The 99,466-nt window shown below is 54.8% G+C and carries 86 protein-coding genes and 3 tRNA genes (1 of these 89 cut by a window edge); 25 read left to right on the top strand and 64 right to left on the bottom strand.

The genetic code is table 11. The features are described from left to right. From gspD to ACETPC_RS18370, 4 genes are all read right to left on the bottom strand, one after another. A protein-coding gene (gene gspD, locus ACETPC_RS18355) for a type II secretion system secretin GspD (RefSeq protein WP_380183852.1) crosses the window boundary here: on the bottom strand, positions 1–1,267 show its 5' portion. It extends 680 nt beyond the left edge of the window; only the first 1,267 of its 1,947 coding nucleotides appear in the window; it begins with the start codon at positions 1,265–1,267; its stop codon lies beyond the left edge, outside the window. An 80-nt stretch (positions 1,268–1,347) separates the two neighbouring features. Continuing rightward, on the bottom strand, positions 1,348–1,800 hold the full coding sequence (locus tag ACETPC_RS18360) for a type II secretion system protein N (RefSeq protein ID WP_380183854.1): 453 nt from the start codon (positions 1,798–1,800) through the stop codon (positions 1,348–1,350). A gap of 270 nt (positions 1,801–2,070) precedes the next feature. Next, complete coding sequence (locus ACETPC_RS18365; RefSeq protein ID WP_380183856.1) at positions 2,071–3,123, bottom strand: metallophosphoesterase; 1,053 nt, start codon at positions 3,121–3,123, stop codon at positions 2,071–2,073. An 88-nt stretch (positions 3,124–3,211) separates the two neighbouring features. Further along, positions 3,212–3,949 (bottom strand): ricin-type beta-trefoil lectin domain protein, encoded by a 738-nt coding sequence (locus ACETPC_RS18370; protein WP_380183858.1) that lies wholly within the window; start codon positions 3,947–3,949, stop codon positions 3,212–3,214. A 763-nt stretch (positions 3,950–4,712) separates the two neighbouring features. Between ACETPC_RS18370 and mutS the strand changes: the two genes are divergently transcribed. After that, positions 4,713–7,268: a DNA mismatch repair protein MutS gene (mutS, locus tag ACETPC_RS18375; protein ID WP_380183860.1), complete on the top strand. Its 2,556-nt coding sequence runs from the start codon at positions 4,713–4,715 to the stop codon at positions 7,266–7,268. A gap of 138 nt (positions 7,269–7,406) precedes the next feature. Continuing rightward, the gene (locus tag ACETPC_RS18380; RefSeq protein WP_380183862.1) at positions 7,407–8,681 is read left to right on the top strand and encodes a hypothetical protein; all 1,275 of its coding nucleotides are present in this window, start codon (positions 7,407–7,409) and stop codon (positions 8,679–8,681) included. A gap of 60 nt (positions 8,682–8,741) precedes the next feature. Here ACETPC_RS18380 and rpoS read toward each other — a convergent pair whose 3' ends face one another. From rpoS to ftsB, 8 genes are all read right to left on the bottom strand, one after another. Next, a complete protein-coding gene (rpoS, locus tag ACETPC_RS18385) occupies positions 8,742–9,734 on the bottom strand; it encodes an RNA polymerase sigma factor RpoS (RefSeq protein WP_380183864.1) in 993 nt (330 codons plus the stop codon). Between the two features lie 51 nt (positions 9,735–9,785). Then, entirely contained in the window at positions 9,786–10,847 is a 1,062-nt protein-coding gene (nlpD, locus tag ACETPC_RS18390; RefSeq protein ID WP_380183866.1) for a murein hydrolase activator NlpD, read from the bottom strand. A 156-nt stretch (positions 10,848–11,003) separates the two neighbouring features. Then, positions 11,004–11,630 (bottom strand): protein-L-isoaspartate(D-aspartate) O-methyltransferase, encoded by a 627-nt coding sequence (locus ACETPC_RS18395; protein ID WP_380183868.1) that lies wholly within the window; start codon positions 11,628–11,630, stop codon positions 11,004–11,006. Next, a complete protein-coding gene (gene surE, locus ACETPC_RS18400) occupies positions 11,624–12,385 on the bottom strand; it encodes a 5'/3'-nucleotidase SurE (protein ID WP_380183870.1) in 762 nt (253 codons plus the stop codon). The genes ACETPC_RS18395 and surE overlap by 7 nt, the downstream gene beginning before the upstream one ends. 57 nt (positions 12,386–12,442) lie before the next feature. Further along, on the bottom strand, positions 12,443–13,480 hold the full coding sequence (truD, locus tag ACETPC_RS18405) for a tRNA pseudouridine(13) synthase TruD (protein WP_380183872.1): 1,038 nt from the start codon (positions 13,478–13,480) through the stop codon (positions 12,443–12,445). Continuing rightward, the gene (gene ispF, locus ACETPC_RS18410) at positions 13,480–13,959 is read right to left on the bottom strand and encodes a 2-C-methyl-D-erythritol 2,4-cyclodiphosphate synthase (RefSeq protein WP_380184003.1); all 480 of its coding nucleotides are present in this window, start codon (positions 13,957–13,959) and stop codon (positions 13,480–13,482) included. Before ispF ends, truD begins: the two co-directional genes overlap by 1 nt. Next, the gene (gene ispD / locus ACETPC_RS18415; RefSeq protein ID WP_380183874.1) at positions 13,959–14,669 is read right to left on the bottom strand and encodes a 2-C-methyl-D-erythritol 4-phosphate cytidylyltransferase; all 711 of its coding nucleotides are present in this window, start codon (positions 14,667–14,669) and stop codon (positions 13,959–13,961) included. Before ispD ends, ispF begins: the two co-directional genes overlap by 1 nt. A 3-nt stretch (positions 14,670–14,672) precedes the next feature. Further along, complete coding sequence (ftsB, locus tag ACETPC_RS18420) at positions 14,673–14,978, bottom strand: cell division protein FtsB (RefSeq protein ID WP_380183876.1); 306 nt, start codon at positions 14,976–14,978, stop codon at positions 14,673–14,675. A 241-nt stretch (positions 14,979–15,219) separates the two neighbouring features. Between ftsB and ACETPC_RS18425 the strand changes: the two genes are divergently transcribed. Next, on the top strand, positions 15,220–15,681 hold the full coding sequence (locus ACETPC_RS18425) for a helix-turn-helix domain-containing protein (protein WP_380183878.1): 462 nt from the start codon (positions 15,220–15,222) through the stop codon (positions 15,679–15,681). After that, on the top strand, positions 15,681–16,256 hold the full coding sequence (locus ACETPC_RS18430; protein WP_380183880.1) for a PIN domain-containing protein: 576 nt from the start codon (positions 15,681–15,683) through the stop codon (positions 16,254–16,256). Before ACETPC_RS18425 ends, ACETPC_RS18430 begins: the two co-directional genes overlap by 1 nt. 119 nt (positions 16,257–16,375) lie before the next feature. On the opposite strand, the gene ACETPC_RS18435 is transcribed toward ACETPC_RS18430, so the two are convergent. Genes ACETPC_RS18435 through cysG form a run of 5 tightly spaced genes read right to left on the bottom strand, consistent with a single transcriptional unit; the run spans position 16,376 to position 21,125 of the window. Then, complete coding sequence (locus ACETPC_RS18435; protein ID WP_380183882.1) at positions 16,376–16,693, bottom strand: DUF3561 family protein; 318 nt, start codon at positions 16,691–16,693, stop codon at positions 16,376–16,378. Between the two features lie 56 nt (positions 16,694–16,749). Further along, positions 16,750–17,355 (bottom strand): adenylyl-sulfate kinase, encoded by a 606-nt coding sequence (gene cysC, locus ACETPC_RS18440; protein ID WP_380183884.1) that lies wholly within the window; start codon positions 17,353–17,355, stop codon positions 16,750–16,752. Continuing rightward, a complete protein-coding gene (cysN, locus tag ACETPC_RS18445; RefSeq protein ID WP_380183886.1) occupies positions 17,355–18,782 on the bottom strand; it encodes a sulfate adenylyltransferase subunit CysN in 1,428 nt (475 codons plus the stop codon). Before cysN ends, cysC begins: the two co-directional genes overlap by 1 nt. Positions 18,783–18,791: 9 nt before the next feature. Beyond that, the gene (gene cysD, locus ACETPC_RS18450; protein ID WP_380183888.1) at positions 18,792–19,700 is read right to left on the bottom strand and encodes a sulfate adenylyltransferase subunit CysD; all 909 of its coding nucleotides are present in this window, start codon (positions 19,698–19,700) and stop codon (positions 18,792–18,794) included. 9 nt (positions 19,701–19,709) lie between these two features. Further along, positions 19,710–21,125, bottom strand: a complete 1,416-nt coding sequence (gene cysG, locus ACETPC_RS18455; protein ID WP_380183890.1) for a siroheme synthase CysG — start codon at positions 21,123–21,125, stop codon at positions 19,710–19,712. 252 nt (positions 21,126–21,377) lie between these two features. Here cysG and ACETPC_RS18460 point away from each other — a divergent pair, with 252 nt between their 5' ends. Together ACETPC_RS18460 and ACETPC_RS18465 are read left to right on the top strand one after the other, a co-directional pair. Continuing rightward, a complete protein-coding gene (locus tag ACETPC_RS18460) occupies positions 21,378–22,376 on the top strand; it encodes an aminopeptidase (protein ID WP_380183892.1) in 999 nt (332 codons plus the stop codon). Between the two features lie 10 nt (positions 22,377–22,386). Next, a complete protein-coding gene (locus ACETPC_RS18465) occupies positions 22,387–22,671 on the top strand; it encodes a YciI family protein (RefSeq protein WP_380183894.1) in 285 nt (94 codons plus the stop codon). Positions 22,672–22,883: 212 nt separating this feature from the next. Here ACETPC_RS18465 and cysH read toward each other — a convergent pair whose 3' ends face one another. The 3 genes from cysH to cysJ all read right to left on the bottom strand — a co-directional run bounded on the left by cysH (position 22,884) and on the right by cysJ (position 27,211). Continuing rightward, positions 22,884–23,615, bottom strand: a complete 732-nt coding sequence (gene cysH / locus ACETPC_RS18470; protein WP_380183896.1) for a phosphoadenosine phosphosulfate reductase — start codon at positions 23,613–23,615, stop codon at positions 22,884–22,886. 12 nt (positions 23,616–23,627) lie between these two features. Further along, positions 23,628–25,343: an assimilatory sulfite reductase (NADPH) hemoprotein subunit gene (gene cysI / locus ACETPC_RS18475; RefSeq protein ID WP_380183898.1), complete on the bottom strand. Its 1,716-nt coding sequence runs from the start codon at positions 25,341–25,343 to the stop codon at positions 23,628–23,630. A gap of 71 nt (positions 25,344–25,414) precedes the next feature. After that, complete coding sequence (cysJ, locus tag ACETPC_RS18480; protein WP_380183900.1) at positions 25,415–27,211, bottom strand: NADPH-dependent assimilatory sulfite reductase flavoprotein subunit; 1,797 nt, start codon at positions 27,209–27,211, stop codon at positions 25,415–25,417. 304 nt (positions 27,212–27,515) lie between these two features. Here cysJ and queD point away from each other — a divergent pair, with 304 nt between their 5' ends. Continuing rightward, on the top strand, positions 27,516–27,875 hold the full coding sequence (gene queD / locus ACETPC_RS18485; protein WP_380183902.1) for a 6-carboxytetrahydropterin synthase QueD: 360 nt from the start codon (positions 27,516–27,518) through the stop codon (positions 27,873–27,875). A gap of 253 nt (positions 27,876–28,128) precedes the next feature. Here queD and queE read toward each other — a convergent pair whose 3' ends face one another. Beyond that, complete coding sequence (gene queE, locus ACETPC_RS18490; RefSeq protein WP_380183904.1) at positions 28,129–28,800, bottom strand: 7-carboxy-7-deazaguanine synthase QueE; 672 nt, start codon at positions 28,798–28,800, stop codon at positions 28,129–28,131. 316 nt (positions 28,801–29,116) lie between these two features. Here queE and ACETPC_RS18495 point away from each other — a divergent pair, with 316 nt between their 5' ends. Both ACETPC_RS18495 and ACETPC_RS18500 read left to right on the top strand, forming a co-directional pair. Continuing rightward, entirely contained in the window at positions 29,117–29,608 is a 492-nt protein-coding gene (locus ACETPC_RS18495; RefSeq protein WP_380183906.1) for a helix-turn-helix domain-containing protein, read from the top strand. Continuing rightward, the gene (locus tag ACETPC_RS18500; protein WP_380183908.1) at positions 29,595–30,860 is read left to right on the top strand and encodes a type II toxin-antitoxin system HipA family toxin; all 1,266 of its coding nucleotides are present in this window, start codon (positions 29,595–29,597) and stop codon (positions 30,858–30,860) included. Before ACETPC_RS18495 ends, ACETPC_RS18500 begins: the two co-directional genes overlap by 14 nt. A 128-nt stretch (positions 30,861–30,988) precedes the next feature. Here the strand turns inward: ACETPC_RS18500 and eno are convergent, their stop codons facing one another. From eno to rlmD, 5 genes are all read right to left on the bottom strand, one after another. Next, complete coding sequence (gene eno / locus ACETPC_RS18505) at positions 30,989–32,284, bottom strand: phosphopyruvate hydratase (protein WP_380183909.1); 1,296 nt, start codon at positions 32,282–32,284, stop codon at positions 30,989–30,991. 78 nt (positions 32,285–32,362) lie between these two features. Continuing rightward, positions 32,363–34,000, bottom strand: coding sequence for a glutamine hydrolyzing CTP synthase (pyrG, locus tag ACETPC_RS18510; protein ID WP_380183911.1), 1,638 nt, complete (start codon positions 33,998–34,000; stop codon positions 32,363–32,365). A 218-nt stretch (positions 34,001–34,218) separates the two neighbouring features. Beyond that, the gene (gene mazG / locus ACETPC_RS18515; protein ID WP_380183912.1) at positions 34,219–35,007 is read right to left on the bottom strand and encodes a nucleoside triphosphate pyrophosphohydrolase; all 789 of its coding nucleotides are present in this window, start codon (positions 35,005–35,007) and stop codon (positions 34,219–34,221) included. Between the two features lie 153 nt (positions 35,008–35,160). Continuing rightward, complete coding sequence (gene relA, locus ACETPC_RS18520; RefSeq protein WP_380183914.1) at positions 35,161–37,389, bottom strand: GTP diphosphokinase; 2,229 nt, start codon at positions 37,387–37,389, stop codon at positions 35,161–35,163. 27 nt (positions 37,390–37,416) lie between these two features. Next, positions 37,417–38,733, bottom strand: coding sequence for a 23S rRNA (uracil(1939)-C(5))-methyltransferase RlmD (rlmD, locus tag ACETPC_RS18525; RefSeq protein ID WP_380183916.1), 1,317 nt, complete (start codon positions 38,731–38,733; stop codon positions 37,417–37,419). Positions 38,734–38,819: 86 nt separating this feature from the next. On the opposite strand from rlmD, the gene barA reads away from it, so the two are divergent. Continuing rightward, the gene (gene barA / locus ACETPC_RS18530) at positions 38,820–41,558 is read left to right on the top strand and encodes a two-component sensor histidine kinase BarA (RefSeq protein ID WP_380183918.1); all 2,739 of its coding nucleotides are present in this window, start codon (positions 38,820–38,822) and stop codon (positions 41,556–41,558) included. Here barA and ACETPC_RS18535 read toward each other — a convergent pair whose 3' ends face one another. The 6 genes from ACETPC_RS18535 to ACETPC_RS18560 all read right to left on the bottom strand — a co-directional run bounded on the left by ACETPC_RS18535 (position 41,559) and on the right by ACETPC_RS18560 (position 48,512). After that, the gene (locus tag ACETPC_RS18535) at positions 41,559–42,698 is read right to left on the bottom strand and encodes a glycerate kinase (RefSeq protein WP_380183920.1); all 1,140 of its coding nucleotides are present in this window, start codon (positions 42,696–42,698) and stop codon (positions 41,559–41,561) included. A gap of 73 nt (positions 42,699–42,771) precedes the next feature. Next, positions 42,772–43,653: a 2-hydroxy-3-oxopropionate reductase gene (gene garR / locus ACETPC_RS18540; RefSeq protein ID WP_380183922.1), complete on the bottom strand. Its 882-nt coding sequence runs from the start codon at positions 43,651–43,653 to the stop codon at positions 42,772–42,774. 20 nt (positions 43,654–43,673) lie between these two features. Then, positions 43,674–44,444 carry a 2-dehydro-3-deoxyglucarate aldolase gene (gene garL / locus ACETPC_RS18545; protein WP_380183924.1) on the bottom strand — a complete coding sequence of 257 codons (771 nt, stop codon included), beginning with the start codon at positions 44,442–44,444 and terminating at the stop codon, positions 43,674–43,676. A gap of 21 nt (positions 44,445–44,465) precedes the next feature. Continuing rightward, positions 44,466–45,800 carry a glucarate dehydratase gene (gudD, locus tag ACETPC_RS18550; protein WP_380183926.1) on the bottom strand — a complete coding sequence of 445 codons (1,335 nt, stop codon included), beginning with the start codon at positions 45,798–45,800 and terminating at the stop codon, positions 44,466–44,468. Between the two features lie 21 nt (positions 45,801–45,821). Continuing rightward, a complete protein-coding gene (locus ACETPC_RS18555; protein ID WP_380183928.1) occupies positions 45,822–47,159 on the bottom strand; it encodes an enolase C-terminal domain-like protein in 1,338 nt (445 codons plus the stop codon). Positions 47,160–47,168: 9 nt separating this feature from the next. Further along, positions 47,169–48,512: an MFS transporter gene (locus tag ACETPC_RS18560; protein ID WP_380183930.1), complete on the bottom strand. Its 1,344-nt coding sequence runs from the start codon at positions 48,510–48,512 to the stop codon at positions 47,169–47,171. Between the two features lie 497 nt (positions 48,513–49,009). Here ACETPC_RS18560 and garD point away from each other — a divergent pair, with 497 nt between their 5' ends. Continuing rightward, positions 49,010–50,569, top strand: a complete 1,560-nt coding sequence (garD, locus tag ACETPC_RS18565) for a galactarate dehydratase (RefSeq protein WP_380183932.1) — start codon at positions 49,010–49,012, stop codon at positions 50,567–50,569. A gap of 36 nt (positions 50,570–50,605) precedes the next feature. On the opposite strand, the gene ACETPC_RS18570 is transcribed toward garD, so the two are convergent. From ACETPC_RS18570 to syd, 4 genes are all read right to left on the bottom strand, one after another. Further along, a complete protein-coding gene (locus ACETPC_RS18570; RefSeq protein WP_380183934.1) occupies positions 50,606–51,055 on the bottom strand; it encodes a flavodoxin in 450 nt (149 codons plus the stop codon). 15 nt (positions 51,056–51,070) lie between these two features. After that, positions 51,071–51,841 carry a tRNA pseudouridine(65) synthase TruC gene (gene truC, locus ACETPC_RS18575; RefSeq protein ID WP_380183936.1) on the bottom strand — a complete coding sequence of 257 codons (771 nt, stop codon included), beginning with the start codon at positions 51,839–51,841 and terminating at the stop codon, positions 51,071–51,073. After that, a complete protein-coding gene (locus ACETPC_RS18580) occupies positions 51,841–52,167 on the bottom strand; it encodes a YqcC family protein (protein ID WP_380183938.1) in 327 nt (108 codons plus the stop codon). Before ACETPC_RS18580 ends, truC begins: the two co-directional genes overlap by 1 nt. A 568-nt stretch (positions 52,168–52,735) precedes the next feature. Further along, positions 52,736–53,290, bottom strand: a complete 555-nt coding sequence (gene syd / locus ACETPC_RS18585) for a SecY-interacting protein (RefSeq protein ID WP_380183940.1) — start codon at positions 53,288–53,290, stop codon at positions 52,736–52,738. A gap of 125 nt (positions 53,291–53,415) precedes the next feature. Here syd and queF point away from each other — a divergent pair, with 125 nt between their 5' ends. From queF to xni, 3 genes are all read left to right on the top strand, one after another. Then, positions 53,416–54,258: an NADPH-dependent 7-cyano-7-deazaguanine reductase QueF gene (queF, locus tag ACETPC_RS18590; protein ID WP_380183941.1), complete on the top strand. Its 843-nt coding sequence runs from the start codon at positions 53,416–53,418 to the stop codon at positions 54,256–54,258. A 158-nt stretch (positions 54,259–54,416) separates the two neighbouring features. Then, positions 54,417–55,775: a nucleotide 5'-monophosphate nucleosidase PpnN gene (ppnN, locus tag ACETPC_RS18595; RefSeq protein ID WP_380183942.1), complete on the top strand. Its 1,359-nt coding sequence runs from the start codon at positions 54,417–54,419 to the stop codon at positions 55,773–55,775. 40 nt (positions 55,776–55,815) lie between these two features. Further along, a complete protein-coding gene (gene xni, locus ACETPC_RS18600) occupies positions 55,816–56,568 on the top strand; it encodes a flap endonuclease Xni (RefSeq protein ID WP_380184004.1) in 753 nt (250 codons plus the stop codon). Positions 56,569–56,845: 277 nt separating this feature from the next. Here the strand turns inward: xni and rlmM are convergent, their stop codons facing one another. The 4 genes from rlmM to ACETPC_RS18620 all read right to left on the bottom strand — a co-directional run bounded on the left by rlmM (position 56,846) and on the right by ACETPC_RS18620 (position 59,870). Then, complete coding sequence (gene rlmM, locus ACETPC_RS18605; RefSeq protein ID WP_380183943.1) at positions 56,846–57,946, bottom strand: 23S rRNA (cytidine(2498)-2'-O)-methyltransferase RlmM; 1,101 nt, start codon at positions 57,944–57,946, stop codon at positions 56,846–56,848. After that, positions 57,939–58,334: a DUF423 domain-containing protein gene (locus tag ACETPC_RS18610; RefSeq protein WP_380183944.1), complete on the bottom strand. Its 396-nt coding sequence runs from the start codon at positions 58,332–58,334 to the stop codon at positions 57,939–57,941. The genes rlmM and ACETPC_RS18610 overlap by 8 nt, the downstream gene beginning before the upstream one ends. 59 nt (positions 58,335–58,393) lie before the next feature. After that, positions 58,394–59,308 carry a transcriptional regulator GcvA gene (locus tag ACETPC_RS18615; RefSeq protein WP_380183946.1) on the bottom strand — a complete coding sequence of 305 codons (915 nt, stop codon included), beginning with the start codon at positions 59,306–59,308 and terminating at the stop codon, positions 58,394–58,396. A gap of 337 nt (positions 59,309–59,645) precedes the next feature. Continuing rightward, on the bottom strand, positions 59,646–59,870 hold the full coding sequence (locus tag ACETPC_RS18620; protein ID WP_336141972.1) for a YgdI/YgdR family lipoprotein: 225 nt from the start codon (positions 59,868–59,870) through the stop codon (positions 59,646–59,648). 226 nt (positions 59,871–60,096) lie between these two features. Between ACETPC_RS18620 and csdA the strand changes: the two genes are divergently transcribed. Both csdA and csdE read left to right on the top strand, forming a co-directional pair. Further along, positions 60,097–61,302, top strand: coding sequence for a cysteine desulfurase CsdA (csdA, locus tag ACETPC_RS18625; protein WP_380183948.1), 1,206 nt, complete (start codon positions 60,097–60,099; stop codon positions 61,300–61,302). 2 nt (positions 61,303–61,304) lie between these two features. Beyond that, a complete protein-coding gene (gene csdE / locus ACETPC_RS18630; protein ID WP_380183950.1) occupies positions 61,305–61,748 on the top strand; it encodes a cysteine desulfurase sulfur acceptor subunit CsdE in 444 nt (147 codons plus the stop codon). A gap of 39 nt (positions 61,749–61,787) precedes the next feature. Here the strand turns inward: csdE and tcdA are convergent, their stop codons facing one another. Then, positions 61,788–62,588 (bottom strand): tRNA cyclic N6-threonylcarbamoyladenosine(37) synthase TcdA, encoded by an 801-nt coding sequence (gene tcdA, locus ACETPC_RS18635; RefSeq protein WP_380183952.1) that lies wholly within the window; start codon positions 62,586–62,588, stop codon positions 61,788–61,790. Positions 62,589–62,637: 49 nt separating this feature from the next. Continuing rightward, positions 62,638–63,780, bottom strand: a complete 1,143-nt coding sequence (mltA, locus tag ACETPC_RS18640) for a murein transglycosylase A (RefSeq protein ID WP_380183954.1) — start codon at positions 63,778–63,780, stop codon at positions 62,638–62,640. Between the two features lie 204 nt (positions 63,781–63,984). Here mltA and ACETPC_RS18645 point away from each other — a divergent pair. The 3 genes from ACETPC_RS18645 (at position 63,985) to ACETPC_RS18655 (ending at position 64,328) form a co-directional block, all read left to right on the top strand. Beyond that, positions 63,985–64,061, top strand: a tRNA-Met gene (locus tag ACETPC_RS18645). 58 nt (positions 64,062–64,119) lie between these two features. Next, positions 64,120–64,196, top strand: a tRNA-Met gene (locus ACETPC_RS18650). Between the two features lie 55 nt (positions 64,197–64,251). Then, positions 64,252–64,328 (top strand) — tRNA-Met (locus ACETPC_RS18655). 85 nt (positions 64,329–64,413) lie between these two features. Here ACETPC_RS18655 and amiC read toward each other — a convergent pair. Then, positions 64,414–65,664, bottom strand: coding sequence for an N-acetylmuramoyl-L-alanine amidase AmiC (gene amiC / locus ACETPC_RS18660; RefSeq protein ID WP_380183956.1), 1,251 nt, complete (start codon positions 65,662–65,664; stop codon positions 64,414–64,416). A 225-nt stretch (positions 65,665–65,889) separates the two neighbouring features. Here amiC and argA point away from each other — a divergent pair, with 225 nt between their 5' ends. After that, the gene (gene argA, locus ACETPC_RS18665) at positions 65,890–67,233 is read left to right on the top strand and encodes an amino-acid N-acetyltransferase (RefSeq protein ID WP_380183958.1); all 1,344 of its coding nucleotides are present in this window, start codon (positions 65,890–65,892) and stop codon (positions 67,231–67,233) included. A gap of 88 nt (positions 67,234–67,321) precedes the next feature. Here the strand turns inward: argA and ACETPC_RS18670 are convergent, their stop codons facing one another. From ACETPC_RS18670 to rppH, 15 genes are all read right to left on the bottom strand, one after another. After that, positions 67,322–67,813 carry a type II toxin-antitoxin system YhaV family toxin gene (locus tag ACETPC_RS18670; protein ID WP_380183960.1) on the bottom strand — a complete coding sequence of 164 codons (492 nt, stop codon included), beginning with the start codon at positions 67,811–67,813 and terminating at the stop codon, positions 67,322–67,324. Positions 67,814–67,826: 13 nt separating this feature from the next. Next, on the bottom strand, positions 67,827–68,162 hold the full coding sequence (locus ACETPC_RS18675) for a type II toxin-antitoxin system PrlF family antitoxin (protein WP_380183962.1): 336 nt from the start codon (positions 68,160–68,162) through the stop codon (positions 67,827–67,829). Between the two features lie 246 nt (positions 68,163–68,408). Beyond that, positions 68,409–70,232 carry an exodeoxyribonuclease V subunit alpha gene (gene recD / locus ACETPC_RS18680; RefSeq protein WP_380183964.1) on the bottom strand — a complete coding sequence of 608 codons (1,824 nt, stop codon included), beginning with the start codon at positions 70,230–70,232 and terminating at the stop codon, positions 68,409–68,411. Then, positions 70,223–73,759, bottom strand: a complete 3,537-nt coding sequence (recB, locus tag ACETPC_RS18685) for an exodeoxyribonuclease V subunit beta (protein ID WP_380183966.1) — start codon at positions 73,757–73,759, stop codon at positions 70,223–70,225. Before recB ends, recD begins: the two co-directional genes overlap by 10 nt. Further along, positions 73,756–76,641 (bottom strand): pitrilysin, encoded by a 2,886-nt coding sequence (gene ptrA, locus ACETPC_RS18690; RefSeq protein WP_380183968.1) that lies wholly within the window; start codon positions 76,639–76,641, stop codon positions 73,756–73,758. The genes recB and ptrA overlap by 4 nt, the downstream gene beginning before the upstream one ends. 123 nt (positions 76,642–76,764) lie before the next feature. After that, positions 76,765–80,133, bottom strand: a complete 3,369-nt coding sequence (gene recC / locus ACETPC_RS18695) for an exodeoxyribonuclease V subunit gamma (RefSeq protein WP_380183970.1) — start codon at positions 80,131–80,133, stop codon at positions 76,765–76,767. A gap of 104 nt (positions 80,134–80,237) precedes the next feature. After that, positions 80,238–80,987, bottom strand: a complete 750-nt coding sequence (locus tag ACETPC_RS18700; RefSeq protein WP_380183972.1) for an oligogalacturonate-specific porin KdgM family protein — start codon at positions 80,985–80,987, stop codon at positions 80,238–80,240. Between the two features lie 346 nt (positions 80,988–81,333). Further along, a complete protein-coding gene (locus ACETPC_RS18705; RefSeq protein WP_380183974.1) occupies positions 81,334–81,750 on the bottom strand; it encodes a prepilin-type N-terminal cleavage/methylation domain-containing protein in 417 nt (138 codons plus the stop codon). Beyond that, positions 81,647–82,048, bottom strand: a complete 402-nt coding sequence (locus ACETPC_RS18710; protein ID WP_380183976.1) for a DUF2509 family protein — start codon at positions 82,046–82,048, stop codon at positions 81,647–81,649. Before ACETPC_RS18710 ends, ACETPC_RS18705 begins: the two co-directional genes overlap by 104 nt. A gap of 29 nt (positions 82,049–82,077) precedes the next feature. Then, positions 82,078–82,623: a prepilin peptidase-dependent protein gene (locus ACETPC_RS18715; RefSeq protein WP_380184005.1), complete on the bottom strand. Its 546-nt coding sequence runs from the start codon at positions 82,621–82,623 to the stop codon at positions 82,078–82,080. After that, complete coding sequence (locus ACETPC_RS18720; RefSeq protein ID WP_380183978.1) at positions 82,614–83,063, bottom strand: prepilin peptidase-dependent protein; 450 nt, start codon at positions 83,061–83,063, stop codon at positions 82,614–82,616. Before ACETPC_RS18720 ends, ACETPC_RS18715 begins: the two co-directional genes overlap by 10 nt. Positions 83,064–83,541: 478 nt before the next feature. Further along, the gene (gene thyA, locus ACETPC_RS18725; protein ID WP_380183980.1) at positions 83,542–84,336 is read right to left on the bottom strand and encodes a thymidylate synthase; all 795 of its coding nucleotides are present in this window, start codon (positions 84,334–84,336) and stop codon (positions 83,542–83,544) included. Then, a complete protein-coding gene (gene lgt / locus ACETPC_RS18730) occupies positions 84,333–85,214 on the bottom strand; it encodes a prolipoprotein diacylglyceryl transferase (RefSeq protein WP_380183982.1) in 882 nt (293 codons plus the stop codon). The genes thyA and lgt overlap by 4 nt, the downstream gene beginning before the upstream one ends. Before the next feature lie 142 nt (positions 85,215–85,356). Continuing rightward, positions 85,357–87,603 carry a phosphoenolpyruvate--protein phosphotransferase gene (gene ptsP / locus ACETPC_RS18735; protein ID WP_380183984.1) on the bottom strand — a complete coding sequence of 749 codons (2,247 nt, stop codon included), beginning with the start codon at positions 87,601–87,603 and terminating at the stop codon, positions 85,357–85,359. Between the two features lie 12 nt (positions 87,604–87,615). Continuing rightward, positions 87,616–88,140: an RNA pyrophosphohydrolase gene (gene rppH / locus ACETPC_RS18740; protein ID WP_380183986.1), complete on the bottom strand. Its 525-nt coding sequence runs from the start codon at positions 88,138–88,140 to the stop codon at positions 87,616–87,618. A 685-nt stretch (positions 88,141–88,825) separates the two neighbouring features. Here rppH and mutH point away from each other — a divergent pair. The 4 genes from mutH to ACETPC_RS18760 all read left to right on the top strand — a co-directional run bounded on the left by mutH (position 88,826) and on the right by ACETPC_RS18760 (position 92,132). Next, on the top strand, positions 88,826–89,512 hold the full coding sequence (mutH, locus tag ACETPC_RS18745) for a DNA mismatch repair endonuclease MutH (RefSeq protein ID WP_380183988.1): 687 nt from the start codon (positions 88,826–88,828) through the stop codon (positions 89,510–89,512). Between the two features lie 69 nt (positions 89,513–89,581). Beyond that, complete coding sequence (locus ACETPC_RS18750; protein WP_380183990.1) at positions 89,582–90,292, top strand: TerC family protein; 711 nt, start codon at positions 89,582–89,584, stop codon at positions 90,290–90,292. Between the two features lie 403 nt (positions 90,293–90,695). Continuing rightward, entirely contained in the window at positions 90,696–90,911 is a 216-nt protein-coding gene (locus ACETPC_RS18755; protein WP_380183992.1) for a YgdI/YgdR family lipoprotein, read from the top strand. Between the two features lie 180 nt (positions 90,912–91,091). Then, on the top strand, positions 91,092–92,132 hold the full coding sequence (locus tag ACETPC_RS18760; protein WP_380183994.1) for an NADP(H)-dependent aldo-keto reductase: 1,041 nt from the start codon (positions 91,092–91,094) through the stop codon (positions 92,130–92,132). A 332-nt stretch (positions 92,133–92,464) separates the two neighbouring features. Here ACETPC_RS18760 and lplT read toward each other — a convergent pair whose 3' ends face one another. Next, the gene (gene lplT, locus ACETPC_RS18765) at positions 92,465–93,673 is read right to left on the bottom strand and encodes a lysophospholipid transporter LplT (protein WP_380183996.1); all 1,209 of its coding nucleotides are present in this window, start codon (positions 93,671–93,673) and stop codon (positions 92,465–92,467) included. Further along, positions 93,666–95,831, bottom strand: a complete 2,166-nt coding sequence (gene aas, locus ACETPC_RS18770; RefSeq protein ID WP_380183997.1) for a bifunctional acyl-ACP--phospholipid O-acyltransferase/long-chain-fatty-acid--ACP ligase — start codon at positions 95,829–95,831, stop codon at positions 93,666–93,668. The genes lplT and aas overlap by 8 nt, the downstream gene beginning before the upstream one ends. 549 nt (positions 95,832–96,380) lie before the next feature. Between aas and ACETPC_RS18775 the strand changes: the two genes are divergently transcribed. Then, positions 96,381–96,755: a SymE family type I addiction module toxin gene (locus ACETPC_RS18775; RefSeq protein ID WP_380183998.1), complete on the top strand. Its 375-nt coding sequence runs from the start codon at positions 96,381–96,383 to the stop codon at positions 96,753–96,755. Positions 96,756–96,809: 54 nt separating this feature from the next. Here ACETPC_RS18775 and ACETPC_RS18780 read toward each other — a convergent pair whose 3' ends face one another. The 4 genes from ACETPC_RS18780 to ACETPC_RS18795 all read right to left on the bottom strand — a co-directional run. Further along, on the bottom strand, positions 96,810–97,058 hold the full coding sequence (locus tag ACETPC_RS18780; protein ID WP_380183999.1) for a hypothetical protein: 249 nt from the start codon (positions 97,056–97,058) through the stop codon (positions 96,810–96,812). Further along, positions 97,051–97,698: a hypothetical protein gene (locus ACETPC_RS18785; protein ID WP_380184000.1), complete on the bottom strand. Its 648-nt coding sequence runs from the start codon at positions 97,696–97,698 to the stop codon at positions 97,051–97,053. Before ACETPC_RS18785 ends, ACETPC_RS18780 begins: the two co-directional genes overlap by 8 nt. A 473-nt stretch (positions 97,699–98,171) precedes the next feature. Further along, the gene (locus ACETPC_RS18790; RefSeq protein WP_380184001.1) at positions 98,172–98,774 is read right to left on the bottom strand and encodes a hypothetical protein; all 603 of its coding nucleotides are present in this window, start codon (positions 98,772–98,774) and stop codon (positions 98,172–98,174) included. Further along, a partial coding sequence (locus tag ACETPC_RS18795; protein WP_380184002.1) for a hypothetical protein occupies positions 98,758–99,466 on the bottom strand: 709 nt, incomplete at its 5' end. The genes ACETPC_RS18790 and ACETPC_RS18795, both read right to left, overlap by 17 nt.

Consider the following 99,466-nt stretch of genomic DNA (forward strand, 5'->3'; position numbering starts at 1 on the left):
CATTAATTAATCCTGACCAGTTGCCATGGTAAAAACCTGCGGCCAGTCCGGTGATGCTGGCAAGCGCGCCGGCTGCGCCTTTTTCCGGCAGCGTAGTGACTGAACTGCCGCCAGAAGGGAAATTAGTGCCGCCCGCACGATCGTTCATCCACTGCACGCCGAAATTTAATCCTTCCGCATCCGAGACCTCAGCAATAATCGCCTCGACCAGTACCTGCGCACGGGGTATATCAAGGCTGTCGATGACTTTTTCCATTTCCCGCAGCGCGGGCGGCGGCGCGTTAATGATTAACGCGTTGATTTGTGTATCCGCTTTAAGGGTGACGCCGTTATTAGCGACAGTATTAATTTCTACGGGCGTGCTTTCATTTGGCGTAACGGGCGTTTCGCTGGTGATACCGGTCAGCACCTTTAATAACTCTTCGGCCTTGGCGTATTTAAGATAAATAACGCGGGTTGCGCCAGAGCCGAGAGCGCCACTGCTGCTATCCAGTTTTTTCAGGGTGATTAGCATACGCGACGCAGCCTGCTTATCACCGGTTATCAGTACGGAATTGGTTCTTTCATCCGCTACGACGGTAACGTAAACCCTGTCGCCGTTGCCTTCGTTTTTCTTTTGCAGTGCGGCAGCCATACGGGCGATTTCGCTGGCGGAAGCATGTTCAAGATGAAGAGTCAGTACCTCAAGGCTCGCCTGCTCATCAAGGCGTTTAACAATGGCAACCAATTGATTAATAACCGTAGCGCGCCCGATCATCAGCACCGTATTGGACGGGTTGTAATGAATAATACTGCCCTCTGCGGCGTTATTGAGCTGACGTAATAAAGGCGCCAGCTCTCTGCCGGAAACATTGTGCAGCGGAACCATTCTGGCAATAACTTCATCACCGGCCGGTACTTCGCCTTCCAACACCAGCGGTACGCCATGCGATCTGGCGCTACGATCCGAAACTATTTTAATGACGTTGTTTGATGCGGCGACGGCAGCAAAACCATAGACGTTAAGGACGCTAAGAAAAAACTGATAGTACTGCTCTTTATCCATCTTCTCATAGCTTTGTACACTGACCACTCCCTGAACTGAGGGATCGATAATGATAGTTTTATCCAGGCTTTTACTAACGGTGTTAATGAATTCCCGGATATCAATATTTCTGAAATTTGCAGAGAGACCTTCTGCCACCGCCAGCCCGGGTAAAATCATTAACAACGCGGCAAATAAAGCAGCGTGAACATTAACTTTTTTTATCATCATAGTGGGGAACATGCTAATAGGTTCCTTTCTCTTTGAAAGTCAAAGCGAATCCCAGACCTCTTTTACCCGTGTATCAGAGAGGCGGATTATAACTATTTATCATTAATTTTAATCGTTTCATAATAGCCGTTGTTATCAATAACTATCTTTCCTGGAAAAATCTTTATCACTTTCTCATTATCATGGTCGATAATGTCGTTGCAGCCATAGCTATGCTGTATATTATCGATAGCGATAATAGCAATTGCATAGCGACAATCGTTACTGCTCAAGGTTCCTGCCAGCTTCAGCTCGGGGCTGGCGGCAGGCGCATTGATTAACACCTCATCAGGCAGCGGTTCTGGGCCTGTTTTCCAGCGTTGCGAAGCGATAGTTACCGTGTTTTTCAGCAAGGGTAACTCGCTGACTGAGAGCGTCTCCGGCCTGGGAAGTTGTCTTTTCGTACTCCTTTCCGGTACCGGCTCCAGGCTGGGGATGCTGCGGTAAAAAACCAACCCAGTCAACGCAACAATGACCAGCGTGGCCAGCACCATAAAAACATTCATGCTGCGAGCGCTCACACCTTATCCTTCTGCCAGCAAAGGGCTCTTTTTCATATTTTTGCCGCAATAATATTCACTGTGACGATTCAGACGGTATCATCACAGTTTTATTAATTTCAGACAAATATGTTGCTCTTAATTAAGAGCGATATCACCAGGTGAATCACTTAATAAATCTGCCTAATAAGGCAAACAGGCCACTTTTGTCAGGAAAACCCATCACTTTGACGCAAGCGGCCCTGATAACCTTAGTATCTTACCGCGGTAGTAGAGCTACTGACATGAAACGTAGCCCCAATCAGAATTAAGCGTGGTGCCCCATGTTTTTATACAAATATCTGAATTTTTATGCCAGACTGAAAATATTTCCCTGGTTTTTTCCCACACCAGCCACGTGTAATTCCAACTGATTACATTGATATCTTTGCTTCCCGGCGGCACGGTGTAAAAGAAGGTGTTACCTAAAGCCAGGTTACCAGAAACATAGGCATGTTGCTTGTTGCTCTCCTCATCTTTCCAGTTTATTTTCACGTAAGAGACGTAGCCCCCCTCATTTTTTACTTTTACATTAACAGCCGGCGATGGCGGTTTAGAGTTGACTTCCTGAGTGTTTAACGAAATCTTATCTGATTCTTCAACCAGACCGTTCCTGTCATAGGCGTAAACTTTTGCCGTTTTCTCTTTTTTATTTAATGCCAGCTTTAACCATGTACCCCGAGCGCTGGAGCCGGATTCGTACCAGCCACTATTGTAGCCAAGACTATAGTGATAATGTCCGGAAAATTTAAGTTTCACGTTAAATTTATTGATTAGTTCTTTTAACCTGCCGGCATCGGCATCTTTGCGGTGTTGGTTAAGAATGATAATTTGGTTTTTCTTTCTTGCCTGATAGAGCTGATTGTGCAGCCAGTTATATTCAGCGTCCTGATATCTGTATATATCATAAGTTTTGGCGCCCAGCCCTTCCCAGCCGCTTACATATTGCTTTATACTTATTGGATTTTTGCCTGGCTCATAATCGTTTAGCTGAATAAGAAGAACATCGCCAAAGTCAACCGAGTATGAAAGTGAACCTTTGAATTTTGACTGAATGGCGGGGAACTGATAGCCATCGCTGTGAATCATATCCAGGGAATAAAGATTCCGCATTTGGCCCACATGCTCCTGTAATTTTACGAAGCTTCTTATCACGCAATTATTCGAGGCACAGTCGTTATAGTTGTTATAGATATCATGATTACCTAGCCCAAAGTAATAAGGGATCGCCAGGTTTTTTAAGAGTGCTCCTACGTCGTTCCATTCACTTTTATGACCGAAACTGGTCATATCAATCACCGTTGATAATCACGGCTCTTGCCAGTGGATAATTTTTAGAAAAATTTTGGTATTGCTCTGTGATATTACGTTTCGACGTTTAGTTATCCACATTGCAATTGGTTACGCCACACCAGACCTGAGGATCAGAAGTGATAATAAACTCTTCCTCTTCAGGTACCGTAATGCTGGAAGCCTTATCGTTAAAACTATTTCCTACATAGGCTATATTTTTATTGATGGTGAAAATAGTGCCCTTACAATCAATATGTTCATAGAGATTTACCGAGCTGTTAATAACACTAACAGAGGAAACGGCATCGTTCGGAGACAAAAATGCTATATTTTTATCGCCGCAATGAAAAGGTTTACTGTAGTTACTGTCTATATAGAGGCAGTATTTAGGGATAGAAAACTTTTCCGTGCTTCCTTTTTCGCATTGTCGCGACCAGATATAATATCCATCACTGTAAGGTGAGGAACCAGCCGAACCCGAGGCCGTTGCATTAAGCCAGCCTTCATATATTGGCTTAGGACCAGTATATTTATAAGTTAAACATTGTTCCGGATAATCGTGTGGATAGATAAAACCGTTAGCAAAGGTAAATTTTTGATTTTTACCCCCATTACACTTCCACAGAACTAAACTGCCCGATTTATCCCTGTTTACGTCAATGCAATAGCTTTTGTTAGCTACATATTTTAACTGAAAATCTTCATAAATAAAATTTTGGTTTGGATTTTTTGTACAGGGGGTACAGAATGATATTCGTACCATTGGTAATGTTGCTGGACTTGACGTCCATACATTTTTTATCGGTACTGTCTCGTATTTCATGAGCGTAACAATAATGTGAAAGCATTAAAAAAAGGAATAAAAATATTCTTATCATAATTAACACTCTTGTTTAATTAAAAAAATAACCACCCAGAGAATAACCAGGCTGAACATTCCAATAATAACCGATAATTATTTATTGGTTTTTTGTAAATAAAATCAAGAGACCTTATAGATCAAAAAATTCATTAACCGCTAATTAATCAAGTTAACTGAATGGACTCAGGAGGGGCCGTTTGTAAAATGAACTCACTCCCTTATTAAAGAACATAATTATCCAAAGTAATCAATAAGTTTACATCACCAAAAAAACAAAAATCAACGCGTAAAAGAATATTGCTCTTTTTTAAAGCCATGCTTATCGCTGATGATTAAACCAACTCAACTATATACTTCTGATGATATCAACCTGAATTATTTATCATTAATTAAGCGTATTTCTTCGTACTTTGACAGAGAAATTAAAATTTCATCGAGACATAATTTGATTTTTTTCAGACTATAAGACTTAAGATTGCCATTCTGCAAAAAAATATGCGGCCGATGCGTCATCTGGCATGACGCCAACGGTAACGTTGCGACAACTTTTTTTTCATTATTGCGCAGCGTCTTCCGCTTTTACCTGTGACAGTGCGTTACCGCCCAGGTTAATATGACCGATTATCCGTTTCAACCGGTGGTTTATTCAAAAACAGCGTAGGTCTGATGAGCATTGCAGCGTGTGTTTTCTTATTAAAATTCAAAGGACTGGAGATTTCCCCCAATGAATAACAGCGACAATTTGTCCTCCCATACCCCGATGATGCAGCAGTATCTGCGCCTGAAAGCGGAGCATCCGGAGATCCTGCTGTTTTATCGCATGGGTGATTTTTACGAACTCTTCTATGACGATGCCAAACGCGCCTCGCAGCTGCTGGATATCTCGCTGACCAAACGCGGCGCTTCCGCTGGCGAACCTATACCTATGGCTGGCGTGCCACATCATGCCGTAGAAAATTATCTGGCTAAGCTGGTGCAGCTGGGCGAGTCGGTGGCTATTTGCGAACAGATTGGCGATCCGGCACTGAGCAAAGGGCCGGTAGAGCGCAAAGTCGTGCGCATTGTTACGCCGGGCACCATCAGCGATGAAGCGCTGTTGCAGGAACGTCAGGATAACCTGCTGGCAGCGATCTGGCAGGGGCCGCGCGGCTTCGGCTATGCGACGCTGGACATCAGCTCCGGCCGTTTCCGCCTGGCGGAGCCGACGGATTCAGAGACAATGGCAGCAGAATTACAGCGAACCAACCCGGCAGAGCTGCTCTATCCGGAAGATTTTGCCGCCATGTCGCTAATTGATAATCGCCGTGGGCTACGTCGCCGACCGCTGTGGGAGTTTGAGATAGAAACCGCGCGCCAGCAGCTGACGCTACAATTCGGCACGCGCGATCTCAACGGCTTCGGCGTCGAGCAGGCGCAGTTCGCGCTGCGCGCGGCGGGCTGTCTGCTGCAATACGTTAAGGATACTCAGCGTACGTCGCTGCCGCATATTCGTTCGCTGAGCATGGAGCGCCAGCAGGACGGCATCATTATGGATGCCGCCACGCGCCGCAATCTGGAAATTACCCAGAACCTGGCGGGCGGCTTCGACAATACTTTGGCCTCGGTACTGGACAGAACCGTCACGCCGATGGGCAGCCGTATGCTGAAGCGTTGGCTGCACATGCCGATTCGCGATACTAAAACGCTTGTTGATCGCCAGCAGAGTATTGGCGCGCTACAGGATTTCACCGCAGAGATTACGCCCCTGCTGCGTCAGGTGGGCGATCTGGAGCGAATTCTGGCAAGGCTGGCGCTACGTACGGCTCGCCCACGCGATTTAGCAAGAATGCGTCACGCCTTCCAGCAGCTTCCGGAACTGGACGCGCTGCTGGTCGAAAGCGATGTCGCCCATTTGCAAAATTTGCGTCAGCAAATGGGCCAGTTCGATGAACTGCGCGAGCTGCTGGAGCGAGCCATTATTGATGCGCCGCCAGTGCTGGTGCGCGATGGCGGCGTGATTGCGCCCGGCTACAACGAAGAGCTGGACGAGTGGCGCGCGCTGGCGGACGGCGCTACCGACTATCTCGACAAGCTGGAAATCCGCGAGCGCGAGAAGCTGGGTCTGGATACGCTGAAAGTCGGTTTTAATGCTGTACACGGTTACTATATTCAGGTCAGCCGCGGGCAGAGCCATCTGGTGCCGATCAACTACGTGCGCCGCCAGACGCTGAAAAACGCCGAGCGCTATATTATTCCCGAGCTGAAAGAGTATGAAGATAAGGTTCTGACCTCGAAGGGCAAGGCACTGGCGTTAGAGAAAGCGCTGTACGATCAGCTATTCGATCTGCTGCTGCCGCATCTGGAGGCGTTACAAATCAGCGCCGCCGCGCTGGCGGAGCTGGATGTGCTGAGCAACCTGGCGGAACGCGCCTGGACGCTGAATTTTGCCTGCCCAACCTTTGCCGACAAGCCTGGCATTAAGCTTAACGGCGGTCGCCATCCGGTAGTCGAGCAGGTGCTGAAAGAGCCGTTTATCGCCAATCCGCTAACGCTAACGCCGCAGCGGCGTATGCTGGTTATTACCGGCCCGAATATGGGCGGTAAAAGTACCTATATGCGCCAGGCGGCGCTGATTGCGCTAATGGCCTATATTGGCAGCTATGTGCCAGCAGAGTCAGCCATCATCGGGCCTATCGATCGTATCTTTACCCGCGTCGGCGCGGCGGACGATCTTGCTTCCGGCCGCTCGACCTTTATGGTGGAGATGACCGAAACCGCCAATATTCTGCACAACGCCACGGAGTACAGCCTGGTGCTGATGGATGAGATTGGCCGCGGCACTTCGACCTATGACGGGCTTTCACTTGCCTGGGCCTGTGCGGAAAGCCTGGCGAACCGGATCAAGGCTATGACGCTGTTCGCCACCCACTATTTCGAGCTGACCACGCTGGAGGAAAAAATGGAAGGCGTCGCTAACGTGCATTTAGATGCCGTAGAGCACGGCGATACCATCGCCTTTATGCACAGCGTGCAGGATGGCGCGGCCAGCAAGAGTTATGGTTTGGCGGTCGCCGCGCTGGCTGGCGTGCCGAAAGAGGTGATCAAGCGTGCGCGGCAGAAGCTGAAAGAGCTGGAAGCCAGCTCCGCCAGCGCCGCCGCAGGCAGCGCCGAAGGCCCACAGCTGCCGCTGCTGGCCGAAGAGACGTCACCAGCCGTCGAGGCGCTGGAAGCACTGGATCCTGATACGCTTTCACCGCGTCAGGCGCTGGAGTGGATTTATCGGCTGAAGTCGCTGATTTAGTTTTTATGGCCCGCGCTCTGCGGGCCTTTTCTTTGGAACTATCTCCTTCCCTCTCCCACGTAATGACAGTGATAAAGCGTTAAGGCCTGGCCGCGCCGTTTTGTCCACGTCCTTTCATCTAATCCAGTGGAGAGTGCCATGAATATGAGAGTGAATCCCGGTGGGATAAACAGCGAGGCGATCAATGCGGGGCAGTTTTCCGCACGCTTTAGCAAAACGCAGAGCAGCAACCTCGCTGCCGCGCCGGAAAAGTCCAGCCTGTTACAGTACGGCGGCGCGGACGGTAAAACCAGCCAAAAGACTTCTACCGCCTCGCTCAGTTCAGACTACAAAACGATGATCGATTCGCTGGTTAAACAGGGCAAGGAAGAGCTGAGCAAGCTGAAAGAGCAGCTTACGCAGCAGCAGTCTTCTGGTAACAGCGCCACCAGCACGCAGAACGTGACATCGCAGCTGCAAATGCTGCTCGACAGCATTGCCAAACTGCTAAAGCAAAGCCAGAGCCAGCAGTCGTCCGGTAATAGCAGCAGCACCGATACTCAGCTCAGCAGTGCGCTATCGCAGCTAAAGGAGCTGCTTTCTTCTATAGGTGAAACTACTGGCGCTGGTGCCACGACGGCCAACAGCGGAACTGGCGGGCAGGCGATGCCGACCAGCGAAAAAGATACCAGCGTGCCGCCTTCCAGCAGTACGCTGTTCAAAAATATGGACGGCGATAACCGCAGCGCCGATCAGATTATTAATGACAACCCGGTGCTGAAAAACCTGGGTAACCAGAAAGATATCAAACAGAGCGAACTGAAAAAGCAGTTTGGCGACTGGACGGCCAATAACCCGGACGAAAAGAGCCGCGCGCTCGCCGCCAAAAATATGTCTTACTTCCTGAATAACGTTAAGGCGCTGGATAACCGTGAAGGCGGGGATCGCGGCAAGATCTCCACTAACGGTAAGATCGAAGGGATCACTAAAAGCGGCGATGCCCGTCACGGTACGGAAGCAGCCATTGTTAAAGACGTGGCGGAACAAGGGCTGGATAAGGCCTTTCCTAAAGATGGCAGGCTGACCACCACCAATGATGAAATGGTTAACCTGAACGGCACCAACAAAAGCGGCTTTCAGGGCATCTGTCTGAAGTTGGGCAAGGCGCTGGCCTTTATTCCGGGTCTCAGCAATGTGCTAACCGGCATGGGCCGTGCGGAAAGTACCAATCCGTGGGATGTCATTAAAGGCGGCATCGTCGGTGGAGTGAAGACCGCCTTTGATGCACTGAAGGGCGTGGCTCAGGGCCTGCTGTCCGGTAAAGTCAGTCCGGTTCAGATGTTGATGAGTGCCTATAAAGGCGCGGTGATGGATACCTATGCCATGCAGGATGTGAAATCCGACGCCAAAGATAAGATAAAGAATAGCGTCTGATCGGCAGGCAATAAAAAAGCGGTGGTTTTCACCACCGCTTTTCGCAGTCACGCTTGTAGCTTATTCGCGAAACAGGGCTTCAATATTCAGGCCCTGAGCCTGCAGGATTTCCCGCAGACGACGCAGGCCTTCAACCTGAATCTGGCGAACACGTTCACGAGTCAAACCGATTTCGCGGCCCACATCTTCCAGCGTTGCCGCTTCATAGCCTAACAGGCCGAAACGACGCGCCAGCACTTCACGCTGTTTGGCGTTCAGTTCGAACAGCCATTTGACGATGCTTTGCTTCATATCATCGTCCTGGGTGGTATCTTCCGGACCGTTGTCTTTTTCGTCGGCCAGGATATCCAGCAGCGCTTTTTCAGAATCTCCGCCTAACGGCGTATCGACTGAAGTGATGCGTTCGTTGAGACGCAGCATACGGCTAACATCATCAACAGGCTTGTCCAGCTGTTCGGCAATTTCTTCTGCGCTTGGCTCATGATCCAGCTTGTGGGCCAGTTCGCGCGCGGTACGCAGATAAACGTTCAGCTCTTTAACAATGTGGATCGGCAGGCGAATTGTACGGGTTTGGTTCATGATTGCCCGTTCAATAGTCTGACGAATCCACCAGGTAGCGTAGGTAGAGAAACGGAACCCACGTTCAGGGTCAAATTTCTCTACCGCGCGGATCAGGCCCAGATTACCTTCTTCAATCAGATCCAGCAAAGCCAGACCACGATTGCCGTAACGACGGGCGATCTTCACTACCAGACGTAAGTTACTTTCAATCATGCGGCGACGGGACGGAATGTCACCACGCAGAGCCCGACGAGCGAAGAACACCTCTTCCTCTGCCGTAAGGAGCGGAGAATAACCAATCTCTCCCAGGTAGAGCTGCGTCGCATCCAATACGCGTTGCGTGGCGCCTTGTGACAACAGCTCTTCTTCAGCTATATCGTTATCAGCAGGTTCGTTTCCGACAAGAGCCTTCTCATCAAAAATTTCAGCTCCGTTTTCGTCGAATTCCGCGTCTTCATGTAACTCGTTAACTTTCAGCGTATTCTGGCTCATAAGCGGCTCCTACCCGTGATCCCAGGGCAGAACAACCAGGGTTCTGCCGGTTTATCGCTGCGGTAAATAACGCAACGGGTTTACGGATTTCCCCTTGTAACGAATTTCAAAATGCAATCTAACCGAACTGGTGCCGGTACTGCCCATGGTCGCAATCTTCTGACCCGCTTTAACTTCCTGCTGCTCGCGGACCAGCATAGTATCGTTATGGGCATATGCACTCAGGTAGTCATCATTATGTTTGATGATAATCAAGTTGCCATAACCGCGCAGCGCATTCCCGGCGTATACAACGCGCCCTGAAGCGGTTGAAACAATGGGCTGTCCACGCGATCCCGCGATATCGATACCTTTGTTGCCGCCTTCGGAAGCAGAAAAGTTATCGATGATCTTCCCGTCGGTCGGCCAGCGCCAGCTGCCTACCGGAGTAGAGCTGTTGGTTGTGCTGCTGACGGTCGGAGCAGTTACCGGAGCTGTCGTCGTTGCGACAGTATTTGTGCCGGCTGAAGGTAACATTTTACCCTCACTTGGTTTACCTGAATCCTCAGAATACGTAATAACTGGCTGACGTGCAACCGTTGTCGGCTTCATTTGTGTACTGGTCGGCTGAGCAGGTACGCCGCCCGCGGTAGCATCCGCAGCGGTAATCGCATTGCCGCCGGTCAGGGTGCCGCCTGAGCCGTTACTAACCTGCAAGCGCTGACCCACGTTGAGGCTGTAAGGTGCAGGGACGTTATTTCGATCGGCTAAATCGCGGAAATCGTTACCGGTAATCCAGGCAATATAGAACAGCGTATCGCCACGTTTAACGGTATAAGTTTCGCCGCTGTAGCTGCCTTTCGGAATATTCCCATACGAGCGGTTATAGACGATGCGGCCATTTTGCGTAACAACATTTTCACTTCCGCCTCCGCTCATCGCGGGCGCGCTGTTGCCGGAAACGATCGGCGGCGGCTGGGTGATAAGCCCGCCGCCGCTGTTGGCGCTACCGTTGCCGCCTACCGAGCTGATGGGCGCCTGTGTATTGTTGCTGGAACAGCCAGCCAGCCAAAAACCAACCAGCGAAACCGCCGCGATACGGCGTAATTTTACTACCGGGCTTCCCGTGCTCATTTATATCCCCCGCTACGGCAAAACTGTGCGACCGCGCTCGGCTAAACCTGCGCCAGCAGCATTAAATTCTGAATGGGTAAGATAGTAACAATATCGACCGCCGCGTGCCATTAACAGATAGAAGCCATTAACAGATACGTACAATTCGCCAGGCAATCAGGCCAGATCGCCCTGCACCAGTGGCACAAAACGTACCGGCTCAATGGTTTCCACCAGGAATTCTCCGCTTTTACGGGTAATACGCTTGAGCTGCTGCTGTTCCTCTCCTACCGGCAGCACCATAACGCCGCCTTCGTCCAGCTGGTTCATCAGCTCTACCGGGATTTCCGGCGGTGCGGCAGTCACTATGATCGCATCAAAAGGGCCGCGCGCCGGCCAGCCTTGCCAGCCATCACCGTGGCGGGTTGATACGTTATGCAGATCGAGCTGTTTTAACCGCCGCTTCGCCTGCCATTGCAAACCTTTGATGCGCTCGACGGAGCAAACGTGTTCGACAAGATGCGCCAGGATCGCAGTTTGGTAACCGGAACCCGTGCCGATCTCCAGCACGCGCGAATCAGGCTTTAGCGCCAGCAGCGAGGTCATCTTCGCGACGATATAGGGCTGAGAGATGGTCTGCCCGGAGCCAATCGGCAGCGCCGTATTTTCCCAGGCCTGATGCTCGAAAGCTTCATCGACGAAACGCTCGCGCGGCACGGCCTCTATCGCCTTTAACAGCGCTTCATCCGTAATACCCTGCTGGCGAAGCTGCATCAGCAGCGTTTCGATACGGCGGTTCACCATTCGTTTTCAACTCCCGAACTGGCTAACCACGAAGCGACGACCTCCTGCGCGGCGTGCGCGGTGAGATCGACATGCAGCGCGGTTACCGAGACGTAGCCTTCCTCAACGGCCGCGAAGTCTGTATCGGGGCCAGCGTCGAATTTCTCGCCCGGCGGGCCAATCCAGTACAGCTTATGGCCGCGCGGATCCTCCAGTGGAATCACCTGGTCGCTGGGATGGCGGCTGCCGCAGCGGGTAACGCGAATGCCTTTGATCTCGCTTAATGGCAGATCTGGTACATTGATATTCAGGATGCGCCCGGTGCGCAGCGGCTCACGCAGTAACGCGCGGAGAATGGAGCAGGTAACGGCAGCGGCGGTAGCGTAATGCTCATGACCATCGAGCGAGACGGCAAGCGCGGGCAACCCCAGATGCCTACCCTCCATCGCTGCCGCGACGGTGCCGGAATAGATGACGTCATCGCCCAGGTTTGGCCCGGCGTTAATACCGGAAACCACGATGTCGGGCCGGGGCTGCATCAATGCATTAACGCCCAGATAGACACAGTCGGTGGGCGTGCCCATCTGCACGGCGATATCGCCATTGGGATAGCTGAAGGTACGAAGCGGCGTTTCCAGCGTCAGCGAGTTCGATGCGCCGCTGCGGTTGCGATCCGGCGCCACTACCTGTACTTCTGCGAACTCGCGCAGCGCGGCCGCCAGCGTCTGGATCCCCGGCGCATGAATACCGTCATCGTTACTCAGCAATATTCGCATCTGAGATTTAACCCCTTATTATCAGTCTGTTGGGCAGTATATCATTCCCGAACGCGGCTATTCGCCGACTTCCGCCTCACCGTTTGGCTGGTTAAGCAGTTCTCGCACCAGACTGGTGGCGAAGCTGCCCGCCGGCAGCCAGAAAGAGAGTTCCACAGTGACATCATCCCACCAGCTCCAGCACAGGTCGCGAGGTACTACCAGTACGGCGCGGCGAGCCGCCTCTACGCGCTCCCGCTCTAACAGCGCGATCAGCGCCGTTTCGTTCGCCAGGCTTTGTTGTTCAAAAGCCAGCGCTTCGCCCTGGACGCCCGGGTCGCCGCTACCAGGCAAAGGTGCCGTGACACGTAGCTCATTATTTTCCGTACGCGCCTGAAGCGTGCCCAGTTCCTCTTCGGTTGCTACAAACCAGCTACCGCGCCCGGTTAGCTGTAGCGCATCGCCTGGCAGTACGCGGGTCAGCGAACCCAGTTTCTCCAGGCGATCGCTGACAACCTGGTTAAATAAGGCGCTGCGCGCGGCAGAAAGCAGGAAGCTACGCTTATTGCGTTCGCGTACCCGGATCTCGTCTGCTGCCCAGCGCTGCGCCATAATCAGGTTATTATTGGCATGGCCAAAACGCTGCTCGCCGAAATAGTTTGGAAAGCCGTTTTGCGCTATCTGCTGTAAACGTTGTTCGACGCTTTCACGATCGGAAATTTGGCGCAGGATCAGCGTAAATGCGTTGCCCTGTAGCGCGCCGGTACGCAGCTTGCGGCGATGGCGCGCGCTTTCCAGCACTTCGCAGCCTTCCAGCTGAAAAGCGGTGAAATCCGGCGTCTCTTTACCCGGAACGCGCAGGCAGAACCACTGCTCCGTTACCGCGTGGCGATCTTTCATCCCGGCGAAGCTGACGTCGCGCGGATGGATTTTAGCGAACTTCGCCAGCGCCTCGGCAACAAAACGGGTATTACAGCCGTTTTTGCGGATACGCACCAGCACCTGCTCGCCGTCGCCGTCCGGCCGATAGCCCAGGTCTTCAATCACTACGAAGTCTTCCGGGTTCGCCTTGACCACGCCGCTGGCGGCTGGCTGGCCATAAAGCCAGGCGGTCATCAGGCTTCAGCCTTAATCAGTAGCGCGACCGCTTCACAGGCAATACCTTCGCCGCGTCCGGTAAAGCCGAGTTTTTCTGTAGTAGTCGCTTTCACATTGACCTCATCCATATGGATGCCCAAATCTTCAGCGATATTAATACGCATCTGCGGCGAATGTGGCAGCATTTTTGGCGCCTGCGCGATGATGGTGACGTCCACATTGCCGACGCGATAGCCTTTCTTCTCGATCTGCCGCAGGGCCTCACGAAGCAGTTCGCGGCTGTCTGCGCCTTTATAGGCGTCATCCGTATCCGGAAAAAGTTTGCCGATATCGCCCAGCGCCGCCGCGCCCAGCAGCGCATCCGTCAGCGCATGCAGCGCCACGTCGCCGTCTGAATGGGCCAGCAGCCCTTTCTCATAAGGAATTCGCACGCCGCCGATAATCAGCGGGCCTTCGCCGCCAAACGCGTGTACATCAAAACCGTGGCCGATACGCATCATGCGCTCTCCTTATTGTTTAATTGAGTCAGGTAGAAAGCGGCCAGCGCCAAATCTTCCGGCCGCGTTACCTTGATATTATCGCTGCGGCCCGCAATCAGTTCTGGATGGTAGCCGCAATATTCCAGCGCGGAGGCTTCGTCCGTAATGGTAGCGCCCTCGCGCAGCGCCCGCTGCAGAGAATTGCGTAAAAGCTCAAGCGGAAACAGCTGCGGCGTCAGGGCGTGCCAGAGCGCCTCTCGTTCTACCGTATGGGCAATGGCCGGATTATCGGGTTTCGCTCGCTTCATGGTATCACGCACCGGCGCAGCAAGAATGCCGCCGATGCGGCTGGTGGCGGTAATTGCCAGCAGTCGGCTGAGGTCATCGGCATGAAGACAAGGTCTGGCCGCATCGTGCACCAGTGCCCAGTTCGCTTCGGTCGCCGCCTGCAATCCCGCCAGCACTGAGTCGGCCCGTTCTTTTCCGCCCGGCACCCAGCGCACACGAGGATCGCTCGCTACCGGTAGCGTAAAGAACCAGGGGTCTTCCGGCGTGATCGCAACGATAACCCGGTTAATGAGCGGATGCGCCAGCAGGCCAGCGATAGCGTGCTCAAGGATCGTCTTACCGTTAATAAGAAGATATTGCTTAGGACAAGCCGCCTGCATCCGGCTACCGACACCGGCAGCGGGCACGATGGCAATTACCTCGGTACCTGCGATAGTCATGTTTTATCGTTGTTGGTTAGCCTGCACGTTTTTGCTGCGATCTGGCACAAGGCGATAGAAGGTCTCTCCGGGCTTGATCATGCCCAGCTCATTGCGCGCGCGCTCTTCGATAGCTTCGGAACCGCCGTTCAGATCGTCGATTTCTGCAAACAGCCGATCGTTGCGCGCTTTTAATTTGGCGTTACTGCTCTGCTGCACCGCAACATCGTCGTTAACGCGCGTATAGTCATGTAGGCCGTTCTTGCCCAGCCAGAGCGAATATTGCAGCCAGCCGAGTAGCACAAGTAACAGCAGCGTAAGTTTTCCCATCCCCGCCCCCTGAAAAACGGCCCAATCATCCCACAACTTTCCTCACGACTCCACTGCGGCTGCGAAATATAGCCTAAATCACCTCGCTGACCGGTCGGTGATTTTCGTTTATTTCGATTATTGCCACTTTCGTTTATTTCGATTACTATCTTGTGGCTGATGCTTTACTACGTACTTATGTTGCATCCGTTATGACAGCTAAATCTTAAAATTATCGAACTCAGGTATTGGAAAATAACTTATGACAAACTCAATTCTGGACAATGTAAGCCTGCCAGCACCGAAGGAAATTGAGGTCGCATTACGTAGTCAAAGAGAACTGGCGACGGTTCTCTCGACAAAGCTGGAAACCCAAAAAATATCAATCCAGGATGCAAACGATGAGCCCCACCAGATTGAGCTACCCACTTCCGCACTGGCATTGTTAGTAAACATATTGGGAGAACTGGCCGTCGGCAATGCGGTACAGGTTGTTCCTGTCCATGCTGAATTAACGACTCAGGAAGCAGCCAATATCCTTAACGTTTCACGCCCTCATATGGTGAAACTTTTAGAAGAAGGGAAACTGCCTTTCCATAAAACAGGCCGCCATCGCCGCGTGCTCTTTGCCGATCTCATGCGATACAAGGCCCAGCGCGAAAGTGAAAGCAACGATGCAATGCAGGAGCTGGTTGATATAAGCCAAAAACTCGGTTTTTACTGATGAATCATTCACCTTATCCGGTTGTACTTGATGCCTGCGTCATCTACCCAAACAGGTTACGCGATCTGCTTATGCGGCTTGGGTTGAGTGGTCTGTATCAGCCAAAGTGGACGGCCGTTATTCACAATGAATGGCAGAGAAATTTGGTCGCCAATGCGCCTGAAATAAGCAGGGAAAAGGTTAAACAGGTTGAAGCTCTGATGAACAAGGCGCTTCCTGATGCTCTGGTAACCGGGTTTGAGCCGTTAATAGCCGGTTTGGTACTGCCAGATCCGGACGACAGGCATGTAGTTGCGGCTGCGATAAGGTGTAATGCTGAAGTGATAGTGACTTTCAATATGAAAGATTTTCCTGCCGAAAATCTTTCCGGATTGAATATTGAGGCCATGCATCCTGACGAGTTTATTGCAGATTTGATCGATTTAAATCAGGCTTTGGTTTTGAAAGCGGTACACGCGCAGCGGGCAAGTCTTAAAATCCCACCGGCCAGTGCAGAAGAGTATCTGGCAAGTTTGCTACAGCTGGGATTAACAATGACAGTGAAAGCGCTGGAAGGCTATCGCTTTATGATTTAGCACGTACCAGAAAAACTGGCGAAACGGGCTTTTTATCAGGCAACCTTCTGTTACCACCCGCCGCATTCAGAAATCGAATTTTTCCCCGGAAGAGAAAAACGGGATCGCAACGGAACCCTTTACCAACCGCTCAGCAGGGTAAACAGCAGCCAGAAAAGACCGATGACCACCACAATGGTAAGCAACAGCGTCCAGATTAGATGGCCGCGCAGCAGTACGCTGGCGACGATGCCAATCAGTACAGATACAGGAAGCAGCGCAAGAAAGAAAGGCCAGGTGTAGAGGAAGAAAAACAGCGTGTTAGAGCCGTAAAGCATAAAGGGGATCGCCAGCGCGAACCAGTAGCAGGCAAAGCCTGCCACGCCACCGGGAAAAGACCAGGAAGGTTCTTCCTGGCGATCGTCTTTGCGGGCCAGCATGGGCGTAACGTTATGCATAAGTATCCTGTTGACGCGTAATACGGCCCGCTCTGAGGCGTTTCGCCGTGGCTATCTCAGGCTTTGATGATATCGCGCTGGCGCAGCAGATCTAATATCTGAAGGCGTAAATTTGTTACCAATTGTTCGCCATCCAGATGAATTTCCGGACGTTCCGGCGCTTCATAAACGGCATCGATGCCGGTGAAATTACGTAGCTCGCCGGCCCGTGCTTTTTTATAGAGACCTTTCGGATCGCGCGCTTCACAGATAGCCAACGGCGTATCGACAAAGATCTCAATAAAGCGCCCTTCACCAACCATATCACGCACCATTTGCCGCTCTTCCCGGTGCGGCGAGATAAACGCGCTCAGCACGATCAGGCCCGCATCTACCATCAGCTTAGCCACTTCGCCAACGCGGCGGATGTTCTCCTTGCGGTCGGCATCGCTAAAGCCTAAATCGCGGCAGAGTCCGTGGCGCACGTTGTCGCCATCCAGCAGATAGGTGCTGGCGCCGAGCTGATGCAGCGCCTGCTCCAACACGCCAGCTACGGTGGATTTACCCGAGCCGGAAAGCCCGGTGAACCACAGCACCGCGCCCTGATGCCCATGCAGCTGCTCGCGTTCCGCACGCGTTACCGCGTGCGAATGCCAGACGACGTTTTCATCGTGAGCGGCCATTATTTACCGCCTGAAATGTCGCGCGCGCCCCAGTGTGGGAAGTGACGACGCACCAGCGCATTAAACTCGATTTCAAAAGCGCTGAAATCGCCGTTAGCTTGCGCTACGTCTTCTTTTGGCTCGCGGATCATGCCCGCGCCGACCGTGACGTTGCTCAGACGATCGATAAAGATCATGCCGCCGGTTACCGGATTTTGCTGATAGCTATCCAGCACCATCGGTTCATCGAAAGTCACATCAACCAGGCCGATGCCGTTCAGCGGTAGGTTCTCGACTTCCCGGCGATCCAGGCTGTTGATTTCTACCTGATACTGGATGCCTTCAACGCGAGCACGCGTTTTTTTACCGGCAATTTTGACATCAAAACTTTGGCCCGGCACCAGCGGCTGTTCCGCCATCCAGACCACGTCCACGCTTGCCGCCTGCACCGGTTTTAGTTCGGCGTCAGCCTCTACCAGCAGATCGCCGCGGCTGATGTCGATTTCGTCTTTGAGCACCAGCGTAATGGCTTCACCAGCCTGTGCTTCCTGTAGGTCGCCATCAAAGGTTACGATGCGCGCTACGGAAGATTCCACGCCGGAAGGCAGCACTTTAACGCGCTGGCCGACTTTAACTACGCCGGAAGCCAGCGTACCCGCATAGCCACGGAAATCCAGGTTAGGCCGGTTAACGTACTGTACCGGGAAGCGCATCGGCTGCTGTTCCACCACGCGTCGAACTTCAACGGTTTCCAGCACGTCCAGCAGCGTTGGGCCGGTATACCAGCTCATCGCCTGGCTTTGGGAAGCGACGTTTTCGCCTTCCAGCGCCGACAGCGGTACAAAGCGAATATCCAGATCGGTTGGCAGCTGCGCGGCGAAATCCAGGTAGTCCTGTTTGATCTGCTCAAATCTTTCTTCGCTGTACTCCACCAGATCCATCTTATTGACGGCGACTACCAGATGTTTGATCCCTAGCAGCGTGGAGATAAAGCTATGGCGGCGCGTCTGATCCAGCACGCCTTTACGGGCGTCGATCAGCAAAATCGCCAGATCGCAAGTTGAAGCGCCGGTTGCCATGTTGCGGGTGTACTGCTCGTGTCCCGGCGTATCGGCGATAATGAATTTACGCTTCTCGGTAGAGAAATAGCGGTAGGCCACGTCAATAGTGATGCCCTGCTCGCGTTCGGCCTGAAGGCCGTCCACCAGCAGCGCCAGATCCAGTTTTTCGCCCTGGGTACCGTGACGCTTGCTGTCGCTATGCAGAGAAGAAAGCTGATCTTCATAAATCTGGCGCGTGTCGTGCAGCAGGCGGCCAATCAGCGTGCTTTTGCCGTCGTCGACGCTGCCGCAGGTCAGAAAGCGCAGCAGGCTTTTATGCTGCTGGGCGTGCAGCCAGGCTTCCACGCCGCCCTGGTCGGCGATTTGTTGTGCAATGACGTTGTTCATCTCGGCTCCTTAGAAATAACCCTGGCGTTTTTTCAGCTCCATCGAGCCGGACTGATCGCGGTCGATAACGCGCCCCTGACGTTCGCTGGTGGTCGAGACCAGCATCTCTTCGATGATTTCCGGCAGCGTTTGCGCTTCGGATTCTACCGCGCCGGTCAGTGGCCAGCAGCCAAGGGTACGGAAACGTACCATGCGCTGTTCAATCACTTCACCAGGCTGCAAATCAATGCGGTCGTCGTCAATCATCATCAGCATGCCGTCACGCTCCAGCACCGGACGAGGAGCAGCCAGGTAAAGCGGAACGATTTCGATGTTTTCCAGGAAGATGTACTGCCAGATATCCAGCTCGGTCCAGTTGGAGAGCGGGAATACGCGGATACTTTCGCCTTTGTTGATCTGGCCGTTGTAGTTATGCCACAGCTCAGGACGCTGATTTTTCGGATCCCAGCGATGGAAACGGTCACGGAACGAATAGATACGCTCTTTCGCGCGGGATTTCTCTTCGTCGCGGCGCGCGCCGCCGAACGCGGCATCAAAGCCGTATTTGTTCAGCGCCTGCTTCAGCCCTTCGGTTTTCATAATATCGGTATGCTTGGCACTGCCGTGGACGAACGGGTTGATGCCCATAGCCACGCCTTCCGGGTTTTTATGTACCAGCAGCTCCGCGCCGATCTCTTTTACCGTACGGTCGCGGAATTCGTACATTTCGCGGAATTTCCAGCCGGTATCCACATGCAGCAGCGGAAACGGCAGCGTGCCCGGATAGAATGCCTTACGCGCCAGATGCAGCATGACCGAAGAGTCTTTGCCGATGGAGTACATCATCACCGGATTGCCAAACTCTGCCGCCACTTCACGGATGATATGGATACTTTCCGCTTCCAGTTGACGCAGGTGAGTGAGTCGTTTTTGATCCATAACTTTTCCTCAAGCCAAATTCACAACGGCGGATTCGCGTCCGTCCCGCTGCGCTGAATGTTGAAACCACGCCAGCTGCTGATGCAGGTTCACCACTTCCCCTATCACTAGCAGGGCTGGCGTTGGCGCACTTTGTGCGAGTTGTTCTAATTGCTGGAGCGTGCCGGTCAGCACCTGCTGATCCTGGCGCGTACCGCGACCAATCACCGCAACCGGCGTCTGCGCGTCGCGGCCATGAGCGATAAGCTGCGCCGAAATTTCGGCAGCTTTTACCGTGCCCATATAGATAGCTAACGTCTGGCGCGCGCGGGCCAGAGAAGGCCAGTCCATGCCTTCGCCATCGGCGCGGCAGTGACCAGTGATAAACAGCACGCTTTGAGCATGATCGCGGTGCGTCAGTGGGATACCGGCATAGGCCGTCGCGCCTGCTGCTGCGGTAACGCCCGGAACGACCTGAAACGGAATACCCGCTTCTACCGCTGCCTGTAGCTCTTCGCCGCCGCGACCAAAGATAAAGGGATCGCCGCCTTTCAAACGCACTACACGCTTGCCCTTTTTCGCCAGTTCAACCAGCATGCGGTTGGTTTCTTCCTGCGGCACGCTATGCGCGCTGGCACGTTTGCCAACGCAAATGCGATCGGCATCACGACGTACCAGATCGAGAATTTCATCGCTTACCAGGTGATCGTAGAGCACCACGTCCGCCTGCTGCATAACCTGAAGCCCACGCAGCGTCAGCAAACCGGCGTCGCCCGGCCCGGCACCCACCAGAATGATTTCGCCCTGGCTGGCCTCTGGGTTATCCAGCTGTTCCGCCAGCGTCTGCTCCGCGCCGAGCAGATTGCCGGAAGCAACCTGGCTGGCGAACAGGCCATTGAAAGCTTTCTCCCAGAAACGGCGGCGCTGGGACATTTTGGTCAGCCGTTCTTTAACCCTGTCGCGCCAGCTTCCGGCGATAGCTGCCATCTGACCCAGATTTCCCGGCAGCAGAGTCTCGATTTTTTCGCGCAGCAGACGGGCCAGCACCGGCGCCGTACCGCTGGAAGAAATCGCAACCACCAGCGGCGAGCGATCGACGATCGAGGGAAAAATAAAAGAGCATTTAGGCTGGTCGTCGACTACGTTCGCCAGCAGGCGGCGCTCGCTGGCATCATCGAAAACACGGCTGTTCAGCGCGTTGTCATCGGTGGCGGCAATGACCAGATAAACCTGGTCAAGCTGGGCGCTCTGATATTCGCGCGCGATCCATTCCACTTCGTCGCGCTCCTGCAACTCTGTCAGTTCTTCACAAAGTTCGCGCGCTGCAATTTGCACGCGTGCGCCTGCGCGACGCAGCAGTTCTATTTTGCGTGCAGCAACGTCGCCGCCGCCGACTACCAGCACCGGTTTGTTTCGGATGTCTGCAAAAAGGGGAAGATAATCCACGTCAGCCTTGCTAAATAACAAAAAGTTAACGGCGACTATAGGGCGGCGGCGATGCCTTATGAAATTACTAATTGGAATGAGTAGTTACCGAATGGAATAACGTCCCGGCGAAGCTACGCACAAAATGTGCTTAACGGATGAATTTTGGGGGCTTTCAGAAGGATTGTAATTGTGCGCGGCCGGTCACACTTTCATACTAGGGCAGCAAAATATTTCGCTGTTTCGTCACAGGATGACGATTAAGGACGCAACATGTTTTCCCGATTTTGCCTGGGCGCGCTTTTCGCGCTCGGCGCTTTTTCCTCTTTTTACGCTACAGCTAATGAAGGTCACTTTGCCGGACAACAGCTGCGGCATATCGCGACGTATTTTCCGGGTCGTATGGTCGGCAGTCCTGCCGAAATGCTGAATGCCGACTATTTGCAGCAGCAGTTCCGCCAGTGGGGCTACGAAAGTAACAAAAGAAATTTTACCGCACGCTATCAGTATAAATCACAGGATGGTCGCCTGAACGATCGCAGCGTTACCGCAACTTCGGTTATTGCCGCACGCGCTGGCGAAGTACCGCAGCAAATTGTCATTCTGGCGCAGGCCGATACTTATCTGCCGCAAAGCGACGCAGATCGGCAGAAAAACCGCGGCGGCCTGACTTTACAGGGCGTGGATGACAATGCTTCTGGTCTGGCCGTCATGCTGGAACTGGCGCAACGGCTGCAATCGACACAGCTGCATTATAGCCTGCGTTTTGTCGCGCTCAGCGGCAGCTCGCTGCACGGAGAAGAAGATTATCTGGCGCGCATGAAGCCGGAAGAGAAAAAGAATACGCTGCTGGTCGTTAAGCTGAGCGATCTGATTACAGGCAGCAAGCTTTGGTTTAACAGCGGTGCCAACACCCCTGAACCTGTGGCGCGACAGACGCGCGATCGGGCGCTGGCGATTGCCCGTTCATTGCATATCCCTGCCGCCACGCTGGGCAAAGCGGTGAAAAGCGAACCGGCAACAGAAGCTTTCGATAAGGCAGGTATCCCGCTGCTGAGCGTTCGCGCCGCCAACTGGGATAAGAAAGGAAGGCTGTTGCGCACTACCAATAGCCACTTCCCTCAGGGAAGCTGCCAGCAACAGGCCAGCTGCGATAACCTTGCCTGGATCGATCGCTGGCTGCCAGGCCGCATTGAACGCCGCACGCATGACAGCGTAGCCATTCTACTGCCGCTGATCCGCGAGCTGGCTAACCCTCAACCAAACGCTTAAGGAAGCAACTATGTATATTGTTAGCCTGACCTATAACCGCCCGATGGCAGAAGTTGATGCCGCGCTGGATGCCCATATCGCCTGGCTGGATACCTGGTTTAACAACGGCACTTTTATTGCCGCTGGCCGTAAAGATCCACGCACCGGCGGCGTGATCCTGGTAAAAGATATCGATCGGGCGAGTCTGGATGCTATCCTGGCAGAAGATGCCTTCCAGAAGGTGGCGGATTACGAAGTGACTAAAGTGAACATGACGCGCGGATCGGCAGATTTTTCTGCGCTGGTGGGGCTGTAATTCGTTGCTCAGCAGAGGCAGATCGGAACACAGACACGCCGTTAATCCGTCCGTGGAGGCTCGGTTGGCGCGCCCATGCGCCAAACGGTCAGCTTATCCGCTCAGCCTCTGCCGCCATAAAGCTACGGAGTTGCTGTAAAAAAACAGATGTTCACCTGAGCTTTTTTAGCTTTGTCTGCAGTCTGAAACGCCCCAAACCGGGGCGTTTTTTATTACTCGTGTAGACCGCATTCGCGCTTGAGGCCGAAGAAGCGGGTTTCCTCTTCCGCCATGCCTGGCTCCCACTTTCTGGTGGTGTGCGTATCGCCCACTGACAGATAGCCCTGATCCCACAGCGGGTGGTAGCCCAGGCCATGCTCTTTCAGATACTGATAAACCTGGCGGTTGTCCCAGTCGATAATAGGCAGCACTTTGAATACGCCGCGCTGGATAGCCAGCACCGGCAGATTAGCGCGGCTGCTGGACTGATCGCGGCGCAGCCCGGCGAACCAGGTTTGCGCGTTCAGCGTTTTCAGCGCGCGGTTCATCGGCTCGACCTTGTTGATGTCGTTGTAGCGCTCGATGCCTTCCACGCCCTGCTCCCACAGCTTACCGTAGCGGGCTTCCTGCCAGGCCGCGCTCTGCTCGGCGCGGAATACCTTCAGGTTCAGGCCAAGCTTTTCGGTCAGCTCGTCGATAAACTGATAGGTTTCCGGAAACAGATAGCCGGTATCGGTGAGGATCACCGGAATATCCGGCTTCGCCTGGCTAACCAGATGCAGGCTGACCGCCGCCTGAATGCCGAAACTGGAAGAGAGTACCGCTTCGCCCGGTAAATTCTCCAGCGCCCAGATCACGCGCTCCTGAGCGGAAAGCTTCTCCAGCTCGGTGTTAATTTCCGCCAGCGCCATTACGCGCTCAACTTTAGGCAGTTCGTTTAGTGCCGAGAGATCGAGTAGAGCCATTTCGCGCCTCCGTTATGCCCAAAAATCGCGAGCCGGATCCAGAACGGGTTCCACCACGCCAGCGCGAATGGTGAAATCGCCAAAGCCTTCGTCCGCTTCGCGTTCTTTTGACCAGCGACTCAACAGATGATCAAGGGTAGTTAAAATTTCATCTTCGGTAATGTTTTCACGGTACATACGCGGAATGCGCGTGCCGATACGGTTACCGCCAAGATGCAGGTTATAGCGGCCCGGCGCCTTGCCTACCAGGCCGACTTCGGCCAACAACGCGCGGCCACAACCGTTTGGACAGCCCGTAACGCGCAGCACGATGTGCTCATCGCCGACGCCGTGCGCCGTCATCAGTTCTTCCACGCGTGTCACAAACGATGGCAGGAAACGTTCTGCTTCCGCCATCGCCAGCGGACAGGTTGGAAAGGCGACGCAGGCCATGGAGTTTTCACGCTGTGCGGTAACGCTTTCCATCAGGCCATGCTCGCGCGCAAGCTGCTCAATAGCGGGTTTATCCGCCTCCGGCACGCCCGCCACGATCAGGTTCTGGTTAGCGGTCAGGCGGAAGTCGCCTTTGTGCACCTTCGCGATTTCCGCCAGGCCGGTTTTCAGCGGACGGCCCGGATAATCCAGCAGGCGACCGTTTTCGATAAACAGCGTCAGGTGCCAGTTGTTATCGATACCTTTCACCCAGCCGAAGCGGTCGCCGCGCGTGGTGAATTCATAGGGACGAATGGGTTCGAAGGTCAGGCCAGCGCGGCGCTCAACTTCCTGCTTAAAGGTTTCGACGCCCACGCGCTCCAGCGTGTATTTGGTTTTGGCGTTTTTACGATCGGTACGGTTGCCCCAGTCGCGCTGCGTGGTCACTACCGCTTCCGCTACGTCGAGGATCTTCTCTACCGGCAGATAGCCAAACTCGCTCGCGGTACGCGCGTAGGTCGCTTTGTTGCCGTGATCGATAGAAAGACCGCCGCCAACCAGCAGGTTAAAGCCGACCAGTTTGCCGTTTTCCGCAATGGCGATAAAATTCAGGTCGTTGGCATGCAAATCCACATCGTTGTGCGGCGGCACCACCACGGTAGTTTTGAATTTACGCGGCAGATAGGTTTCGCCCAGGATCGGCTCTTTATCGGTAGTCGCGACCTTTTCCTGATCCAGCCAGATTTCCGCATAGGCGCGGGTTTGCGGCAGCAGATGTTCGGAAAGTTTTTTCGCCCACTCGTAGGCTTCCTGATGCAGCTCAGACTCTATCGGGTTAGAGGTACAAAGCACGTTGCGGTTAACGTCGTTGGCCGTAGCCAGCGCATCCAGACCCACCTCATGCAGCATTTGATGAGCAGGCTTAACGTTGCCTTTCAGGATGCCATGAAACTGGAAGGTCTGACGGTTGGTCAGACGAATGCTGCCGTAGATGGTGTTGTCTTCGGCGAACTTGTCAATCGCCAGCCACTGCGTTGGCGTGATGATACCGCCAGGCAGGCGGCAGCGCAGCATCATGGCGTGGCGCGGTTCCAGCTTCTGCTCGGCGCGCTCCGCACGGATATCGCGGTCATCCTGCTGGTACATGCCGTGAAAGCGGATCAGCAAGAAGTTGTCGCCAGTGAAACCGCCGGTCAGGCCGTTACCCAGATCTTCCGCAATGGTGCCGCGCAGGTAGTTGCTCTCTTTTTTCAGGCGCTCGGCGTCGGTCAGTTTGCCCTCAACTACCAGCGGCCCCGGATGTTTTTCATTGCTCATAAGGCTGTCTCTTTTATATTCGTTAGTACCGCCGACGGCTCAACGTCCGGCGGCGGGGCAAAGCGGCCTGCTTAGTAGACGTCTCGCTGATAGCGGCGCTCAATTCGCAGCTCGCTCAGGAATTCATCCGCGCTTTCGATATCCATGCCGCCATGTTCCGCGACAATTTCCAGCAGCGCCTGCTCGACATCCTTCGCCATGCGGTTGGCATCGCCGCACACATAGATATGCGCGCCCTGCTGGATCCAGCTCCAGACTTCCGCGCCCTTAGCGCGAATTTTGTCTTGTACGTAAACTTTCTGCTGCTGGTCGCGCGACCAGGCCAGATCGATATTGGTCAGCAGGCCGTCTTTGACGTAGCGCTGCCACTCCACCTGATAAAGAAAATCTTCGGTAAAGTGCGGGTTGCCAAAGAAGAGCCAGTTTTTGCCCTCTGCGCCATCATTGTCGCGCTGCTGCATAAAGGCACGGAATGGCGCGATGCCGGTGCCTGGCCCGATCATAATAACCGGCGTTTCCGGATTGGCCGGCAGACGGAAGTTATCGTTATGCTCGATAAAGACACGTACTTCGCCATCTTCTTCCAGTCGATCCGCCAGGAAGCTGGATGCGCCGCCTGCACGCGCGCGGCCGTCGATCTCATAGCGTACCGCGCCAACGGTAATATGCACTTCGGTTTCGCTTTCTGCCTGAGATGAGGCAATAGAATAAAGACGCGGAGTCAGCGGACGGAGCAGCTCCGTCAATTGCTCGGCACGCAGTTCTGTAGGTGCCTGGCGCACCATATCCACAATTGGCGTAGTCTGCGCATAGTGTTGCAGACGGCTCTTGTCGCTAACCAGCTCCAGCAGCTTCTCGTCACGGCTCAGCTTGCCGTACTGCTCGACAATTTGCGTAGTGTTAACCGTCAGCTCAAAATGTTTTTGCAGCGCTTCGCTAAGCGACAATTCGGCGCCGTTAACCTGCACGCTCTCATCGCCTTTCAGCCACAGCAGTTCGACCAGCTCTTTGACCAGCTGCGGATCGTTTTCATACCAGATGCCCAGCGCATCGCCAGGCTGGTAGCGCAAACCAGAATCGCCCAAATCGATTTCAATATGGCGCACGTCTTTATCGGAATTACGGCCGGTAATCTTTTGGTTCACGGCAAGGCTGGCAGTCAGCGGCTCTTCTTTAGTGTAGGGGCTGCTGAAGACTTCGTTGACCGTACCGGTAGCATTGGCTACGGCCGCCGCTGGTGATTCGGTTGGTACGCGCGCCTTAAGCACTTCTACAATCTTTTTGCGCCACTGCTCCGCATCCGCTGCAAACTCAACGTCTGCATCTACGCGATCCAGCAGACGCTCGCCGCCCAGTTCGCCCAGCTTGCTGTCAAAATCTTTGCCAGCCTGGCTGAAGAATTCGTAAGAGGTGTCGCCCAGGCCAAAGACGGCAAACGCAGTGTTATCCATCTTCGGCGCTTTTTTCGACATCAGGAATTTATGCAGCGCCACGGCTTCTTCCGGCGGCTCGCCCTCGCCCTGTGTGGAGGTGATCACCACCAGCAGCTTCTCCTGCGCAATCTGCTTGAATTTATAGTCACCCGCATTGACCAGATTCACGTTCAATTTGGCGGCCAGCAGATCGTCACGCAGCTGTTCAGCGACGCGGCGCGCGTTGCCGGTCTGCGAAGCGGAAAGCAGCGTAATGGTCGGTACGTCGACCGGCGCTGGCGCGCTGGCGGCTGCCGCGCCCGGAGTCTGGTTAACCATGCCCCAGAAATAGCCGGAGAGCCATGCCAGCTGCGTGGGAGAAAAATCGCCGGTTGCCGCCTGAAGGCGGGAGAGCTGCTCCGGATTAAGCGGCAGCAGAGAAGCCTGAGTCGTCATTGCGTTGAGAGTTCCAGTATCGGTGGTCAGAGCCGTAAAGACAGCAAGATAGCGTTAGGGTAACGACTGGCATAATAACCCTTAAAGAAGGGTTGGTAATATAAAATAACCAAAATGACTAAACGGTTTTACAAGTAAGGGATAACGATGAAACAGATTAGGCAACCCATTATTAATCAGTAAGTTAATGGCGTAAGCTTTTCGCCACGGATAACGGCATGCCGATCGGCCGCGAAAGCAGTGCGAAAAAAGGCTTTTTCGGGTAGACTTCGCGCGTTTTTTTAAGAAATTACCGGGACTGTCTATGCCTACCACGCTGTTTAAAGATTTCCAATTCGAGGCGGCACACCACCTGCCTAACGTGCCGGAAGGCCATAAATGCGGCCGCCTGCACGGGCACTCGTTCCTGGTGCGGCTCGAAATCACCGGCGAAGTGGACGCGCATACCGGCTGGATCATGGACTTCGCCGAACTGAAAGCGGCCTTTAAACCGCTTTACGATCGGCTGGACCATTATTATCTGAACGATATTCCGGGACTGGAGAATCCAACCAGCGAAGTGCTGGCTAAATGGATCTGGGATCAGATGAAGCCGAAGCTGCCGCTGCTCAGCGCTGTGATGATTAAAGAGACCTGCACGGCGGGTTGCGTCTATAAGGGCTGATGCTCAGACACTATGCGTGACAAGGGAAAAAATGACAGGGATTAACTAAAGAGGCGCCCGCAAAGCCGCCTGAGGTTGATGATGTCGGTGCCGGCTCAGGAGGGCCTGTGTCTTCCGCAAAGACGCAAAAAGCACCGTCCGTGGTAGCTCAGTACGGGCCGTCCATGGCCCGTAATGCTTTGCTCCAGCCACAGGCCCTCCATCGCTTCACGTTTGTCAGCAATCTGAGGCGGCCGCAAAGCCGCCTTTTTTATCAGGCAATATTAAGATATTTATGCGTCTGCATTGATAACCGCCAGTTGCGCGCAATGCAGGTTTCAATACACAGCTTTGTCGCGTCATCTTTCTGGCTGATCGGCTGCAAAGCGATAATACGTGGCTTACTATCGCTCAGCGTTGCTAACAGCGCATCCAGTGCCTCAACGTCGCGCTGACGAGCAACCGGGTGCTTTACTTCATCCGCACGGACCAGCGCCTGCTCCAGCACATCGTAGCCGCCGCGCATATTGACCTTAGGCGAAACCGTTACCCAGGTTTTCTCGCTGCACTTCACCTGATGCGTGCCGCTGGTCTCAATCTGACAGCTGAAACCCTGTTGCTCAAGCGCCTGTGTCAGCGGCGTCAGATCGTGGATGCAGGGCTCGCCGCCCGTGATCACTACATGCTTTGCCGTCCAGCCATGCTGCGCAATCACATCCAGCAAAGCCCCGGCGTCCGCCGCGCCCCAGGCATCGGTTTCCACCGTTTTCAACAGGATATCGCCCAGCGACGTTTCCCGATCGGCCAGCTTATCCCAGGTGTGTTTAGTGTCACACCAGCTGCAGCCCACCGGGCATCCTTGCAGGCGGATAAAAATTGCCGGAACGCCGGTATAAAACCCTTCGCCCTGCAACGTCTGGAACATTTCATTAATCGGGTACTGCATTACGCGCTCAACTGGTAGTAAAAATAGGGGCGCAGAGTATGACAGATAGCGGCTTTTTAACCAACTCGCTTCGTGCTATGCCAGTTTTTTCTTAATCCCGGCGGAGGATTCTCTTTTTACTGACGGATTCTTATTCCATAAACAAAGCTATAGAATGCTGAGAAAAATACCTGAAGTCGGCACACAGTAAAAGTGTTAATATTTTATCTTTTTTGCCTATAAAAATGGATTTTATTTGCTCCCTATCACTTTATTCACTGTGCAACATGCTACTATTTTATCTTTAAGAAAAAATAAAAGATAAAATATTTACATTATGGCAAAAAAAACTGCTCCGCTGCTTCCTAAAACTCAGGCAACCTTAGATGCTTTTGGCGAAAGACTTAAACTTGCGCGCAAACGGCGTAGACTAACTGCCAAACAGGTAGCTGAACGCGCTGGTATGACACCAATGACATTGCGCTCACTTGAATCAGGCGGTTCAGGCGTAACAATTGGCGCTTACCTTGCCGTAATGCAGGTATTGGGCCTGGAGCAAGATCTAAACCTGCTGGCGGCAGAGGATAAGTTGGGACGAGAGCTACAAGACGCGCGCCTTCTTACCCCCAATAAAAAAGACTTGCCGAAAACCTGGCCCGCCCCGCAAAGCGTACTTTATAAAACCACAGCAATGGAAAAAGCTCCCGCTAGCGCGGTGGGCATAAACAAAGCGGCTATAACCAATCAGGCCTTCACCTCTTCAGACCTGGCTTCTTTGTTAAAACCCGTTAAAAATAAAAGTTCAGGAGACAAGGATGACGATGATTAGCGTTTATGCCGACTGGGAAGGGCTTGCACAGCCCAAACGTCTGGGCTACCTGCAATGCCGTCGCAGTCGGGCACATGAAACTTTCGAATTTCAATACGACCCTCTGGCGCTTGCCGATCCCGGACTCAGCCAGATCCAACTGGATCCTGCCATACAGCTGTACGAAGGCTCGCAATACTCAACGGCTGGCCGCTCTCTTTTTGGCATCTTTGAAGATTCCAGCCCCGATCGGTGGGGACGACTGCTGATGAAACGTCGCCTGGAGCGAGACATCCGTGCAGGTCTTCAACCCGCAGGCACCCGCCTGCATCAGTCAGATTTTCTACTGGGTGTACATGACCTCTACCGTCCGGGCGCTCTCCGTTATCGCCTGGAGGACCGGGGCGAATTCCTTGATAACAGAATTGATCTCGCCGCCCCGCCTTTTACCGAAATAGCTACGCTCGAACGCGCAAGCCGGGCGTTGGAGGACGATGCTGATAACAATGCGCCTGAGGGTCAGGAATGGCTAAAAATGCTGATAGCACCAGGCGGCTCACTCGGGGGCGCAAGACCTAAAGCAAGCGTGGTTGATACTGATGGTCACCTTTATATCGCTAAATTTCCCAGTATTCACGATGAACATAATATCGGCGGCTGGGAAATGCTGGTAAACGCCCTGGCTACCGCATGCGATCTTAATGTTGCAAAAGCCGTAGCCCGCAAATTCGCCAGCAATCATCACTGCTTCATGGTGCGCAGGTTTGACCGAACGGCCAAAAGCAAACGTCTGCATTTCGCTTCGGCAATGACTATGACCGGACATACTGACGGCGAAGATGCTTCAACAGGCGTTAGCTATCTTGAACTGGCAGAAGTTTTGATACGTCACGGCTCGCAAACCAATACCGACCTACGGGAACTCTGGTCACGTATCGTATTTAATATGCTGGTATCCAACACCGACGATCACTTGCGTAACCATGGCTTTATCCTCGTTCCCGGAAAAGGCTGGCGGCTCTCGGCAGCTTACGATCTTAATCCTGTTCCTTTTGCCAGTGGCCTAAAATTAAATGTTACAGAAGCTGATAACGCATTGGATATTGAACTGACGCGAGAAATTGCGCCCTTTTTTAGACTTACATTGGCAGAAGCGGATAGTATCATTGAACGCTTGCGCGCCGTGGTCGTGCAATGGCGGGTTATTGCCGCCCATATGGGCTTTACTCAGCGTGAACAGGAAAAAATGGCCGATGCTTTTCGGCTGGCGTAAGCCTGACTACGCTACCTGACGCGCTGAGAAAAACATGAATAAAAAAACACCCTGTAGAGCAACGTCGACAGGGTGTTATCAGGCTTAGTCTTGCGACAAAGTTAGTTCAGGCTACCTGCAAAAGCAGATTACTGACCTTTAACTTCTTTCAGGCCGTTGAACGGCGCACGGCTGCCCAGGGACTCTTCGATACGGATCAGCTGGTTGTACTTGGCAACGCGGTCAGAACGGCTCATAGAACCGGTTTTGATCTGGCCTGCTGCGGTACCTACTGCCAGGTCGGCAATGGTAGCGTCTTCGGTTTCGCCTGAACGGTGAGAAATAACCGCTGTGTAGCCCGCGTCTTTCGCCATCTTGATAGCAGCCAGGGTTTCAGTCAGAGAACCGATCTGGTTAAACTTGATCAGGATGGAGTTAGCGATGCCTTTCTCGATACCTTCTTTCAGGATTTTGGTGTTGGTTACAAACAGGTCGTCGCCTACCAGCTGGATTTTATCGCCCAGCACTTTGGTCTGGTAAGCGAAGCCGTTCCAGTCGGATTCGTCCAGGCCATCTTCGATGGAAACGATTGGGTACTGTTTGGTCAGGTCTTCCAGGAAGTGGGTGAACTCTTCGGAAGTAAAGGCTTTGTTGCCTTCGCCAGCCAGTACGTATTTACCGTCTTTGTAGAATTCAGAGGCCGCACAGTCCATCGCCAGGGTAACATCTTTGCCCAGCTCGTAGCCCGCTGCTTTAACCGCTTCCGCGATAACCGCCAGCGCTTCGGCGTTAGAGCCCAGGTTTGGCGCATAGCCGCCTTCGTCGCCCACAGCGGTGTTCATGCCTTTAGACTTCAGCACTTTCGCCAGGTTGTGGAATACTTCAGAACCCATGCGAACCGCTTCTTTCAGGGTTTTCGCGCCAACCGGCTGGATCATGAATTCCTGGATGTCGACGTTGTTGTCGGCATGCTCACCGCCGTTGATGATGTTCATCATCGGCAGCGGCATAGAGAATTTACCTGGGGTGCCGTTCAGCTCGGCGATGTGCTCATACAGCGGCATGCCTTTGGCAGCAGCGGCAGCTTTAGCCGCGGCCAGAGAAACGGCCAGGATGGCGTTAGCGCCAAATTTGGATTTGTTTTCGGTGCCGTCAAGATCGATCATGATCTTGTCGATGTTTGCCTGGTCTTTGGCATCTTTGCCGGTTACCGCGTCGGCGATTGGGCCGTTCACGGCCGCAACAGCTTTGGTCACGCCTTTACCCAGGAAACGAGATTTGTCACCGTCGCGCAGTTCCAGCGCTTCACGGGAACCGGTAGAAGCGCCTGATGGTGCGGCCGCCATACCGACAAAACCGCCTTCCAGATGCACTTCTGCTTCAACGGTCGGGTTGCCACGAGAGTCGATGATTTCGCGACCGATGACTTTAACGATTTTGGACATTAGTTTTTCCTCAGTACAAGTTAACTTAAACTCAGACAAACAACGCGCGAATAGTTCGCGCGTTGCTATGAAAACTACTTATTTCGCCAAACGCTTCTGATGCTCGCTGGCTGCTTTAACGAAGCCGGCGAAAAGGGGATGACCGTCACGAGGCGTGGAGGTGAATTCCGGATGGAACTGACACGCAACAAACCACGGGTGGTTCGGGATCTCGATGATCTCGACCAGCTGGTCATCGCCGGAACGACCGGCTACGCGTAAACCGGCCGCTTCGATCTGCTTTAACAGCATGTTGTTGACTTCGTAGCGGTGGCGGTGACGCTCGACAATAGTCTCCGCGCCGTACAGCTGGCGAACCACGCTGTCCGGCGTCAGCTGACACTGCTGGCTGCCCAGACGCATGGTGCCGCCCAGATCGCTCTTCTCTGTGCGAACTTCAACGTTACCCTCTTCGTCGCGCCACTCGGTGATCAGCGCCACAACCGGGTACTTACAGTCTGGCACAAATTCCGTAGAGTTCGCATCCGCCATACCGGCGACGTTACGGGCAAACTCCATCAGCGCAACCTGCATACCCAGGCAGATACCCAGGTAAGGAATATTGTTCTCACGCGCATAGCGCGCGGTCATAATTTTGCCTTCCACGCCGCGGTAGCCGAAGCCGCCAGGAATCAGAATAGCATCCAGATCTTTCAGAATTTCGACGCCGCGGCTTTCGACATCCTGCGAATCGATCAGCTTGATGTTGACCGTTACGCGGTTTTTCAGGCCGCCGTGCTTCAGCGCTTCGATTACGGACTTATAGGCATCCGGCAGCTCGACATATTTGCCGACCATGCCGATAGTGACTTCGCCGCCTGGGTTGGCTTCTTCATAGATAACCTGTTCCCACTCGGCCAGGTTCGCTTCCGGCGCGTTCAGGTTGAAGCGTTTGCAGATGTAGTCATCCAGGCCCTGCGATTTCAGCATGCCAGGAATTTTGTAGATGGAGTCAACATCTTTCAGCGAGATAACCGCTTTTTCCGGCACGTTACAGAACAGGGCAATTTTACCCCGCTCGTTGGCAGGAACGGCGCGATCGGAACGGCAGATCAGCACGTCCGGCTGAATACCGATTGAAAGCAGTTCTTTCACCGAGTGCTGCGTTGGCTTGGTCTTGACCTCGCCTGCTGCCGCCATATAAGGCACCAGCGTCAGGTGCATATACATGGTGTGCTCGCGGCCGACATCGACCGCCATCTGACGGATCGCTTCGAGGAACGGCAGAGATTCGATATCGCCGACGGTGCCGCCGATTTCTACCAGCACCACGTCGTGGCCTTCGCCGCCTTCGATAATGCGCTCTTTAATGGCATTAGTGATATGCGGAATAACCTGAATGGTCGCGCCCAGATAGTCGCCGCGACGCTCTTTGCGCAGCACTTCCGAGTAGATACGGCCAGTGGTGAAGTTGTTGCGGCGGCTCATTTTGGTGCGGATGAAGCGCTCGTAGTGGCCCAGATCGAGATCGGTTTCCGCACCGTCGTCGGTGACGAACACTTCGCCGTGCTGGGTTGGACTCATGGTACCCGGATCCACGTTGATATACGGGTCCAGCTTCATGATGGTCACGTTAAGACCACGTGCTTCGAGAATGGCGGCCAGGGAGGCTGCGGCAATGCCTTTACCCAGAGAGGATACGACCCCGCCGGTCACAAAAATATAGTTCGTTGTCATGCTGAACCTGAGAAAGTAGGTTTAAAGACGATGGAATAACCAGGACGGGAAAACAGTATACCGGAATCCCCCGTGCGCCACAATTAATCGTTTCTGGTTATCTGCCAGCCATCGTGATTGACCGGCATGAGCGTACCCGATTCCGCTGCGGCTAAAGTTGATGCCGATCACATTTTTGTTGAATCGTGTCAGCCAGTTATTCACGCCACAGGAATTTTTCAGACGGATTCGCGGGCTTTGATCTGCTGCCAGGCCGCTTCCATCTGATCGAGCGTGGCTTCCTGCATTTGCAGCCCCTGATCGACGATAATCTGCTCAACCTGGCGAAAGCGCCGCTCGAATTTGTCGTTGGCTTTTTGCAGCGCCGTCTCCGCTTTACTGCCCAAATGGCGGGAGAGATTAACGGTAGCGAACAGCAGATCGCCAATTTCTTCTTCCAGCTTCTGCTGGTCGATCACCGCCTGGTTTGCTTCGTGCATTACCTCGTCAATTTCTTCGTGGACTTTATCCAGCACCGGCCCCAGCGTCTTCCAGTCAAAACCGACGTTGCTGCACCGTTTCTGAATTTTATGCGCCCGCATCAGCGCGGGCAGCGCGCGAGGAATATCGTCCAGCGCTGAATGCTGTTCTTTACCGGCGCGCTCGCGGGTTTTAATCGCTTCCCAGTTCGCCAGCACCTCTTTGCTGTCTGTGACCTTTTCATCGCCGAAGATATGCGGATGGCGACGTTCCAGCTTGTCGCTGATGGTCTGGCAAACGGCTTCGAAGTCAAAGCGCCCTTCTTCCTGCGCCATCTGCGCGTAGAACACTACCTGAAACAGCAGATCGCCCAGTTCGCCCTGCAGATCGTCGAAATCCTCACGGCTGATGGCGTCCAGCACTTCATAGGTTTCTTCCAGCGTGTAAGGCGCGATAGAGGTAAAGGTCTGTTCGCGATCCCACGGGCAGCCTTTTTGCGGGTCGCGCAGAGTCTTCATGATGCCCAGCAGGCGATCGATGGCAGTCATAACAGTGTCCATTTGTTGGCGAATAAAAAAAGGGGATCACTATACGGCATGCGGCGGCAAGATTCATGCCGGAGAGTCGGTTAACAACGGCAGCGCCTGCCCCCAGTTGTATAATCAGGAGCAGCGCTGCGGGCAAACCGGGCACTTTGTGGATTAGTGCAATCTCCTTGCGTCAATGATATCCGGCACCTGGTTTAACCTGGCCAGCACCCTTCCCAGCACCTGATGGTTATAGATTTCGATATCCATATCTATGGTAGCCAGCTGCTTTTTGGTGTCGCTCCTGCTGGAGACGCCCAGCACATTCACCTTTTCGTTAGCGAGGATCGTGGTGATATCTCGCAGCAGGCCGCTGCGATCGTTGGCGGTAACGCGTACCACCAGCGAGTAGCCGCTGGAGTAACTCTCACCCCAGACTGCATCAACGATACGTTCCGGCGCGTGCGACATCAGCTCGCTTAGTTGCTCGCAGTCGGCGCGATGGATAGAGATGCCGCGACCCTGAGTAATAAAGCCGGTGATATCGTCACCCGGTATCGGCTGGCAGCAGCGGGCAATATGGTGCATCAGGTTGCCCACGCCTTCGACCACTACCCGGCCGCTCTCTTTGCTGCGCGGCGCGGAGGATTTCATCGTCAGCTGGCGCAGCGCCTCGCGATCTTCTTCTTCCGCGCTCGGCTTGTTCAGCTTCGACTGTAGGAAGTTGCTCATCTGGTTCAGGCGAATATCGCCACCGCCGATCGCGGCCAGCAGTTCATCCAGCGAGTTAACGTTATAGCGCGGCAGCAGCAGCTTTTCGGCATCCTTCAGGCTGATGCCCAGATGCTCCAGCTCGCTGTCGAGAATTTGCTTGCCCGCGACGATATTTTTATCGCGATCCTGCTTGCGGAACCAGGCGTGGATTTTTGAACGGCCGCGACTGGTAGTGACGTAACCCAGGTTAGGGTTAAGCCAGTCGCGGCTCGGGTTAGGCTGCCTCTGGGTGATGATATCGATCTGATCGCCCATCTGTAGCTGATAGGTAAAGGGCACAATGCGGCCGCCGATTTTCGCGCCGATGCAGCGGTGGCCGATATCGCTGTGGATATGGTAGGCAAAGTCCAGCGGCGTTGAACCCGCCGGCAGATCCACCACATCGCCTTTTGGCGTAAACACATAGACGCGATCGTCGAATACCTGGCTGCGTACTTCATCCAGCATTTCGCCAGAATCCGCCATCTCTTCCTGCCAGGCGATCAGTTTACGCAGCCAGGCGATGCGTTCCTCGTGGCCTGAAGCACCGCGAGCGCTGCCAGTTGGGCCGCCTTCTTTGTACTTCCAGTGCGCGGCCACGCCCAGCTCGGCATCTTCATGCATCTGACGGGTACGGATCTGAATTTCGACGGTTTTGCCCTTCGGCCCCAGCACCACGGTATGGATGGACTGATAGCCATTGGGTTTAGGGTTGGCGACGTAATCGTCAAACTCGCTGGGCAAATGGCGATACAGCGTATGCACAATTCCCAGCGCGCCGTAGCAATCCTGCAGGCGCTCGGCGACGATGCGCACGGCCCGCACGTCAAACAGCTCATCAAACGCCAGCGACTTTTTCTGCATCTTGCGCCAGATGCTGTAGATGTGTTTAGGGCGGCCATAGACTTCTGCTTTTACGCCCTGTTTGACGATTTCGTCGCGCAGCGACTGCACGAAGGTATCGATATACTGCTCGCGGTCGATACGACGCTCGTGCAGCAGTTTAGCGATGCGCTTGTACTCTTCAGGATGCAGATAGCGGAAGCAGAAATCTTCCAGTTCCCATTTGAGCTGCCCGATCCCCAGGCGGTTGGCAAGCGGCGCATAGATATTGGTGCACTCTTTAGCGGCGAGCACGCGCTCGTCTTCCGGCGCGTCTTTGACCTCACGCAGATGGGCGATACGCTCGGCCAGTTTGATAACTACGCAGCGGAAATCTTCCACCATCGCCAGCAGCATGCGCCTGACATTGTCGACCTGCTCCGAGGCCATCGAATCATTATGGGTTGCCTTCAGCTGGCGGATAGCATCCATATCGCGCACGCCGTGCACCAGCGAGACGATAGCTTTGCCGTGCTGCTCTTCCAGCACCGCTTCTGACACTACGCCGGCATCCGCCAAAGGGAAAAGCAGCGCGGCGCGCAGGCTTTCGCTATCCATGCTGAGCATGGAGAGGATCTCCACCATTTCGACGCCCCGCCAGAGCAGAAGCGCCGCATCGGGATGCTCGCGGGTAGCCTCTTCGCAATAGCGCCAGGTATCGGCTAGTCGTTCACATGACTGTGGGTTAGCGATCCCCAAACTGGTGATCCACTGGTCAAGCGCGAACTCGCCAGCCGTATTCAGGTGTGCACTTCTTACCGCAACCATATCCTCTCCAAACCTCCTTCCGGGAAGCTATATTCGACTGAATAACACCATGGATTCGACGTGCCCGGTATGCGGAAACATATCAAGCAGGGTAATCTTTTCTGGTCGATAGCCGGCAGCCTGGAAGATCTGGCTGTCCCGGGCAAGTGTAGTCGGATTACAGGAAACATAGACCACGCTTTCCGGCGCAAGTTTAATAATGTGAGGGATCACATCCGCCGCGCCGGCACGAGCCGGATCCAGTAATACCTTGTTAAAGCCTTCTGTCGCCCAGGGCTGCGCCGACACGTCTTCTTCCAGATTATGCTGATAAAACGCAATGTTATGCAGATTGTTCAGGGCCGCATTATACGCGCCCTTCGCCACTAATGCTGCAACCCCCTCCACACCTGTAACATTTTTTACTCGTTTTCCAGCAGGAAGCGTAAAGTTTCCCATTCCGCAGAAAAGATCCAGCAGCCGATCCTCCGGCTGTAAATCAAGCCACGCCAGCGCCTGCGCCACCATTTGCTGGTTCAGTTCGCCATTAACCTGAATAAAATCGCGCGGGCTGAAGGTCAGCGTCAGGCCATCGATTTTGTAAAAGGGCATCTCGCCATTGACCTGTTCAAGCGTTTCGCTATCAGGCGCCAGAAAAAGCGCTACCCGCTGGCTATGCGAAAACTGTTCCAGTTTTTGTCTGTCTGCTGCGCTAAGCGGATCGAGATGGCGCAGCACCAGCAACGGGCCGTTGTCCGCCAGCACCAGCTCAACATGGCCCAGCCGTTTTACCGCCTGCAAACTGCTTAATACCTGGTGCAACGGCGCCAGCAGCGCATCAAGTTCGGGCTTTAAAACGGGGCAACGGGCAATGGCGACCAGCTCACTGGAGCCAGCCTGACGAAACCCCATTTGCAGCGTCTGGCTGCGCGTATGGTAGCTCAGGCTCAAACGGGCGCGGCGACGGTAGCCATAAGCGCTGCCGGAAACAATAGTGTTTACCTCAGCAGGCGCGCCGGTTTGCTGGCTCAGCAGACGCGACAGCGCTTTGGCTTTGCTGCGCTGCTGTAGCTCGGGCGAGGCGTGCTGCTGCTGGCAACCGCCGCAGCGGCCAAAATAGGGACAGGCTGGCGCGACTCGCTCCGGACTGGGCGAAAGAATACGTTTTGCCCGCGCTCGCGCCCAGCTGCGTTTTTCCTCAACAATTTCTACTTCCGTCTGTTCGCCAGGCAGCGCGCCGCTGACAAAAAGCGCTTTGCCATGATGATGAGCCACACCCTGGCCGGAAAAATCCAGATCGCTAACCGTTACAGTCATGATCTGGCGGGTCGTCACGCGCCGTTTTGCAGAGTAGAATTGCGCCATTGCTTTTATCTCGAAAGTGGGAAAACCCGCGTAGCCTACACCAGCGTCAGGATTAATTCGACCAGCGGCGGCAGCACAGGATAATTATGACCAAATACAGCCTGCGGGCACGAATGATGATCTTGATTCTGGCGCCTACGCTGATGATCGGGTTGCTGCTAAGCACTTTTTTTATTGTGCATCGCTATAACGAACTGCAGCGCCAGCTGGTGGATGCCGGGGTCAATATTATCGAACCGCTGGCGGTTTCAAGCGAGTATGGCATGACGTTTCACAGCAAAGAGTCGGTGCGCCAGCTGGTCAGCCTTTTACATCGTCGCCACTCCGAAATCGTCCGCGCTATTACCGTTTTTGACGCCAATAATCAGCTGTTTGTCACCTCTAATTATCACGCCAGTGCCAACAAGCTACGTTTGCCCTCTGATGCGCAACTGCCGGCTACTTTCAGTTACCAGCGGCTGGGCAATTCGGTGATCCTGCGCACACCGATCCTGTCGGAAAGCTATTATCCGGACGAGTCGCCGGATGAGGATGCTAAACCCAACGGCAATCCGCTTGGCTATGTCGCTATTGAACTGGATCTCCAGTCGGTGCGACTGCAGCAGTACAAAGAAGTTTTTGTCTCTACCCTGCTGCTGCTGTTCTGTCTTTGCCTCGCCATGCTGTTCGCCTATCGCCTGATGCGCGACGTTACCGGCCCTATCCGCGATATGGTCAATACGGTAGATCGCATACGACGCGGCCAGCTCGACAGCCGCGTAACCGGTCATATGCTGGGCGAACTGGATATGCTGAAAAACGGCATCAATTCGATGGCGATGTCGCTGACCGCCTATCACGAAGAGATGCAGCAAAATATCGACCAGGCAACCTCCGATCTGCGCGAGACGCTGGAGCAAATGGAAATTCAGAACGTCGAGCTGGATTTAGCCAAAAAACGCGCGCAGGAAGCGGCGAGGATCAAATCGGAGTTTTTGGCCAATATGTCGCACGAGCTGCGTACGCCGCTCAACGGCGTAATTGGCTTTACCCGCCAGACGCTGAAGACGCCGCTGAACATTACCCAGCGCGACTACCTGCACACGATTGAACGCTCAGCGAATAATCTGCTGAGCATCATTAACGACGTGCTTGATTTTTCCAAGCTGGAAGCGGGCAAGCTGGTGCTGGAGACCACGCCTTTTCCACTGCGCGCGACGCTGGACGAAGTAGTGGTGCTGCTGGCGCACTCCGCCCATGAGAAAGGACTGGAGCTGACGCTGAGCATTCAGCCGGACGTGCCGGACAACACTATCGGCGATCCGCTGCGGCTGCAGCAAATTATCGTTAATCTGCTAGGCAACGCTATTAAGTTTACCGAACACGGCAATATTGATATCCGTATAGAAAAGCGCTCGCTGAGCAATAACCGGGTCGAGCTTGAAGTGCAGATCCATGATACCGGCATCGGCATCGCCGAAAAGCAGCAGTCGCAGCTGTTTCAGGCTTTCCGCCAGGCCGACGCCAGCATCTCCCGTCGCCACGGCGGAACCGGCCTGGGGCTGGTGATTACGCAAAAACTAGTCAACGAGATGGGCGGCGAAATTTCTTTTCATAGCCGCCTGAACCAGGGATCGACCTTCTGGTTCCATATCAATCTGGCACTCAATCCAAATGCCACCCAGGATCCGCGCGCCATAGAGTGTTTACAGGGCAAAACGCTGGCCTACGTTGAAGCCAACCCGGCTGCAGCGCAGGCAACGCTGGAGCTGTTAGCCAGCACGCCGATGACCATTAGCTACAGTACAACGCTGGAAGGGCTGGAGCAGGAGCATTACGATACGCTGCTGATCGGCTTGCCGGTAAGCCGTGATCCTTCGCGGCAGCTGCCGTGGCAGGCGCTGCCCGCTCTGGAGCGCGCCGACAGCGTGATTATGGCGCTGCCCTGCCAGATGCAAACCTGGGCGGAAGAGCTCAGGGATCGGGGCGTCAGCGCCTGCCTGCTCAAGCCGGTTTCGCTGCTGCGGCTGCTGCCCGTGCTGCTTGACCGCTATGCCCGCGCCACGGATTACCGGCCCGGCAGGCAAAAACTGCCGCTGTCGGTAATGGCGGTAGATGACAACCCGGCCAACCTGAAGCTGATCGGCGCGCTGCTGGAGGAGCAGGTTGAGCATGTGGTGCTGTGCGAAAACGCCATGACCGCCATCCAGCAGGCGAAGAGCCAGGCGCTGGATGTGATCCTGATGGATATTCAGATGCCGGATATCGACGGCATACGCGCCAGCGAGCTAATCCGCAAGCTGCCTTCTTATGCCACCACGCCTATTGTCGCCGTCACGGCGCACGCACTGGACGGCGAAAGAGAACGGCTAATCGCTGCCGGGATGAATGATTATCTGGCTAAGCCTATCGATGAGATCAGGCTGGAGAAGCTGTTGATCCGCTACGCTCCCGCCGCTTTCGCTGCCGAAGGCCAACCCACGCCGGGTAAGCTTTCCGCCTCGCTCGATTGGGAGCTGGCGCTGCGCCAGGCAGCAAACAAGCCTGATTTAGCACGCGATTTGCTGCAGATGCTAATGGATTTTCTGCCCGAAGTGCAAAAACAGGTTGAGCATTATATGGCCGAAGATAACGTCAGAGCGCTGCGCGATATTATTCACAAGCTGCACGGTAGCGCCAGCTATAGCGGTGTTCCCCGGTTAAAACAGCTCTGCCAGCAGCTGGAGCAAGGCTTGCGCGACGGTCAGAGCATCGCTGACATCGAACCAGAGCTGTTTGAACTACTGGACGAGATGCAGAACGTGGCGCGGCTGGCGCAGGCGAAGCTGGCCGTAGCGCCAGGGTAATTATAATTTTTGCCCCATCGCTATCACGGCGGCAATATTGCGTGCGGTCATGCGCACGTTATCCGCCGCGTTTGCCAGGGCATCCTCCAGCGTACAAATGCTGTAAATGACGCTGAATACTGCGTCCAGGCCATGCTGGTGTACTACCGCCACATCTTTAGTGAGGCTGCCGGCGATGCCGATAACCGGCTTGTTATAGCGTTTGGCGACCTTCGCCACGCCGATTGGGACTTTACCGTGAATGGTCTGGCTATCGATGCGGCCTTCGCCGGTGATAACCAAAGTAGCGTCTTTCACCAGTTCGTCCAGCCCCAGCGCTTCGGTAACTATTTCAATACCGCGACGCAGCTCCGCGCCGCAAAAAGCATGCAGTGCCGCGCCCATACCGCCCGCCGCGCCGCCGCCGGGGATCGGCAGGACATCGATATCCAGATCGCGCCGGATAATCTGCGCATAGTGCTCCAGCGCTTTATCCAGCTTGTCCACCAGCTCCGGCGTGGCTCCCTTCTGCGGGCCAAACACGGCGGAAGCGCCCTCTTTACCCAGCAGCGGATTAGTGACGTCACAGGCGACTTCAAAGCGACAATTTTTTATACGCGGATCCAGCTCGCCTGTATCGATCTTCGCCAGGTCGCCAAGACTCCCGCCGCCAAAGCCGATGTCATTGCCCTGGCTATCCAGCAGTTTAGCCCCCAGCGCCTGCACCATGCCCGCACCGCCGTCATTGGTGGCGCTGCCGCCGATGCCGATGATAAAGTGCTGCACACCTTTATCCAGCGCGCTACGGATCAGTTCGCCGGTGCCGTAAGAAGTGGTGATCAGCGGATCGCGCCGGGAAGCTGGCACCAGTTCCAGCCCGCTGGCCGCTGCCATTTCGATATAGGCGCAGCTGTCGTCGCCGGAAAGCCCGTAGAATGCCTCTACTTCTTCGCCCAGCGGGCCGGTAACGTTCAGGCGCACAAGATTGCCGCCCGTCGCCGCTACCATCGCCTCGACCGTGCCTTCGCCGCCGTCCGCGACGGGAAGTTTAACGTACTGAGCCTCGGGGAAAATTTCCCGGAATCCCTGCTCGATTTGCGTGGCAACCTGCTGAGCCGACAGGCTTTCTTTATATGAATCCGGTGCGATTACTATTTTCATACCTTAATCCGTGCGCGGTTGAATTGGCCTGCGCCAGAGGCACCCGGCTTAACAAAGCAAGCCGGGCTCGGGACTATTTGATTTCGACTTTCGCCAGCTTCTCATAGTAGCAGGCCAGCGCGCTGTGGTCGGCAGTGCCCAGCCCGTCGGCTTTCAGCGCCTGCATCATCTCCATCACCGCCGCCGTCAGCGGTAGCTGAGCACCTACGCCGTGCGAAGTATCCAGCGCATTGGCCAGATCTTTAATATGCAAATCGATACGGAAGCCCGGCTTGAAGTTGCGGTTCATCACCATCGGCGCTTTGGCATCCAGCACCGTGCTGCCCGCAAGGCCGCCGCGAATGGCCTGATAGACCAGCTCCGGATTAACGCCCGCTTTAGTCGCCAGCGCCAGCGCTTCTGACATGGCCGCGATATTCAGCGCTACGATAACCTGATTCGCCAGCTTGGTGACGTTGCCCGCGCCGATTTCGCCGGTGTGCACTACCGAGCCCGCCATCGCTTTCATGATGTCGTAGCATTTGTCGAACAGCTCTTTATCGCCGCCGACCATGACGGAGAGCGTGCCATCGATAGCTTTAGGTTCACCGCCGCTGACCGGCGCATCCAGTAGCGCTATGCCTTTTTTCGCCAGCTCTTCATGGATTTCACGGCTCGCCAGCGGTGCGATAGAGCTCATATCAATCACGATGGTGCCTGCTTTAGCGCCTTCAATCACGCCGCCTTCGCCCAGCAAAACTTCTTTTACGTGCGGTGAGTTAGGCAGCATAGTGATAATGACGTCACTTTGCTCTGCCACCGCTTTTGCCGAATCGGCGGAAGTGGCGCCGCTGCTGACCAGCTCCGCTACGCTTTCGGCATTATGATCGCGTACCACCAGCGAGTAGCCAGCCTTGATTAAATTTTTGCTCATGGGCTTGCCCATGATACCCAGACCGATAAATCCAATTTTCATCTTAATCTCCTGACTGTGGGTTATTTTTTAAAGCGATCGCATAGCGCCTGCGTGGCGCCGCGGAAAACGCCCAGATCGCTGCCTACCGCGACGAAGCTGGCGCCCCATTCCAGATAGCGGCGGGCATCGGCTTCTACCGGTGCCAGGATGCCGCTCGGCTTGCCGGCTGCTTTCGCGCGTTCAAAAATGTATTTGATGACCTTCAGCACTTCCGGATGCGCAGGCTGCCCTAAGTAGCCCAGCGCGGCGGAGAGATCGCCTGGCCCGACGAAAATGCCATCCACGCCTTCTACAGCTGCGATAGCATCGATATTGTCCACGCCTTGCTGAGTCTCAATCTGTACCAGCACGGTGATGTTGTCGTTAATGATGTTGTTGTACTGCGGCACGGTGCCGTACATATTGCTGCGATGTGAGACCGACACGCCACGAATGCCCATCGGCGGATAACGCGTGGAGGCTACCGCACGTACTGCTTCCTCTTCGGTTTCAACAAACGGGATCAAAAAGTTGGAAAAACCGATATCCAGCAGGCGTTTGATAATCACTGGCTCATTGGTTGGCGGCCGCACTACCGGCGCGCTGACGCTGCCTTTCAGCGCCATCAGCTGCGGGATAAAAGTAGTGATATCGTTTGGCGCGTGCTCGCCGTCCAGCACCAGCCAGTCGAAGCCCGCCAGCCCCAGCACCTCAGTCGTCAGTGGGTTTGCCAGCGCGCACCAGCTGCCAATTAAGGTTTCGCCTGCCAGCAGGCGCTGGCGAAAGCTGTTCGGCGTGTTTATATAGCTCATCGGTCTCTCCTGAAAAAAGGGTTAGCGCACCAGGCAAGGACGCTTGTTGTCAAATGTCCAGTCCGGCACCAGGAACTGCATAGCCTGCGCGTCGTCGCGCGCGCCCAGACCGTGTTTTTGGTAAAGTTCGTGCGCCTTCATTACGCGATCCATATCCAGCTCTACGCCCAGGCCCGGTTTATCCGGCACCTGCACCATGCCGCCTTTGATTTGCAGCGGCTGCTGCGTCAGGCGCTGATTTCCTTCCTGCCAAATCCAGTGCGTATCGATAGCGGTAATTTTGCCCGGCGCGGCGGCGGCCACGTGCGTAAACATCGCCAGCGAGACGTCGAAATGGTTGTTGGAATGAGAGCCCCAGGTCAGCCCGAAATCGTGGCACATCTGCGCCACGCGCACCGAGCCCTGCATCGTCCAGAAATGCGGATCCGCCAGCGGGATATCGACAGACTGTAGCGAAAGCGTATGGCCCATCTGCCGCCAGTCGGTAGCGATCATATTGGTCGCGGTTTGCATGCCGGTGGCGCGACGGAACTCTGCCATCACCTCGCGGCCGGAATAGCCCTGTTCTGCGCCACACGGATCTTCCGCATAAGCCAGCACGTCTTTCAGCTGCTTGCCCAGTTCAATCGCTTCTTTCAGCGACCAGGCACCGTTAGGATCAAGCGTGATCCTGGCTTCCGGGAAGCGCTTCGCCAGCGCGGTGACTGCCTCTGCTTCTTCGCTGCCCGCCAGCACGCCGCCTTTCAGCTTGAAGTCGTTAAAACCATATTTTTCATAGGCGGCTTCGGCCAGGCGCACCACGGTTTCAGGCGTCAGCGCCTCTTCGTGGCGCAGGCGATACCAGTCGCAGCTGTCATCCGGCTGGCTCTGATAAGGCAGAGAAGTTTTACGGCGATCGCCGACATAGAAGAGATAGCCCAGCATTTCTACCCGATCGCGCTGCTGCCCATCGCCCAGCAGCGAAGCAACGTTAACGCCTAAATGTTGCCCCAGCAGATCCAGCAGAGCCGCTTCAATCCCCGTAACTACATGAATAGTGGTACGGAGATCGAACGTCTGGTTTCCGCGGCCGCTGGCATCGCGGTCAGCAAAAGTGTTGCGTACGTGATTCAACAAATTTTTATATTCGCCGATGCCGTGCCCGATCAACAGCGCCGCTGCCTCTTCCAGCGTTTTACGGATTTTTTCGCCGCCGGGAATTTCGCCCACGCCGGTATGGCCGGAGTTGTCTTTGATGATAACGATATTGCGGGTAAAGAATGGCGCATGCGCGCCGCTGAGGTTCAGCAGCATGCTGTCATGCCCCGCAACCGGGATAACCTGCATTTCAGCGATCAGTGGAGTAGCCTGACTCATAACTTGTTCCTTCTGTAAGGTTCAGCGCCCAAAAGCCGGACGCTTGCGATCGAATGTCCAGCCGGGGATCAGATACTGCATGGCGACGGCGTCATTACGTGCGCCAACGGGCAAGGTTTTGTAGAGCGCATGGGCCTTCTCGATTTGCGCCCAGTCCAGCTCAACACCTAACCCCGGCGCATCCGGTACGGCAATTTTGCCGTTGCGGATCTGCAAAGGTTCTTTAGTTAAGCGCTGATCGCCTTCCTGCCAGATCCAGTGGGTATCTATGGCCGTGGGTTTGCCTGGCGCAGCGGCGCCTACGTGGGTGAACATCGCCAGGGAAATATCGAAATGGTTATTGGAATGGCAGCCCCAGGTGAGGCCCCAGTCATCACAGAGCTGGGCCACGCGTACCGCGCCGCTCAGCGTCCAGAAGTGTGGATCGGCCAACGGGATATCTACGGCGTTTAACATCACCGCGTGGTTCATTTCGCGCCAGTTGGTTGCAATCATATTGGTGGCGACCGGCAGGCCTGTGGCACGGCGGAATTCCGCCATCACTTCACGGCCGGAATAGCCCTGCTCCGCGCCACATGGGTCTTCGGCATAGGTCAGAATGCCCTGCATATCTTTGCAAAGCGCGATGGCTTCATCCAGCAGCCAGGCACCATTGGGATCCACGGTGATGCGCGCATCGGGAAAGCGCTTTTTCATCGCTTTCACCGCAGCGATCTCCTCTTCGCCCGCCAGCACACCGCCCTTTAGCTTGAAGTCTTTGAAGCCGTATTTATCCTGTGCGGCTTCCGCCAGCCGGACTACAGAAGCGCTGTCCAGCGCCTTTTGGTGACGCAGGCGATACCAGTCGTGCGTAGCCCCTTCGCCCGTTAAATAAGGCAGGTCGGTTTTTTCGCGGTCACCGATATAAAACAGATAGCCCAGTACGGTCACTTCATCGCGCTGCTTGCCTGGCCCGAGCAGTTCCGCTACCGGCACGCCCAGACACTGGCCCAGTAAATCCAGCAGTGCGGCTTCCAGCGCCGCTACCGCATTAACCCGTAGCTCGAACGTCCAGGCGCCGTTGCCAAAAGTATCGAAATCGGCGGTCTGGTTACCTTTGTGCACTTCCTGCACCAGGCTGTTCATCCTTGCCACTTCACGCCCTTTTACCAGCGGTACGGCATCCAGCAGGGTTTGCAGGATGGTTTCGCCGCCCGGCGCTTCGCCCACGCCGGTATGCCCGGCGCTGTCGGTAAGCACCACGATATTGCGGGTAAAGTAGGCGCCGTGCGCGCCACCAATGTTCAACAGCATGCTGTCATGGCCCGCTACCGGAATAACTTTCATATCAGTGATAATCGGGCTGCTCTGCGTCGTCATAGCTCGTCCTTACAAAGATTTCAGTTCGATACGTTTGATATCGCGTACCAGCACCAGATAGCTCAGCACCGCGACAAAAGCGTGGATGCCTACGTAAATCAGTGCGCCGTTGTAGGAACCAGTAGTAGCAATGATGTAGCCGATAGCGATAGGCGTGATAATGCCGGAGATATTGCCGAACATATTGAACAAGCCGCCGCTGAGACCGCTGATCTCTTTTGGCGCGGTATCGGCCATTACCGCCCAGCCCAGCGCGCCGATACCTTTGCCGAAGAAAGCCAGCGCCATAAAGAACACCACGACCCATTCGGTATCGACGTAGTTACAGACCACCATGGTGATGGAAAGCAGCATGCCCAGCACGATAGGCGTTTTGCGCGCGATATTCAGCGATCCCGTTTTACGCATCAGCCAGTCTGAAATGATGCCGCCCAGCACGCCGCCCAGGAAACCGCAGATGGCGGGAATGGAGGCGACCATACCGGCTTTAAGAATGGACATGCCGCGCGCCTGCACCAGATAAACCGGAAACCAGGTAATAAAGAAGTAGGTTAAGGCGTTGATGCAGTACTGGCCCAGATAGACGCCGATCATCATTTTTGAAGTGATCAGCTGTTTGATCTGATACATCTTTTCTGACCAGCTAACCTTGCGCTCGGCTTTTTTTGCATCCATGTTGATCAGCGCGCCGCCCTGCTCCATATATTCCAGCTCGGCTTTGTTGACGCCCGGATGATCGGTAGGGTCGTGAATAACCTTCAGCCAGATAAAGCTGATGATGATGCCCAGACCGCCCATAAACCAGAAGACGTGCGCCCAGCCGACCTCTGAAGTAAGCCAGCCCATAATAGGCGCGAAAATCACCGTGGCGAAGTATTGCGCCGAGTTAAAAATAGCCACGGCCGTTCCGCGCTCCTGGGCAGGAAACCAGGCGGCGACAATGCGGCTGTTGCCAGGGAAGGAAGGCGCTTCCGCCAGGCCGACCATAAAGCGCAGCATAAAGAGCGTGACGATGATGCTGAAGCCGCTGAGCAGATCGACAAAGCCCTGCAGCAGCGTAAACAGCGACCAGAGAAAGATGCTCCAGAAGTAGACGCGTTTGGAGCCAAACCTGTCCAGCAGCCAGCCGCCGGGGATCTGCCCAATAACGTAAGCCCATGAGAAAGCCGAGAAGATATAGCCGAGACCGACCGAGTCCATGCCAATCTCTTTCGACATCGCCGAACCGGCGATAGCGATGGTCGCGCGGTCGCCATAGTTGAATGAAGTGACGATAAATAACATCACCACTATCCAGTAGCGAGCATTAGTTCTTTTTTGCACGGCGCTCGCAGCACTGCTGATTGAATCCATGATGCACTCCTGAAATATTGCGGTCAGGCGAACTCACTCTGGACTACATACACATCGCGTTGGGTATCAGAATGATGTCAGGTTAAACACAGCGATTAATTAGCAGAATAATCACAAGGTTAATAACTGTCCCGTTTGTAAAAAAGTATAGGGAGGCCTAAAAAGGAAAGCACCGTGTAGTTGCACTATAAAAAAACGGATATGGCAGGAATTTTATGGCATATGCCTGATTGCTTGCGGAGTGGCTCACGCTTCCCTGATTTTCTGCGGCTGGGGTCACATTCCCCTTCTCTTTGTGAGATTTCTCACTATGGCTTGTCGCTTTGCCAGAAAATCTCCGCGATGTTACCGCAGCATATCGGACATTTGCATAATGTTTTCGCCCTGCTGGCTCCTTATACTGTCCAGCAGCAGAATAATTTCACCCGATTAATTCCTTACTCCCACCTTTAAAATAATGAAAACGCCGATTCATTTATCTCAGGACTTGTCGAGCAATGAACATTTCCAGAAACGATTTACCCCTTTATATAAAGGTGCATGAAAATGATAACGTCGCTATCGTCGTTAATAATAATGGATTAACGGCTGGCACTACTTTTTCATGCGGATTGACATTAAAAGAGCATATTCCTCAAGGCCATAAAGTGGCCTTAGAAGATATTGCGCAAGGCGGCAATATTATTCGCTACGGCGAGATTATTGGCTATGCCGTACGTGATATTGCGCGCGGCGGCTGGATCGATGAATCGTTAGTGGTGCTGCCAGAAGCCCCGGCGCTGGAAAGTCTGCCGCTGGCGAATAACGTGCCGCCGCCGTTGCCGCCGCTGGAAGGCTACACCTTCGAAGGCTATCGTAATGCCGACGGCAGCGTGGGCACACGCAACCTGCTGGGTATCACCACCAGCGTTCACTGTGTAGCGGGCGTAGTTGATTATGTCGTGCAGATTATCGAGCGCGAACTGCTGCCGAAATACCCTAATGTGGATGGCGTCGTGGCGCTGAATCATCTTTACGGCTGCGGCGTAGCTATAAACGCGCCTGCCGCCGTAGTGCCAATCCGCACTATTCATAACCTGGCGCTGAACGCCAATTTCGGCGGCGAGGTGATGATCGTCAGCCTTGGCTGTGAAAAGCTCCAGCCTGAACGCCTGCTGGAAGGTACGCCGGATATCCAGGCTATTTCGCTGGGCGATGAAGACGTGGTGCGTTTGCAGGATGAAAAACATGTCGGTTTTGAATCTATGGTGCAGGACATTTTGCAGGTCGCCGAACGGCATTTACAGCGCCTTAATCAGCGCCAGCGCGAAACGGTGCCCGCGGCGGAACTGATTGTCGGCATGCAATGCGGCGGCAGCGATGCGTTTTCCGGCGTTACCGCCAATCCGGCAGTGGGTTTCGCCTCCGATCTGCTGGTGCGCTGCGGCGCGACGGTGATGTTTTCAGAAGTCACCGAAGTGCGCGATGCGGTGCATCTGCTGACGCCGCGTGTGGTTAATAAGGAAGTCGGCCAGCGGCTGCTGGAAGAGATGGCCTGGTACGATCATTACCTGGATATGGGTAAAACCGACCGTAGCGCTAACCCTTCGCCAGGCAACAAAAAAGGCGGCCTGGCAAACGTGGTCGAAAAGGCGCTGGGCTCTATCGCTAAATCGGGCCGCAGCGCCATTGTCGAGGTGCTTTCGCCAGGCCAACGCCCGACGCAACGCGGGCTGATCTACGCCGCAACGCCAGCCAGCGACTTTGTCTGCGGCACACAGCAGATGGCTTCGGGCATCACTTTGCAGGTTTTTACCACCGGACGCGGTACGCCTTACGGGCTGGCAGCCATTCCGGTAATCAAGATGGCGACGCGCACCGCACTGGCGGACAGATGGCATGATTTAATGGACATCAATGCGGGCACTATCGCTACGGGCGAAGAGAGTATTGAGCAGGTCGGCTGGCGGCTGTTTGAACTGATTCTGGATATCGCCAGCGGCAGAAAACAGACCTGGTCTGACCGTTGGGGGATCCGCAACGCGCTGGCGGTGTTTAATCCGGCACCTGTGACCTGATAGCCTGGGCCTTCGCGTTCTGCAAAGGCCCATTTTTTAATCCAGCAGCTTCAGCCACTTCTCTACCCAGGGCGAAGAAAGCTCTTCCGGCTCAGGGTGTTCATTGGCGTCAATCAGCAGCACATCACCGATACGCTTTGCGGAATGCTCCTGCAATAGCGCATCGAATTTTTTCCCTGCACCGCAAAAATCATCATAGTTACTGTCGCCCAGTGCAATCACGCCGTAACGCAGCGTGGGCTGGTAGCCCAGTTTGTCTTTAATAGCATAAAACAGCGGCGCGATACTGTCCGGTAGATCGCCCTGGGCTGTAGTTGAAGTGATCACCAGCGCCACGCCATCGGCATAGCGCTGCCACTCTTCAAGCGTGGGATCCTCAAAAATTTTTACCTGGTGACCGGCATCGGCCAGTAGCGGCTCCGCCTCTTCCGCTACCAGCAGCGCGTTACCGTAAACCGTGCCTACAAAAATGCCTATCTGCGCCATGCTTTACTCCTGTTTTCATTCTGAAACGCTATCCTGAAGGCTGGCAGCGGCAAACTCAACCCCGTGAAGAGCATCCTGCCAGCCAAACTGCGTCATTATCGACTGCCAGACCTCATCCAGCCCGGCGCGCAGTACTAACGGCTCGCCCGTTACCGGATGCGTCAGCCGCAGCTCGCTGGCATGCAGCATCAACCGATTCATACCGAAATGCTGTGCCGCGCTGCGGTTTTGCCGCAGATCGCCATGCGCGCTGTCGCCGATAATCGGATGGCGTAAATGAGTCATGTGTCGCCGTAGCTGGTGCTTACGGCCAGTTTGCGGCTGTAGCTCCATCAAGGTATAGCGCGAGGTGTCATAGCGGCTGACCGGCACCGACAGTTCCGCTTTCGCCAGTGCACGCCAGTGAGTAACCGCCGGTTGCGGTTCCTTATCCGGCGAACTGAATTTATCGGCGATCTTATCCAGCTCTGTAGTTAAGGCGTAATCCAGCGTCGCTTCGCCCTCCAGCCAGCCTCTGACCACCGCATGGTAAGTTTTTTGCAGCTGATGTTGTTCAAACTGTAGTGAAAGCTGTCTGGCTACTTCGCTGGATAGCCCCATCAGCAGCACGCCTGAAGTAGGACGATCCAGCCGGTGGACGGTGAAAACATGTTGCCCGATCTGATCGCGCACGGTTTGCATAACAAAAACGCTTTCATGGCGATCCAGCCAGCTGCGGTGTACCAGCCAGCCTGAAGGCTTGTTTACCGCGACCAGCCACTCGTCCTGGTAAAGGATCTCCAGCATCAGCTATCGTGCTCAAACAATTGGTCAAGCTGGTTTAATACATGCAGCAGCCTGGCCCGGCCAGGCATAGCGCCTTCCAGCGCTACTTCATAATAGGGGGCGACGGCGAGCTTCACCGGCAGCGAGGCATTGGCATCCAGCAGCGCATGCATTCGCGGCAGAAAAACCCACTGCAGCCACTGAACCGGCATCATGGTATCAACGCAAAAAGGCTCCACGCTTGCAAAAGCTTCGGCGTTTGGCGCGCAGCTTTGCCAGAGTCCCTCTTCATTCAGGGCCAGTTCAATAGCCTCCAGGCGTTCACGGATTTCAAGTTCCCGACTCATGGGCGCTCTCCTGTTGAGATTTAAAAGGCCGCAAGCATAGCATTACCGTCGGCGCCGGGATAAGTATGGACGAAAAAAAGGGAGCACTGTAAAACAGTGCTCCCGGTTCGTTTGCAGCTATCCAGCTACATTCATGCTCCCTGCTCATCCCTGATAACTTTGTCCTGATGCGTTCCTTACTTTTTCGCCTTCACTGGCGATGTCCCTGAGCATCCTGGCTTACTGCGCCTCCGGCAGTACTACGTTCTCCGTCCTGGAGGTGTCCTTGCTTCTCATTCCAGAGATATCTTGCGCCTTGCCTGAAGCCCTTATCCGGTTCTCTTCACGCGGCCTCTGACTCATTCCTTAAGTCACCTTCCGTTGTGGCAGGCTTAAGTTTGCCTTAATGGACTCAACAAACAATAGGTTAAAATGTGATTTTTGACCCAAAACAGGGTTTTCTTAAAATGACGAATAACAACTTTATGATTTACTTTACTTTTAAAAAGACAAGCTGACCATTTGCTGCCGTTTTAAATGCGATCTCTTACAATGCCTGTAAGAGATGTCTTACATGGCCAGCCTCGTTTTACCGTAGTGGATCAATAACAGGCAAAGAAACAAGGAATTGCTCCAGCGTTGCTGCCAGTACCTTACGATTTTTTGTACCCAGTTTTTCCAGGATCACTTCCCCGCTCAAATTACATACAGAGATAACATCCAGTTCAGATTGAGTGGTAGCAATAAAAAGCGTTGGTGACTGTTTCAGGCGACGCTGCATAACCAGATGCCCGATCAAATTTTCCTGCACACGTTCGAAATCATCCTCGCTCCAGACCTGTAATAGCGTGCAGGGTTGGTTGTCGACCAGGGTTTGCATATCACCAGCGAACTGGGTGGTATACCAGGCGACAACGGAAGGCTGGATGCGTAACTCCAGAGCCCGCTCAACGTTTTCCAGGTTTTTTGCCAGCGTAAAAGGCTGCGGCAGCCATCTGACTTCTTCATCTACGGTTTGCTGCACGCAGGGTGAAGCCAAACCATAAAGTTCGCTGCTGGCCGGAGGATGGCCGCACTGGCTGAGCCAGCGGTCGCAATAGTTTTGGGTAAAATCAGCGAGGGCGCGGGCGGTGTCATCAATCATTCTTTTTTCACTCTCCGATGCCTGAGTTACACTAAGGCGATATATTTTCAGTTACTTCGCCCGGCTCCGGTCGGATGCGGACGTTTGACCACTTCGCCTGCGGTTGCAGGCTATAAGGTAATGCGATGTCTTCAGATACACATCAGGCGCTGAGCGGCCTGACGCTGGGAAAACCCACAGAATATCACGACCAGTACCAGCCTTCTTTACTGCAGGCCGTGCCAAGAAGCATGAATCGCGAGCCGCTGGGGCTTTATCCGGAGAGCTTGCCCTTTCACGGTGCCGATATCTGGACGCTTTACGAGCTCTCCTGGCTGAATGCTAAAGGGCTGCCGCAGGTGGCAATTGGCGAGGTTAGCCTGGACGCCAGCAGTCTGAACCTGATCGAATCCAAAAGCTTTAAGCTTTATCTTAACAGCTTTAACCAAACCCGCTTCGCCGACTGGGGCGAGGTGCGCGCCACGCTGGAGCGAGATCTTAGCGCCTGTGCCCAGGGTAAAGTCGGCGTAGCGCTGTTTCGTCTTCAGGAGATCGAAGGCCAGCCGATTGGCCACTTCAGCGGCTACTGTATTGACGAGCAGGATATAGAAATTGACAGCTACACTTTTTCTACGGATTACCTGCAGCAGGCAACCCAGTCAGAAGTAGTGGAAGAGCAGCTGGTGAGCCACCTGCTGAAATCCAACTGTCTGATCACTAACCAGCCGGACTGGGGATCGGTGCAGATCAGCTATCGCGGCCCGAGGATCCAGCGTGAAGCTCTGCTGCGCTACCTGGTCTCTTTCCGGCACCATAATGAGTTTCACGAACAGTGCGTCGAGCGCATCTTCAACGATATCCTGCGCTTCTGCCAGCCGGAAAGCCTGAGCGTTTACGCTCGCTACACGCGCCGCGGCGGCCTTGATATCAATCCGTGGCGCAGTAACGGTGAGTTTAAACCCGGCCTCTCGCGGCTGGTGCGCCAGTAATAGTTTGCGCGCTGCTACGCAGAACCGCAGGATATAATTGCTCGCTGTTTGCTAATAAGGCTACTCTGAGATGGGCACGGGGTGCCCAGGGAACATTTTCCTCCGCCAGCGTTTACCCGGAGAACGACCATCGCCCGGACGGGTGTAAAGGAGTTAATTTGATCACACATATCAGCCCACTAGGCTCCATGGATCTGCTGTCGCAGCTGGAAGTCGATATGCTGAAGCGTACGGCCAGCAGCGACCTTTACCAACTCTTCCGCAACTGTTCCCTTGCCGTACTTAACTCCGGCAGCCAGACCGACAGCAGCCACGAACTGCTGTCGCGTTTCGAAAATTTTGATATTAACGTGCTGCGCCGCGAGCGCGGCGTCAAGCTGGAGCTGATCAACCCGCCGGAAGAGGCTTTCGTCGATGGCCGTATTATCCGCTCACTGCAGGCAAACCTGTTCGCAGTCCTGCGCGATATCCTGTTTGTTAACGGCCAGTTCGACAGCGGTTTCCAGCAGCAGGATGTGGATGATTCGGTGCGCATCACTAACCTGGTGTTTTCGATTTTGCGCAATGCCAGAGCGCTGCACGTAGGCGAGCTGCCGAATACGGTAGTGTGCTGGGGCGGCCATTCTATTAACGCCGTAGAATATCAATACTGTCGCAATGTAGGTTCTCAGCTGGGCCTGCGCGAGCTAAATATCTGTACCGGCTGCGGGCCGGGCGTAATGGAAGCGCCGATGAAAGGCGCCGCCGTTGGCCATGCGCAGCAGCGCTATAAAGAGAGCCGCTTTATCGGTCTTACCGAGCCTTCGATTATCGCCGCCGAGCCGCCTAATCCGCTGGTCAACGAGCTGATCATCATGCCGGATATTGAAAAGCGCCTGGAGGCTTTCGTACGCATCGCGCACGGTATTATTATTTTCCCCGGCGGCGTCGGCACGGCAGAAGAGCTGCTTTATCTGCTTGGTATTCTGATGAATCCGCATAACCAGGATCAGGTGCTGCCGCTGATCCTGACCGGGCCAAAAGAGAGTGCAGATTACTTCCGCGTGCTGGATGAATTTATCGTCAGCACGCTGGGCGAAGCCGCGCGCCAGCACTACAGCATTATTATCGACGACGCGGCGGAAGTGGCTCGCCTGATGAAAAACGCTATGCCAAAAGTTAAAGAGCATCGGCGCGAAACGGGCGATGCCTACAGCTTTAACTGGTCAATACGCATAGCGCCGGATTTACAGGTGCCTTTTATGCCGACTCACGAAAATATGGCCAACCTCAATCTTTATCCCAATCAGCCTGCCGAGCAGCTGGCAGCCTCGCTGCGTCGGGCTTTCTCCGGCATTGTGGCGGGCAACGTCAAGGAGCCGGGGATTAAAGCGATTAAAGAAAAAGGCCCTTATAAGATTCACGGCGATGCAGAGATGATGCGCCGCATGGACGATTTGTTACAGGGATTTGTTGCCCAGCATCGTATGAAGCTGCCGGGAACGGCCTACATCCCCTGCTACGAAATCATAAAATAACCCTTAAACAGAGCGGCTGCCGTGCCGCTCAGTGTCCACTATGACTATCCATCTGTTGATTATCGATGCGCTGAACCTGATCCGCCGCATCCACGCGGTTCAGGATTCGCCCTGTCAGGAGACCTGCATGCATGCTGTGCAGCAGCTGATCCTGCACAGCAAACCTACTCACGCGGTAGCGGTATTCGATGATGACGAGCGCCATGAGGGCTGGCGTCATCAACTGCTGCCGGACTATAAGGCCGGACGAGCGCCGATGCCGGATACGCTAAAAAACGAAATGCCGCAGATTCGGGCCGCTTTTGCCGCTGCGGGCATTGCCTGCTGGCATGCTGCTGGCGAAGAGGCGGACGATCTTGCCGCCACGCTGGCAACGAAAGTAGCCGAGAGCGGCCATCAGGCGACTATCGTTTCTACCGACAAAGGCTACTGTCAGCTGCTGGCGCCCAATATCCAGATCCGCGACTATTTCCAGAAGCGCTGGCTGGATCTGCCCTTTATCGAAAAAGAGTTCAACGTGGCGCCCGCTCAGCTAACCGATTACTGGGGGCTGGCCGGGATTAGCAGCAGTAAAATCCCCGGCGTGGCGGGCATTGGCGCAAAAAGCGCGGCGGAACTGCTGCAAACCTTCGGCTCGCTGACGGCGATTTACGAGCGGCTGCCGGAAGTGGCAGATAAGTGGCGGAAAAAGCTGGAGCAGCAGCGAGAAATGGCGCATATCTGCCGCGAAGTGGCGACGCTAAGAACCGATCTGCAGCTGGCCGGTAATCTTAAAGAGCTGCGTCTGCCGTAAAAAACGCTGGTTGAGCCAGCGTGAGGTTGATGACAAACTCTTTGTGGCGTTTAAATCGGTGACAAAGCAGCAGAGGCAGATCGGAACACGGACACGCCGTTAATCCGTCCGTGGAGGCTCGGTTGGCGCGTCCATGCGCCAAACGGTCCGCTTATCCGCTCAGCCTCTGCCGCTATCAAGCTGCCGTGTTGCTGTAAAAAAAGCCAGGCCTGACGAATGCTTCAGGTTTGTCAGCAATCTGAAACGCTGGTTGAACCAGCGTTTTCGTTTTACCGCATTAACGTTCGTCGCGGCGGCCCGGTGTGGCGCTCCAGATGCGGCGAATGTGCACCGTTACTTCTTCACGATCGTGATAGAGCTGGCGTGCCTGAATTTGGGCATTAATGCCGTTAGCCTTCAGCTTTTCGTCGATCATCGCCAGGTTTTGCGATACCTCTTCATAACGCTTTTTCATCGGCAGCTTGAGGTTGAAAATAGCTTCACGGCACCAGCCATTGACCAGCCAGTCGGCCATCAGGTTCGCCACGCGCACCGGCTTTTCCACCATATCGCACACCAGCCAGTAGATATTGCTGCGCGTCGGCCGATATTTAAAGCCGTCTTCACGATGGTGGAACACCTGTCCGGTATCCATCAGGCTCGGCGCCATTGGGCCATTGTCGATAGCGTGCACCATCATGCTGCGCTTCACCAGCTGGTAAGTCCAGCCGCCAGGACAGGCCCCTAAATCCACCGCATACATCCCGCTGCCCAGGCGTTCGTCCCATTCGTCGGCAGGGATAAAGACGTGAAACGCCTCTTCCAGCTTCAGGGTTGAACGGCTTGGCGCATCGGCCGGGAATTTCAGGCGCGGAATGCCCATAAAGAACCGGGAATTGTTTTGCGGTAGCGAGTAGCCGACATAGCAGTAGCCCGGCGCGATAAAAAAGACGTGTACCACAGGACGCTTATCGCTTTCATAGTTCAGCAGCACGCCCGCCGAGCGCAGGCTGGCACGCAGCGGCACGGTGAACTTGCGGCAGAATTTCAGCAGTTCTTTGCTTTCATTGGTATCCGGCACCTCTACGCGCAGCTCGCCGCCCTTTTCCACCACGCCGGTCAGCATGCCGGTTACCGGCGTGACGCGATCCTCCTGCGGCAGATCGCGCAGCAGTTCACCGACCACAATCATCTGGCGTGCAAAAATCAGTTCGCTGAACGGCAGCTCGCGCAGCAGTTTTTCGGCATCTTCCGGCTGATAGCATTCAAACAGCACGTAGGCGGAGTCTTCCTTAACGCGCGCGAAGCCAAACACTTCTTTTGCCGCCGCTTTGGCGGTGATTTCCGCCGCGCACTCTTTTTCAAAACCCTGGCGGCAATAGAGTAAAACTTTATTCATGGCGTTCTGCCCTTTTCTTCAGACGCAGCGCGCCAATCAACATTAAAACCCAGCCGATCAGGAAGCAAAAGCCGCCCACCGGCGTAACATAAACCCACAGCTTGAGGTGGGAAAGCGCCAGACAATACAGGCTGCCGCTAAAAAGTACGATACCCAGAGCCAGCAGCGCGCTGCTCCAGTAAAACCAGATGTTTGCCCGACGCAGCATCGCCGCCGCCAGTCCCAGGATCGCCAGCGTATGAAAACCCTGGTATTCCAGGCCGGTTTTCAGCCAGGCCATTTCGCCCGGCCCCAGCGACTTACTTAATACGTGAGCGCCGAACGCGCCCAGCATGACAAAAACAAACCCGCTGATGGCCGTAAAAATCAGCATTGCACGACTCGACATTCTTTTCATCCTCTGAGGTAGCACGCGCCGCCGCCCTGGCCACGCATGGTTAATGGGGATCAGCTTTCGTAGCGAAAGCGGAATTTTTCCTGCTCGCTGGCCGCTTTCGCCAGGATCCACTGCCGAAAGGCGGCTATTTTACCCAGTTCTGCCTGGCTGTCATGACAAACCAGATAAAAAGCGTTTTTACTTACCAGCACGTCGTTAAAAGGACAGGCCAGCCTGCCCGCTTCAATTTCGGTTTGCGCCATCACGTTGTTGGCCAGCGCCACGCCCTGACCATGAATAGCCGCCTGCAGCACCATGGCGCTGTGGCTGAAAATCGGGCCATGCTGCACGTTGATATTGACGCCAAGCTGGCGCGTATAGGACTGCCAGTCGCGGCGGGACGCATCATGCAACAGGGTAAAACGCGCCAGGTCGGCCGGGGTTTTTAAAGGATTGTCGCCGGTCAGCAGCAAAGGCGAGCAAACCGGCAGCAGATATTCGGCATAAAGCTTTTCTACCCGCAGGCCAGGCCAGTTACCGCGACCATAGAAAATAGCCACGTCAACATCGTCCGCCAGCTTCTCTTCTTCGCGGTCGACGGCCTGAATACGCACATCTATCCCCGGATAAGCTGAGTTAAAGCTGGAGAGACGCGGCACCAGCCACTGAATAGCGAAGCTGGGCAGCAAACTGACGGTCAGCGCGCCTTTAGCGCTGCGCGCCTGGAGCTTGCGGGTGGCATCGTTCAGCGCGCTGAAGATTTCTTTGATATCGAGATAATAGCTCTGGCCTTCTTCGGTGAGCAGCAGGGAACGGTTGCGCCGCCGAAACAGCTTGAGGCCAAGAAAATCCTCCAGCGATTTAATCTGATGGCTGACCGCTGCCTGGGTGACAAAAAGCTCTTCTGCTGCCCGGGTAAAACTGAGATGGCGTGCGGCGGCATCAAAAACGCGCAGGGCGTTTAAAGGAGGAAGACGTTTCGACATGATTACCGACTACATAGTGATGACTTCGGAGATAAGGCCGCTGACGCAGCTTTACGTATTAGTTTTTGTTATGCGAGTCATTATAAATTGTCCGTTGAGGATGCACCAGCAAATACCTATAGTTGCCGCACTTCCTGAGCCGGAACGAAAAGCAGTTTGAAATTTAAGCGCTTGCGCGAGATTTTGGAAGGCTTTTGGCTTGTGGTCGTGATGTTGTGTTTGCAATTGATCTGCCTTTTGCAGATCGGGTAGCCTGGCTACCGCTTTTAGATTTACCCTGTCTGTCCATAGAGATTTAACAGCACCGCAAATTGCGGTGCTTTTTTTTGCCTGCGGCTTACTGGCCCATCTCAACCATTTCTTTTACGTCAGAACGGTTGATCTGTTGCTTGTTGCCGTTAGCGTCTTTGTAGCTGATCATACCGGTATCGTCATCCACAACAGGTTTGCCGTCAGCGACGATAGTACGGCCGTCATTGGTATGCATAACATAATTGCTTGAGCAGGCAGCCAGGGTAAACGTCATGGCGCAGGCGGCCATAATAGCAGCAAATTTTTTCATCTTTATATCTCCTTGCAGATAGTAATGCGATAAACCACCCGGAAAGCGCGACCCCATGACGAAAAGCGGGTAAATTGCTTCTGTTACGGAAGTCTATTTGCGGGTAATAGTTTAAACCTTGCATAAATCAGAATAACCCGCTTTTCAGACATTGCCAGGAAAGTACCGGTAATTCAGCCAGCTTCGTTGAAAACAGCATCAATTCACCCTTTGCCCTGAGGAGAGCATGAGCGCATTTTCCCCCGTTCAGTTTCGCCAGCAGTTTCCCGCGCTGGCCGATGCCGGTGTCTATCTCGACAGCGCCGCTACCACGCTAAAACCTGCAGCGGTTATTGAGGCCACGCAGGCTTTTTATAGCCTGAGCGCTGGTACCGTACACCGTAGCCAGTTCGCCGCCGCGCGTGAGTTGACCGACCGCTACGAAAGCGCTCGCAGTCAGGCGGCCCGGCTGTTGAACGCCCCGCTTGCCACCGATATCGTCTGGACTAAAGGCACGACGGAAGCGATCAACCTGGTCGCCCAGGGCTATTTTCGTCCGCGCCTGCGTCCCGGCGATGAAATCGTCGTTAGCGAAGCCGAACACCACGCAAACCTGGTGCCCTGGCTGATGGTAGCCGAACAAACCGGCGCAAAAGTGGTGAAGTGGCCGATTGGCAAAGGGCTGCTGCCAGAGACAGCCGTGCTGGAGACGCTGCTGAATGCAAGGACGCGCGTGCTGGCGCTGGGTCAAATGTCCAACGTCACCGGCGGCTGCCCGGACTTAAGCAAAGCGATCGAACTGGCGCATCAGGCTGGCGCAAAAGTGGTCATCGACGGCGCTCAGGGCATCGCACACGCGCCGCCGGACGTCGCGGCGCTGGATATAGATTTTTATGCTTTTTCCGCGCATAAGCTTTATGGCCCGATGGGTATTGGCGTGCTGTACGGCAAGACGGCGCTGTTGGAAGAGATGCAGCCCTGGCAAGGCGGCGGAAAAATGCTCACCTCGGTCAGCTTTGAGGGCTTCACGCCGCAGTCTGTGCCGTGGCGATTTGAAGCGGGAACGCCTAACGTAGCTGGCGTGATTGGCCTGAGCGCCGCGCTGGAGTGGCTGGAAACGGTAGATATGGCGGCAGCAGAAAGCTGGAGCCGCGGGCTGGCCGACCTGGCAGAAGAGCGGCTGGCCGCCCTGCCCGGTTTTCGCAGCCTGCGCGCCAGCGGCTCCAGCCTGCTGGCCTTTGATATTGCAGGCGTGCACCACAGCGATCTCGTCACGCTGCTGGCGGAAAGCGGTATCGCGCTGCGCGCTGGCCAGCATTGCGCACAGCCTTTATTACAGGCAATTGGCCTTAGCGGAACTTTGCGTGCTTCTTTTGCGCCCTATAATACGCTTAACGATGTTGAAGCGCTGGCCAACGCCATGACCAACGCTCTGGAACTTTTGGCAGATTAACTATGACGATTTTACTGGCTCCGCATCCGTTTGGCTCTTTGATTACCGCCGACGGCCTGAAACAGAAGTTTTCCGCGTTTACCCAATGGGAAGAGCGCTATCGCCAGCTGATTTTGCTGGGCAAACAGCTGCCCGCGCTGGCAGAAGATCTGAAAACAGCGGGCATTGAGCTGAGCGGCTGCGAAAACCGCGTTTGGCTGGGGCACCAGCAGGCGGCCGATGGCCGTCTGCATTTTTACGGCGACAGCGAAGGCCGCATCGTGCGGGGTCTGCTGGCGGTGCTGCTGGTCAGCGTGGAAGGCAGGCTGCCTGAAGAGATTTTGCAAACCGATCCGCTGGCGTTGTTTGACGAGCTTGGCCTGCGTAATCAGCTTAGCGCTTCACGCAGCGCCGGGCTGAGCGCGCTGGCGGAAGCGGTGGTTAAAGCAGCGAGCGAAGCAGGCTAAGGCTTTGCCGCAGGCGTCGCGGCAAAACCGATAAAAAAGTCAGCCTCGCGCCGCTTTCGCCATCATTTTTTTCAGCACGTGGGAAACGGCGACAAAACCGAATGTGGCGGTGACCATAGTCGCCGCGCCAAAGCCGGAAGCGCAGTCCATTCGCTTTGGCCCTTCCGCCGTGCTGCGCGAGGCGCAGACCGAGCCGTCCGGCTGCGGATACATCAGCGCCTCGGTTGAAAACACGCAGTCAATACCCAGCTTGCCCTTGCTGTTTTTCACGATTTTGAAATCGCTCTTCAGCCGCTCGCGCAGTTTAGCCGCCAGCGGATCCTGAATGGTTTTGGCCAGATCCGCGACCTGAATTTGCGTAGGGTCGATTTGGCCGCCTGCGCCGCCTGTGGTCACTAAGGGGATCTTGTTGCGACGGCACCAGGCCAGCAGCGCCGCCTTTGGCCGCACGCTGTCGATTGCGTCGATCACATAGGTAAAGCCGCCGCTCATCAGCTCAGCCGTGTTTTCCGCAGTGATAAAATCATCCACGCAGGTTACTTTGCATTCCGGATTGATAGCAAGAATACGCTCCGCCATGACCTCGGTTTTCGCCTGTCCTACAGTGCTTTTCAGCGCGTGGATCTGCCTGTTGGTGTTGGTGACGCAGACATCGTCCATATCTATCAGCGTAATCGCGCCGATGCCCGTACGCGCCAGCGCCTCAGCCGCCCAGGAGCCAACACCGCCGATGCCGACTACGCAAATATGCGCCTCGGCAAAAAGCTGTAGCGCGGACTGACCATATAAACGCGCCGTGCCGCCAAAACGCTGCTGCCAGGCGTCGGAAAGTGCCGTCATGATTTACCTCGAAATTCAGAAAGCGGGCCGCCGCTGCGGCCCGCAGGCATTATCGGCTAACCAGCGTGGAACCGCCGTTGCCATTTTGTGCCGTGGAGAACAGGGGAACGCCAGCGCCAGGCGCTGCTTTCAGCACCCAGACACGACCATAGTGATTATACCAGCCAGCCATATGGCCTGCCTGCTCGCCGATACCCTGATAAATATCGAAATGCTGGCCTTTAATCGCGCCACCCACGTCCAGGGCTACCATTACGCGCATCTCGTATTTGCCGTTGAACTTACCTTTATTATTCAACAGAGGTACTTCCGCCAGCAGCACAGTGCCCGGCGGGATTAGCGAACGGTCAGCGGCAACGGAGGCTTTAGCGATTAGCGGCACCGCGCTCGCGCCACGTACCGGTGCAAATTCTTCCGGTTTAAAGAATACGAACGATGGGTTTTGCTCCAGCAGTTCGCGCACCTCTGCCGGGCTGTGATCTTCGCCCCACTGACGAATAGCCTGCATCGACATATCTTCGCGTTTTACTTCGCCACGGTCGATTAGCACTTTGCCGATGCTGCGGTAAGGATGGCCATTTTTGCCGCCGTAGCCGAAAAACATCAGCGGACGGCCATCGCCGTAATCAACATAGCCGCTGCCCTGCACATCCATAATAAAGTTATCCATCAGCGAGTTGCTGTAACCGATAACGTAGCGCTCGTCCAGGCCGCCGCTGTAGATTTCCGCACGGCTCGGCAAACGACGCTTGCCGCGCGGCGGCATACGATATAAAGGATACTGAAACTCGCCCTGGCGGGTGTAGCGGGCGTGGATAACAGGCGTGTAGTAACCGGTAAACTGCACGTTGCCGTAGTTGTCTGTGCCTTCCATCTGATAGCTGTCCAGGCCGAACTGGCGCAGCTGGCGCGTGTCGCCACCCGCCATCAGCCAGCTTTTCAGTGCGCTATAGGTGGTTAGCTGGCGTGAAAACATCGCTGGTGAAGCCGTCTGAATTTCCGCTACCTGATCGGCAAAATCTTTGCCGTTCACCGGCCGCCCTTTGGCATTGGGCTGATTAACCAGGCCCAGCGGCTGCTGCAGCTTGCCATCTTTATACTGCTGGCCGCGATCGGTAGGTTTGGAGGAACATCCCGCAAGCAGGGCAATCAGCGCCCCGGTAACCATATATTTTGCCCAACGTCCTTTCATTGCTCTCTACCTCAGTGCGGAATTGCAGGCTGAAGATAGCAAAGCGTCCTGAAGATTAAAACGACCCGGCAAAAAAGAAGCCCGGTTTTTGCACAACAATGCAACAATTGGCTGAGAAAGTAAGCAACAAGGGCGATTTTAGCCATTAAGCTGCAAAAAGGGGTTGCAACAAAATCATCGGAGAGTATAGTGCGCATCCACGGACGCGGGATGGAGCAGCCTGGTAGCTCGTCGGGCTCATAACCCGAAGGTCGTCGGTTCGAATCCGGCTCCCGCAACCAATTCCCTGAGGGGAACAAGCAGTAAACCTGTCGTGATGGAAGCGTCAGGAAGTTCGGACGCGGGATGGAGCAGCCTGGTAGCTCGTCGGGCTCATAACCCGAAGGTCGTCGGTTCAAATCCGGCTCCCGCAACCATTTTAAATGGTTGCAGCAAAAAAGTCTGTCGTGATGGAAGCGCCAGCAAATCGGACGCGGGATGGAGCAGCCTGGTAGCTCGTCGGGCTCATAACCCGAAGGTCGTCGGTTCGAATCCGGCTCCCGCAACCAATCAAACACCCTTTCGGGTGTTTTTTTGTTTCTGGCGTCTGCCAATTTTCCTGTTAAACAGACGGCCTGCGCCGCCTGCCCAGTTTTATCGCGGTGCCAGCGGCGCACCATGAGCGAAATAAGCTTTAATCCCTGCCAGTATCGCATTAGCTACCTGCTGCTGAAACTTCGCGGTACGCAGCTTACGCTCTTCCTCCAGATTGCTGATAAAAGCCGTCTCTACCAGAATCGAAGGAATATCCGGCGCTTTCAGCACTGCAAACGCCGCCTGCTCCATCTTATTTTTGTGCAGGTGATTAATCTTTTTCATATGCCCCAGCACTTCCTTACCAAACTTCAGGCTGTCGTTCACGGTCAGGCTCTGCACCATGTCGAACATAGTATGATCCAGGTAACGGTCGCCGCTCATACTGACGCCACCGATCAGATCCGATTCGTTCTGCGTTTTCGCCAGATAGCGCGCGGCGGTACTGGTCGCGCCTTTTGTCGATAGCGCAAAGACGGATGAACCTCTTGCCGCACGGTTAGTGAAGGCATCGGCGTGAATTGAGACGAACAGATCGGCGCGTAGCCTGCGGGCTTTCGCTACCCTCACCTTCAGCGGAATAAAAACGTCTTCGCTGCGCGTCATATGGGCGCGCATATTAGGCTGCTTATCGATTAGCGCTTTCAGCCGCCGGGCAATTTTCAGCACTACATCTTTTTCTTTGGTTTTATGCTTGCCGATGGCGCCGGAATCTTCGCCGCCGTGGCCGGGATCGATCATGATAATAATCGGTCGATCTTTACCTGCCTTGCCCGGAAGCGGCGCGGAAACGGGTTGCCCGCTTTCCAGATCGCCTTTGTTGTAGTCCTGTAGCAGTGCCAACAAGGGATCGTCTTCATGGTTATGGCTGCGGTTTCTGGCCGGATAGAGATCCAGCACCAGGCGGTTTTTAATACCGGCGACCGGATCGAGCGTAAAGACTTTTGGCGCAACGCTTTGCTTTACCTCCAGCACCAGCCGCACCGTATGAGGATCGAACTGGCCGACGCGCGCGTTTTTGATATAGGGATCGTCGCTGCGCACCAGATGCCCGACGTGATTAAGCACCTGATTGAGCTGCACGCCAGCGATATCCACCACAACGCGCTCAGGGTGACTTAAGGCAAATTGCTTGTATTTCAACGGGGTATTGGATTCCAGCGTGATGCGGGAATAGGTCGACGAAGGCCAGATGCGTACGGCTACGATATGGCTGCTTGCCGCCAGCCCCACTTTGCTGACGCTCAGCAGCAGTGCGGCGCCGGCGCCCTGTAAAAAGCGTCGTCGGCCGGGCGAAGGTAAATCGGACATGCCACTCCAGTGATGAAATTGCTGTTTTGTAAAGAAAAATAAAACCAAAAAACTACCAGGCGCCAAAACTGTAGCGAATCCTGCTGCCGGTGTCACCCCTTAAAAGCCCTGCTGAGCCACCGTGTTTAGCCCGGTGAAGAAAAATGGCAAAAATTGCCCCTTGCGCCCGCGTGATAAAAGAATAAAAATACAGTTTTAGCGAATAATAATTCATGAGGGTTTGCCGTGAAGGAACGGAGTACCGAGCTGGTTCAGGGGTTTCGCCATACCGTGCCCTATATCAATGCCCACCGTGGTAAGACGTTTGTGATTATGCTGGGCGGCGAAGCCATCGAGCATGAAAACTTCTCCAGCATCGTCAATGATATCGGCCTGCTGCACAGCCTTGGCATCCGTCTGGTGGTGGTATATGGCGCAAGGCCGCAAATTGACGCTAATCTGGCGGAGCACCAGCTGGAGCCGATCTATCACAAGCATACCCGCGTAACCGACGCGCAGTCGCTGGAGCTGGTCAAGCAGGCGGCGGGCCGTTTACAGCTCGATATTACCGCGCGCCTGTCAATGAGCCTGAGCAATACGCCGCTACAGGGCGCGCATATTAACGTAGTCAGCGGTAACTTTATTATCGCGCAGCCGCTGGGCGTGGATGATGGCGTGGACTACTGCCACAGCGGCCGTATCCGCCGCATCGATGAAGAAGCCATTCATCGTCAGCTCGACAGCGGCGCTATCGTGCTGCTTGGCCCGGTGGCGGTTTCCGTTACCGGCGAAAGCTTTAACCTGACTTCGGAAGAGGTCGCCACCCAGCTGGCAATCAAACTGAAAGCGGAAAAAATGATTGGCTTCTGCGCTGAGCAGGGCGTTACCGACAACGAAGGCGCAGTGATTTCCGAGCTGTTTCCCAACGACGCGCAGCAGCGCATTGTAGAGCTGGAAGAGAGCAAAGATTATCTTTCCGCCACCGTTCGCTTTTTGCGCGGCGCGGTCAAGGCCTGCCGCAGCGGCGTGCGCCGCAGCCATCTTATCAGCTATCAGGAAGATGGCGCACTGCTGCAAGAACTGTTCTCCCGTGACGGTATAGGAACGCAGATTGTGATGGAAAGCGCCGAGCAAATCCGCCGCGCCACCATCAATGATATCGGCGGCATCCTGGAGCTCATTCGCCCGCTGGAGCAGCAAGGCATTCTGGTGCGCCGTTCGCGCGAGCAATTAGAAATTGAGATCGATAAGTTTACTATTATCGAACGGGATAACCTGACGATTGGCTGCGCGGCGCTCTACCCTTTCCCGGAAGAGAAAATAGGCGAAATGGCCTGCGTTGCAGTGCATCCTGACTACCGTAGCTCGTCACGCGGCGAAGCGCTGCTGGAAAGAGTTGCGCTACAGGCGCGGCAGATGGGGCTGAAAAAGCTGTTTGTGCTGACCACGCGCAGCATCCACTGGTTCCAGGAGCGCGGTTTTACGCCGGTAGATATCGAAGAGCTGCCGGAAAGCAAAAAGCAAATGTATAACTACCAGCGGCGCTCCAAGGTGCTGATGGCGGATCTGAGCCACGCGCGGATGGCCTGAGGCTTTGCATTTGTATAGCCTGCGGCAACACGCAGGCCGTACCAGCCCTGGGCTCTGTTAGCCTGTGCCGTCTCTACTGACGGATAAATTAGCGAAAACCAGACAGCAGATTGTTTTGCAGCGATGAGGTGTGATTTTTGGCTTCCAGCAAAAGCGCATCCCAGTCGTCAGGTGGATGGCCTGCTGCCAGCATACGGGCAAAGACTTTATAAGCATCCGTTTTGCTGTCGTAAGCGCGCAGCGAATTTTCGTCATTCACCCAACCGAGTATGATTGTTTTATGCTGTTCGCTACAGCGATAAAACAGACGGAACTGCTGTAAGAATTTGGCGCGGAACCAGTGCTTATGCTCGCCGCCCAGCGAACCACCGTGCCGGAACTGCTTGCTAAAAGGATCGGCAGCGATAACCTCTTTCACAACGCGCGTTATCGCCGCGAGCAATTTTGTCGGCTTTTTCTTTAAATAGTCGTCCGGCTGTGCAGCCTTTAGCGCCGCGACTTCAGCCGCTAACTGCATTAGCTGAGCCGTAAAGCAGGGATGGAAAAATATCTTCCAGCCGTTAATTTCCAGCAGTTCCATGCCTGGTCTCCTGCTACTCATCCGTCAGCGGCGCGTCCAAATCCACTTCTGCTCCTGCTGTAAGCGCCTCGATATTCGCCCAAAGTGAGGCTGATACAGGCTGAATGCGCTGCGGGTTTGCTGCCATGTCATTTTCAAGAAGCTGCAGAAACTGACCCACTACCGGATCATCTTCCTGCTGGCTCTGTCGGGACATAAGCACCTTACCGCCAGATAGCAGCAAATAGTCGATAAATTCTCCCGGCTTGAGCTGTAAAGCGTCGCGAATCGCTGCCGGAATAGTTGTCTGGCTGCGTTCGGTAAGCCGCGATTCAGCGCGCAGAGAGACGTCCGCTATATTTAACAACATTTGCTTCTCCTTTGTTGTGTCTGCCCGGTACGTTTTTTACCCGCTAGCAGCGTAATGCAAATGCATTGCACAATGCAACTGCATTACGTGCGGAAATTTTATACCCGTAGCGTAGAGTCAGAAGAAGCCACCGTTAATTTGTTGGTAAAACAATGAGGAACACTAAGCCGCGATGTTTTACTGGTCAACAAAATGCGTCGAATATCCTGGCCGTAATAATAACTTTGGAAAACGTCTCGCAACTTTTTACCCTGCCAGCCGCTCAACCAGGCCGCTGCGGCGTAGCGTGCGCATTTTGACCGCGCTGTGCAGAACCTGATTATCCGCATAGAGCGTTAGCCGCTCTTTGGCGCGGGTGATAGCGGTGTAAACCAGCTCCCGCGTCAGTACTGGCGCAAACTGGTTTGGCATAACCAGCAGCGTATGGTCGAACTCCGAACCCTGAGATTTATGCACCGTCATGGCATAGGCCGTTTCGTGCGGCGGCAACCGGCTCGGCTGTACGGCGCGGATAGTGCCATCCGGCAGCGGGAAAAAGACCTTTAGCGCGCCTTCGGCGTCGCTCATTGCTATCCCGATATCGCCGTTGAACAGCCCCAGCGCGCTATCGTTGCGGGCAATCATTACCGGTCTGCCGATATACCATTTGCTGCCGGGCTGGCGCTGGATTAGCCGCTGCTTTTGCAAAGCGGCTTCAATACGCTCGTTCAGGCCGAAGACGCCAAAAGGCCCTTCACGCAAAGCGCACAGCAGTTGAAAGCGGCCAAATGCCTCAATGACCTGGCGAGGCTCCGCCTGGCTGGCGATCTGCTCCAGGTAGTCGCGATAGCCTGCCACGCTGGCATCCAGCAGATGTTGATATTCCGCGCTGCTGCTGAGCGTGAAGCGGGCTATATCGGTAAAGTCCGCATTGAATACCTTTTCAACCTGGCGGATTTCTCCGGCGTTAACCGCCAGCGCCAGCTGGCCAATACCGGATGAAGCGTCGAAACGGTAGCTTTTACGCAGCAGGCAGATACTGTCGCGCACGGCAGGCGCCAGCCGATCTTCTTTGCTCTCAACGTCGCAACCGGTCAGGCGCATCAGCATCTCTGCCCGCTGGCTGCTGTAGCCGGACTCCGCACAGCGGCAGATATCGCCCAGCACCGCGCCTGCTTCAACCGAGGCCAGCTGATCGCGGTCGCCCAGGAAAATGACCCTGGCGTGCGGCGGCAGCGCGGCGATCAAATTCGCCATCATCGGCAGATCTACCATTGAAGCTTCATCCACCACCAGCAGATCCAGATGCAGCGGATTGCCTGCGTGGTAGCGCATGCGCTGGCTGCCCGGCACTGCGCCCAGCAAACGGTGCAGCGTAGTGGCTTCCGTTGGAAAACGCTGTTTTTCCGCTTCGCTGACATCGAGACGCTGCAGGGCTTTGCCCAGGGATTCGGTCAGCCGCGCTGCTGCTTTGCCCGTCGGTGCGGCAAGGCGTATCCGCAGCGAGCCGGAAGCAAGCTCCAGCAGCGTGGCCAGCAGTTTAGCTACGGTGGTGGTTTTACCCGTTCCCGGCCCGCCTGAAATCACCGCGATTTGCCGCGTGATCGCTACCGCAGCCGCAATTTTCTGCCAGTTATCCGGCTGCTCGCCAAAATGCCTGTCCAACGCGTTGCGCAGCCGCTGTTCGTCTATCTCTGTCTGGGCCTCGCGCACGATAAATTGCGCGACTTGACCTTCCGACTGCCACATACGATGCAGATAAAGCCGCTGCTGGTGCAGCACCAGCGGCGTCGCCGTGCTGCCATCGCCCACGGCCTGTGCAGAAGAAAGCAGATGATGCCAGTCCGGCTCGCCGACAGCCTGCCACAGCTGGCTGGCCAGTTCGGGATGGCGTCCGCCGAACAGCAGTGACTCACTAAGATGCGCCAGCGGCAGGCAAACATGCCCTTCGCCCGCTTCGGCGCTGACGCAGGCGGCGGCCAACATCAGCGCCGGGTGTTCATCGCCCGCTACCATATGGGCAAACTGCACGTCCAGCGGACGCAGCAGCCGCGCTTCACAGGCGGAAAGCAGTAGTTGCGCTATAGCCATGATTCCTCCTGAGGTTCTCCGGCAAACAGGGCGTCGAGCGACTGGATAAAAGCCGCTTCCGGACAGGTACGAAAGATACCATTTTCCTGCGCGGTGCCATCTACGCCACGCAGGAACAAATAGATTACGCCGCCGAAATGGCGTTCGTAGTCATAGTCCGCCAGACGATGACGCAGATAACGGTGCAGCGCCAGCGTATAGAGCTGGTATTGCAGATCGTAGCGGTGCGCGAGCATCGCTTCCGCCATCGCTTCCGGCGTGTAATGTTCGCCCGACTCGCCCAGCCAGTTAGATTTATAATCCAGCAGATAATATTTTCCCTGCCAGCAAAATACCAGATCGATAAAGCCCTTCAGCATTCCCTGTACCTGCTGAAAGTTAAGCGCGGGACAGCCAGCCGATAGCGGATCGTAATGGCGCGCCAGCCGATCCAGTTTTTCGGCGCTGAGCAGTTGCTGAATTGGCAGGTAAAATTGCAGTTCGACCTGACGGCTTTCCGGCGGCAGCTGGCTCAGGCTGACGCCGGTTTCGTTCAGCGGCGTCGTCAGTATCTCTTCCAGCCACTGCTTTATCACCGGCAGCCAGGCCAAATCGTGCCCCTGTCCGGCCAGCTGTTCGCTTAGCCAGGCTTCGTCTACCGGCTGTGTAAAGTCGAGGTTCTCAAACAGGCCGTGCAAAAAGGTGCCGGGAGCCGCGCCGCGAGGGAAAGTATGCGGCGTCAATTGAGCAGCCTGCTGGCTCTGCGCCTCGCCCGCTGCATCAACATCCAGACGCGGCAGCAGGTCAAGCGTCACCGAATGACTATGTTGCTGAAGGCCGGAATAGCTGGTGACGCGCCATTCATCGCGCAGCTTGCGGGCCATCGCTTTGCTGCTGAGCGTATGCAGGACATGCTGCTGCGGCTGCCAGGGTTCGCTTTCCGGCGCCTCCGCCAGCAGCGTTTCCACCGCCTCGTTTTGCAGCGCCAGCAGCTGTTCGCGCAGCGCATTGGCATCGCCCGGTTCGCCCTGTTGCAGCAGCCAGCCCAGCGCGCTGCGGTGCAGATCGCTGTTGCCCTCTTTCTTGCGGTTGCCCTTTATCAGCGGCGCTACGCCGACGCTACAGTGGTAAACCGAGCGCGTCAGCGCTACATAAAGCAGGCGTAAATCCTCCGCCAGCCGCTCCTGCTCGGCCAGCTCAATACTTTCTTCGTCGTCACGCAGATCCAGCAGCGCCTGATAATTTTGCCGATCGTGGTAAATGCCCGTGGCCGCTTCGCGATAGTTGGCGACAAACGGCAGCCAGACCAGCGGGTACTGCAGCCCTTTTGATTTATGGATGGTGACGATCTGCACCAGATGGCGATCGCTTTCCAGGCGAAGCTGCTGGCTGGCAGACTGACCGTTAGGCTGCGCCACTTCCTGCGCCAGCCAGCGCACCAGTGCATGCTCGCTGTCGAGCGACGCGGAGGCCTCCTGTAGCAGTTCGCCAAGGTGCAGCAGATCGGTCAGACGCCGTTCGCCGTTTTCAGAGGCCAGCAGATTTTCCGCAATCTGCCGCCTGACCATCAGCTCGCGCAGCATTGGCAGAACGCCTCGCTTCAGCCAGCGCTGGCGATAGTGGTCGAATTCATCCACCAGCGCGTCCCATTTGCGTTCGTCTTCGCTTAAATCCTGTAGCCCAGGCGCATCCAGACCAAAGATGCTGGTGGCGAGCGCGCTGCGCAGGATGCGCTCCTGCTCCGGCGCCAGCACCGCCTGTAGCAGCCACAGCATTTCACGCGCTTCCTGAGTAGCAAATACGCTGTCGCGGTTAGAGAGGTAAACCGAAGGAATATTCAGGGCATTGAGCGCCTCGCGTATTAATCCGGCCTCGCTACGGCTACGTACCAGCACGGTTACATCTGACGCCTGTACCGGACGCAGTTCCTCACCTTTACCGATTAGCGCTGTACCCTGTTGGCCCGCGCTCAACCAGCGGCAGATATCCGCCGCGCACTGGCGCGCCATAAACTGTTGATACTCTGTGACGCCCACGCCTTCCCCCGGCTGTAGCCAGAAGCGCAGCGCAGGCTGTTCTTTACCTGCAATAGTAAAGCTCAGCGCGGCGTTTGGTGCCGCTGGTTCCACCTTGATAAAGGGAATTTCGCTGAACAGAAAAGGCGTCTGCAAACGCGAGAAAAGCTGATTGACGCTGTTTACCATATTTGGTGAAGAGCGCCAGTTCGTCTCCAGCGTGTAGTGAGCGCTAACTTCTGCACGCGCTTTCATATAGGTAAAGATATCCGCGCCGCGAAACGCGTAAATAGCCTGCTTGGGATCGCCAATCAGCAGCAGCGCGTTGTCAGGCTGCTGCCCATAGATACCGCGAAAAATGCGATATTGCTGCGGATCGGTATCCTGAAATTCATCGATTAACGCTACCGGATAGCGGGTGCGGATTGCCAGCGCCAGCGCCTCGCCGCCAGGCTGCCGCAGCGCGCTGTCGAGTCGACCCAATAAATCGTCAAAGCCCAGCAGCGCGTTTTGCCGTTTCTCTTTCTGCGTCGCCTGCCGAATTTCTTCCAGCGCGGTGGCGATCACCAGATCGCGTAGCGACAGCGGTTCGGCCAGGAAACGGTCGATTTCGTCGAACAGCTGATGCTGCGGCGGCTCGCCTTTTTTGGTTTTTTCATGCAGAACGCGCTGGCCGAAGCGCTCCAGCTCTTTTGGAAACAGGTAGTCCAGGGTTTCTGCCATCGCCCACTGGTTGAGCTTATCCAGCCAGTTTGGTAAGTGCTTGCTGCTATAACTGCGCTTATCTACGCCTGATTGCGCGATGAGATCGTGCAGATTACCAGCCGCCAGCCAGGCGGCTTTTAGCCGGTCGATTTGCGCGATGATTTTGTCATGACGCTCGGCGAAGGTTTCCTGCAGGTCGAGCGGATATTTCAGCACCGGCGCTTCGCCGTTCAGCCAGGGCAGCAGCGTATTGAGCAGCTGCTCCGGGCCTTGCCACATTTGCGTCATAACCCGCGCTATCGGCAGCGGCAGCGGATAACAGTAACGCCGCCAGAAGTCGGCGGCGGCCTGACGGCGCAGCGGAAACTCATCTTCAATCAGCTGCTGCTCGAACAGCATGCCCGATTCAAAGGCATTCAGGTTGAGCATGCGCTGGCAGAAACCGTGAATAGTGAAGATACCCGCATCATCCATCTGACGTTCGGCGGCCAGCAGCTGCGCGGCCGCCTGCGGCAGATCGTCAATTTCCGACAGCAACTGCGCCAGCACGCCATCGGAGGTGTGGCCGCGCACGCAGGCGATACGCAGCTTGTGAATATTTTCGCGGATGCGGCCGCGCAGCTCTGCGGTAGCCGCTTCGGTAAAGGTTACCACCAGGATTTCTTCGACGGAAAGCGGCCGCCCGAAGGAGGCTTCTCCGCCCAGCCCAAGCAGCAGGCGGAGATAAAGCAATCCGATCGTAAAGGTTTTCCCTGTTCCCGCCGAGGCCTCTATCAGCCTTTCGCCCTTCAGCGGCAGCGTCAGGGGATCGAGACGCTGGACCTTCATTTATCGCTTTTCACCGGGAATGCCTGCTGGAGTTTCGATACTTCATCCCAGGTGGTAAAGCCTGCTGGTTTAGCGTAGTCCGCCTTGCCGTGCTGACTGCCGGAGATCTGCGACAGCAGCGTCATGCCCTGAGGCTTGATTACCGCATCATGGAAAAAGGTCGCCAGTTTTTCCGGCGTCAGCGCCTGGATGCGGGCAATGACTTTCTCGCGCGTGTCGAAACTATAGTTCTGACGGTTGAAGTCCTTGCTGTAGCGCCCTGCCTCTTCATCCAGCGTTTGCGGCCGCTGTTTCAGCTCGTTGATCATCGCCGTCTGGTACTGGGCGAAATCCTCTTTGCTCATTGCGCGCAGGCGCTTTTCCGCCGTTGGATAGAAGGCGGCAAAGCGCTTGAGCAGGTAAGCAGGCTGTTTAACGTTGCTTTGCAGCAGGAAGCCGATGCCCCACTGGCGTCCGACCGGCATCTGGAAGGCGAATACCGCATAGCCCAGCTGCTCTTCGGTGCGCAGCTGGTTATAGAACCACGGCTGCACAATCTGGCTGAGCATGGCGCTGCTGGCGATGCTGTCGTACTCTTCATAGCCGAGCGGCACGTAAAGTGCGGCCAGCGCAGAGTCTGTGCTGCTACCGGCCTTCTGCAAATTAACGTTGGCAGGTTTATCCACTACCAGATAGTTGCTGTGCCAGCGGTTTTGCCCTTCGCAGCTAAGCTGTGACTTCAGCGTGGTCGCCAGCGCCTTAACGCTTTCCGGCGTCATATTTCCGACCACCATCAGCTCCGGCGTCGCTTTTTCCAGCAGCATAGCGCGGTAAGCTTTCAGATCCGCCAGCGTAATGCCCGCCACCAGTTTACGGCGTTCGCTACGCTGGGTATAAGGCAGCTGCGACAGCATTTGCGCAGGCTGTATAGCCAGCTCGAACGCCTTGCCCTTTTCAGCGGAGTCCAGACGCTCCAGATACCAGGACTTCGCCTGATCCAGCTGCTGCTGCGTGGGCTGATAGCTGGCGTACTGTTTCAGCAACGCCTGCATCAGCTCCGGCAAGTGCTGAGTAAAGCCGCTGGCGTTAAAGGTCACGCCGTCGTTTTCGCTGGTAGAGAAACTGATGCCGGCTACCGAAGCCTGCGAGTTGAGTTCATCCAGCGCCAGCCCGGCCAGGTAGTCGTTCATGCCGAACAGTACCTGATTTTTCGCCGTGCTCATCGCCTCTTTGTTGCGCAGCGCCAGCGTAATGTTGGCTTTAGGATCGTCCGCATAGAAACGGCTCGGCATATAAAATACGCGCAGGTCTGGCTGATTGATTAGCGCCTGCGGGCGATCGAACTGCTGCGCCGGTTTAATCAGCGTGAAATCATCCGGGATATAAGGATTGAGCGTAGGCAAGGCGAGCGAGATTTTAGCGCTTTCCGCCTGCCATGCGGCAAAACGCTCCGGCTTGATGCGATCGACCTGATAAGGCGCATCGACAAAATAAGCCGTCTTGTTGTGCGGCTCGTCCGGGCTGATAAACCAGATGCGCGCGTTCTGCGGCGTCATTTCATCCAGCCGCGCTTTGATAGCCTGTGGGTCATACTGGTCGGCAATATAGGGCGCTACCAGCGTATCGGCAACCGGCACGCGCAGCATGGTATCGACCAGCCACTCAATATAATCCATATCGCGCGTGATTGACGGATAGCGGAAGTCGAGATCCAGCACGTGCGCCATTTCATCAAAATAACGCTTGTCGATGCCTTCGCTGCGCAGCTTGTTCAGATAGCTGAACACGGCAGCGATGACCTGGTCGCGGTTCGCCTGACCTTTATCGGTCAGCGAAATGGAAATGGAGAAAACGCCGCCGTTGCGGTCTATAACCGGATCGGCGCCTGCGTTGATCGAATCGGCCAGCCCCTGGCTTTGCAGCCAGTCGGAAAGCGTATTTTTACTGCGGTTACCAATCAGATAGCCGACCAGGGTATCGGTTTTACTGCGAAATTTATCGCTGTTGTTATCGATACGGAATTCGATTCTTATCTGTTTGCGCGGCTGGGCCGGCACGTAGTGAATGATGATGCCTTTTTGTTTATCGGTGACTACTGGCACATCAATAGTCGGTACGGTGGCATCATGGTTAGTCACCCGCCCAAAGGTGGCGGCGGCGATTTTTTGCAGCTCTGGCAGCGGTTTATTGCTGTAGATCACCGCCTTCATCAGGTTGGCGGAATAGTAATGATGGTAAAAATCTTTCAGCGCATCGTGCAGTTTGCTGTCCGGCTTGTCTTTCAAAGTTTCCAGATTGCCGCCGGAAAAGAGCGAGCTGGGATGCGCCGGGTTCAGCGTCTCTGCGCCTACCTGTGCCATGCGCAAGCCATCACGCGAGCGCGCCATCGTCAGTTCCGCATTGACGGCGTGACGCTCGCGGTCGGCGTTGACCGGATCCAACAGCGGTTCGGCGATAGCATCTGCCAGCCTGTCTACCGCCGGTTCCAGCGCATCATTTTCCACTTCCAGATAGAAGGCCGTGCGGTAAGAGGCCGTGCTGGCGTTATGGCTGCCGCCGTGCTTTTTCAGAAACTCCGCCAGGTTGTCCGGCTGCGGATAGCGTGTTGAGCCCATCAGCAGCATATGCTCCAGATAGTGCGCCAGGCCCTGCTGGTTACGCGGGTTGTCCAGCGAACCGATTGGCAGGGTCAGTGCCGACAGCGATTTTGTCGCCTGCGGATCGGAAACCAGCAGCACCGTCATGCCGTTGTCGAGTTTGATCGCCTGATACTGACGCGGATCCTTTTCGCTTTTCAGGATTTTTTCGGCTATCGGCTGCCAGCCAGACTGCGCCAGGGCCTGCGGGCCCCAGACGGAAAAAAGCAGGAACAGCGTGGTGAACCAGACTGCATAACGACGCATTCAAACTCCTCAACGATCTAACGTAGCCGCGCAAGCCGCGGCCTACTCTGAAGATTCCGCCTGGCGCCAGGGCAAAGCGGATAAAAAAATTAGCTGACTTTGGTTATAAAGTAACACTACCCGTTACCTGCTGTCATTCATCCGCAGCAGCGGCAGCAGCCAGGCCTCGGCCTGTTGCATAATTTGCTGTAGGGTAGCCTCATCCAGCGTACGGAACAGCCGCGCCAGGTAGGGATCGCTGCCCTCGCCTTCCATCTGCATATTGCCCTGCCAGGCCTGTAGCAGCTTGTTGCGCGCCTTTGCCTGCGTCGCCTCATCCTGAGCAACCGCCGCCGTTTTGTCGTCATAGCTGGCTTCCAGCCAGGCACCGCCCGTTTTCGGCAGCAGCAGCAACGGCGCGCGCATACCCTCTTTATAACCAGTGATATAGCGCTCCAGCCAGCCGCTGGCCTCGTCGACTGAGAGCGGCGGGAACCACCAGCGGCTCTCTTTACGGCCATACATACGGCTGGCGCCGCTGCCGCCCAGCACGCAGTAGACCAGATGCTCCAGCCACAGCGCCAGCCCGTCGGTAAAGTTGAGGTGGCCAGGCCGCCAGCGCAGCAGCCCGTCATCCTGGACCGCAGGAAGCCAACCGCTTAGCTGAAGGCCGCCGACCTGCAGGTTGATTTCCCAACTTACGGAATCTATACGCTGCTCGCGTACGATACCTGCGAGCTCGGCCATATCCGCCAACTGCTCTTGCCAGAAGAGCTCGCCCCAGGCGCCGTAAGGCAGATTTCCCGCCGCGCGATGGCGCTCGAAAAGCGGCTCGCCAGGTTGCCCTTCAATCAGGGTATTCAGCAGCTGCGTATTGAGCTGGTAGCGGCTGAGGTTGTCCAAAATAAAAGGCTCGGCGTCCGGTAGCTCCATATCCTCGGCGCTGAAGCTGACGCCCAGCCGCTGGCTGAAAAAGGCGCGTACCGGATGACGCCAGAAGCGCAGCAGCTGGTCAAAGTTAAGCTCGGTGATGTTCGCATCGGGCAACGGCTGCATAAAAGGCGGATGCGGCACGCCGCTCGCTTTCGCCGCCGGCAGCCACTCCGCCGCGTAGCTCTGATAACGGGTTTGCGGCAGAAAATTTTCCGCCGCGAACGGCATACGGCTGTGCAAATGATGCAGGTGCCCGATAACGCGCGCCGCGCTGGTGTCGACATCTTTTTGCTGGTCTTCCGGCAGGCAGAAACTTTGCCCGATATAATCGACAAGTTCACTGACCAGCACCGAGGGAAAACGTTCCGAATTATCCTGAATAGTGCGGCCAATATAGCTGATGTAGAGCTGCTGCCGGGCCGAGTTGATCGCTTCCAGAAACAGGTAGCGATCGTCGTCACGGCGGCTACGATCGCCTTTTTTCGGCTGCTGGCTCATCAGATCGAAGCCCGGCGGCGGCAGCGTGCGTGGATAGACGCCATCGTTCATGCCCAGCAGGCAGACCACTTTAAAAGGAATGGATCGCATCGGCATCAGCGTACAGAAGTTAACCGGCCCGGCCAGGAAGCGCTGGCTGATCCGCTCCTGATCCAGCCTTGCTCGCAGCTCATCGCGCAGCAGCGAAAGCGGGATCGCCTGGCGGTACTCTGCCTGGATACCGTAGCTAATGGCCTGCTGCCACTGTTCTTCAATCAGCGCCAGCGCCGCTTCTGCCTCCGCGTCGCCAGCGAAGAAGTCGCCCAGCAGCTCGCGGCACAGCGGCAGCCAGCTTTCCAGCTCTCTCGGCGCGCTTAGCCGCTCGCGCCAGCGGCGCAGCTGCATCAGCAGTTCCGCCAGATGGCCCACCAGTTCGGCAATCAGGCCGCTGGATTCGTCATAGGGCAGCACGCCCTGCCAGTGGCCGATATCGCTGTGCATGGCGTAGCCCAGCAGCATTCTTGTCAGGCCAAACTGCCAGGTATGCTGCCCGGTTGGTGGCAGATCCAGTTCGCGCACCGTGTCGTCGTCCAGCCCCCAGCGAATACCGCATTCACCGACCCAGTGCCGCAGCCGCCGCAGCCCCTCTTCGTCAATGGCGAAACGGTTGGCAACCGCCGGCACTTCAAGCAGCGCCAGCACGCTCTCAGAGGTAAAGCGGCTGTCCGGCAGGCTCAACAAGGCAATAAAAGCCTGCAAAGCGGGATGCGCCTGGCTGGCGCGACGGTCAGATATTGAGAAAGGCAGCCAGCGTTCCGCAGGCGCGTTGCCAAATACCGCCTGAATAAAGGGGGTATAGGCATCGATATCCGCAACCATCACAATAATATCGCGCGGCGAAAGCTGCGGATCTTCCGCCATCAGCGCCAGCAGCCGATCCTGTAAGACTTCCACTTCGCGCTGTGGGCTATGACAAAGGTGAAAACTCACCGACTGGTCTTGCGGATCCAGAACCCGCTTGCCGAAGCTGGTTTCCCACTCTTCGCGCCGCAGGCCAATCACGGCGTTATCTTCCAGCTCCAGCAGATCGTATTGCAGCGTTTGCAGCAGCGTGGTCGGTTCGATATCGACAAAAGCGTCGATCTCGCGGCATTCCATCTGCGCCAGCAAAAAAAGGTTATCGCGTCCCAGCTTGCCCCACGACGCCAGCAGCGGGTTGCTTAGCTGCTGTTCCCCTGCTTCATTAAACAGGCTGGCGGCATCCTCTTCACGAAACAGCGCGCTTTCACGCTGCTGGTTATAGCGCTCCCGGCGGCGGCTTTGCAGCTTAGCCAGAAAAGCGTAATCCTGGATATCACCCCAGTAATGGCGGCAGGGATTGGTAAACAGCAGATGGATATCGATATGTTTGCCCAGCGCCTGCAGCGCCTGCAGATAAACCGGCGGCAGCGCGGAGATACCGCAGATAAAAACGCGATCCGGCAGACCGGGCGGCCTGTTGGTGCTGCTTTCCAGTGTAGTGATAAAGCGCGCGTACAGATTGGCGCGATGCCATTCAGGATGCCCCAGCTCGCGGTTATACGCTACCAGCTCCGCCCACAGCGGCGCCTGCCACTGCTGCGCTTCGCCCAGCCCTTCAATCAGGCGGCCTTTTTCCCAGCTGTTCAGCCATTCCGGGCGAAAAACCAGATACTGGTCGTAAAGGTCGGCTATGCGTGAGGCCAGCTGGAACAGTTTGCGCTTGTCATCATCGTCAGACAGATAGTGGCTCAGCATGACAAATTCCGGGCGCGACAGCATAGCTGGCAGCAGCGTCATGAGTTTCCAGCTCATGCTGGCTTTGCTGAAAGCACTCTCTTTTGGGATGCCCGGCAGAACGCGGACAAACATATCCCAGATAAAAGAAGCAGGTAGCGGAAAGGCGATATTAGCGGCAATACCGAACTGCTCCGCCAGCGACATCTGTAGCCACTGCGCCATCCCGGGGCTCTGTACCAGCACCACTTCCGACTGGAAAGGATCGCGCAGCGGCTGATTTTCAATATGGTAAGCCGCCAGCGTTTTTAAGAGATCCAGCTGATTCGAGTGATAAACGGTAAACATGCCTGCTCCTGGTACAGTGATGCGCTCTGCGTGCACACTCTACCCCGTCCGGAGGCTGTTGCAAATGCGGCTGTCGGGCCGTTTATCCTTTATGTAGCCGGAAATTACTTAAAGGTATAGGCGACGCCCAGCCTTAAGCGAAGCTGACGCTCGCTGGAGTAAGCGCTGCGTCCAATATCGGCGAAGGTTACGTAAGGCCGCCACTCCCTGTTGGCACCAAGCGTATAGTCGAACTGCAGCTCCTGCTCATAGTTATGTTTTTTGTTGGCGAAAAGGATATCGTCGCCGTGCATATAGATGTATTTGTAAGTCGTGGTTAAATCGTTCCAGCGATAGCGCAGATAGGCGTCGAAGCGGTTAACGGTTCTGTGCTTATCCAGGCTGCAGCTATCGTGGCCGACCTGACCGCACTGGCTGTCGTGCGCATAGTCGCTTAGCTCCAGACGATACATGCCGCCGATAGCCCAGCTGTCGTTAAATTTGTACCAGGGCACCACGCCGAATTTCCATTCGGTTCTGACCGAGCTGAATTCTGGCTGGATAAAGGGCGTAAAACTCCAGTCGCCGTAATAGAAATTTTTCAGCAGCGTCATTTCCACCACGTTCAGCACGATGTCGTTATAGTATTTGTCTTTAGGGTCGGGGCCGCCTGTCTTAAATTTTGTTTCGACGTTGAAAGCGTAGTCGTAAGGTAAATTAGCGCCCAGCGCCAGCTTATCGTAATGAGTGCGATCCCGCAGGCGATAGCCATGACGGTAGTCTACCGTGACATCTTTAACGGCATCTGCGCCTGCCGGGGGAAGAAATACCGCTGCCAGAGAGAGGGAAAGTAAGATTTTATTTACTGTTTTCATAATATTTCATCCATGAATCTTTGTTAAAAGATTAGAAAAATTAGCCAACTGCTTGTGTTATACCGGTAAAAATTAATTCTGCTCTGCCTGACCTCCTTTTATATCAGTTAGTTAAATGCATTATTTATTCAACTGAAATTAATCTTTTTTAGAATTTCCTGTAAATCACCTCCGCTGAATAAAATAAAATTTTCATGACAATGGAAAATAATGGATGGAACCAGGCCAGACCTTCGTAATATTGCCAGCCGCTCTTTTTTATGGCAGCGAAAGAAAGATTTCCGGCCGCCAGCTCTCATAAAAGGAAATCTGCGGCCTGAGTTTTAACTGGTCTCTCCGGCGCTTGCTAAAGCGCTGTTTGAGTGGCCCGGCTTTCGGCTTCCTGGTCTTTACAAAGCAGCTGCGACAGGCTGGCTTTGGCGCCTGCGGGGCTGACTACCGTCGAGGTTAACAGCTCGCAGCCGTCGATAATCGCCGTTTGTTGTAGCGCTGTTTGCCAGTTTGGCGCCTGATAGCCTTCAAAACGCTGCCAGGCCAGCCTGAAGGCTTCCCGCTGCTGCAGCTGTAGCTGAAAGCCTCTGCCTAACGCCAGCTGGTACTGCACCAGCGCCAGCGAACTGATGCTGAACAGCAGCAGCGCCGTCAGCGTCTCCGGCAGGCTAAAGCCCTGCTGTTTCTGCTGGCAGGCACTCCTGCTCTTTCGCCAGCGGACAAAAATCGATACAGCCGTGCGGGATCGGATGCAGCATGCCGTTTCGTTCATTTCTCGTCACCCACTGATAAAGGGCGAGCGTATCGCTGCCGCTGTCACCCCGCAGCAGCGCTTCGCCTTTGGTTGTTATTTTAAAGCAGGCTTGCCAGCCCGTAGCCGCCCTTGTCCGGCAGCGCCACTCACTGGCGGCGGCCCACCGCAACGTTTTTCCCCAAGCCAGCGCCGAAACCGCAAGGCTGGCCTGCTGCAGATAAAGCTTTTCGTCCAGCACCAGGCTAAGCGAGGCATCCATCTGTCGGCGAGTAGCATTAAGCAAGGCGGCCGACATCATCAGCAGCAGAATCACCATCAGCAGCGCGCCGCTCCCCTGCTGCGCGTTCATAAATTTTCCGCCGTAATCCAGCGCTCGATGCTCAGCGGCAGCCGGGGAAAACGTCTGTCGTAGCCCTCGAGCCGGATGCGGATCTGTCGCGCTTGCCTGCTGATATGAAGATCGCTAATGACCGCTACGGCCGGATCGTTCATTTTTTCCCATCCTCCGCTATCGCAATTATCCACGCCGCGCTGCGCCTCCAGGTTGCTGTCGCGCAGCCGGTAGCCGTAATAATCGCTGTCTTCGCGGCCTGGCTCTTCCCATTTGCCGTTGCTGTTTTCATCCCAGCGCACCAGCAGGCAGGGGGCGCCCGAAATTTTTAGCGCCTCTCCCTGACATTCGCCGTGACAGTAGCCAGCGCGGCGCACGCTTTTTTCCAGGGTGCCCATTATCAGCTGTAGCTCTTCCTGCAGCTGAAAAGTTTGCAGGATGCGCAAATTACCGAGCTGAAGCAGTGGCAGAAAGCGTGCCGCTCCCAGCATCAGCACGCCGCTAATCGCCAGCGCAATCAGCATTTCTGGCAGAGTAAAACCCAACTGCTTCACGGACAGGCTCCTTTGCACAGGCGCACCCTTGCGCGAGAAGAAAGGATGATATGCCGTTCTCCTGCTGCGTTGGCGATAACAATCCGCCCTGGTTTTGCTACATTGCGGCGGCCATAGAAGCCCATGCCTTCCGTGAGTGAAACCATTTTTATTTCTGGCCAGGGCGCAAGCAGCGTTTTACGCTGGCGAGCTGAACAATGCGGCTGCATGGGGCCGCTGCCAAGGCACCAGGAAGTGCCGCTGGTTTTCCACAGTAGTGCCTGCTGGTTGTGCCAGTTAGCCTCGCTGCGCAGACGCAATAAAAAATGCTGAATTTGCCGCGCGCTGGCGTTCAGGCGTTGCGTCTGTTGCCACTGCTGCCAGCCGCTAATGCCGCTGATAGTCAGCAGGCTGGCAATTGCCATAACTATTATCAATTCCGCCAGGGTAAAGCCTTGTCTGTTCATGCAGGCTATTGTGATACCGTCAGCTAAAGTTACCAGCGGCAAAAAACGATAATGTGAGGCGCTTTCCAGAGGTTTAACCCCTGCAATTTTCATCGACATTTTTTTACGAAGCGTCTCGCAAAAAGACGGTTTTACTGCCTGTTTGGGAAGGGTTTTAGCTAAAGAAAAAACAGCAGAAAGGGGTAAGCAGAGCGAATAAAAAAGGGAGCGCATTTGCGCTCCCTCTTCAGATGGCTAACAAACCTAAAATGCTTCTGGATTTTGGCTTTTTTACAGCAACACAGAAGTCTTACAGCGGCAGAGGCTGAGCGGATAAGTGGACCGTTTGGCGCAGGGACGCGCCAACCGAGCCATCAGGGACGATTTCACGGCGTGTCCATGTTCCGCTCTGCCTCTGCTGCTCTGTCACAGAGTTAAACGCAACCTGGGGTTTGCCATCAACCTCAAAAGGGAGCGCATTTGCGCTCCCTTTAGTCAGTTAGATGGCGACCGGAGCCTTAATGGCCGGATGCGGGTCATACCCTTCGATTTCAAAATCTTCAAAGCGATAGTCAAACAGCGAGGCCGGTTTACGCTTGATGACCAGCTTCGGCATTGTGCGCGGTTCGCGCGTCAATTGCAGGTTCGCTTGCTCAAGGTGGTTGCTGTAAAGGTGCGTATCGCCGCCCGTCCAGACAAAATCACCCGGCTCAAGATCGCACTGCTGCGCAACCATATGCACCAGCAGCGCATAGCTGGCGATATTAAACGGCAGGCCCAAAAACACATCGCAGGAGCGCTGGTAAAGCTGACAGGAGAGCTTGCCATCCGCTACGTAGAACTGGAAGAAAGCATGGCACGGTGCCAGCGCCATTTCGTCAAGCTCGCCTACGTTCCAGGCAGAGACAATGATGCGGCGCGAATCCGGATCGCTTTTTAGCTGCTGCATGACTTTCGCCAGCTGGTCAATCTGGCGGCCATCTGGCGCGCCCCAGCTACGCCACTGTTTGCCATAAACCGGGCCGAGATCGCCGTTTTCGTCGGCCCACTCATCCCAGATAGTGACTTTGTTTTCTTTCAGGTAAGCAATATTGGTGTCGCCGTTCAGAAACCACAGCAGCTCATGGATGATAGAGCGCAGATGGCACTTTTTAGTGGTGACCAGCGGGAAGCCTTCCTGCAGGTTGAAGCGCATCTGATGACCAAAGATCGACAGCGTGCCGGTGCCGGTACGGTCATTTTTCGGCGTGCCCTCGTTGAGCACTTTTTGCATTAATTCCAGATACTGCTTCATTTTTCCTCACGAACTTGTTGCGTAGCACGGCGGCGGTAGGCCCAAATCATCATGATCGCGCCAGCGATAATCATCGGCGTCGAAAGGATTTGTCCCATGCTGATAAAATTGTCGAACAGGCCAAGCTGGGCGTCCGGCTGACGGAAATATTCCACGATAAAGCGGAACAGGCCGTAACCGATCAGGAACAGGCCTGAGACCGCGCCCATCGGGCGATTTTTACGGATAAAGATATTCAGGATGATAAACAGCACTATGCCTTCCAGCAGCAGTTCATAAAGCTGGGAAGGATGACGCGGCAGCACGCCGTAAGTGGTCAGCAGGGACTGCCACTCTGGATGGGTCGTGACCAGCGCCACGTCTTCGCCGCGAGAGCCGGGAAAGAGCATTGCCCACGGCAGATCGGGCGCCACACGGCCCCAAAGTTCACCGTTGATAAAGTTGCCCAGACGGCCAGCACCCAGCCCAAAAGGGATCAGCGGCGCGATAAAATCCGCTACCTGGAAGAAGTTACGTTTAGTGCGGCGGGCAAACCACAGCATAACGCAGATAACGCCAATCAGACCGCCGTGGAACGACATGCCGCCGTCCCAGACTTTGAACAGATAGAGCGGATTATCCAGAAACAGCGGCAGGTTGTAGAACAATACGTAGCCAATACGGCCGCCGAGGAATACGCCCAAAAACCCTGCATAGAGCAGGTTTTCTACTTCTTCTTTGGTCCAGCCGCTGCCCGGCTTGTTGGCACGACGCACGGCGAGCCACATGGCAAAGATGAAGCCGACAAGGTACATCAGCCCATACCAGTGCAGGGCGATCGGCCCGACGGAGAAAATTACTGGATCAAATTGGGGGAAAGCCAGATAGCCGTTAGTCATCTTTCACCATTGTTAATAGTCCCTGATCTCAGGTGACGGAATGATAAACCAGCGCGCGTGCGGCGCGGCACAGAGGCGCGCATGATAGCACAGGCCGCACGATGGCGGCCCGATGGAACTTTGTAAAACATTGAGAAGCCGCCTAGCGGCCGCCGCGGATCAGGCCGCCCAGCCCTCGCCGCTCCATAAAAGCTGCGACCAGATGGCGCACTTCGCTGGCCTGTTCCGACTGTAGCCCGGCCTCTGCCAGCTTCTGCGCCTCTTCATAATCAATATGATGCAGCAGGTATTTGACTCTGGCGACGTTGCGCCCGTTCATGCTCAGGTGATGGTAACCCAACCCAACCAAAAGCGCGACGCAGCTGGAGTCTCCGGCCATTTCGCCGCACAGGCAAAGTTCGATATTGGCCCGTTTCGCCTCTTCCGCGATAGATTTCAGCGCACGCAGCATCGCTGGATGCAAACTATCGTACAGATTGGCGACCCTGGTGTTGTTGCGATCGACAGCCAGCAAATACTGCGTCAGATCGTTGGTGCCGACAGAGACAAAATCGACCCGCTTCGCCAGATGCCCAATCAGGAAGATCATGGACGGAACTTCGATCATGACGCCGACGCGCGGTCTGGGGATTGGATAGCCCAGCATCTCTTCGACTTCCTGGCCCGCACGTGCAATCAGCCTGAGCGCCTCGTCGATTTCATCAATGCTGGTGATCATCGGCAGCAAAATGCTGAGATTATCGCTGGCGACGTTGGCGCGCAGCATCGCGCGCACCTGAACCAGAAAGATTTCTGGCTGGTCGAGCGTCAGGCGGATGCCGCGCCAGCCCAGACAAGGATTTTCCTCGCTGATAGGCATATAGGGCAGCTGTTTATCCGCGCCTACATCCAGCGTGCGCAGCGTGACCGGCTTTTCCAGGAAGAGTTGCAACATGCCCTGATACTGCGCAACCTGCTCTTCTTCTGAAGGAAAGCCGTTTTGCAGCATAAAGGGAATTTCCGTACGGTAAAGTCCGACACCATCCACACGGCTGCCCTGCGCCTGCTCGTGTTCCGCGCTCAGGCCAGCATTGAGCATAACTTTTATCGGCTCGCCCGATTTTAGCGCTGCCGGTCGCTCAACAACGTCTTCCGCCAGCTTGCTTAGCTCGTTTTCCTCGCTGATTAGCCGCTGATATTCCTGAACCAGCACGGGTTCCGGATCTACCAGCAGTTCGCCGCGATAGCCATCTACGATCAGCAGCCTGCCGTTGAGGGCTTCCGGCTGGATATCCGCGCCCATCACGGTAGGAATACCCATCGCGCGCACCATGATCGCCGCATGCGAGTTGGCTGCGCCATCCCTGACTACCACGCCAGCCAGACGATCGTGCGGCAGCTCGGCAAGCGTGGTTGCGGTCAGCTCGTCTGCCACCAGCACAAAACGCTCGGGCCAGGTATTGGTGCCCTGCATAGTATCGTCGAGGTGGAACAACAGGCGCTGCCCCAGCGCACGCAGATCGCCAGCTCTTTCTCGCAGATAGCTATCCTGCAGGCTGGCGAACTGTGCGGCAAATTTCTCGATAACTTTTTTAACCGCCCATTCCGCTACGGAACCGTTATCGATCTCCGCATAGAGATCTTTTTTCAGCCGGTTATCGCTAAGCAAGTGCGAGTAGAGATCGAAAATTGCCGCGCTTTCTTTATGCACGCTGGCGGTAAAACGCTTGCTGTAACGGCGGAACTCACCGGATGCCTCGTCCATCGCCAGCGACAACCTTTCGCGCTCGCGCACTGCGTCCAGCGTAGATGCCGCCGAGACGGTATCCAGCGAAGGCTGATTGCTTTCCACCCAGCCTGCCGCCACCGCTACGCCTGGCGCAGCCGCCAGCGCACGCACGCGAGTTTGCCGATACTGACCAAATAAGGCATTCAGCTGCGACTGGGAAAGAATGGTGGCCATTTGGGTGGCCAGCGTTACCAGGAAAGATTCTTCGCTTTCGTCAAACTGACGGTGCTCGCGCTGCTGGACTACCAGCACGCCCAGCAGCTGGCGACGGCTGATAACCGGTACGCCAAGAAACGAGCGGAAGCGCTCTTCTTTTACGGAAGGAATATATTTGAAGCTGGGATGGCTCTGCGCATCCGCGAGGTTAATAGGCTCCGCCAGACGCCCTACCAGCCCGACGATGCCTTCATCAAAGGCCAGCGCGACGGTGCGGCCGCGCGGCTTTTTCAGGCCGCGCGTTGCCATCAGGTAATAGCAGCGCCGCTCGTGATCGGCCAGATAAACCGAACAGACTTCGGTATCCATCGCCAGGCAGATTTCGCTGACCAGAATGTCGAGCGCCTCGGTCAGCCGGGGCGCTCCTGCCACTTTCTCCACTATCTCGCGCAGCTGTGTAAGCATAATCTGAGCGGCTTACCCTCTCTTCCGTCGATAAGGCGTATTTCGCGGTACGGCGTTCTCCTGCAGCGGCATCACTACGCCAGCGAACTCTTTCATTACCCGGCGATAAACATCGCGCTTGAAAGAGACCACCTGACGCACCGGATACCAGAAGCTGACCCAGCGCCAGCCATCGAACTCTGGCGTGCTGCTGGTTTGCATGTTGATATCCGCGTCATTGCACAAGAGTTGCAGAAGAAACCACTTCTGTTTCTGGCCGATACAAACCGGCTTTGTGTCCCAACGCACCAAACGTTTTGGCAACTTATAGCGTAACCAGTTTCGGGTAGAGGCAAGGATGCGCACATCTTTGCGGTGTAAACCGACTTCCTCAAAGAGTTCTCGATACATCGCCTGTTCTGCCGTTTCGCCAGGGTTGATACCTCCCTGGGGAAACTGCCAGGAGTGCTGGCCATATCTTCTGGCCCACAGCACTTGTCCCTGCCTGTTACAAATTACGATACCAACATTCGGGCGGTAGCCATCATCATCGATCACTGGACTACCTCAAACTAAAACTCGGATAGCCTGATTGTTTCATACTCCTTACAGGCGGTAAACCACTGCTTTTCGGGCCTCGCAGGGCGTTATGGCGGGATAACTTATAAACATTAGCGAAGTTATAAACAGAAATTGCCATTTTTGGCCGATCTTATTCACCTTTTCTGTGGATATCTTTGTGCAGAACCCTATTAACCGTTGGGGAAAACTTTTCTTTGGCCTGGCGCAGGCTGCCATAACGCCCTGTTTAACTCTCTATAAGAATTGAATTTTATGCGATCCGGATCTGCTTTTTTCTGTTTGTCATCCCGTTGTCATACCAGGTTGTCAGGGAGGTGGCGAAAGATCGAGCGCCGGCTTTTTTATCCACAGGATATGTCGTTATGATAAGCAAAAAAAAGCAAAAAAGCGTAGAAATGGCGGCGTCAAGCCTGTAAATCGAAACAGTGTTATTGTAAAAGCCGACTTATCCCATTTTTCTGTGGATAACTACGTGTAAGATCCTGTTTATTGCCGGTGTGCAGACGGGCATAACCTTTTTCATTGCGGCGAACAGCTGAGCCTGGACGATAAAAAGGCAAGCATAATCATGCTATTATTGCACTTTTCCCCTGAAGTAAGCCGGGGCGTTATACCCTGACAATGTGCTGTATATTATTTAACCAACCAAGGAGGCTGAACTATGCCTGCTCTCTTTTCCCCGGTTTTACCGCCCGAAAACGAAGCCGTTTTACTGGAACGGGCGCGTCGGCTGGCAGGCTTTACGCTGGGCGAACTGGCGCAGGAGGCCGATCTGGCTATTCCACCCGATCTTCGGCGCGACAAAGGCTGGGTAGGCATGTTGCTTGAACGCTATCTGGGCGCCAACGCTGGCAGCAAGCCGGAACAGGATTTTGCGGAAATTGGCGTTGAGCTGAAAACTATCCCAATTGATGCACAGGGCCGTCCGCTGGAAACCACCTTTGTTTGCGTGGCACCGTTGACCGGCAACAGCGGCCTCGTCTGGGAAAGCAGCCACGTACGCCATAAGCTGGCCCGGGTACTGTGGGTACCGGTTGAAGGCGAGCGCGCTATTCCGCTGGCCGATCGCCGCGTGGGCGCTCCGCTGCTCTGGAGCCCTGACCAGCAGGAAGAAGAGCTGCTGCGGCGCGACTGGGAAGAACTAATGGATATGATAGTGCTGGGGCAGGTTGAGCGCATCACGGCCCGTCATGGCGACGTGCTGCAAATCCGGCCTAAAGCGGCTAACAGCAAAGCCCTGACGGAAGGAATCGGCGAAAACGGCCAGCCGATAATGACCTTGCCCAGAGGTTTCTATTTAAAAAAGACATTTACAGCCCCTTTGCTGGCGCGTCATTTTTTACTGTAAAGCTTTAGCTGACCAACAACCGGATGAGTATACTCTTCGTTTACCTTTCGTTTAGGATGCGACCTCTGTATGTTTGACTGGCTTGCCGATCCCAACGCCTGGCTGGCGCTGGGCACATTGACGATTCTGGAAATCGTTCTGGGTATTGATAACATTATTTTTCTTTCACTGGTGGTGGCTAAGCTCCCCAAACATCAGCAAAATGCCGCGCGGCGTGTAGGGCTTGCGGGCGCGATGCTGATGCGGCTGGGCCTGCTGGCCTCGATTGCCTGGGTTATTCGCCTGACTACGCCGCTGTTCACCCTGATGGATCACAGCTTCTCAGCGCGAGATCTAATTTTGCTGTTTGGCGGACTTTTCCTGCTGTGGAAATCCAGTATGGAGATCCATGAGACCATTGAAGGCGGCGAAGAGGCCCAGAGCAGTAACGTCCATTCCTTTGTCGGCGCAATAGTGCAGATTATGCTGCTGGATATTATTTTCAGCCTTGATTCCGTTATTACCGCCGTTGGTCTTTCCGACCATTTAATTATTATGATGGCGGCGGTAGTTATTGCCGTGGGCGTGATGATGTTTGCCGCCCGTACTATCGGCGAATTTGTTGAACGGCATCCTTCGGTAAAAATGCTGGCGTTGACCTTTTTGATTCTGGTCGGCTTTACGCTGATCCTGGAAAGCTTCAACATCCACGTGCCTAAAGGCTATATCTATTTCGCTATGTTTTTCTCTATGGCGGTAGAGTGTCTGAATCTGCTGCGCGGCAGAAAAAGCCGGGCATGAAAATAAGCCAGCCGGCTATATCGGCTGGCTTCAGACTGCTGACAAACCTGAACCCTTCATCAGGACTACCTCTTTTTACAGCAACGCTGCAGCTTGATAGCGGTAGAGGCTGAGCGGATAGGTGGGCGCATGGACGCGCCAACCGAGCCATCAGGGACGATTTCACGGCGTGTCCATGTTCCGATCTGCCTCTGCTGCTCTGTCACAGATTTAAACGCGACCTGGGGTTTGTCATCAACCTCAAGCCAGCTGGCTATATCGGCTGGCTTTATTGCGTCTACTTTTTAATCGAAGTCAATAGCCGCGCGTGCCGTCGCTTTTTTTTCGGAGTTATGCGGTTAACGCTTTCTGTAAAATGCGCTATTACTGATCGCAGGCAAATTCCAGGCTAAGGGAGCTAACTATGAAGTTGATGTCAGGCGCGGCCGTGCTGATGCTGGCTACGCTGCTCGGCGGCTGCAGCAGTGATTACGTAATGGCGACAAAAGAAGGCAAAATGATTATGACCCAGGGGAAACCGGAGATCGATGCCGATACCGGCCTGGTGAAGTATACCGATCGTTCCGGCCATGAGCTGCAGATTAACGGCGACGATGTTTCTTCTATTGTTGAACGCTAGTCTCGCCCTGCCACCTGACGCTTTCAGACGGGTGGCTTTCCGCCGCACTTACCGCTAAATCCGCTCTTCCCCCTGCTTCGCCCGGCGGTTATAGTCAAAAGCCGGATCTGGCATCTGCTTTGGCAGCTTTACCCCACACGCCAGGCCGGTCTTTTAATAATGAAAAAAGGAAGCCGGCAAATGCATTATCATCGTATCCCCCACAGTACGCTGGAGATCAGCAGCCTGGGTTTAGGCACCATGACGTTTGGCGAGCAAAACAGCGAAGCCGATGCGCACGCGCAGCTTGACCTGGCGTTTCGCTCCGGCATTAACCTTATTGATACCGCCGAAATGTATCCTGTGCCGCCGCGCCCGGAGACACAGGGATTAACCGAAAGCTATATCGGTAGCTGGCTGAAAGCGCGCGGCAACCGTGAGAAAGTGATCCTCGCCTCTAAAGTGGCAGGCCCGGTGCGCGGTGCGGACGCCTCAATTCGCCCGGATCAGGCGCTGGATCGCAAAAATATTCGTCAGGCGCTCGAGGCGAGCCTGAAAAGGCTGAATACCGATTATCTGGATCTTTATCAGCTGCACTGGCCACAGCGACAGACCAATTATTTTGGCCGTCTGAACTATGAGTATGTGGAAGATACTGCCACAGTCACGCTGCTGGAGACGCTGGAGGCGCTGAACGAACAGGTTCGCGCGGGCAAAATTCGCTATATCGGCGTCTCCAACGAAACGCCGTGGGGCGTGATGCGCTATCTGCAGCTGGCAGAAAAGCACGAGCTGCCGCGTATCGTTTCTATTCAAAACCCTTACAGCCTGCTTAACCGCAGCTTCGAGGTTGGGCTGGCAGAGATCAGCCAGCATGAGGGCGTGGAGCTGCTGGCCTATTCCTGCCTGGCTTTCGGTACGCTGAGCGGCAAATATCTGAACGGTGCCAAACCCGCTGGCGCGCGCAATACGTTGTTCAGCCGCTTTACCCGTTACAGCGGCGAGCAGGCCCAGCTGGCGATTGGCGAATATGTCGCGCTGGCGAAAAAACACAATCTTGACCCTTCGCAGATGGCGCTGGCTTTTGTGCGTCAGCAACCTTTCGTGGCCAGTACGCTGCTGGGGGCCACGACGCTGGAGCAGCTGCAGATGAATATCGACAGCTATAATCTGACGCTGAATGAAGAAGTGATGCAGGCGCTGGAGGCGATCCATCGCCGCTATACTTTCCCGGCGCCGTAAGTCGCTTTCTGCCGGAAAGTTTAAAATCTGGTAATAAAAAAGGGCGGAAGATTTCCGCCCTTTCAGACTGCTGATAAACCTAAACCGTTTTTGGATTTTGGCTTTTTTCTACAGCAACACAGCTGCTTGATAGCGGCAGAGGCAGAGCGGATAAGCGGACCGTTTGGCGCATGGACGCGCTAACCGAGCCTCCACGGATGGATTAACGGCGTGTCCGTGTTCCGATCTGCCTCTGCTGCTCTGTCACTGATTTAAACGCGACCTAAGGTTTGTCATCAATCTCAAAGGGCGGAAGATTTCCGCCCTTTCCTGTCGGAATAACAGCTTTACTTTTAAGCCTTGCCGTTACGCTTTTGCGCCAGCTGCCAGCCCCAAAGCACCGCTATCGCCAGCGCAAACAGCGCGCCGAACCCTACGCCAGTTGCTACCGGCGGCGCGCCCAGTTTTATAGCCAGAGAATACAGTCCCAGCATCAGCAGCATTGCGCCATTTTCACCGAGGTTTTGTACTGCAATAGCATTGCCTGCGCCGACGCTCTCTTTACCTCGCATCTGCAACAATGCATTTAGCGGCACCACGAAGAAACCGCCCAGCATGCCGATAACGATCAGCAGACCATAGGCGCCTGCGGCAGTATGCTGCAAGGCAAAAAACACTACCGCCACGCCTATCAATACGCCCGCTGGCATACATCTGCCAACGGTTTTCAGCGTTACCAGCTTAGCAGCCGCGCCTGCGCCAAAAACGATGCCAATAGCCACCATCGCGTTCAGCAATGTAGGCGTTTTGTTATCCGTGATGCCCAGCGCCACCGGCACCCACAGCACCAGCAGAAAACGCAGCGTCACGCCCGCGCCCCAGAAGAGGCTGGTGCCCACCAGCGAAAACCGCGTTTCGCCATCCCGCCAGAGCGTGCCGCAGGCCCGGAAGAAGCTGGACGACATCCGCAGCGGATGCCAGCTTTGCCCTGCCCGCGCCGCCGCCAGCTTAGGGATAAGCAGATTAGCCGCTACGGCCAGCGCGTAAGCCAGCACGCAGGCGATAAGCGCGCCGGTCAGGTTCCAGTCCGCCAACACGCCGCCCGCAATCGAGCCCAGCAGGATAGCGGCGATGGTGGAAGACTCCATCAGGCCGTTAGCTTTAACCAGGGTTTCGCCATCGGTGATTTCGCCCAAGATACCGTATTTGGCTGGCGAGTACGCCGCTGCGCCAATGCCAACCAGCGCATAGCCGATAAAAGGGTTAAAACCGAAGCAAATGGCCAGGGCACCCAACAGCTTAAGGCCATTGGCAAACATCATTACGCGGCCTTTAGCAAAGCTGTCTGCAACCTGGCCGACAAAAGGTGCCAGGATGATGTAGGTGGCAACAAAGACCATTTGCAGCACCGGCTGGCTCCAGTCCGGATAAACCAGCTGCTTAAGAACGGCAAGCGTGGCGAACAGCAGCGCATTATCGCCGAATGCCGATAAGAACTGGGCGGCAATTACCGCCATCATGCCCCGAGAAAACAGCGATTTATCGCCGGTTGCATTATGCATTTTCTGACGTAGCCTCCGGCTCTTCAGCCATTTTTTTCAGCGTGACAAAATCCGGCTTGCCGCTGCCCAGAAGCGGCAGCTGTTTCAGGAAGCGAATATCGCGCGGTACCGCTAACTCCGGCGCGCCCAGCTCACGGGCGGCACGCTGGAGGCTTTCGCGGTTTAGCTCTTTATCCGTGGTAAAGAGCACCAGCGCCTCGCCGCGGTTGCCATCCGGTTTGATTGAGGCAGCATGTTGTTTCTCCGCTGACGCCTTCAGCGCAATCTGCTCTACAATTTCCAGCGAGACCATTTCGCCAGCCAGTTTGGCAAAGCGTTTCGCGCGGCCCTGGATCTGGCAGAAGCCGTGCTCATCAAAGCTGACGATATCGCCGGTATCGTACCAGCCCGCTTCCATCTCACCTTCGCCGTTATCCGCCTGCGGTGCTTCCAGCACACCCGGTTTTTCGACCCGAAGGTAGCCTTTCATGATATTCGGCCCGCGCAGCTGTAGCTGACCTCCCTGCTCTATGCCCGGAACGGCAATCAGGCGTGAATCCATGCCTGGCAGGATCCGCCCTACGGTATGGTTTTTTGCTGCCATCGGCACGTTGATCGCCACTACCGGCGCGCACTCTGTCACGCCATAGCCTTCCAGAATGCGGATGCCGAATTTATCCATCCAGGTCTGGCGCGTGCCTTCCTGCAGTTTTTCCGCTCCGGCCACTACATAACGCAGCCGCGCGAAATCATACGGATTGGCGAAGCGTGCATAGTTGCCGAGGAAAGTAGAGGTGCCAAACAGCACGGTACAGTTTCGATCGTAAACCAGCTCCGGAACGATGCGATAGTGCAGCGGGCTTGGGTAGAGAAACACTTCTGCGCCGGTCATCAACGGCGTAAACAGCCCAACCGTCAGGCCAAATGCATGGAACAGCGGCAGCGCGGACATAAATTTATCGCGCGGCGTAAAATCTGCCACCGTACGGATTTGCTCGACGTTCGCCAGCAGGCTTTTATGCGAGTGCACCACGCCTTTTGGATTGCCTTCCGAGCCGGAGGTAAACAGCACCATCGCCTCGTCTTCTGGCTGCTGCGCCACTTCGGCGCGCTGCGGCAGCAGCAGGTGGCCCAGGATCCAGAGCTTGTCCTGCGTGGTCACGGTATCTTTCAGGTCTTCCAGAAATACCCATTTGGCTTCGGTAAGCTGCTCGGGCAGATGCCAGAGTTTGCCTTTATCCAGAAACTGGCGTGAAGTAAAAATGGTTTTTACCTCTGCGGCCTTGAGCGCGCTGCCCATGCCCTTAACGCCCGCGGTATAGTTGAGCATTGCCGGGATGCGGCCACGCATTGACGCGCCCAAAATAGCGGCGGCGGTAACGGTAGCGTTTGGCAACAGCAGGCCAATATGTTCGCCTGGCGAGGTGTAGCGCTCCAGAATACGGCCCACGCCCAGCGATTTTTTCAGCAGCGCCGTGTAGCTATCTGGCTGGAAGTTAACGTCTTCGATGCAAAGTTTGAAGTAGCCATAGCGCGTGCGGGCAGCCAGGAATGCCTGGTAAAGCGTCTGGCGCGGGCGCACTGCCATCCTTGCTTCCATCATAATATGGTGCAGATGCTCGCCAGCCAGCTTGCGTCGCTCCCGCGCGGTTTTTGCTTCCGGCATGGGAATAGTGGTTGCGGGCAGAACAGTCAGGCTGATTCGGGGAAAAAGGCGACGCTTAAAAACGCCTGCCAGGCGGCCAAACGGCGAAAACTCTGCGCCTTCTATACGCATTGGCACCACGGTAGCCTGGGATTTTGCCGCGACGAAACCCGCGCCGTCGTAAATTTTCATTAAGGAGCCGGTTACGGTAATCCTGCCTTCAGGGAAAATCACCACAGGCCGGCCCTGATTGACCGTTTTCACCAGGTGTTTGATTGAGAGCGGCTTAGTGGGATCCAGCGGTACGAAATCGACCAGCGAACGTACCCAGCGCATATACCACTGCTCGCTAATTGAGGAGTAAACCGCGAAAACCGGCTTCACCGGCAGGAACAGCGCCAGCAGCATGCCGTCGAGAAACGACATATGGTTGGGAACAATCAGGACCTTTTGCCGATGCAGCGGGGAAAGATCGCCAGCCAGGCGGGTACGAAACAGTAGCCGCACCAGCAGCCGAAAAAATGAAAACAACATGCCATCTCCTTAGCAAGTAAATTTGCCTGTAACGATGCAGGATATGCCAGCGCAAGACAATGCCGAACGATGAAATTTAAGACGCACCCGCTCAATTTATGCTCAGACTTTACAGTATTACAAAAAGTTTTGCGGCACGGCTCGATAAAATGGTTACCCGGTTTGCTCTTCGCAAGGCTCAGGATGGCTGGCAGATTCGGTATGGTGGTGATTTTCGCCGTAGTGACGTTGGCCTTGTTATCAGCTTTGAGCGATATGCCCAGTCGGTGGTAATGGCATTGCTGTTTGCCAGGCTGATATATCCGCCGCTTTACAGCGTCGCTGCCTGTCCGCTCAACAGGCGGTCGGAATAAAATAAATTAATCCTGTTCCGTGGAGCCAGCTCGCATTTTTAATCCGCATTTTCAATGAGTTTGCATAGGGTAAGGTGTATATTTAGACAGGTTAAAACAGAGAAGGAAGAGCAGGGAATAAGATTATTAGCGCGGCGGTAAAGGGCTGCAACCCAATATCGCCGCTGACCACAAACCAACTAGCAAGGAGTTGATTATGGCTGAGCAACATCATAAGCCAGAGGTTGCCGCACCCACAACCCGCTATTATACCGTGGGTTATGTCAGCGACGCGAAGTATCAGCCGCTGCCGTCTATTCATTTGAAAGGCCACTGGCTGGAAGATGTCGGGTTTGGGACAGGGACGCCGGTTAACGTGCGGGTGATGCAGGACTGCCTGATTATTACCCGCCAGGAGCCGCAGCCTGAGCCGCCCGCCGAACCGGAGGTGGTGACCACGCTGCGTAAGGCCTGTAAGAAGCTGTCTGAACGTAAGCAGCGGGAGATTGCGGCCTATATAGAGCTGGTTGCCACGCCGCAAAAGCGGCCACGCAAGGTCCCTGATGGAGCTGTGGAGTGGCGGTCGATTTGAGGTAAGCGCTTGGTTGTAAAGTATAAATCCCAGCCGTTTGGCTGGGATATTTTTCTAAATTAAACCAAGAGATTCAGGTAGATCTTTAACATATTCACTTTGATCGCCGATATATTCTTTAGATATATTTCGAAAAATATTGGCCAGATCATTTCTATCCTGTGCATCCATAAGCTGAAGTTCAGAAGCCATTTGTTCTAAAGCTTCCACTGCCAAATCAGGATCAAGCAGATTTTCATTTGTGAACTCTAAAAAAATAGCAAGATCTGCAATAACTTTAACGAGTTTAATATTGTTATTCATTGATGACTTTCACCTCAATATTTTTAATACCTAACTCATCGAACATTTTTTGTGCCCGGTTAGCTTGGGCTTGGTTAGGAACTTCCCATCGACCGGTCACCCCATTATTTTTAAGGGCTTGCGACTGGCGAACTGCTTGATCTTTAGCTTTTTGAGTAGTCACAACAGATACTTTCCTATCAATCATTACATTGCCATCAACTCCATCAAAGCGAACAGGTTTATTAACACCGTTGGCGTCAATTCGATCAATACTAGGGACTTGTCCTTTCTGAGTTTCAATATTGGAACGAGCACCTGAAGCAGAGTCATTGTAGTTCCTGGCTCGCTGGCTCATGCTTGCATTTTCATCGACCCATTTAACCTTAATTTCATCACTGGCTTTATTGATCAGCTTCGAGGCTTCCGCCACGTCACCTTTAGCCAGCGCTTTTCTTGCCGTCTTAATTATGCCAGCGGCAACCCGTTTTCCTGGAATAAGAGATGCAGCTACTGCCAGATAATCAAGAGCGCTTTCAGCTTCTGCCGCACTTTTTATCGTACCTGCAACCGGCACAAAATCCACACCCGTCGACAGGATATCTTTCAGCGTTTCCCGCCGCTCGGTATACATCTTCACCGAACAGGCTTCAGCGCTCATACCGGCGCAGTTTTCCTGAATATATTTTTCGTTTTGTTCCTGAACTCGTTCTTCAGCTACCTGTTGCGGTGTCTTATTTGCCGCTAATGCATCTGTTAAATCACTCAGCGCATTATTCTCAACAACATTGTTATCCGGTGTTCAGCCTGGTAACGAGATTACTTTTTTCCTGTTCCGTTTTGATACCCGGAGCGTTTTTCCCCGACGCGCTTTCTGGCCCATAACACGCTACCGCACGGCCGTGGCGTTGTATCTGCACCTGCGCATTTTACCAAAGTTACCGCTTTCGTTATTGCCGGTTACCCCTACTTTTATAAGAAGAAGATGATCCAATGGATTCAAAGGGGTTCTCTGGAGTGCTCTACGATACAGGATATATTCCTGAGATCAGGAGCGAACGTTTTGGCTGCCTGACCCGCAGAGATTGACGGCTAAAATGAAAAACTCCCGGCCTCTTCAGATCCGGGATTTCTTTACATATTTAACTTCCAAAAATTCATACCATTAATAACCCAGTACTGCTCTTTATCAGGAACCAGTAATCCAAAATCATTATTTGCCTGTGCATTCCAGTCTGAGGGTACCGACGTTTCGTGATGTCTATCCCAATCTGTATGGTGATATATTTTCTTATCGAAGTTGATATAAAATTTAGGGAGACGCATTCGCCAATTATCCCATTCAGGAGATACTGGCTCTACAAGAGTTGCTAAAAACTTTTCGATATATTCATAGAATTTAACAATACTCACAGCATCTCTATTTGAGATAAAGAAAGCGCGCATCCAGTCCGTTGAATAAATGGTTACGTTATTCTTTAGAATGTAATCCTTGAAGTTATCTTTGGATAAAACAGGAACTCCATTTCTAAATGAACTAACAGCCTGTTCATACAGATCTGCTTTCATCCATCCTTTATCAATATAAGCCTGATACTCCGGCCTTACATCAATACAATAATTTTCTTTACTATCAGCGACATAGTAATGAATGCCATCTAAAACAAAAATGGCTATATCTTTTTCTCCGTTAAGAATACTATCGAGCAAGCTCTGATAATTACTTTCCAAATTCATTAAGAAACTCCTCTTTGGTCAGTATGCGAGCATTTGATGAATTTTCCTCAATTAGTTTATCCCAAACTTTAGGCAATTCAAGAGATATACTAGGTTGCCCTTTCGTCGGATCAACAATTTTAGGTGCATTGGGGTCTTTAGTGACTCCTGGGATCGGCCTCTGAGGAACAGCCGCATCCATTATCTGCTTATGAAGTTTTGCATCTACTTCAAAAACAACTACGGTACCATCCTGTCTTCTATTAGTAAGGTAGTATGCAGCATGGTTTGGTCCATTAGTACTAACACATAACTGCCCACTACATCCTGAATTGATAGTTACACTTCCATTTGGATTTACAGTAATTCTGTTCTGACTCGTTTGTGTTCCACTACCACCACCTTCAACCCGAAAATACGTTTCTGAGGATGATTTTGAAGAAGAAGCCGCAGACATTCCTGGCTTACCGCCAGGCCTGACAGCTACAACCGACATGCCCAGTGCACCCGATACTATATTACCTGCGGCTACCCAGGGATCATCACCTGCGATCAGCTGTCCGGCTCCTGTTCCAAGCTGATACGCGCCGCCAAGAGCCGTTGCTCCCCTGACCACCGTTCCCAGCGGCCCCGATGTCGCAAGCAATGCCGGAGTACCAATTTCCGCCTGAGATTCGTGAAGTGACCAGCCTCCTAAAATACTTTCAGCAGTT

The organism is Pantoea sp. sgz302252 (assembly GCF_042610525.1).
In the GTDB taxonomy this organism is placed as follows: Bacteria; Pseudomonadota; Gammaproteobacteria; order Enterobacterales; family Enterobacteriaceae; genus Erwinia.

Bases quoted from the DNA above. Each gene is read 5' to 3' on its own strand.
- ACETPC_RS18360 (WP_380183854.1), bottom strand. From the start codon at position 1,800: ATGAATGTTTTTATGGTGCTGGCCACGCTGGTCATTGTTGCGTTGACT.
- ACETPC_RS18365 (WP_380183856.1), bottom strand. From the start codon at position 3,123: ATGACCAGTTTCGGTCATAAAAGTGAATGGAACGACGTAGGAGCACTC.
- ACETPC_RS18370 (WP_380183858.1), bottom strand. From the start codon at position 3,949: ATGAAATACGAGACAGTACCGATAAAAAATGTATGGACGTCAAGTCCA.
- mutS (WP_380183860.1), top strand. From the start codon at position 4,713: ATGAATAACAGCGACAATTTGTCCTCCCATACCCCGATGATGCAGCAG.
- ACETPC_RS18380 (WP_380183862.1), top strand. From the start codon at position 7,407: ATGAATATGAGAGTGAATCCCGGTGGGATAAACAGCGAGGCGATCAAT.
- rpoS (WP_380183864.1), bottom strand. From the start codon at position 9,734: ATGAGCCAGAATACGCTGAAAGTTAACGAGTTACATGAAGACGCGGAA.
- nlpD (WP_380183866.1), bottom strand. From the start codon at position 10,847: ATGAGCACGGGAAGCCCGGTAGTAAAATTACGCCGTATCGCGGCGGTT.
- ACETPC_RS18395 (WP_380183868.1), bottom strand. From the start codon at position 11,630: ATGGTGAACCGCCGTATCGAAACGCTGCTGATGCAGCTTCGCCAGCAG.
- surE (WP_380183870.1), bottom strand. From the start codon at position 12,385: ATGCGAATATTGCTGAGTAACGATGACGGTATTCATGCGCCGGGGATC.
- truD (WP_380183872.1), bottom strand. From the start codon at position 13,480: ATGACCGCCTGGCTTTATGGCCAGCCAGCCGCCAGCGGCGTGGTCAAG.
- ispF (WP_380184003.1), bottom strand. From the start codon at position 13,959: ATGCGTATCGGCCACGGTTTTGATGTACACGCGTTTGGCGGCGAAGGC.
- ispD (WP_380183874.1), bottom strand. From the start codon at position 14,669: ATGACTATCGCAGGTACCGAGGTAATTGCCATCGTGCCCGCTGCCGGT.
- ftsB (WP_380183876.1), bottom strand. From the start codon at position 14,978: ATGGGAAAACTTACGCTGCTGTTACTTGTGCTACTCGGCTGGCTGCAA.
- ACETPC_RS18425 (WP_380183878.1), top strand. From the start codon at position 15,220: ATGACAAACTCAATTCTGGACAATGTAAGCCTGCCAGCACCGAAGGAA.
- ACETPC_RS18430 (WP_380183880.1), top strand. From the start codon at position 15,681: ATGAATCATTCACCTTATCCGGTTGTACTTGATGCCTGCGTCATCTAC.
- ACETPC_RS18435 (WP_380183882.1), bottom strand. From the start codon at position 16,693: ATGCATAACGTTACGCCCATGCTGGCCCGCAAAGACGATCGCCAGGAA.
- cysC (WP_380183884.1), bottom strand. From the start codon at position 17,355: ATGGCCGCTCACGATGAAAACGTCGTCTGGCATTCGCACGCGGTAACG.
- cysN (WP_380183886.1), bottom strand. From the start codon at position 18,782: ATGAACAACGTCATTGCACAACAAATCGCCGACCAGGGCGGCGTGGAA.
- cysD (WP_380183888.1), bottom strand. From the start codon at position 19,700: ATGGATCAAAAACGACTCACTCACCTGCGTCAACTGGAAGCGGAAAGT.
- ACETPC_RS18460 (WP_380183892.1), top strand. From the start codon at position 21,378: ATGTTTTCCCGATTTTGCCTGGGCGCGCTTTTCGCGCTCGGCGCTTTT.
- ACETPC_RS18465 (WP_380183894.1), top strand. From the start codon at position 22,387: ATGTATATTGTTAGCCTGACCTATAACCGCCCGATGGCAGAAGTTGAT.
- cysH (WP_380183896.1), bottom strand. From the start codon at position 23,615: ATGGCTCTACTCGATCTCTCGGCACTAAACGAACTGCCTAAAGTTGAG.
- cysI (WP_380183898.1), bottom strand. From the start codon at position 25,343: ATGAGCAATGAAAAACATCCGGGGCCGCTGGTAGTTGAGGGCAAACTG.
- cysJ (WP_380183900.1), bottom strand. From the start codon at position 27,211: ATGACGACTCAGGCTTCTCTGCTGCCGCTTAATCCGGAGCAGCTCTCC.
- queD (WP_380183902.1), top strand. From the start codon at position 27,516: ATGCCTACCACGCTGTTTAAAGATTTCCAATTCGAGGCGGCACACCAC.
- queE (WP_380183904.1), bottom strand. From the start codon at position 28,800: ATGCAGTACCCGATTAATGAAATGTTCCAGACGTTGCAGGGCGAAGGG.
- ACETPC_RS18495 (WP_380183906.1), top strand. From the start codon at position 29,117: ATGGCAAAAAAAACTGCTCCGCTGCTTCCTAAAACTCAGGCAACCTTA.
- ACETPC_RS18500 (WP_380183908.1), top strand. From the start codon at position 29,595: ATGACGATGATTAGCGTTTATGCCGACTGGGAAGGGCTTGCACAGCCC.
- eno (WP_380183909.1), bottom strand. From the start codon at position 32,284: ATGTCCAAAATCGTTAAAGTCATCGGTCGCGAAATCATCGACTCTCGT.
- pyrG (WP_380183911.1), bottom strand. From the start codon at position 34,000: ATGACAACGAACTATATTTTTGTGACCGGCGGGGTCGTATCCTCTCTG.
- mazG (WP_380183912.1), bottom strand. From the start codon at position 35,007: ATGACTGCCATCGATCGCCTGCTGGGCATCATGAAGACTCTGCGCGAC.
- relA (WP_380183914.1), bottom strand. From the start codon at position 37,389: ATGGTTGCGGTAAGAAGTGCACACCTGAATACGGCTGGCGAGTTCGCG.
- rlmD (WP_380183916.1), bottom strand. From the start codon at position 38,733: ATGGCGCAATTCTACTCTGCAAAACGGCGCGTGACGACCCGCCAGATC.
- barA (WP_380183918.1), top strand. From the start codon at position 38,820: ATGACCAAATACAGCCTGCGGGCACGAATGATGATCTTGATTCTGGCG.
- ACETPC_RS18535 (WP_380183920.1), bottom strand. From the start codon at position 42,698: ATGAAAATAGTAATCGCACCGGATTCATATAAAGAAAGCCTGTCGGCT.
- garR (WP_380183922.1), bottom strand. From the start codon at position 43,653: ATGAAAATTGGATTTATCGGTCTGGGTATCATGGGCAAGCCCATGAGC.
- garL (WP_380183924.1), bottom strand. From the start codon at position 44,444: ATGAGCTATATAAACACGCCGAACAGCTTTCGCCAGCGCCTGCTGGCA.
- gudD (WP_380183926.1), bottom strand. From the start codon at position 45,800: ATGAGTCAGGCTACTCCACTGATCGCTGAAATGCAGGTTATCCCGGTT.
- ACETPC_RS18555 (WP_380183928.1), bottom strand. From the start codon at position 47,159: ATGACGACGCAGAGCAGCCCGATTATCACTGATATGAAAGTTATTCCG.
- ACETPC_RS18560 (WP_380183930.1), bottom strand. From the start codon at position 48,512: ATGGATTCAATCAGCAGTGCTGCGAGCGCCGTGCAAAAAAGAACTAAT.
- garD (WP_380183932.1), top strand. From the start codon at position 49,010: ATGAACATTTCCAGAAACGATTTACCCCTTTATATAAAGGTGCATGAA.
- ACETPC_RS18570 (WP_380183934.1), bottom strand. From the start codon at position 51,055: ATGGCGCAGATAGGCATTTTTGTAGGCACGGTTTACGGTAACGCGCTG.
- truC (WP_380183936.1), bottom strand. From the start codon at position 51,841: ATGCTGGAGATCCTTTACCAGGACGAGTGGCTGGTCGCGGTAAACAAG.
- ACETPC_RS18580 (WP_380183938.1), bottom strand. From the start codon at position 52,167: ATGAGTCGGGAACTTGAAATCCGTGAACGCCTGGAGGCTATTGAACTG.
- syd (WP_380183940.1), bottom strand. From the start codon at position 53,290: ATGATTGATGACACCGCCCGCGCCCTCGCTGATTTTACCCAAAACTAT.
- queF (WP_380183941.1), top strand. From the start codon at position 53,416: ATGTCTTCAGATACACATCAGGCGCTGAGCGGCCTGACGCTGGGAAAA.
- xni (WP_380184004.1), top strand. From the start codon at position 55,816: ATGACTATCCATCTGTTGATTATCGATGCGCTGAACCTGATCCGCCGC.
- rlmM (WP_380183943.1), bottom strand. From the start codon at position 57,946: ATGAATAAAGTTTTACTCTATTGCCGCCAGGGTTTTGAAAAAGAGTGC.
- ACETPC_RS18610 (WP_380183944.1), bottom strand. From the start codon at position 58,334: ATGTCGAGTCGTGCAATGCTGATTTTTACGGCCATCAGCGGGTTTGTT.
- ACETPC_RS18615 (WP_380183946.1), bottom strand. From the start codon at position 59,308: ATGTCGAAACGTCTTCCTCCTTTAAACGCCCTGCGCGTTTTTGATGCC.
- ACETPC_RS18620 (WP_336141972.1), bottom strand. From the start codon at position 59,870: ATGAAAAAATTTGCTGCTATTATGGCCGCCTGCGCCATGACGTTTACC.
- csdA (WP_380183948.1), top strand. From the start codon at position 60,097: ATGAGCGCATTTTCCCCCGTTCAGTTTCGCCAGCAGTTTCCCGCGCTG.
- csdE (WP_380183950.1), top strand. From the start codon at position 61,305: ATGACGATTTTACTGGCTCCGCATCCGTTTGGCTCTTTGATTACCGCC.
- tcdA (WP_380183952.1), bottom strand. From the start codon at position 62,588: ATGACGGCACTTTCCGACGCCTGGCAGCAGCGTTTTGGCGGCACGGCG.
- mltA (WP_380183954.1), bottom strand. From the start codon at position 63,780: ATGAAAGGACGTTGGGCAAAATATATGGTTACCGGGGCGCTGATTGCC.
- amiC (WP_380183956.1), bottom strand. From the start codon at position 65,664: ATGTCCGATTTACCTTCGCCCGGCCGACGACGCTTTTTACAGGGCGCC.
- ACETPC_RS18670 (WP_380183960.1), bottom strand. From the start codon at position 67,813: ATGGAACTGCTGGAAATTAACGGCTGGAAGATATTTTTCCATCCCTGC.
- ACETPC_RS18675 (WP_380183962.1), bottom strand. From the start codon at position 68,162: ATGTTGTTAAATATAGCGGACGTCTCTCTGCGCGCTGAATCGCGGCTT.
- recD (WP_380183964.1), bottom strand. From the start codon at position 70,232: ATGGCTATAGCGCAACTACTGCTTTCCGCCTGTGAAGCGCGGCTGCTG.
- recB (WP_380183966.1), bottom strand. From the start codon at position 73,759: ATGAAGGTCCAGCGTCTCGATCCCCTGACGCTGCCGCTGAAGGGCGAA.
- ptrA (WP_380183968.1), bottom strand. From the start codon at position 76,641: ATGCGTCGTTATGCAGTCTGGTTCACCACGCTGTTCCTGCTTTTTTCC.
- recC (WP_380183970.1), bottom strand. From the start codon at position 80,133: ATGTTTACCGTTTATCACTCGAATCAGCTGGATCTCTTAAAAACGCTG.
- ACETPC_RS18700 (WP_380183972.1), bottom strand. From the start codon at position 80,987: ATGAAAACAGTAAATAAAATCTTACTTTCCCTCTCTCTGGCAGCGGTA.
- ACETPC_RS18705 (WP_380183974.1), bottom strand. From the start codon at position 81,750: ATGAACGAAACGGCATGCTGCATCCGATCCCGCACGGCTGTATCGATT.
- ACETPC_RS18710 (WP_380183976.1), bottom strand. From the start codon at position 82,048: ATGGTGATTCTGCTGCTGATGATGTCGGCCGCCTTGCTTAATGCTACT.
- ACETPC_RS18720 (WP_380183978.1), bottom strand. From the start codon at position 83,063: ATGAACAGACAAGGCTTTACCCTGGCGGAATTGATAATAGTTATGGCA.
- thyA (WP_380183980.1), bottom strand. From the start codon at position 84,336: ATGAAGCAGTATCTGGAATTAATGCAAAAAGTGCTCAACGAGGGCACG.
- lgt (WP_380183982.1), bottom strand. From the start codon at position 85,214: ATGACTAACGGCTATCTGGCTTTCCCCCAATTTGATCCAGTAATTTTC.
- ptsP (WP_380183984.1), bottom strand. From the start codon at position 87,603: ATGCTTACACAGCTGCGCGAGATAGTGGAGAAAGTGGCAGGAGCGCCC.
- mutH (WP_380183988.1), top strand. From the start codon at position 88,826: ATGCCTGCTCTCTTTTCCCCGGTTTTACCGCCCGAAAACGAAGCCGTT.
- ACETPC_RS18750 (WP_380183990.1), top strand. From the start codon at position 89,582: ATGTTTGACTGGCTTGCCGATCCCAACGCCTGGCTGGCGCTGGGCACA.
- ACETPC_RS18755 (WP_380183992.1), top strand. From the start codon at position 90,696: ATGAAGTTGATGTCAGGCGCGGCCGTGCTGATGCTGGCTACGCTGCTC.
- ACETPC_RS18760 (WP_380183994.1), top strand. From the start codon at position 91,092: ATGCATTATCATCGTATCCCCCACAGTACGCTGGAGATCAGCAGCCTG.
- lplT (WP_380183996.1), bottom strand. From the start codon at position 93,673: ATGCATAATGCAACCGGCGATAAATCGCTGTTTTCTCGGGGCATGATG.
- aas (WP_380183997.1), bottom strand. From the start codon at position 95,831: ATGTTGTTTTCATTTTTTCGGCTGCTGGTGCGGCTACTGTTTCGTACC.
- ACETPC_RS18775 (WP_380183998.1), top strand. From the start codon at position 96,381: ATGGCTGAGCAACATCATAAGCCAGAGGTTGCCGCACCCACAACCCGC.
- ACETPC_RS18780 (WP_380183999.1), bottom strand. From the start codon at position 97,058: ATGAATAACAATATTAAACTCGTTAAAGTTATTGCAGATCTTGCTATT.
- ACETPC_RS18785 (WP_380184000.1), bottom strand. From the start codon at position 97,698: ATGAGCGCTGAAGCCTGTTCGGTGAAGATGTATACCGAGCGGCGGGAA.
- ACETPC_RS18790 (WP_380184001.1), bottom strand. From the start codon at position 98,774: ATGAATTTGGAAAGTAATTATCAGAGCTTGCTCGATAGTATTCTTAAC.